This is a genomic window from Streptomyces sp. NPDC006309 (assembly GCF_040613095.1).
Taxonomy (GTDB): domain Bacteria; phylum Actinomycetota; class Actinomycetes; order Streptomycetales; family Streptomycetaceae; genus Streptomyces.
Map to the genome: position 1 here is coordinate 36734 of NZ_JBEXRO010000020.1, position 84781 is coordinate 121514.

Genomic DNA, 84781 nt, shown 5'->3' on the forward strand with positions numbered 1-84781 from the left:
GGCGGCTACCGCCAGGCGACGAGGGCTGCCGCCAGGCGACGAGGGGCTACCTCGCCGGGCGACGGGCGGCTACCGCCAGGCGACGAGGGGCTGCCTCGCCGGGCGACGGGCGGCTACCGCCAGGCGACGAGGGCTGCCGCCAGGCGACGAGGGGCTGCCTCGCCGGGCGACGGGCGGCTACCGCCAGGCGACGAGGGCTGCCGCCAGGTGACGGGGGGCTACCTCGCCGGGTGGCGGGGGGATGCCGCCAGGTGACGAGGGGCTGCCGCCGGGTGACAGGGGCCGCCTCACCGGGCGGCGGGGGCCCCCTCGGCGGGCGACGGCGGGCTGCCGCCGGGCGACGGGGGCAGGGCCCCAGAGCGCGTACGTCACCGTCGGGACCGGAAGCCCGGCTCCGGCAGGAGGCCCGCCGCGCCTGTCGGCAGCGGGCCGGCGACGGCCTTCTCGTGGCTCCGGCATCTCCCGGGGCCGCCGTACGGTCTCGCGGGCACCGTGGACACGCGGGGTCCCGCCGAGCGGCACGACGTGGCCCGCGGGGCCCTTCCTCAGCGGCGGCGGCCCCGGACCAGCAGGAACGCGGCGGCGCCTACGCCGAGCAGCGCCGCGACGGCCACGAGGAGCCCGCGGGCCAGTCCCGGCCCCGTACGCGCCAGCTCGCGCGCCCGTTCCCCGGCTTCCTGTGCCTCCTCGGCCACCTGCGCCACTTCAGCCTCTTCGGCATCCTCTGCCTCTTCGGCCCCCTCCGTCGCCTCCGCCGCCTGTGTCTCCTCCGCTTCTTCGGATTCCTGCGCCTCCTGCGCCTCCTGTGCGGAGGGCGGGGACGAAGGCGGGGTGGCGGTGCTTGTGGGGCTGGCCGGGGCGCTGCCGGACGGGGTGGCCGTCGGCTCCCCGGTGTTCCGCGTGTCCTCCTCGTCCCCGTCGATCGAGAAGCGGTACGTGTTGGACTCCCCGACCCAGTCCCCGTCCTGCCCCCGGCGCTGTACGGCGGCGGCGTTGGCGGTGACCTTCCCGGCGTGCGCGTCGGAGGTGAGCGCGAGACGGACCCGGACGCTCACGGTGCCTCCGGACGGCACGGTGAACCCGTCGAACCCGGCGCCGTCCAGCACCCCGACCAGTTCGTGCGCGTCGGTGCTCTCGAAGGTGACCGGCCGGACGCGGGAGCCCTCGTAGAAGTCCAGCTGGGGCTGCTCCGGCCGCAGGGCGCGCCGGTCGTCGGTCAGGACGACGACCGGATGGATACGGGCGCAGGCGCGGGGGGTGGTGTTGGTCAGGTCGATGTACCAGGTGCCGTATCCGCCGCCCGCCTCATAGGAGTCGGGGCCGCCGCGGATCCGGGTGGCCAGCGGGAAGGTCCGCGCGTCGGCGCCGGAGCAGGAGGGGACCTGGTCGGCGAAGGCGGCATCCGGCGACACGGGCACGACGACGATGGCGGTGGCGGCGCCTGTGGCGAGGCAGAGGGACAGGGACGTGCGCAGTCGCATGAACACATGACCATGCCGGGTGGGACGGGAGGTACGGCGCCGACGCTCCGGGGCGGGGGTCAAGTCCGCTCGATCAGCGCAGCCGGGGGTTGTGCCGAAGTTTCGGCCGCGGGCACGTCGTGGCTGGTCGCGCCGTTCCCCGCGCCCTAGGGGGTTGGGAGCGACGCAGGTCTTATGGGCGCCGGAGGCGGAGTGGGCCGGGGCGTCGGCGGGCGTGGGGCCGGTCGGCGTCGCGGGCCGCGGGCACGTCGTGGCTGCTCGCGCAGTTCCCCGCGCCCCTAGGGGTCGGGGGCGACGCACGCCTTATGGGCGCCGGAGGCGGAGTGGGCGGAGTTCGTATGGTGCCTGACGGCGGTCAGGTTTCTCCGCGGCCGAACAGGGGGGCCAGCAGCAGTTGGGCCGCTCCCTCGGCCACCGCCCGCTCGCCGTGCGGAGCGACCCGTACCGGTACGCCCCCGGTGCGCGTTCCCTCGCGGCGGGCCCGTGCCGCCAGCACCTCCCCCACACCCCGCACGTAGATCTCGGGCGCGTCCGCGACCGTACGCCCTCCGAGCAGCACCACGTCGATGTCCAGGAGTCCCACCAGGTTCCCGGCCGCCACCCCCAGCACGCGTGCCGCCTCGGCCACCTCCCCCCGCGCCGCGGCCCGCAGGCACAGCACCTCGACGCACCCCCGGTTGCCGCACTCGCACAGCGGGCCGTCCAGCTGGATCACCTGGTGGCCGAACTCCCCGGCCCCGGTCCGCGCCCCCCGGTGCACGTGCCCGCCGATCACCAGCCCGGCGCCGAGTCCGGTGCCGAGGTGCAGGTACGCGAAGGAGCCGGCCGCGGCCCCCTCCTCGTTGCCGACCGCCAGTCCGAGCGCGGCGGCGTTGGTGTCCTTGTCCACCACCACCGGCACCCCCAGCCGCTCCGCGAGCGCGTCCCGCAGGGGAAAGCCGTCCCACGCGGGAAACCCGGTGACCCGGTGCAGTACCCCGCGGGCATGGTCGAGCGGCCCGGGCAGCGCGACCCCCACTCCCAGCAATGATCCGCCCCCGGCAAGCCCTCCGTCACCGGCCGCCGGCCCGTCCGGCCTCTGCGCCACCAGTTCCCCGACCGCGCCGCACACCGCGTCCAGTACCGCCCGCCCGCCCGCCCCGAGATCCAGCGCGGTGCGGCGTTCGCCCACCACCGCCCCGTCCAGGTCGGCCAGTACCACCCGCAGCTCGTCGCGGTCGAGGTGGACGCCCACCGCGTGCCCCGCCTCCGGTACCAGCCGCAGCACGGTCCGCGGCTTGCCGCCGGTCGACGCGCGCCGTCCGGCCTCCGCGGCGAGGCCCTCCTCCCGCAGCCTCGCGGTGATCTTGCTGACGGCCTGCGGGGTGAGCCCGGTGCGCTCGGCCAGTTCCAGGCGGCTGATGCCCTCCGCCCCGGCGTCCCGCAGCAGCCCCAGCACCAGCGCGCCGTTGTGACTGCGCACCGCGCCCAGGTTCGCTCCCGCCGGTCCGCCGCTCCTCGTCGTGTTCACGGGACCCATTGTCCCCGCCGCTTGCACTTTGGCAACAGCGTTGCCAAAGTGGGTGTCATGACTACTGCCCCCCTCCGCGTCGGCCTGATCGGCTACGGCCTCGCCGGCTCCGTCTTCCACGCCCCGCTGATCGCCGCCACCGAGGGCCTCGCCCTGGACACGGTGGTCACCTCCCAGCCGGAGCGGCGGCACCAGGCCCGCGCCGAGTTCCCGGACGTCCGGTTCGCCACCACCCCCGACGAACTGTTCGACCGCGCCGGCGAGCTGGACCTGATCGTCGTCGCCTCCCCGAACAAGACGCACGTACCGCTGGCCACGGCCGCGCTCGAAGCGGGCCTGCCGGTGGTCGTGGACAAGCCGGTCGCCGGTACGGCGGCGGAGGCGCGCGCTCTCGCCGCCCTCGCCGACGAGCGCGGCCTGCTGCTGTCGGTCTTCCAGAACCGCCGCTGGGACAACGACTTCCTGACCCTGCGCGGGCTCCTGGCCGACGGCGAGCTCGGCGACGCCTGGCGCTTCGAATCCCGTTTCGAGCGCTGGCGCCCGCAGCCCAAGGGCGGCTGGCGCGAGTCCGGCGACCCGGCGGAGATCGGGGGCCTGCTCTACGACCTCGGCAGCCACGTCGTCGACCAGGCCCTGGTCCTCTTCGGCCCGGTCACCGAGGTCTACGCCGAGACGGACGTCCGCCGCCCCGGCGCCGAGACCGACGACGACACCTTCCTCGCACTCACCCACGCGAGCGGCGTCCGCTCCCACCTCTACGTCTCCGCGACGACCGCCCAGCTCGGACCCCGTTTCCGGGTGCTCGGCTCCCGCGCGGGCTACGTGAAGTACGGCCTGGACCCGCAGGAGGCGGCCCTGCGCGAGGGCAGCCGTCCCGGCACCGTGCCCGACTGGGGCGCGGAGGACGAGGCGCTGTGGGGCCGCCTCGGTTCCGGGGAGTCCCCGCTGACCGGCGGCGGCACCCCCGTGCCGACGCTCCCCGGCGACTACCCCGCCTACTACGCGGCCGTCGCCGCCGCCCTGACCGGCGCCGGCCCCAACCCGGTGACGGCCCTGGAGGCCGCCGCCGCGCTCGACGTACTGGAAGCGGCCCGCAGGTCCGCCCGCGACAAGGTGACGGTGACCCTCTGATGACCCACCCGCAGACCACCCCCGACCAGACCCCTGGCCCCGAGGAGCTGGAGGCGCAGGAACGCCGCCTGGTCTTCCGGCGGTTCACCTACGACGACGCCTGGGCTCTCGGCTCGCTCCTGGTGCGGCTGGCGCGGGAGCGCAGCGCGCCGGTCGCCATCGACATCCACCGCGCCGGCCAGCAGCTCTTCCACGCGGCGCTGCCGGGCTCCACGCCCGACAACGACGCCTGGATCGCCCGCAAGCGCCGGGTCGTGGAGCGCTACGGCGCCTCCTCCTACCTGGTCGGGACCCGCTTCCGCGCCAAGGGAACGACGTTCGAGGAATCCTCCCGCCTGGACCCCGACACATACGCGGCGCACGGCGGTTCCTTCCCGGTCCGGGTGGAGGACGTGGGTGTCGTCGGCGCGGTCACGGTCTCGGGCCTGCCCCAACTCCAGGACCACGAGCTGGTGGTGGAGGCCCTGGAGAAGTTCCTGTCCGTCTGACCGTGGGGGGCTCAGGCGTCCTTGAGTTCCTGCCGCTGCCGCCCGAGCCCCTCGATCTCCAGCTCCACCACGTCCCCGGCCCGCAGATACGGCTTGGGTTCGGGCCGGCCCATGGCCACCCCCGCCGGCGTCCCCGTGCTGACGACGTCTCCGGGATACAGCGTCATGAACCGGCTGAGGTAGCGCACGACCTCGCCCACGGGGAAGATCTGTTCGGCCGTCGTACCGTCCTGCTCGACCTGCCCGTTCACCCACAGCTTCAGGGACAGCCGCTGCGGGTCCGGCACCTCGTCGGCCGTCACCAGCCACGGGCCCAGGGGGTTGAACGTCTCGCAGTTCTTGCCCTTGTCCCAGGTCCCGCCCCGCTCGATCTGGTACTCCCGCTCGGAGACGTCGTGCGCCACCGCGTACCCGGCGACGTGGGCGAGGCCCTCCTGCGCCGACTCCAGATAGCGGGCCGTACGGCCGATGACGACCGCGAGTTCGACCTCCCAGTCGGTCTTGACCGAGCCGCGCGGCACCAGCACGGTGTCGTACGGCCCGACGACCGTGTCCGGCGCCTTGAGGAACACCACCGGCTCGGGCGGCGGTTCGGCGCCGATCTCGCGGGCGTGGTCGTGGTAGTTGAGCCCGATGCAGACGACCTTGCCGATGCGGCCGACCGGGGGTCCGATCCGCAGTCCGGCCGCGTCGAGCACGGGCAGCTCACCGGCCTCGGCCGCCGCCCGTACCCGGCCGAGCGCGGTGTCGTCGGCGAGGAGCGCGCCGTCGATGTCGTCCACGAGGCCCGACAGGTCCCGCAGGATCCCCCGGGCGTCGAGCAGCGCGGGGCGTTCGGCCCCTGCCGTACCGACTCGCAGCAGCTTCATGGTCACAATCTCCCTCGATCGCGGGCGCCCGGCCGGCGGGTGCAGCCGCCGGAAGGGCTGGACGATCCTCCAATTCCGCCGTCCAGTCCGCAAGACCCTGTTCACGGACTGGACCAGGACCGCGGCCACGGACCGGACCGGACCAGGACCGCGGCCAGGGCCTGCTCAGCGGGAGAACGGGGCTGGCTCAGCGGGACGCGGGGCCCGTTCAGCGGGACAGCAGGGCCTGTTCCGCGGCGCTCCACGCCGTACTGGTGACCACGTACAGGGCGGCGGCGAGTGGGACGACGGCCACGGTGACGAGCGTGAAGAAGGACAGGAACGGCATCACGCGGGTGGCCGCGCCGAGCCCCGGCACCGCGTCACCCCCGCCCGCCGGTGCCGGTTGCTCGGCCATCGTCCGCCGGGCGCGCCGGTAGTTGACGGCGGCGACGGCCGCGACGAGGACGAAGACAGCGGCGTAGACCAGGCCGGCCGGGCCGAACACCCCGCCGTCGGCGAGCGCGTCGGACCAGCGTCCGCCGAGCGGTGCCGCGAGGAGCCGGTGGCTGAGCAGGCCGTTGCTCTCGCCGCCGATCGTGGAGCTGGAGAAGAGGTGGTAGAGGACGAAGAAGGCGGGGAGCTGGAGCAGGCCGGGCAGCAGACCGGAGAGCGGCGAGACCTTCTCCTCGGCGTGCAGGTCCAGCACCGCCTGCTTCAGACGCTGCGGATCACCGGCGTGCTTCGCGCGCAGCGCGGCGACTCTCGGCTGGAGCGCGGCGCGGACGCGCCGGCCCCGGGCGGCGGCCCGGGACAGCGGGTGGAGGAGGAGCCGTACGAGCGCGGTGAACAGAACGATCGCGGCGGCTGCCGCGGAGGCGTGGAAGAGCGGGGTCAGCAGGTGGGCGAGCTGTTCGACCAGGTGACTGACAAGGGACATGGCTGAGCCCTCCGGGGGTCTCGTCGTGCCGGAAGTGAAGGGACATCGGCAGGACGACCCGCGCGGGGTCACGCGCTGAAGTGCGGGAGAACGTGCCCTACGCGGCGGTCGCCGGACGGGCGGGTCCCGGCGCTCTGGGCCGCCGCCGGCCGGGCGCGTCGGGGTCACGCTGGGGCAGGAATGCCGTACGGCGGGCCCTGTCGCGTATCGCCTCGCGGACGCGGGTGGGGAGGACGGCGGGTGCTCCGCGGGCGGCGAGCAGGGCGCTCGCGGCGAGGCCGGCGGCGACGGTGGCCGTCGCGGCGAGGGCGACGGCGGTGGACAGGCCACCGGTACCGAGCAACGCGGCCTGGAGCAGCAGCAACTGCACGAGGATCAGCGCGATGACGAGGGGACGTGTGACGGCAGCCCGGCCACGCATCGGCGCTCCCCCCTTCGGCCTTCTCTTTCGACCCTCGTTCAGTGTGTCTGATACACCGGTTCCGGCACCAGGGGCTCCAGCAGCCGCTCGGGCCGCAGCAGCGCCCTGCTCACCGGATCCGCCGGCGCGGGATCGAGTCCCGGCCCCGGCACCATGACAACGTCCGGGACCGGCACGAGAGTTCCGCACCCCGCGCACATTCCGTACGGCCCGACGTCCCCGCCGCGGTCCGCGTGCCGGAACGAGCGCTGCCGGGTGTCGTCGACGTACTCGCGCCCCCACCGGCCGAGGGCGCGCAGCGCGGGCCAGAGGGCGATGCCGCGCTCGGTGACGACGTACCCGTCCCGGGGCGGCGTCTCCTGGTAGCGGCGCCTTTCGAGGACGCCCTCGTCGGTGAGTGTCCTGAGCCGGGCCGAGAGGACGGCGCGCGGGATGCCGAGGTGGACGAGGAAGTCGTTGTGGCGCCGGACGCCGTGGATCGCGTCGCGGACGACGAGCAGCGTCCACCGTTCGCCGACGCCGTCCAGCGCGCGGGCGACGGCGCCGGCGGCATCGGCAGCGGCCTGCTGAACGGGGCCCTGCCCCTGCTCGGCGTCGAGTCCGTGCCCCGCGAGCGGGCCGCGAGGGGCTCCGGCGCCCAGCAGACCTTCGCTACGTCGGCTCCAGCGCCGGCGTGGCCCCGACCATCGCCCTCGCCACGTCGTCCGGCAGCCCGGCCCACGACGCGGACCTCGCCCTGCTGGTGTCGGCGGGGCTGGCGCTCGCGGGCGCGGCGAACGTACCGGGGGGCTGCGCGAACGGGGTTCGTGGCCGCGGGGGTTCGCTCCTCCGCTACCCGGGCGAGGTGGACGGCGCCACCGTACGACCGGGGCCGCGCATCGGCCGGAAGTCCACCCCCAGGGGCAGCCGCCGCCCCCCTCCGCAGCCCCACCACACCTCACTTTCGTCACCGGCCGGCAGTACGGTGTCCCCCATGCGCCCCGACACGCCTGCCGAGAACGTCGACCACACCGCCGAAGCGGCACGCCTGGAGCGGACCGCCGGCCTGTACCCCGAGGACGCCGAGGTCCTCCTCCTCCGGGCGGCGGCCCACCTGGAACTGTCCGGCGACCGCCCCGCGGCGACCACCCTCTACGACCGCCTCCTGTCCTCCGACGAAGGTGTGGACAACCCCGCCCTCGTCCGCGCCCTGAAGGCGTCGAACCTGTGGGAGTACGGCCACGAGGCGGAAGCACGGGCGATCATCGAGGGCCTGCGCACGTCGGCCCCGCGCGACCCGGCACCCTGGGTGATCATCGCGGAGGCACTGGAGGCCCATGACGAGCTGGAGGCGGCGGAGGAGACGTTCAGCGAGGCGGCCCGCCTCCTGCTGACGGACTCGGCCGAGCCCGCCCCCTCCACCCATCCCCTCCTCTACGGCCGCCACCGCGTCCGCCGCATGCGGGGCCTGCCGCACGACGACTGGGACGCCCTCGCCGACACCCTCCACACGTCCCCGGTCAGCCTGGACGAACTCCACGACCCCAAACGCGTGTGGTCCCTGGGCTCGGACAACCCGGCCGAACTGGCAGCGGAGATCTCCCGCCTCCGGGCGGAGCTGGGCGCCTACCGCGAAGCCCTCTCCCGCCCCTACCCGGTGGCCGTCCTCCACTGGCCGGCCCCCGAACTGGCCGAGCTGCTGGCGGCGTACCCGACCCTGACCTCCGAATACCCCTCCCACGAGTCCCACCTGTCGACCATAGAGACCTCCCTGCGCGAACTCGCCTCCTCCGGCACGGCGAACCTGGGCATCGTCACCGGCACGGTCCCCTCGTACGAGGCCTTCGCGGCATCGGAGGGCACCTCCCCGGAGGACACCACGCTCCTCCCCCAGTACGCGACCACCCTGGCAGCCCGCGGCCGAGCCATCGCCTGGCCGCCCCAGCGGGGGGCGGAATGCTGGTGCGGGGCGGGGTCGGGGTATGCGGAGTGTCACGGGACGGACTAGCGACTCAACCACCATTCGCGGTGGTAGCGGACGTAATCCAGGTGAATCGTGTGCCTTCGATGCCGCTTGAGTTTGGGCCGAACGTCGAAGCCGAATGCCCCTGCCCGCACGACGATGGACCAATCGTCTTCGATGACGATGGCGCCTATGTCTAGGCGAACGTGACAATTGGGGCAGAGGCAGAGGACGTTCGGCTCGACGTCAGGGCCCCTATGGGGCTTACCCAGGGGTCGAATGTGGGCACCTTCGCTGTACGGCTTGCCGTTCGGGCCGAGCAGGCGAAGGCCGCACACTTGACACTCTCCGCCATGGAGCCTTTTAACGTTCCGTATCACTGCGTCATCCCTAACCAGACGCTGCACCCGGGCCGTTCGCGTCTCGGGGAACCTTTCGGCCTGGACAGGCCCATCCTCCGCGGCTTCCCCTTCTTCCTCTGACTGTTCAGCCGCGCCTTCGTCGTCTGCGCCTTCCTCAGAGACCGTGCCCTGCCGCTCTAGCAAGTTAACGATCTGGTGTTCCAGAGAGGTCGGATCCTGCTGCTCTTCGGGAAGGCGCTTCAGATCGAACTGACAGATTTCGATCGGGGTGCCGTCGGGTGCTGGTGACTGTGCGACGGCGGTCCGAATGTCCGTCACGACGTACAGGCCGTCGTAGCGGTAGCAATCGATCGGTGAGTACCGAGCATCTCCCTTCCAGCCGCGAATGACCCGAACGGGATGACCGCGCTGGTACGTCCGCTTCAACGCAGCATTGTCCGCGTAGTCCCAAGATTGGCTACGCCGGAGCCGTGGCACCCCGTTGACCTTGTACTTGTCCACGTCGGGTGAGGCCCCTGTGTAGCGGATGCTGCCCCAGTCGTCGTGATCGTCCTCGTACCCCCCGTGCAGAACGATGGCATCCGCGACGTAGACGCCGTCGTCGTCGACAAGTCTCGAGATCCCCCTGACGGTGTTGCTGTGCAGGTTGTTGCGCTTCACCTGCACGCGTCGGTAGAACTCCGCGCCCGGAGCGATGCCCTCGATGTGACCGATCCTCTGTTCTCCCACGGCGCCATACTGAATCGAAACGATCAAACTTGTCACTCTCGATTCGCAACATGACACATCTGGCGCCCTATAGCGACCGCATCGAGTCGGCATCGCAGGCAGGTACGGACTGTCAGTGCGGCCTGTTACAACTGGTCGTGTCACAAACGGATCAAGGGGGCGGACGTGACGCAGCCAGACCAGACACCGCCAGTGGCAGGCGTGTACGAGCAACTTGTCACCCGTCGCCTACAGCACCGCTTGCACCAGTTGGACTCCGCCACCTGGAAGGCAGTGGATGCGGAGGTCAGCGAGGAGTCCACCCCACACGTGCTCGCTCGCTACATCAGCGAAGCGGTGCGCATCCGGCTGAGCCAGCTCCCGCGCGACAAGCAGGTCGACGCGGCCAACGCAGTCATCCGCTCGTTGGCATCTCACGCCCCTGATCCCGAGATGGACCAGCTGGTCGACGCCATCGCTGATGGCCCTCGGCAGCTTCTCGCACTGGCCAAGCGGGAAGCAGCAGGTGTTTACGCCATGCGTCCGCTGACCCCCCTCTCCGAGACAGCGCTGATCACTAACGCCCCCGATGACCCCAGCCTTGGGGCGGAGCTGAGGGCGGAACTGGCCACGGCAGACCGAATCGACCTGCTATGCGCCTTCGTGAAGTGGTATGGCATACGCGTCCTCGAAGACTCCCTTCGCGCGGCGAAGGAGCGCAAGGTTCCCATTCGCGTCATCACTACGACGTATATGGGCGTTACGGACCGTTATGCCCTGGATCGCCTGGTCCGCGAGTTCGGCGCCGAGGTAAAGGTCAACTACGAGATTCGGTCCACACGCCTACACGCCAAGGCATGGCTGTTCCGCCGCGAGACCGGTTTCGATACGGCGTACGTCGGTAGCTCGAACCTGTCGAAGAGTGCGCTGCTCGACGGCCTGGAATGGAACGTACGGTTGGCCTCTGCCGCTACCCCCAAGGTGCTGGAGAAGTTCGAAGCGACCTTCGACGCCTACTGGGCCGACGCCGCCTTCGAGACGTACGACCCCGAACGCGACGGTGAACGGCTCACCGAAGCCCTGGCTCACGCCGGCGGAACGGGAACAGTGGGTGAACTCAAGATCAGCCTGTCTGGTCTAGAGGTGCATCCGCTGCCCCACCAGAGGGACATGCTCGAGCGGCTGCGTGTGGAACGCGATATTCGAGGCCACCACCGGAACCTCCTCGTCGCCGCCACCGGTACCGGCAAAACGGTCATGGCCGCCTTGGACTACCGACACCTCCACAAGGACCGCGGAAGCGCCCTCCCACGGCTCCTCTTCGTCGCTCATCGCAAGGAGATCCTGAGGCAGTCCCTGCGGACCTACCGCGAGGTACTGGACGACGCCTCATTTGGCGAGCTGTTGCACAACGGCCAAGAACCCCGCGGCTGGACGCATGTGTTCGCCAGCGTGCAATCCCTCAACCTGCGCCGGCTGGAACAGCTTGATCCTGACCACTTCGACGTCATCGTCATCGACGAGTTCCATCACGCGACCGCAGACACCTACCGTCGAGTGCTCGAACATTTCCAGCCCACCGAGCTCCTGGGGTTGACAGCTACCCCAGAGCGGATGGATGGCCGCAATGTGCAGGATGAGTTCTTCGACGGGCGTATCGCGGCAGAACTACGACTGTGGGAAGCTCTCGAGAACGATCTTCTGTGCCCATTCCACTACTTCGGGCTACCCGACGGCACCAATCTGACGACGGTGAGCTGGCGGTCAGGCAGCTACGAGCGAGAGCAGCTGGGCAACCTCTACACGGGCGACCACGCACGAGCCCGCATCGTCATCAAGCAGGTCCAGGACAAGATCTCCAACCCTGCTGCAATGCGAGCCCTCGGCTTCTGCGTGACCAAGGCGCACGCCCGCTTTATGGCCGCATGCTTTCGGGAAGCAGGATTCCAAGCAGCGCACCTCGACAGTGAGTCGCCCTCCGAGGTCCGCGACCGCACCCTGGCGGATCTCAAGGCCGGCCGCATTCAGGTCATTTTCTCCGTGGACCTGTTCAATGAAGGTCTAGACATTCCCGATGTAGACACGTTGCTCCTGCTGCGACCCACCAACAGTGCAACCGTCTTCCTTCAGCAACTCGGCCGCGGCCTGCGTCGCACGCCACACAAACCCGTACTCACCGTGCTCGACTTCATTGGACAGCACAGGGCTGAATTTCGCTTCGAGGAGCAGTTCCGCGCCTTGACGAATCTCTCACGCAACCGCCTTGTCGACAACATTGAACGAGACTTCCCTCAGCTACCTTCCGGCTGTCACATCATCCTGGAAGGCAAGTCCAAAGACCTCGTGCTCGATAATGTCCGAACCCAGCTCAAGGCCACGATCACGACGCTGGCCAAGGAAGTCAGGGACTACAGCACGCCCACGTTGGGAGAATATCTACGGGAAAGCCGCCGAGAGATCCACGAACTGTACAAGAGTGACAACTCGTGGACGAAGGTGCTACGCAAGGCGGGCCTGACCACAGAGCACGCACCGCCCGGAGAGGAGGACCTCCTCAAGCGCGTGCACGCCTTCCTCCATGTGGACGACCCGGAACGAGCCCAGGCGTACCAGCGCCTACTGCGAGACGACGCCCCCGACTACGAGGCACTCTCCCCTACCGACCAGATGTACGCCCGCATGTTGTTCTTTAATCTGTGGGACAAGGCAGGCGGCTTCTCCAGCTATCGCCAAGGCTTGAACTTCCTGCGGGACCAGCGTGCGTTTCGCCATGAGTTGCGCCAGGTCTTGAGGTACGTCATCGACCGGACCGACCATTACCCCATCGCCCTAGGTGGCCCCCTCAACCATCTTCCACTCAAGGTGCACAGCGCCTATAACCGATCCGAAGTCCTGACCGCCCTCGGAGTCGCCCGTCTGGGCGGGCAAATGCCTGGCGTCTTCAGCCAAGGAGTGACGTGGGTCGAAGACCTCACAACCGATGCACTGCTCATCACTCTAGAAAAGAACGAACGCGACTTCTCCCCCACCGTGCGCTACAAGGATTATGCGATCAGTCCGACACGCTTCCACTGGGAATCGCAGAACAACACATCGGCGACCTCACCCACGGGGGTGCGCTACACACAGCACAGCAAACGCGGTAGCCATGTCTTGCTCTTCCTACGCCGCTACAAGGAGAACAGCATCGGCAAAGCCGCGCCGTGGATGTTCCTAGGACCCGCCACCTATGCGGACCACTCGGGGAGCAAACCGATGGCGGTTATCTGGGATCTTCATCATGAGCTCCCAGCAGATGTGTGGACGTACTCCTCGATCGCAGCAGGCTAGACGCTCAGCGGCATAGCGCCACAGGGCGCCGCATGAGATGGCGGCGCCCTGTTGGGGTCAGGCTGCTGCTGCCAGGTCCGCTCGGCCGAAGAGGAGGGCGTAGCCCGGGGGGAGTTGGGTCAGGACGCGGGTCGTCAGGGGTTCGCCGATGTGGTCCGAGAGGACGCTCAGGACGGTGCTGACGTCCCAGCGGGCCGTCGCTGGGGTCGAGCCCTCGATGCGGGTCGCCACCGCGTCGACGAACTCACGGGCCGTCAGGGGGGCGCTCTCGGGGACCTGGGAGGCGATCAGCCGGCCCGCCTCCAGGGGGAGGGCCTGGGCCAGGGCCACCCGCTCCTCGCCGGTGACGTGGCCGCCCAGGGCCGACAGGACGGTACGGGTGACGTGTTCCGCCTCCGTCCTCGTCGGGTACTGGCCCGCCTCACGCACCGCCTCGGTCAGTTCCCGCCAGCCGGCGTCCTCGGGCACGTCCTCGACGCGGGGGCGCAGGGACGGGGTGGGGATGGTGGTTCTCGGCTGCGGGGTTGTCACGGTCATCGTGCTGGCTCCTCCTCCGGAACGCTTCGGGGCACCGCAAGCCCGGTACCCCGTAATGCGGCGGGCATGAGCGGGAGTTCGGCCGAGATGAGGCATGTGGCGTGATGTGCGCCATGGGCGGCTCGGTGTGCGGGCCGTGGTGGCTTGCGGGCCGTGGTGGTGGGTGGGTGGTAGGGCGTACGGGGCAACTGGCGTGGGGGCTGCCCCGGCGGTGGCGTGCGGTGCGGCGCACTCGTGCCGCGTGGGCAGGGGCGCGTCCCGGGCCCTGTTCGGGCCGCGGGACGCGTGCGTGTGGCCGGTGCCGGCTGCCCGGACGGGCTTCGCCGGCCCTCGTCAGCCGCTGAGCTGCTTCCGGCCGCCGCCCCCGCCGCTGATCTGGATGCGGCGCGGCTTGGCCTGTTCGGCCACCGGGATGCGCAGGGTGAGGACCCCGGCGTCGTACGAGGCGTCGATGCGCTCGGTGTCGAGGGTCTCGCCCAGGAACAGCTGGCGGGTGAACGTGCCCGTGGGCCGTTCGGCGACCAGCATCTCGGCGCCCTCGGGTGCGACGCCACGGCGTTCGGCGCGGACGTTGAGGACGTTGCGCTCGACGTCGAGTTGGATCGACTCGGGGTCGATGCCGGGCAGGTCGAAGTGGACGAGGAAGTCGTCGCCGGAGCGGTAGGCGTCCATCGGCATGGCGGCCGGGCGGGCGTTGGCCCCGAGGACCTGCTGCGCGAGTCGGTCGAATTCGCGGAACGGGTCGGTGCGCATGAGCATCACGGGTCACTCCTCTCTTCAGGAACCGGGGTGCGATGCCCTACGCGTTCTTATATAACTCTCCGCCGGAAACTTGACAAGCCTCGACTCAGGTTCGGTTCGTGCGGCGTCCCGCGCGTTAGCCTCGGAGCCGACCTCGGGGCAGCAGCAGGGACACAGGAGGAGGCACTCATGGCCAGGGTTCCCAGCGCGGTCGTCGCCGCGACCGGGCTCGTCGGCGGCTACGGCGTCGCCCGCTGGACGAAGAAGCGGCAGCTGGGCGGGGTGGTCCTGGCCGTCGGGGGTGCCGCCGCGGCGCGGCAGTGGCAGCGGCAGGCGGGCGGGACGGCCGCGGGCGCGCTGACCGCCGCGTACGTCGCCGCGTTCGCCGGCTCTCATCCGCTCGCCAAGAAGGTCGGCGCCTGGCCGTCCGTCCTCGGCGTCGCCGGGGCCGTCGCCCTCACCTCCTGGGCCGTCGCCGACCGCAAGGCCTAGACGGCGGCCGGCGGCCCGGGCTGCGTCCGCAGCGGCCGGCTGCGAGCGCCGGCCGCCTACGGCCTCACCGTGTCCCCTCGCCCGCCCGGAACGCCCGCCGGTACCCCTGGGGGCTCGTTCCCGTCACGCGGCGGAAGCGCTCGCGGAAGGTGGTGGGGGAGCCGAAGCCCGTCCGGCCGGCGATGCGTTCCACCGGGTGGTCCGTGGTCTCCAGCAGGTACTGGGCCCGCCGTACCCGTGCCCGGTGCAGCCAGCGCAGCGGTGTCGTGCCCGTCTGTTCGCGGAAGCGGCGGTTGAGGGTGCGGGCGCTCATGCCCGCCCGCGCCGCGATCTCCCCCAGCGTGAGATCGCGGTCGCAGTGGTCCTCCAGCCAGGCCAGCAGGGGTTCCAGGGTCGCGCCGGCCGGGGCCGGGGGCAGCTCGTGGACGATGAACTGGGCCTGGCCGCCCTCCCGTTCCAGCGGCATCACCGACATGCGGGCGGTGTGCGCGGCGACCGCCGAGCCGAAGTCCCGGCGGATCATGTGCAGGCACATGTCGAGGGCCGCGGCGGCGCCCGCGGAGGTGAGGAACTGGCCGTTGTCGACGTAGAGGACGTCCGGGTCGACGGTCACCTCGGGGTACCGCTCGGCCAGGTGTCCGGCCGCCGACCAGTGGGTCGTCGCGCGCAGGCCGTCCAGCAGGCCCGTCGCCGCGAGCAGGAACGCGCCCACGCAGACCGACGCGATGCGGGTGCCGTGCGCGGCCGCCGCGCGCAGGGTCTCCGCGACGGACGGGGGCAGTGCCTCCGGGGGTTCCGCGACGCCCGGCAGGATGATCGTGTCGGCCTCCGCGAGCGCGTCCAGGCCGTACGGCGCCCGCATCGTGAAGGCGCCGGCGCTCACCTCCTCCCGCACCGAGCAGACCCGCACCCGGTACGGCGTCCGGCCGTCTGGCAGCCGTGCGCGGCCGAAGGTGTCGATGGGGGCGGACAGATCGAACGGGATGACGCCGTCCAGCGCCAGTACGGCCACGGTGTGCATGGCAGGAACCTAGCCGTACGACGGGTCGCCGCCGGCCGTGCGGCAGCGGTGCTGCCGTGTGCCGGCCCCGGTGGCACCCGCCTGGCGGGAATCCGTCGGCAGTCGGCATTTCCGCCACTCCTGCGAGATCCCCGCCGCGCCTACGGTCACCCCGTGACCAAGTTCCTCCTTGCCGTCCACGTCCTCGCCGCGATCCTCGCCGTCGGGCCCGTCGCCGTCGCCGCCAGCATGTTCCCGCCGGCCGCGCGCCGCGTCCTGGCCGTCCCCGGCCCCACCCGCGACCCCGGCGCCCCGAGCCCAACCGGCGGCCCGGGCACCCCCACCGGGACCGACGCCGGCACCACCGCTCTGCGGCTGCTGCACCGGATCTGCCGCGTGTACGCCCTCGTCGGCGTCGTCGTCCCGGTCTTCGGATTCGCCACCGCCCGTGAGCTGGGCGTGCTCGGCAGTGCCTGGCTGGTCGTGTCGATCGGGCTGACGGTCCTGGCCGCGGTCGTGCTGGCCGTGTTCGTGCTGCCGGCCCAGTCCGCGCTCCTGGAGGGGAACGCGGACCGGGCCGGGCTGATCGTGCGGCTCGCCATGTTCACGGGATTGTTCAACCTGCTGTGGGCGGCCGTGACGGTCCTGATGATCGTCCGGCCCGGCTCCACGACGGGCGCCTAGCAGGTCACGGCGTCCGACGCGGCCCCGTACCCACCGGGAGCCCTACGCCGCCGTCTTCGCCCGGCCGGCGACCGCGCTCAGCGGGCGGGCGACGTCCTCCAGGGAGCGGCGTTCGGCCCGTACCGCCAGGGCCGCCGCGACCAGGCCGGCAGCGCACATCAGCCCCGCGCCGATCGAGAAGGCGAGGACCGTGTCGCCGACCCGGCCGGTGCTGGTGAGGTCGGCGAAGATCAGCGGGCCGCTGATGCCGCCGGCCGCGGTGCCAAGGGCGTAGAAGAAGGCGATCGACATCGCCCGTGTCTCCATCGGGAAGATCTCCGACACCGTCAGGTAGGCGCTGGAGGCGCCCGCGGAGGCGAAGAACAGCACCGCGCACCAGCAGGCGGTCAGGGTGGCCGCGCTCAGCGAGCCCCGGTCGAACAGCCATGCCGTGCCGAACAGCAGCAGACCGGACAGGATGTACGTCGAGGAGATCATCACCCGGCGGCCGACCGTGTCGAAGAACCTGCCGAGCAGCAGCGGGCCGCAGAAGTTGCCGATGGCGATGACCGCGAAGTAGTAGCCGGTGCGGTCGGCGGGCACGTCGAAGAACTTCGTCAGGATCGCGCCGAAGCCGAAGGTGATCGCGTTGTACAGGAACGCCTGGCCGACGAAGAGGGAGAACCCGAGGACGGCCCGCTTGCGGTACTGGCCGAAGACGGTGCGCGCGATCTCCAGGAAGGTCACGTTCTCGCGCTGGTGGATCTCCAGCTCGCCCTCGGGCCTGGGGAGCCGCTCGCCCCTCTCCGCCTCCACCCGGCGTTCGATGTCGGTGACGATCTCCTCCGCCTCCCGGTCCCGGCCGTGGATCAGCAGCCAGCGCGGACTCTCCGGGACGTGCCGTCGTACGAGCAGGATGACCAGGGCGAGGACGGTGCCCAGCGCGAAGGTCAGCCGCCAGCCGACGTCGGCGGCCAGCACGTCGGTGTCGAGCGCGACGATCGACAGCAGGGAGCCGCCGACGGCGCCCAGCCAGAAGCTGCCGTTGATGATCAGGTCGACCCGGCCGCGGTAGTTCGCCGGGATCAGCTCGTCGATCGCGGAGTTGATCGCCGCGTACTCACCGCCGATGCCGAAGCCGGTGAGGAAGCGGAACAGGAAGAACCACCAGGCCTCCCACGAGACGGCCGTCAGGGCCGTCGCGGCGAGGTACACCGCCAGGGTGATCATGAAGAGGTTCTTCCGGCCGAACCGGTCGGTCAGCCGGCCCCAGAACAGCGCCCCCACGCAGGCGCCCGCCACGTACAGCGCGGCCGCGGTGCCGGTGACCTGTCCGGAGCTGATCGACAGGCCGCTGCCGGGCTCGGACAGGCGGCTGGCGATGTTGCCGACGACCGTGACCTCCAGACCGTCCAGGATCCATACGGTTCCCAGGCCGATCACGATGGTCCAGTGCCAGCGGGACCAGGGCAGACGGTCCAGCCGGGCGGGTATGTCGGTGGTGATGGTCCGGCCTCTCGCGGCCTGCGCTGTGCTCATGGGCTCCCTCCTCGCCGAGGACGGGATACCGGGTGCCCTGAGCCTGCCGGAACAGTCCGGCCCGGCATCCGCCCAGGCCGGAAGAGCCCGGGCCCGCCCCGCCGCAAGCATCCCGGCCCGCCGGACGGAGAAGTCCCGGCCGCCCGGCCGGAAGAACCCCGGCCCGCCCGGACAGAAGCGCCCCGGACCGCCCGGCCGCAGAGTCCCGGCCCGCCCGGACGGACAAGTCCCGGCCGCCCGGACAGAGGAACCCCGGCCCGCCCGGACAGAAGCGCCCCGGACCGCCCGGCCGCAGAGTCCCGGTCCGCCCGGACGGACAAGTCCCGGCCGCCCGGCCGGAAGAACCCCGGCCCGCCCGGCCGGAAGAGCCTGCCCCGGCGCGCCGGGGCCCCGTCAGACCCCCAGCCCCCGTGACACCGTGTAGATCAGCAGCCCGGCCAGGGAGCCCACCACCGTGCCGTTGATCCGGATGAACTGGAGGTCGCGGCCGATGTGCGCCTCGATCTTGCGGGTGGTGTGCTCGGCGTCCCAGCCCGCCACGGTGTCCGTGATCAGTGAGGTGATCTCCTTGCGGTACGTCGTCACGACGTGCACCGCCGCGCCCTCCACCCAGCTGTCGACCTTCCCCTGCACCTTCGCCTCGGTCGCCATCCGGGTGCCCAGCGACAGCAGGGCGGCCCGGACCCGCAGCCGCAGCTCACTGCGCTCGTCGTCCGCCGCCGCCACGATCATCGACCGTACGGCCGTCCACGCGGACGCGATCAGCTCCTGCACCTCGCCCCGGCCCAGCACCTCGGTCTTGAGCCGTTCCACCCGGGTACGCGTGTCCGTGTCCGATTGCAGGTCGGCGGCGAAGTCGGTGAGGAAACGGTCGAGGGCGCCGCGCGCCGGATGGGAGGGCATGTCCCGCGTCTCGGTGACGAAGCGCAGCAGCTCCTTGTAGACCCGCTCGCCGACCTTGCGGTCCACGAAGCGCGGGGTCCAGCCGGGGGCGCCGCCCTCCACGGCCACCATCACGTCGTCGCGGTGCAGCACCAGCCAGTCGTGGGCGCGGGTCACCACCAGGTCGACCACGCGCCGGTGTCCGCCGTCGGCGACGACCTTCTCCAGCATCTTGCCGAGTCCGGGCGCGATCTCCCGGGCGTCCGCCCGCCGGGTGATCGCCTCGCCGACCACCGCCTGCACGTCCGAGTCCCGCAGCACCGTCAGCGCGCCGCGCAGCGCGGTGGCCAGCTCCGCCGTCACCCGGTCGGCGTGCTCCGGCTCCGCCAGCCAGGTGCCGAGCCGGCTGCCGATCCCGACCGCGTGCAGCCGCTGCCGTACGACGTCCTCGGAGAGGAAGTTCTCCCCGACGAACTCGCCCAGCGACACGCCCAGCTGGTCCTTCTTGTTCGGGATGATCGCGGTGTGCGGGATGGGCAGGCCCAGCGGATGCCGGAAGATGGCCGTGACCGCGAACCAGTCGGCGAGCGCGCCCACCATGCCCGCCTCGGCCGCCGCCGCCACATATCCCGTCCACGTCCCGGCTCCCGCCTGGCCGGCCACCTTCGCCAGCACGTACACCACGGCCACGAGCACCAGCAGCCCCGCCGCCGTGAGCTTCATGCGCCGCACCCCGCGCCGGCGCTCCTCGTCGGCCGGGGTGAACGCGGTCATGGTCCGGTACGACGTGCCCCGTCCCGTCGTTCCCGTATCGGTAGGTTCCATTTGCTCCACCCGTTCGGTGATCCCGCACACAATTGTCCCTGTCCGGCCGATGCCTGGAACGAAACCGGAGTTCCCGGCGTCTGTCTGGACGGGAGTAGTGGCAGGGTCCTGTCAGATCTCCCCCGCCCATGACGGATCATGGGCTCAGCAAGATCGGAGCCTCGGGCTCCCATCTCCCGAGGAGAACAACACAAGCATGACCAAGCGTCATGGTTATGCCGTCCTGTGCGCACTCGTGGCCCTGGTCGCGGCCCTGTCCGCCGCCATCTACGTCACCGTGGCGGCCGATGACGGCACCACCGGCGCCGTCCGCGGCACCCTCGCCGACAGCCGCCCGCACCGCGACAGCGCCGCCGCCCCCGCCTCCACCGGCACCTGGGTGGGCGCCTGGGCCACCGCCCCGGTCGGCGGCGAACCCGGCACCGAAACGGCCGGCATGGCGGGCCGCTCGGTCCGCAACGTCGTCCACACGGCCACCGGTGGTACGAGTGCCCGCATCACGCTCTCCAATCTGTACGGCCAGTCACCGCTGACCCTCACCCACGCCACGATCGCGCTCTCGGCGGGGGACGGCACCGCGGCGGCCGACGCGTCGACGATGCGGCGCCTCACGTTCGACGGCGGCACCGGCGTCGTCATCCCCGCGGGCGGACAGATCGTCAGCGACGCCGTACGTCTCGCCATCCCGCGCGGCAGCGACGTCCTGGTCACCACCTACTCCCCCACTCCCTCCGGGCCGGTCACCTACCACCCCCACGCCCGCCAGACGTCCTTCGTCGCCGACGGCGAGCGCGCCGAGGACGTGACCGGCGCCCCGTACACCGAACAGACGCCGTACTGGCGGTATCTGACGGCGCTCGACGTCCTCAGCAACGAGGCCGACGGCACCGTCGTCGTCTTCGGTGACTCCATCACCGACGGCATCACCTCCACCCCCGGCGCCAACCACCGCTGGCCCGACATCCTCGCCGGCCGGCTGCGCGGCGCCCTGGAGAGCGGGCGTCAACTGCCGCGCTACAGCGTCGTCAACGAGGGCATCAGCGGCAACCAGGTCCTCGCCGACGGTCTCGGGCGGCCCGCCGAGAACCAGAGCGGCCTCGGCCGGTTCGGCCGTGACGCGCTCTCCCGGACCAACGCCAGAGCCGTCGTCATCGATCTCGGTGTCAACGACATCCTCCGCAACCGCGAGCTGGCCGACCCCGACCGCATCGTCACCGGCCTGCGCACCCTCGTCCGCCAGGCCCACGCCCGCGGTCTGAAGGCCGTGGGCTCGACCCTGATGCCCTTCCGGGGCCACCGCGGCTGCACCCCGGCCCGTGAGGCCGTACGGCAGCAGGTCAACGCCCGGATCCGGGCCGGCGGGGTGTACGACGCCGTCGTCGACTTCGACCGGGCCCTGCGGGATCCCTACGATCCGCGCCGGCTGCGCGCCGAGTACGACTCCGGCGACCATCTGCACCCCAGCGACCTGGGCTTCGCCAGGATGGCCGAGGTCTTCGACCTGCGCACGCTGCGCGGGGCGGGGCAGACGGAGCTGTGACCGGGGGGCGGGGAATACTGGCGGGCATGACCCGCTTGATCCTCGCCACCCGCAACGCCGGAAAGATCACCGAGCTGAGGGCGATCCTCGCCGAGGCAGGGCTGCCGCACGAACTGACCGGCGCGGACGCCTGTCCCGACCTCCCCGACGTCAGGGAGACCGGCGTCACCTTCGCCGAGAACGCCCTGCTGAAGGCGCACGCCCTCGCCCGGGCCACCGGCCTGCCGGCCGTCGCCGACGACTCCGGCCTGTGCGTCGACGTCCTGGGCGGCGCGCCCGGCATCTTCTCCGCCCGCTGGGCCGGCCGGCACGGCGACGACCGCGCCAACCTCGACCTGCTCCTGGCCCAGCTGTCCGACATCGCCGACGAACACCGCGGCGCCCACTTCGCGTGCGCCGCCGCCCTCGCGCTGCCGGACGGCACGGAACGGGTGGTGGAGGGCCGGCTGCGGGGCGTCCTGCGGCACGCCCCCGCCGGTACGAACGGCTTCGGCTACGACCCGATCCTCCAGCCGGAGAACGAGACCCGTACGTGCGCCGAGCTGAGCCCGCGGGAGAAGAACGCGATCAGCCACCGGGGCAAGGCGTTCCGGGCGCTGGTGCCGGTGGTCCGGGAGCTGGTGGGCTGACCACGAGAGCGCGAAGGCCCGCCCGGGGGTGCCGGGCGGGCCTTCGCTTCACACGTGTGCGGCCGGAGGGACTCGAACCCTCAAGGGATTTCTCCCACAACATCCTAAGTGTTGCGCGTAGGCCAATTCCGCCACGGCCGCGTGCACGCACATGCTACCGGTCACGGGTACCGCGCCACGGGGATTCCCGGCGGACGGGGAGCGGCCCGCACCGCGTCGCCGCGGTACGGGCCGTGGGGCCGCGGAGCGGGGCGTCAGATGCCCAGGTCCTTGATGATCTTCGCTACGTGTCCTGTCGCGCGGACGTTGTACAGGGCCCGCTCGACCTTGCCCCGCTCGTCGACGACCACCGTGGAGCGGATGACCCCCAGATACGTCTTGCCGTAGTTCTTCTTCTCGCCGTAGGCGCCGTAGGCCTCGGTGACCCGCTTGTCGGGGTCGGCCAGCAGGGTGATCCTCAGGGATTCCTTCTCGCGGAACTTCGCGAGTTTCGCCGGCTCGTCGGGGGAGATGCCGATGACGTCGTAGCCGGCGGCGGCCAGGACCTCCAGGTTGTCGGTGAAGTCGCAGGCCTGCTTGGTGCAGCCGGGGGTCAGGGCGGCCGGGTAGAAGTAGACGATGACCTTGCGGCCCTCGTGGTCCGACAGGGAGACATCGTTGCCGTCGGCGTCGGGGAGGGTGAAGGCGGGGGCAACGTCCCCGGGCTGGAGTCGCTCGCTCATCGGACCAGCGTAACCGGGGGGCCTTGCGGTGCGGTGCGGGCAGGAGCTGACAGACTGTCCGGAACAGCATCAGCAGACTTCGGAGGCCGTACGGTGGCGGACACGTCGGACACCAGAACCCCGGCGCAGATCGAGGCGGACATCAGGCGCCGCCGTGAAGTGCTGGCCGAGACGCTCGACGAGATCGGGGTGCGGGTACACCCGAAGACGATCGTCGGGGACGCGAAGGCCAAGGTCGTCGCGAACGTCGATCACACGGTCGGACGCGCATACGTGCAGGTGAACCGGTTGGTGAGCGAGGTACGGGCGCAGTTCGTGGACGAGGAGGGCGCCCCCCGGCTGGAGCGGGTCGTGCCGGTCGCGCTCGTCGCCGTGGGGGTGGTGGGCCTGCTGGCTCTCACGTCCCGGCGGCGCAAGGGCTGAGGGGAGCGGTGACCCGGGCACGTACGGGCGGGGCGAGGACAGGTAGGTTCACAGCGTGAGCGCCAACAGAAACCAGCACAGCACCCCCCATCACGACAAGCTGCCCATCCGGATGCTGCACGACCGGGTTCTCGTGCGGCAGGAGACCGGTGAGGGTGAGCGGCGGTCGGGGGGCGGCATTCTGATCCCCGCCACCGCGGCGGTCGGGCGGCGGCTGGCCTGGGCCGAGGTCGTCGCGGTCGGCCAGAACGTGCGGACGGTGGAGACCGGGGACCGGGTCCTGTTCGACCCGGAGGACCGGGCGGAGGTCGAGGTGCGGGGCGTGGCGTACGTGCTCATGCGCGAGCGTGATCTGCACGCCGTCGCCGCGGACCGGTTCGAGGGGTCGGAGGACTCCACGGGCCTGTATCTCTGATTCCCCGGAGCGACGCGAAGAGGGCCGGTGACCATGTCACCGGCCCTCTTCGCCGTGTTTCGCCATTCGCCGGTCTGGAGGTCGGCTGGTCGGTCGGGATGAGGAACAGCGAGGGATTCACCCGGCTGTTCTTCGTGTGCCTGCTGCTGGCCGCCGTGGTGGGACCGAAGGCGACCGGCGGCCACTGACGTCAGGTGCCGGGGAAGCCGCCGCCGCCCGTGTCGGTCCCGGTGGCGTTGCCGCCCTGGGTGCCGCCACCGCCACCGCCCGTCGTGCCACCGCCACCGCCACCGGTGGTCGTACCACCGCCGCCGGTCGTGCCGCCGCCGGTGGGAACGCCCCCGCCCGTGGCCGTACCACCGCCGCCGGTCGGGTCACCGCCGGTGGTGGTGGTCCCCCCGCCCGTGGTCGTGCCGCCGCCGGTGGGGGTGCCCCCGCCGGTGGCCGTACCGCCGTCGGTGGGGGTGCTGCCGGTGGTGCCGCCGTCGGTCGGGGTGGCGGTCGCGCCGCCGCCGTTCGTGCCGCCGTCCGTGGTGGTGCCGCCGGTGCCCTGGCCGGCGTCCGTGCCGGGCTGGGTCGGGGCGGTGGTGCCGGGCGGCTGCGGCTGGTCGGCGCCGGACTGGAGCCGGAGGTCGAAGTCGCCGGCCGGCTTGCCCTTGAGCGCGTCGCGCGTGTACTGCGCCCAGATCTGGGTGGGCGGGCCGCCGCCGTTCATACGGGCCACGCCGAGGGCGCCGTACAGCGGCATGTGCTTGGCCGTCACCGGGTCCTGGCCCATGACGGACACCACGGTGGCCAGGTCGGGGGTGTATCCGGCGAACCAGGCGGCGGTGTCGCTCTCCGCGGTACCGGTCTTGCCGGCCGCCGCCCGGCCCGCGCCTTGCGCGGCGGTGGCGGTACCGCTCTGGACCACGCTGCGCAGCACGGAGGTGGTGGTGTCGGCTGCCTCCCGGCTGACGGCCTGCCTGACCCGGCGTCCGGGCAGCTCGATCGCCGCGGTGCCGTCCTTGGTGATCTTCTGGACCAGCGTGTACGTGCCGTGCTTGCCGTGGTTGGCGAGCGTGGCGTAGGCCTCCGCCATGTCCAGGACGCTGGCGTTGGCGGTGCCGAGGGCCATCGACGGGGACGGGTAGAGGTCCGGGGTGCCGGCCGGGATGCCGAGGTCGACCGCGGTCTGCTTGACCTTGGCGGGACCCACGTCGGCGGCCATCTGCGCGTACACCGAGTTCACCGACAGGTCGGTGGCCTTGCCGACGGTGATCGGACCGTACGACTTCTGGTCCTCGTTCTCCGGGTTGTACGGCGCGCCGCTCCAGCCCTGGACGGTGCGCTTGTTGGTGCCGTCGTAGATCGTGTTCGGGGTGATCGTGCGGCCGTCCTGGGTGGTCGAGCCGTTCTCCACCGCCGCGGTGAACACGAACGGCTTGAACGTGGAGCCGACCTGGAAGTCACCGCGGGTCGCGCCGTTGGTGTACTGCTTCACGTAGTCGACGCCGCCGTACATGGCGACGACCTCACCGGTCCTGGGGTCGACGGAGGCGCCACCGGCCCGGACGTAGGTGTCGGCCTTGCGGTTCTTCTTGTCCAGCTTCGCCATCAGCTGGTCGTCGACGGCCTTGACGAAGGCGTCCTGCTTGCTCTTCTGGATGGTGGTGGTGATGCGGTAGCCGCCGGCCTGCAGCTGGTCGGCGGTCACGACCTTGTTGGTGATCAGGTAGTGCCGGACCGCCTCGACGAGATAACCGCGCTGACCGGACAGGCCCGTGGAGAGTATCTGCTCCTTGGGCATGGGGAACTTCACGCCGGCGCGCTCGGAGGCGCTGAGCCAGCCCTTCTTCACCATGCCGTCCAGGACGTAGTTCCAGCGGGCGACGGCCGCCTTCCTGTTCTCCGGGTGCGCCACGACGTCGTACTCGCTGGGCGCGTTGACGAGCGCGGCGAGATAGGCGGCGCGGGCCGGGTCGAGGTCGGCGGCGTCACGGCTGTAGTAGGCCTGGGCGGCGGCCTGGATGCCGTAGGCGCCGCGGCCGAAGTAGCTGGTGTTGAGGTAACCCTCGAGGATCTCGTTCTTGGTCTTCTCGCGGTCCAGCTTGATCGAGATGAAGAACTCCTTGGCCTTGCGGGTGAGCGTCTGCTCCTGGCCCAGGTAGTAGTTCTTGACGTACTGCTGGGTGATCGTGGAGCCGGACTGCTTGCCCTTGCCGGTCGCGGTGTTCCAGCCCGCGCGGAGCATCGCCTTGGGGTCGACGGCGGACTCGGTGTAGAAGTCGCGGTCCTCGGCGGCCAGTACGGCGTGCTGGGCGTCCTTGGAGATCCCGGCGAGACCGACGTTCTCGCGGTTGACCTGGCTGTCGCGTGTGTCGCGGGCGATCTGGGAGCCGTCGGCGTAGAGGTAGACGTTGGCCTGCTTGGTGGCGAAGGCGTTGGCCGACGGGATCGCGACCAGGGAGTAGCCGATGAAGAAGAGGCCGACGACGAGGAGCAGGCCGACGACGACGGTGCCGAGCACCATGCGCCACGTCGGCAGGAGCCGCCGCCATCCGGTCCGCCGGGGCCGCTTGCCCTTCTTGCCCTTGCCACCGCCGTTGCCGTCACCGCCACCGCCGTTGCCGTCACCGCCGCCGCCGTTGCCGCCGGCGGCCGGGCCGTCGGTGGCGGCGAGCGCGGTGGTCTCGGCCTCGGAACCCCCGGAGCGGGGGGCGGCGGCGGCGGCAGCGGCCGGGGACGCCTGAGCGGCGGCCGAGGCGGCCGCACCGGCCGCCCCCACGGCGCCGGCCGCTCGTGCGGCGCGGGCGGCCCGTGCGGCGGCCGGGGAGGACGCCGCGGCGGAACCGGCGGCCGCGCCGGTGCTCTTGGCGGCGTCGGTGCCGGGGTTCTGGCCGGCCGGGCGGGGCACGGAGGTACGGGAAGTGCGTCCGGCCGGATCCTGCTTCGCCGGCGAGGAGGCGCCGGCCTCGCCGGGCTCCCCCGAGCGAGGCGCACCGACCCGCCGCAGCACCTGCGTCGTCTCGGCCACCGGCGCCCCACCGGCACCGGGCGCCTTGCCGGAACCCGGGTCAGCACCGGGCGCCTTGCCGGAAGCGGCAGCGGTACCGGCACCCGCGGCGGCACCGGCCGCCTTGCCGGACGCCTCCGCGGCACCGGGCGCCTGACCGGGCTGCGGCTGCCTGCGGCCCTTCCCGGACTGGGCCGAGGACGCGGACCCGGCCGCGGACGCCTCGGGTCGCCTGGGCGGGGTGATGCGCCGGAGCACCTGGGTGCTCTCGGCCGACTGAGCCTGCTCCGACACGGGCGCGCCCTGGGAGGCACCCGCATCACCGGCGCCGGACCCCTTGCCGGCAGCCCCGCCGGAACCCTTGGCACCGTCGGAGCCCGCGCCACCCGAACCGGCAACCCCACCAGCCCCCTTGCCGCCACCGGAGCCCGCAGGGGCGCCCGTGCTTCCCGGCCTGCCGGTGTCCGCGGCTTCGGACCGTTCCGTCCGGGCCCGGGCCGCCTGGCGGGCACGGGCGATGGAGGCCGTACGGTCCTGGCCGGCCGAGCCGGAACCGGACCGGGACATCGAGCCCGCCGCATCAGACCCGGACCGGGACATCGAGTCCGTCGAACCCGAACCGGACGACGCGCCCGCCGAACCCGAACCGGACCGGGACGACGAGCCCGCCGCATCGGAACCGGAACCGGACGACGGGTCCGTCGGAGCCGAGCCGGACCGGGACGTCGAACCCGCCGGACCGGGCCCCGAACGGGACCACGCGCCCGCGGCATCGGAACCGGACCGGGATGTCCGGTTCGTGTCTCGGCCGGGTGCTCCTGAGGTGTCGCGGTCGGTGTCGGGTCCGGGCGTGCCCGCCCGGGTGCCCTCGGCTCCGCGGGCCCCGGGACCGGCACCGCTGCCGGAGTTCGTGGGGCCGGCCGGGCCGGTCGTGGTGTGCGGGCGGCGGGCGGCCGGCTCGCGGGGCGGCCGCCTCGCGGTGTCGTCGGACCCGCTCGTCCCCCCGCGCGGCTCGCGGCGCCCCGGGTTACCGGACCCTTCAGCCGGCAGCGGCCTTTTCGGTGCCGCGCCCTCGTTCGGCTGCTGCGGCTGCGGCTCGTCGCTCATGTCGTGCACGGACTCCTGTTTCGCGTCGTACGTTCCCGTACGCCTCGTACGCCTTCTGCGCCCCCTGTTTGAAGACTCTCGCACCTGGCGTTCCGTTCCCGGATTCCGGCACGCTTCCGGCCGGATAATGCGTGGCCGACCACCGGGGCTCCGGACTAGGCTCCTGCGCTTCGGTGTCGAGCAGTCCGGGGAGGTCGACTGACGTGGGTGCGGGACGGTTGTACGCGGCCGTCGCGGCAGGGGGCTTCAGACGGTACGCGACCTATCGGGCCGCCACTGCGGCAGGGGTGTTCACGAACACGGCCTTCGGGCTGATCCTCGTCTACACCTACCGCGCGCTGTGGGACCAGAAGCCGCACCTCGGCGGATACGACCAGGCGCAGGTCGTCACCTATGTCTGGCTCGGCCAGGCGTTCCTGTCGACGCTCGCGATCGGGGGCGGCGGCGTCGAGGAGGAGTTGATCGAACGCATCCGTACGGGGGATGTGGTGATCGACCTGTACCGGCCGGCCGACCTCCAGCTGTGGTGGCTGGCGGCGGACCTGGGCCGGGCGTTGTTCCAGCTGCTCGGCCGGGGACTCGTCCCCTTCCTGTTCGGCGCGCTGTGCTTCCCGGTGTACCTGCCGTCCGACGCCGGCACCTGGGTGGCCTTCCTGGTCGCCGTGCTGCTCGCGATGCTGGTGGGTTTCGGCATCCGGTACCTGGTGGCGCTGAGCGCGTTCTGGCTGCTGGACGGCACCGGCGTGGGGCAGATGGCGTGGCTGCTGGGGTACTTCTGCTCGGGGATGCTGCTGCCGCTGAACGTGTTCCCGGGCGCGTTCGGCGAGGTCGTACGGGCGCTGCCGTGGTCTGCGCTGCTCCAGGCGCCGGCGGACATCCTGCTGGGGCACGGGGATCCGCTGCCCACCTATCTGTTCCAGGCGGCGTGGGCGGCGGCGCTGCTGGGCGCGGGGCGGCTGGTGCAGTCGGCGGCGACGCGCCGGGTGGTGGTGCAGGGTGGCTGAGGGGGGTCCGGCGGTGCCGGGGGCGGCGGATCGCCTGGTCGGGTGGGTGCGGGCGTACGGGCTGGTGGCGGGGATGTGGGTGCGGTCGACGATGGCCTACCGCGCGTCGTTCGCCATGACGACGTTCGGGAACTTCGCGGCGACCTTCTTCGACTTCGTCACGATCATGCTGATGTTCTCCCGGGTGGACACGCTGGGCGGCTACTCGCTGCCCGAGGTGGCGTTCCTGTACGGGCTGTCCGCGACCTCGTTCGGGCTGGCGGACCTGGTGATCGGCTCGATGGACCGGCTGGGGCGGCGGGTGCGGGACGGCACGCTGGACACGCTGCTGGTCCGCCCGGCGCCGGTGCTGGCGCAGGTGGCGGCCGACCGGTTCGCGCTGCGCCGGCTGGGCCGGGTGACGCAGGGGGCGCTGGTGCTGGGCTGGTCGCTGACCCGGCTGGACATCGCGTGGACGGTGCCGAAGGTGCTGCTGATCCCGGTGACCGTGGTGAGCGGCTTCGGGATCTTCGCCGCGGTGTTCGTGGCGGGGGCGGCGTTCCAGTTCCTGGCCCAGGACGCCTCGGAGGTGCAGAACGCCTTCACCTACGGCGGTACGACGCTGTTGCAGTATCCACCGTCGGTGTTCGCCAAGGAACTGGTGCGCGGGGTGACGTTCGTGCTGCCGCTGGCCTTCGTCAACTGGCTGCCCGCGTGCTACGTGCTGGGGCGGCCGTATCCGCTGGACCTGCCGACGTGGGCCGCGTTCATCTCGCCGCTGGTGGCGGTGGGGTGCTGTGCGCTCGCGGGGCTGGCCTGGCGGGCGGGACTGAGTTCGTATCGCGGCACAGGGAGTTAGCGTGAGTGAGTTCATCGCACTGGAGAAGGTCGAGAAGGTCTTCGAGGTGCGCCGGAAGGCCGGGTTCCTCAAGCGGGAGCGGCACGAGGTGCGGGCGGTGGACTCGATCTCGTTCACCGTGGCGCGCGGGGAGATGGTCGGGTACATCGGGCCGAACGGCGCGGGCAAGTCGACCACGATCAAGATGCTGACCGGCATCCTGACGCCGAGCGCGGGGCGGCTGCGGGTGGCCGGCATCGATCCGGCGCGGGAGCGGGCGCGGCTGGCGCACCGGATCGGGGTGGTGTTCGGGCAGCGGACCACGCTGTGGTGGGACCTGCCGCTGGCCGACTCCTACCGGCTGGCGCACCGCATGTACCGCATCCCGGACGCCCGTTACCGCCAGAACCTGGACCGGCTGGTGGACCTGCTGGATCTGGGCGCCCTGTTGGACGTGCCGGTGCGGCAGCTGTCGCTGGGGCAGCGGATGCGCGGGGACATCGCGGCGGCGCTCCTGCACGATCCGGAGGTGCTGTACCTGGACGAGCCGACGATCGGTCTGGACGTCGTGTCGAAGGCCAGGGTGCGGGAGTTCCTGCGGGAGGTGAACGCCGAGCGCGGTACGACGGTGCTGCTGACCACGCACGACCTCCAGGACATCGAGCAGTTGTGTTCGCGGGTGATGGTGATCGACCACGGGCGGCTGGTGTACGACGGCTCGCTCGACGGGCTGCACGAGGCCGGGGAGAGCGAACGGACGCTGGTGGTGGACCTGGAGCGGGAGCTGCCGCCGGTCGAGGTGGCGTCGGCGCGGGTGGTGCGGGTGGAGGGGCCGCGGCAGTGGCTGGCGTTCCCGGCGGGGCAGTCGGCGGCGCCCCTGGTGGCGGATCTGGCGGCCCGGTACCCGCTGGTGGATCTGTCGGTGCGGGAACCGGACATCGAGGCCGTCATCGCCAGGATGTACGCGGAGAGGGCCGTCTCGTAGGGTGTCGCCACGAGCGACGACGCAGCCCCGGACCTCCGCGCGTCCGACGCCGGCCGTGAGCGACTCGCCGAGATCCTGCGGGACGCCCTGGCCGGGGGACGGCTCGTCATGGAGGAGTTCGAGGAGCGGCTGGAGGCGGCCTGCACCGCGCGGACGTACGGCGAGCCGGCGCCGCTGACCCGCGATCCGCCCGGGGCCGGCACCGTGGCGCCGGCGCCGGTCTCCTTCGCCGAGGAGCCGGTGGGCGACGACCGTCGGGCGCAGCGGATCACCGGGGGTGCGGCGTCCTCGACGGCGGTCGCGACCCTGCCGGGGTTCGAGCGCAAGGGCCGCTGGACGATGCCCGGACGGTTCAGCTTGCTTCGCGTTCATGGGCGGCGGCGTCATCGATCTCAGGGGACGCGGACTTCGCGGACCGTGAGGTGGAGATCGTCTGCGTGGCGGTCACGGGCGGCCTCCAGATCGTCGTGCCGCCGGGGGTCGAGGTCGTCGTGCGCGGGATCGGGGCGATGGGCGCCTTCGAGCATCCGGCGGACGACGGTCCGCCCGCGCCGGGTGCCCCGCGCGTGGTCGTCGGCGGTTTCGCGTTCTGGGGCGGGGTCGGCGTGGAGCGCAAGCTTCCGCGTGCGGAGCGGCAGCGGCTGAGGAAGTGGCGCCGCCGGGAGAAGCTGGAGCGCAGGGAGTCCCGGCACGAGCTGCGGCACGCGCGCCGCGCCGAGCGGCACGAGCTGGACCCGGCGCGCCGGGCCGGGCGCCGGGACGCGCGGCGGGAGCGGGAGCGGTGTCGCGGCGGGGAGCACTGAGGCGCCCCGCACCGACGCGAGCCCCCACGGCCCGCCCCCCTTACGCCCCTACGACGTGCAGACCTTGGTGAGTTCGCCGGCCGCGTCGGTGACGGGACCGACGTCGGGGGTCCGGTCGCCGTCGCGGATGGCGGCGCGGACGTTGCCGATGGCCTGGTTCAGGTCGTCCACGGCCTTGTTCACGTCGGTGTCGTCCGTCTTGTCGCCGATCTTGCGCAGGCTCTTCTCGATGGAGTCGAGCGAGGCGTCGGTCCGGGAGGGGTCGTCGGCGGCGTTCTCCACGGCCTGCTGGAGGTCGGTGACGCTGTCGGCGATGGCGTCGGCGGACTGCACGCAGTCCAGGGCCTTGTTCACGGCGTCGCAGCCCGTGGTGAGGCCGGCGGTGAGCGCGGCGGCGGCCACGGCGGCGGCGATGGCGGTCACGCGGCGCCGGCGTGCGCGTCGGCTGGCGGCCATGATGGGGTCCCCTCCCTGGTACGGCTGGCCGGGCGCACACCGACAGGTCGCGCGCCCGTACTCACAGGGACGCCGGGGAGCCCCGCCGGGTTGCCGCCGGCGTCCGGGGGTTCGGCATCGCGCCGGGCACGGGCACGGCTCCCCGCGCCCGAGCGGCCACGGCAGGGGACGCATCCGTCACCTTCCGCGTGCCGGCCACCACGGAGGGCGAGGCGCTCCTGGTCTCCGGCAGGGTCTCCGGGCAGCGCCCCGCAGCCGGGCGGCCGGGACCCGGCCGAGGCCGCCCCCCTGGGCACCACCGCGAGCGCCTGCCCGCACCGGCGGGCAGCGTCCAGTTGCCCGCCGGCGCCACGGTGCGGTACACGTACCTCGAGCGCTCCCCCACCGGCGCCTTGACCTGGGAGACACCCCCGACCGCACCCTGGCCGTCTCCCCGGACGTTCCGGGCACCGACGGCCGCTGGAACGTCACCCCGTAACCGCGGCCCCCCACGCCGCCGTCACCACCGCCCGGTGCCGGAGGTCAGCTGCCGCCGGGCACCGCCGACCCTCGCCGACACCCGGCGCCGGCACCCCGGCACCCCGGCACCCGCCGGTGTCCCCGCCCGGCCGCCGGCGTCTCCGCCCACCGCCGGACGGACGCGCTCAGCTCTCCTGGGTCCGCGCCAGGGCGGCCTGCTGGAGTGCGGTCAGGTCGGCGCAGCCGGCGACGGCGAGGTCGAGCAGGGCGTCGAGTTCCGCGCGGGCGAAGGGCTGGGCCTCGGCGGTGCCCTGGACCTCGACGAAGCGGCCGTCGCCGGTGCAGACGACGTTCATGTCGGTCTCGGCGCGCACGTCCTCCTCGTAGCAGAGGTCGAGCAGCGGGACGCCGCCGACGATGCCGACCGAGACGGCGCTCACGGTGCCGGTGAGCGGCTGCCGGCCGGCCTTGACGAGCTTCCTGCCCTGGGCCCAGGCGACGGCGTCGGCCAGGGCGACGTAGGCGCCGGTGATGGCCGCCGTGCGCGTGCCGCCGTCGGCCTGGAGGACGTCGCAGTCGAGGACGACGGTGTTCTCGCCGAGCGCCTTGTAGTCGATGACGGCGCGCAGGGAGCGGCCGATGAGCCGGGAGATCTCGTGGGTGCGGCCGCCGATCCGGCCCTTGACGGACTCACGGTCGCCGCGGGTGTTGGTGGCGCGGGGCAGCATGGCGTACTCCGCGGTGACCCAGCCCTCGCCGCTGCCCTTGCGCCAGCGCGGGACGCCTTCGGTGACGGAGGCGGTGCAGAGGACCCGGGTGTCACCGAAGGAGACGAGGACGGAGCCCTCGGCGTGCTTGCTCCATCCTCGCTGGATGGTGACCGGGCGGAGCTGTTCGGGGGTACGGCCGTCGATGCGAGACATGCCGACGAGCCTATCGGCACAGGCGGAAGGGGCTCCTCCCGTATCGGGAAGAGCCCCTCGGGGTGAACCGGGTTCACCGGTGAGCCGGGGTGCTCACATCATGTCTTCGATCTCCGCGGCGAGCGGGTCGGCGTCGGTGCCGATGACGACCTGGATGGCGGTGCCCATCCTGACGACGCCGTGGGCACCGGCGGCCTTCAGGGCGGCCTCGTTGACGAGCTCGGGGTCGGACACCTCGGTGCGCAGCCGGGTGATGCAGCCCTCGATCTCCTCGATGTTGTCGATGCCGCCGAGCCCGGCGACGATCTTCTCAGCCTTGCTGGCCATGTTCCTTCTCCCTGATCCGAACCGCTTTGTCGCAGTAACCCACAGTTGGCCCATCTTGGCGAGCGGTCATGCCGTCCGTGCCGAATGATGGCGTTCACGACAGCGGAACCGTCCGCCGACTGGTCTACACCACCCTGGGGAAGGTCGCCAAACCGCCTCCCGGTCGGGCGCCCCGGAGAGGACGCCATGAGTGCCGAGAGCGTGGTGAGCCCCGCCCGGGCCCACTTCAACCGGCTGTTCCAGGGCCTCCAGAAGATGGGCCGCAGCCTCCAGCTGCCCATCGCGGTGCTGCCGGCAGCCGGCATCCTGAACCGGCTGGGCCAGCCCGACGTGTTCGGCGACCAGGGCCTGGGCTGGACCGACGTCTCGAAGGTGATGAAGGGCGCGGGCGGCGCGCTGCTCGACGGCTCCCTCGGTCTGCCGCTGCTGTTCTGCGTGGGCGTCGCGATCGGCATGGCGAAGAAGTCGGACGGCTCCACGGCGCTGGCGGCGGTGGCCGGGTTCCTCGTCTACTACAACGTCCTGCACCAGTTCCCCCAGCGCTGCCCGGGCGGCTCCACGACGGTCCCGGACGTCGGCTGCCAGGTGAGCGTCGGGGCGGGCGTCGGCGCGGTGGCGCCGTTCACCTTCCAGAACCCCGGGGTGTTCGGCGGCATCGTGATGGGTCTGCTGACGGCCTTCTTCTGGGCCCGCTACCACCGCACGCGGCTGGTGGACTGGCTCGGCTTCTTCAACGGCCGCCGCCTCGTCCCCATCATCATGGCGTTCGCCGCGATCGCCTTCGCGGCCCTGTGCCTGTGGGTCTGGCCGCCGATCGGCGGCGCCCTGGAGAGCTTCGCGCACTGGCTTCGGGACCTGGGCGCGTGGGGCGCCGGCCTGTTCGGCCTGGCCAACCGGGCGCTGCTCGTCATCGGCCTGCACCAGTTCCTGAACGTGCCCGTCTGGTTCCAGTTCGGCACCTACACGCCACCGGGCGGCAAGCCCGTGCACGGGGACATCAACATGTTCCTGGCGGGCGATCCGCACGCCGGCCAGTTCACCACGGGCTTCTTCCCGATCATGATGTTCGCGCTGCCGGCCGCCGCGCTGGCGATCACGCACTGCGCCCGGCCGGAGCGCCGCAAGGAGGTCGGCGGCCTGATGCTCTCCGTCGCGCTGACGTCCTTCGTGACGGGCATCACCGAACCCCTGGAGTACTCCTTCCTGTTCGTCGCGCCCGCGCTGTACGCCGTCCACGCGGTGCTCACCGGCGTCTCCCTGGGGGCGAGCTGGGCGCTCGGGGTGCACGACGGCTTCAGTTTCTCCGCGGGCCTGATCGACTACGTCATCAACTGGAACCTCGCGACGAGACCGTGGGCGGTCATCCCGATCGGCCTGGCCTTCGCGGCCGTGTACTACGCCCTCTTCCGGTTCGCGATCACGCGGTTCGACCTGCGGACGCCGGGACGGGAACCGGCCGAGGTGGCGGAGGAGATGGACCGCGACAACGTGCGGTGAGCGGGGGTCCGGGCGGCCGGCCGGACGAGTACGCGCTGTAGCGCCCTGACCGCGGATTCGTGGGTTCCTTATCCAGCGTTCATCGTGCTACAACAGGTCTACACCAGTGAGTGGTGTAGACCAGAGACGCTGCCGTCCCCCTCCTCGGTTCCCGGGCGGCGCCCTGCTTACCGGAGGAAGTTGTGACCACGGCCAGCGCCGCTCCCGCGGCCGACCAGAAGAAAAAGGGCGCCGGCGTGATGGCCGTCCTCCAGCGTATCGGGCGCAGCCTGATGCTGCCGGTGGCCGTGCTGCCGGCCGCCGCCCTGCTGGTGCGCCTCGGCAACACCGACATGCTGGGACGCCCGTCCTTCCCGGCCTTCCTGACGAAGATCGCGTCCTTCATGGCCGCCGGCGGCAACGCCATCCTCGACAACATGGCGCTGCTGTTCGCGGTGGGCATCGCCATCGGCTTCGCGAAGAAGTCGGACGGCTCCACCGCCCTCGCCGCGGTCACCGGTTACCTGGTCTTCAAGAACGTGCTCGGCACGTTCACCGACAAGAACCTGCCGAAGGTGGCCACCGTCGTCGACGGCAAGGTCCACATGGTGAGCGCCCCGGTGGACGCCAAGGTCCTCGGCGGCGTGGTGATGGGCATAGTCGTGGCCCTGCTGTACCAGCGCTTCTACCGCACCAAGCTGCCCGACTGGGCGGGCTTCTTCGGCGGCCGTCGTCTCGTCCCGATCCTGTCGGCCTTCGCCGGTCTCCTCCTCGGCATCGTCTTCGGCTACATCTGGCCGGTCCTCGGCACGGGTCTGCACAACTTCGGCGAGTGGCTGGTCGGTTCGGGCGCCGTGGGCGCGGGCATCTTCGGTGTCGCCAACCGTGCGCTGATCCCGATCGGCATGCACCACCTGCTGAACTCGTTCCCGTGGTTCCAGGCGGGCGAGTACCACGGCAAGAGCGGTGACATCGCGCGCTTCCTGGCCGGCGACCCGCACGCGGGCCAGTTCATGACCGGCTTCTTCCCGATCATGATGTTCGCCCTGCCGGCCGCCTGCCTGGCCATCGTCCACTGCGCCCGGCCCGAGCGCCGCAAGGTCGTCGGCGGCATGATGTTCTCGCTGGCACTGACGTCCTTCGTCACCGGCGTCACCGAGCCCATCGAGTTCACCTTCATGTTCATCGCGCCGGTGCTGTACGCCATCCACGCGGTCCTCACCGGCCTCTCGCTGGGGCTGACCTGGGCGCTGGGCATGAAGGACGGCTTCGGCTTCTCGGCGGGCGTCGTCGACTTCGGCCTGAACCTGGGCATCGCCAGCAACCCGTGGGGCCTGGTCGCGGTCGGTCTGTGCTTCGCGGTCGTCTACTACGTGGTCTTCCGCTTCGCGATCACCCGGTTCGACCTGCCCACGCCGGGCCGCGAGTCCGACGAGGAACTGGCCGAACTCCAGAAGGCCGAGGGCAAGTAGCCCGGCCGGCCCGGACGACGCGCGGGGCCCCGGAACCAGGACGGTTCCGGGGCCCCGCGCATGCCGGCTTCAGATGTCGTACGTCTGTCCCGGCGCCGCCAGCGCCACCGGCCCGGCGAACACCTGGCGGGCGTCCCGCAGGTTCACCAGGGGGTCGGTCCACGGCGGGATGTGGGTGAGCACCAGGCGGCGGGCGCCCGCGCGGGCCGCCGTCTCACCCGCCTCACGGCCGTTGAGGTGCAGGTCGGGAATGCTCTCCTTGCCGTACGTGAACGCGGCCTCGCACAGGAACAGGTCGGTGTCCCGGGCCAGCTCGTCCAGCGTCGCGGTGACGCCCGTGTCGCCGGAGTACGTCAGGGACGCACCGCCGTGCTCGATCCGGATGCCGTACGCCTCCACGGGGTGGCGGACCCGCTCCGTGTGCACGGTGAACGGGCCGATCTCGAACGTGGACGGCTTGACCGTGTGGAAGTCGAAGACCTCGCTCATGGAGGAGGCGGAGGGGGTGTCCGCGTAGGCCGTGGTCAGCCGGTGCTCGGTGCCCTCGGGGCCGTAGACCGGGACGGGCCCGCACCGGCCGCCGTCATGGCGGTAGTAGCGCGCCACGAAGTAGGCGCACATGTCGATGCAGTGGTCGGCGTGCAGATGACTGAGGAAGATCGCGTCGAGGTCGTAGAGACCGCAGTGGCGCTGGAGCTCGCCGAGGGCGCCGTTGCCCATGTCGAGAAGCAGCCGGAAGCCGTCGGCCTCGAGGAGGTAGCTCGAACAGGCCGATTCCGCGGACGGGAACGACCCCGAGCTGCCGACGACGGTGAGCTTCATGAAGCAGAAACCTCCGCTGGCGGGAAACCGGTGGGCGGGACGGGAAGGCCGGTCGGGATGGGGGCTGAGGGGGGTCGTGCGGTGCGTCGAGCGTAAGGCGCGCGAGCGCGGGTCGCTCCTTCGCCAGGGGCCGTTGTGGGCGAACTCACCTGTGCTGTCACCGGTTCGGCTGGACCCGGGTCGGAGGATTCACCGGAGGGCGCGCGATGTGCGGCGCGCGCCGGTAACGTCGTCGTATGGACACGTCCTGGTGGCTGGCGCTCGCGGCGGTGGTACTGCTGGCGCTGGTCGCCACGCTCGTCGACGGCTGGGGCCGCGGCCGTCGGCCGGGCGGGCGGCGGCTGCGGCCCCCGGGCCGGGCGGGCACGCGGACGGCCCACGCGGCACGGCCCTCCCCCGGCGACATCTGGTGGGCGGACGTGCCCTACGAGGACCGGGCCGCGGTGAAGGACCGGCCCTGCCTGGTGCTGGCCGTGCGCGGCGACCGGGCGACGGTCGCGAAGATCACCAGCAAGTACCGCGACGAGCGCAGCGGGGTGATCCCGCTGCCGCCGGGCGCGGTCGGCGACGCCCGGGGCCGGCCCAGCTTCCTGGAGACCGACGAACTGCGTGAGGTCCCGGTGGGCCACTTCCGGCGCCGGGTGGGCGTGGTCGACCCGGTCCTGTGGGACCAGGTACGCCACCTCGCGGGCTGAACCGGCGGGTCAGCCCACCCGCACGGTCACCGTCCACTCCTCGATGCCCTTGCAGGAGACCCCGCCCGGTGCGGTGGGCTCGGCGCACAGCGGGCGGGACGAGCTGAGCCTCACCGTGCCGGCGGCCACCGCCCGGTACGCGGCCGTGGCGTCACCCGGCCGCAGGACGAAGCCCGCGTTGATGCCCCGCAGAGCGGTACCGCTCGCGCTGACCGGCTTCCACGGGCGGGCCCGCGTGCCGTCCAGGGTGAGGCGGAGTTCACCGCCCTGGGCCACGCAGACGGTACGGCCGTGGTCGGCGGCCGTCAGCTCCGCGTGGCCGGTGCAGCCGCCCGCGGACCGGCTGGGGGACGGCGGCGCCGACGCCTTGCCGCCGCTCCCGGTGTCCGCCTGCCGGGAGCCGCAGCCCGCGAGGAGCAGTGCTGCCGCCGTGAGGGCGAGGGGCGTCGTACGGCGCATGGGGTCCGCCTTTCTGCCGGTGTCCGCTTTCCCGGTGTTTCCTGGTACAGCTGTGACGTACCACCGGCGCGGTCGGATCCCCTATGCCCAGAGCTGGCCCTGGAGCGTCTCGATGGCCTCCTCCGTGGTGGCCGCCGTGTAGACGCCGGTGGAGAGGTACTTCCAGCCGCCGTCGGCCACGACGAAGACGATGTCGGCGCTCTCGCCCGCCTGGACGGCCTTCCTGCCGACGCCGATCGCCGCGTGCAGGGCCGCGCCGGTGGAGACGCCCGCGAAGATGCCCTCCTGCTGGAGGAGTTCGCGGGTGCGGGTGACGGCGTCGGCGGACCCGACGGAGAAGCGGGTGGTGAGCACGGAGGCGTCGTACAGCTCCGGGACGAAGCCCTCGTCGAGGTTGCGCAGCCCGTACACCAGGTCGTCGTAGCGGGGTTCGGCGGCGACGACCTTGACGTCCGGCTTGTGCTCGCGCAGGTAGCGGCCGACGCCCATGAGGGTGCCGGTGGTGCCGAGCCCGGCCACGAAGTGGGTGATCGAGGGGAGGTCGGCGAGGATCTCCGGGCCGGTCGTGGCGTAGTGGGCGCCCGCGTTGTCCGGGTTGCCGTACTGGTAGAGCATCACCCAGTCGGGGTGCTCGGCGGCCAGCTCCTTGGCCACGCGTACCGCGGTGTTGGAGCCGCCGGCGGCCGGCGAGGGGATGATCTCGGCGCCCCACATGCCGAGCAGCTCCCGGCGCTCCCGCGAGGTGTTCTCCGGCATCACGCACACCATGCGGTAGCCCTTGAGCTTGGCCGCCATGGCGAGGGAGATGCCGGTGTTGCCGGAGGTGGGCTCCAGGACGGTGCAGCCCGGGGTCAGCCGGCCGTCCTTCTCCGCCTGCTCGATCATGTGCAGGGCGGGACGGTCCTTGACCGAGCCGGTGGGGTTGCGGTCCTCCAGCTTGGCCCAGATGCGGACCTCGGAGGACGGCGACAGCCGCGGCAGGCGCACCAGGGGGGTGTTGCCCACCGCGGCCAGCGGGGAGTCGTAACGCATCGCTGGTCAGCGGCCGATCAGCGCATGCCGCCGGCCACGGCCGGCAGGATCGTGACGTTGTCGCCGTCGGACAGCTTGGTGTTGATGCCGTCCAGGAAGCGGACGTCCTCGTCGTTCAGGTACACGTTGACGAAGCGGCGCAGCTGGTCGCCGTCCACGATGCGGGCCTGGATGCCCGCGTGCCGGGCCTCGAGGTCGGCGAACAGCTCGGCGAGAGTGTTCCCGCTGCCCTCCACCGCCTTCTGGCCGTCGGTGTACGTGCGGAGGATGGTGGGGATGCGGACCTCGATGGCCATGGCTCAGGGCTCCTGTCGGAAGGTGTCGGGTCGGTGGGCGCGCGGCGGCGCGGGGCGCACGGGTGGCGTACGCGGGTCTGGACGCCGCGGCTCACGGCCGTACGGCGGCGGGGCCGGCGTCAACAGATGGCGCTGGCGAGCCTGCACAGGTCGACGTGCAGCCGCGCCACGAGCAGTGCGCCCGGCGTCTTCTCGCTCACGTCGTGGAAAACCATGCGCTCATCGTATCGATTCCCGCGGCGTTTCCCGGAGGGTCTTCCCACATCCCGGACGGGATTCGTTCGTGGAGTGAGACGAGGTGCCTGCGGGGTCACGGCGAGGGGTACGCCTCGACCACCTCGACCTCCTCCTCGGTGACCTCACCGGCGAGGATGCGGAACGAGCGGAACTGGAACTCGCCGGCGCCGTCGGTGTCGGCCGTGGAGACCAGGACGTAGTGGGCGCCGGGCTCGTTGGCGTAGGAGATGTCCGTGCGGGAGGGGTAGGCCTCGGTCGCGGTGTGGGAGTGGTAGATGATCACCGGCTCCTCGTCGCGGTCGTCCAGTTCGCGGTAGAGCTTGAGCAGGTCCTGGGAGTCGAACTCGTAGAAGGTGGGCGAGCGGGCCGCGTTGAGCATCGGGACGAACCGCTCGGGGCGGCCGGAGCCCGCCGGGCCGGCGACCACGCCGCACGCCTCGTCGGGGTGGTCCTCGCGCGCGTGGGCGACGATTCGGTCGTACAGGGCCTGGGTGATGGTCAGCATGGGGGTCAGGATAAGCAGAGGGGCCGTCCCGTACCGGGGGTCGGTACGGGACGGCCCACATGCCGGACGTCCTGAGCGGCGGCCGCCGGGGGCGCCACGAGTGCTCCCGGCGGCAGGACGTCCTGGGAAGGGTGTTCTCCGGGGTGCCCCGGCCCCTCAGCGCTTGCGGAAGGCCGCGGCCTCCGGGTTGCGCCGCTTGAGCACCAGGTAGGCGACGCCGAGGATCAGGGCCCACAGCGGCGCGCAGTACAGCGAGACCCGGGCGTCCTTGTCGATGCCCATCATGACGATCACCATGCCGATGAAGGCGAGCGCGAACCAGCTGGTGAACGGGGCGCCCGGCGCACGGAACTCCGAGCGGGGCAGTTCACCGCGGTCGGACTTGGCGCGGTAGCGGATCTGGCAGAACAGGATGACGATCCACGCCCACATGCCGGAGATGGTCGCGAAGGACACCACGTAGTCGAACGCCTTGCCCGGCCACTGGTAGTTGATCCACACGCCGACCAGCATCAGCGCGGCGGAGACCGACGTGCCGACGAGCGGGGTACCGCTGGGCGTCAGCCGGGTGAAGACCTTCGGGCCCTGGCTGTTGAGCGCGAGGTCGCGCAGCATGCGGCCGGTGGAGTACATGCCGGAGTTGCAGGAGGACAGCGCCGCGGTGAGCACGACGAAGTTCACGATGCCGGCGCCGGCGGCCAGGCCCATCTTCTGGAACGCGGCCACGAACGGGCTGACACCCGGGTGGAAGGCGGTCCACGGCACGACCGACAGGATCATGATCAGCGCGCCGACGTAGAAGACGGCGATGCGCCACGGCACGGTGTTGATCGCCTTGGGCAGCACGGTCTTGGGGTCCTTGGACTCGCCCGCGGTCACACCGACCAGCTCGACGGCGAGGAAGGCGAACATGACCATCTGGAGGGTCATCAGGGTGCTGCCGACGCCGTGCGGGAAGAAGCCGCCCTCGTTCCACAGGTGGCTGACGGAGGCGGTGTCACCGGCGTCGGAGAAGCCGATCGTGAGGATGCCGGCGCAGATCAGGATCATGCCGATGATGGCGGTGACCTTGACCATGGAGAACCAGAACTCCAGCTCACCGAAGAGCTTCACGGAGATCAGGTTGGCGCCGTACAGGACGACGGTGAAGATCAGCGCCGAGATCCACTGCGGGATGTTCCACCAGTACGTCATGTAGGCGGCGGCCGCGGTGACCTCGGTGATGCCCGTGACCACCCAGAACAGCCAGTACGTCCAGCCGGTGACGAAACCGGCGAACGGGCCGATGAACTCGCGCGCGTACTCCGAGAACGAACCCGACACCGGGCGGTACATCAGCAGCTCGCCGAGTGCCCGCATGATGAAGAAGATGACGAGGCCCGCGATGGCGTACGCCAGGATCAGGCTGGGGCCCGCCTTGGAGATGCCCTTGCCCGCGCCGAGGAAGAGGCCGGTGCCGATGGCACCGCCGATGGCGATCATCTGGATCTGCCGGGAACCGAGCCCGCGCTGGTACCCCTCGCCGCCCTCGTGATCCTCGGCCCGCGCGGCCTCATTGCCGTCGCGATGCTGGTCGACCTGCGCTGAGGTCATGTGTGGTGCGCCTTTCTCCATGCCGATCCGGGCCTTTCGTCGGCCTCGGACCGGGTCTCGATCCCCCTGGATTTCTGGAGCTGTTGCCTGGCCGACGGTCGTCGGCTCGGTGGCGCACCCGGCCGAGACATGGGTGGTCTTCGCCGGGCGGTCGTGAAGATTTATCACGGCCGCAACACTGATCACAGGGGCACGGTGTGGTGCATCACACAAGAAGAAGTGGACAAAAGGTGTCCGGACGCGTCAAAACCGGCCGCAACGGTGACGGGATCGTTATCCGGATCTGAGCGTCCTCTGAGCGAACGGTGACGCAGAGAAATGACCGGATTACGGCATAAGGGTCGTGACCAGGGTTTCCTGGAGACCGCCCAGCCACAGGTAGGCCAGCACCATCGGCTTGCGCGGGTCCTCCTCCGGGAGCCGGTAGAGCAGGTCGGTGTCGTCCTCGTCGGTGATCTCCAGGCGGGCGCCGATCGCCAGCCGGAGGTCGTTGAGGGCGCCGAGCCACTGCCGGGACTCCTGGGGGGAGAGTTCGAGCACCGCCCCGTCGTCGTCCACCGGGGCGAGCGCGTCCAGGGTGCGGATCACCGTCAGCGCGCTCTCCCGCTTGCCGGCGCGCAGGTCGTTCTCGGTGAAGCGGCGGAACTCGGCGGAGTGCGCCCGTCGCTCCTCGGCGTCGGCCGGTGAGGCGGGGGCCTGTTCGGGATCGGTGTAGGCGTCCGGGAAGAGCCGGCGCAGCACCGGGTCCGCGGGCGGCTCGCTCGGCCCCTCGGCGAACAGCTCGGCGAGGGGGTCGTCGGGGGTGTCGGCACCGGGGCCGGGGCCGATCAGCTCCAGGAGCTGGACGGCCAGCGACCGGATGATGGAGATCTCGACGTCGTCGAGCGCGACGGCCGCGCCGCCGCCGGGGAGCGGTTCGAAGTGTCCGGGCATATGTGGTCGGTCGCTACTTCCGGTCCTGCTGAAGGGTGGCCCACAGACCGTAACCGTGCATCGCCTGCACGTCGCGTTCCATCTCCTCGCGGCTCCCGCTGGAGACGACCGCCCGGCCCTTGTGGTGGACGTCGAGCATGAGCTTGGTGGCCTTGTCCTTGGAGTAGCCGAAGTACGTCTGGAAGACGTACGTCACGTAGCTCATGAGGTTGACCGGGTCGTTGTGGACGATCGTGACCCAGGGGACGTCGGGCTCGGGTACGGCGAAGACCTCCTCCGCCGACTCGGTGCGTTCGATCTCTACGGGCGCGGGTGACGTCACAGGCCCATGCTGCCACGCGCAGGATAAATCGTCACACTGACGAGATGGGGGTACTATCTTGCCATGAACACAGCGGACCTTGGGCTGCCGGTGGATGTTCCCTCGACGGCACTCTTCACGGACCAGTACGAGCTGACCATGCTGCGGGCCGCGCTGAAGGCCGGCACGGCCGAACGACGCAGCGTGTTCGAGGTCTTCACCCGGCGGCTGCCGGACGGACGGCGCTACGGCGTGGTGGCCGGCACCGGGCGCGTCCTGGACGCGGTCGAGAACTTCCGCTTCGACGCCGGCGTCCTCGGCTTCCTGCGCGAGCAGGGGATCGTCGACGAGGAGACCCTCGAATGGCTCGCCGGTTACCGCTTCAGCGGCGACGTCTGGGGCTACCCCGAGGGCGAGGTCTACTTCCCGGGCTCGCCGATCATGCGCGTCGAGGGCAGCTTCGCCGAGTGCGTCCTGCTGGAGACCGTGATCCTCTCCATCCTCAACCACGACTCGGCGATCGCCGCGGCGGCCTCCCGCATGGCCTCCGCCGCCGGTGACCGCCCGCTGATCGAGATGGGCGCCCGGCGCACCCACGAGCTGGCCGCCGTGGCCGCCGCGCGGGCCGCGTACGTCGGCGGCTTCACGACCACCTCCGACCTGGCCGCGGGCTTCCGCTACGGCATCCCGACCGTGGGCACCTCGGCCCACGCCTTCACCCTCCTGCACGACCGTGAACGCGACGCCTTCCGGGCCCAGGTCGACACCCTCGGCCGCGGCACGACCCTGCTGGTGGACACCTACGACGTCACCGAGGCCGTCCGTACGGCGGTGGAGGTGGCCGGACCAGAGCTGGGCGCCGTCCGCATCGACTCCGGCGACCTGCTGCTGGTGGCCCACCGGGTGCGCCAGCAGCTGGACGAGCTGGGCGCGACCGGCACCAAGATCATCGTGACCTCCGACCTGGACGAGTACGCCATCGCCTCGCTGGCCGCCGCGCCCGTGGACGCGTACGGCGTCGGCACCCAGCTGGTCACCGGCTCCGGGCACCCGACCGCGTCCATGGTCTACAAGCTGGTCGCCCGCGCCGAGAGCGCCGACCCCAAGGCGCCGCTGGTGCCGGTCGCGAAGAAGTCCAGCGGCGGCAAGACCTCCGTCGGCGGACGCAAGTGGGCCGCGCGCCGCACCGACGCGGAGGGCGTCGCCGAGGCCGAGGTCGTGGGCACCGGGCCGGTCCCGTCCGGGCTGGCCGGCCGCGAGCTCCAGGTCCAGCTGGTCAAGGGCGGCGAGGTGATCGCCCGCGAGCCGCTGGACGTACCGCGCGACCGCCACATCGCGGCCCGCGCGAAGCTGCCGCTGTCCGCCACCCAGCTGTCCCGGGGCGAACCCGTCCTCCCGACGGAGTACGTCCACGGGGGCTCGGGTAGCTAGGACGACACGGCCGGGAGCGGGAGCGCCGTCCGTCCCCTCCCGCACCGGCCGGTAAGTCCCTAGTCTCAGTCACCTGCCTCCTCACCCTAAGGACACCCGCCATGCGCCGCGCCCTGATCGTCGTAGACGTCCAGAACGACTTCTGCGAGGGAGGCAGCCTCGCGGTGTCCGGCGGTGCGGACGTGGCCGCCGCCGTCACCGAGCTGATCGGCCAGGCGGCGGGCACCGGATACCGCCATGTGATCGCCACCCGTGACCACCACATCGCGCCCGGCGGCCACTTCGCGGACGACCCCGACTACGTCCGCTCCTGGCCCGCGCACTGCGTCGCGGGCACGGAGGGCGTCGGCTTCCACCCGAACTTCGCCCCCGCCGTCGCCTCCGGCGCGGTGGACGCCGTGTTCGACAAGGGGGCGTACGCGGCGGCCTACAGCGGGTTCGAGGGCACCGACGAGAACGGGGTCGCGCTCGCCGACTGGCTGCGCTCCCGGGAGATCGACGAGGTGGACGTCGTCGGCATCGCCACGGACCACTGCGTGCGCGCCACCGCGCTGGACGCCGTGCGGGAGGGCTTCCGTACCCACGTGCTGCTGGACCTGACCGCGGGCGTCGCCGAGGAGACCACCACGCGCGCGCTGCGGGAGCTGCGCGAGGCGGGCGTGGAGCTGACCGGCAAGCCCGCCGTCTGACCGGGCGACGGGGCTCAGGCGCGCGCGGCCGGCCGGCGCAGCAGGGCCCTGATCGGCTGCCACAGCTCCGTCACGGTGACACCGTTGTCCGCGGCCGTGCGCCATATCAGGCCGTCGGGATGGTGCAGCACCGCCGTGACCTCGTCCGGTGTGGGAGGCAGCGCGTTGCCCCGCAGGTAGACCGCCCGCAGCCCCAGGTTGCGCAGCCGGGTCAGGGCCCGCGCCCGGTTCCGGGCGTGCACCAGGACCCGCACCCCGGCCGGCACTCCGGCGGGGCTGGGCAGGTTCAGTGCCACCACCACCGTGTCGTCCGGCAGCTTGCAGAAGCCTCCAGCGGCCATGCGGTCACATCCCCGTCCGGGTCGGTGTCAATAAGCGGTCCACAGGACGCACCTAAACACGACCGGCGGCAACCCGCCAAGGGGTTGCCGCCGATACGCTTGTGACCTGCGGTGATGTGGACTACTTCACCGCGGGGCCGACCTTGAGCCGGATCGTGGAGCCGTCCTTGGCCTCCTTGACGATCGTGATCTTGGTGTTGGTGTCAGTGACCTTGACGCCGCCGGTGGGGTTCGAGGCGTCGTAGTAGGTGCCGGTGTGGTCGTTGAAGACCGGGACACCCTTCGACGCCTTGATCTTCAGGGCGACGTCGGCCTTGTGCAGGGTGATGCCGTCCGTGCCGTAGAGGCTGAACGGGGAGTCGTACGCCTGGATGCGGTTGCGCAGCAGCGTGCCGTCGGCCCACTTCAGCGCCTTCGGGTGCGAGTCGACCGGCAGGATCAGACCGGTGCCCGGGTGACCGTTGGTCTCGTTCGTGTTGTTGTCCGCCTGGGAGGTGTCCCACTTCCAGACCAGCAGGCCGTTCTGGTAGGGGTAGTGCTCCACCCAGTCGGGGCGCGACGCGAAGCCGAAGTTGTACGGGCCGCTCTTGAGCGTCTTGTCGTACGACACGTACTGGCGGTTCTCGGCGATGTAGTACTGCGCGTAGTTCTTGGTGAACGACGCGCCGACCCGGGAGAAGCCGGCCGCGGTCCAGCCGGCGTCCGCGGTCTCGGCGTTGTCCGAGAAGACCGGGGCGCCGTCGGCGGTGACGGTGATCTCGTCGGCCGTGAAGCCGTTCTCCGCGACACCGCCGTCGGTGGCGTAGCGGAAGCGCACGTCGATCTTCTTGCCCGCGTAGGCGTCGAGCGGGAACGACAGCTTCTTGTGCGTCTGGGAGAAGCCGGTCAGCGCCGGCTTGCCGCTGGCGTCACGCGGCAGGGCCTGGCCGTCCGCCGTGCCGTCCAGGGCCGTCCAGTTGGCGCCGCCGTCCGTCGACACCTCGGTGTAGACGTAGTCGTAGCCCTCCTCGGTGGCCCACCAGCCGTCCAGGCTGAGGTTCGCCGACGACTTTCCGGTGAGGTCCACGGTCCGGGTCAGCGTGTTCTTCAGGTCGTTGCCGCTGCCGCTCCACCACTGGGTCGAACCCTCGGCGGGCTGGGTGATCGTGGTGGTGACGGCCTTGTCCGGCAGGGACACCACGAGGGCCTGCTTGTCCCACGTGTTGTACTCGGCCGGGCCGAGCTTGTGCGTGGACTGCTTGCCCGCCTTGGCGCTGTCGTAGTTCAGCCACCCCAGCTGGAGCTTGTCCCAGGCGTTCATGTCGCCGGGCAGGTCGCCGATGGACTCCTTGCCGGTGCCCAGCCAGGAACCGGACGACATCAGGGTCCAGAAACCGGTGGAGTTGTCGCCGCCGGCGGTGTCGTACTCGTCCGGCAGGCCGAGGTCGTGGCCGTACTCGTGGGCGTAGACGCCGAGGCCGCCGTTCTCCGGCTGGATGGTGTAGTCGCCGACCCAGACGCCGGTGTCGCCGACCTGCGTGCCGCCGAGCTTGTTGCTGGTGGGGCCGGTGGCGCCGGCGTCGGTGCCGAAGGCGTACCAGCGGTGCGCCCAGATGGCGTCCTTGCCCTGCGCGCCGCCGCCCGCGGACTCGTCCTCACCGGCGTGCACGATCTGGAAGTGGTCGACGTAGCCGTCGGGCTCGTTGAAGTTGCCGTCGCCGTCGTAGTCGTAGCGGTCCCACTGGTCGTACTTGGCCAGGTCCGCCTTGATGTCGGCGTCGGACTTGCCCGCCTTCTTCTGCTGGGCGACCCAGGCGTTCAGACCGTCGCTGACGACGTTCCACACGCTCGGGCAGTTGGTCTGGCCGCACGCGTTGTTGCCGTAACGGGCCTCGTTGTAGGGGACCTTGACCCAGTCGGTGACCTCACCGGAGACCGAGTAGCGGCCCGAGGACTGCTTCTCGTAGTACTTCTTCAGCGACTCGGTCTTCTTGCCGGTGCCGAAGTACAGGTCCTGGTAGTGCTTCTGGTCGTAGTCCTTCTGCCAGGCCGTGGAGTTGTCCTTCTTGCGGTCCGGCGCGGCTATCGTGTTGTGCAGCGGGCCCGCGGTGCCCCCGTACTTGGGGTCCGTCCGGTTCCCGAACTCCACGAGGATCGTGAAGATCTTGTCGGTCTTCTCGCGGCTCAGCTCGACGTACTTGCTCCGGCCCTTGCCGCTCTTGAGCTTGACGACCTTGGAGCCGTTGCGCTCCTGCGCGGTGGCCTTGCCCGATATGAGCTGCTTCAGGGCCTCTTCGCGCTGGGCGTCCTGGGTCTTGCTCAGGGGGCCGTCCAGGTCGTGCTTCTGCTGCTTCACCGGAGCCGGGTCGTGCCGGTTGGCGGCCGCGGCCGGGCGCTGCGTGCCCGCCTCCGCGACGGCGAAGGTGGCGAACGTGGCGGAGGCCGCCGCGAGCGTCACGCCGATGGCGGCCGCTCTGAACGTCCAGGATCTGCTGGTCACTTGAGTTCCTCCCCCGCGCCGCGCGCACGGACAGGGGGTTCCAGGGCATGGAGGAATCCGTGCGCGCTCGATCAACGCGTGTATCAAGTGACGACATTTGACTAGAGGTTTGACAGAAAAGACAGACCTTGACTTGAGCAGGACAAGTGCACTATGCGGAGATGGCGTCCGCTTTACGGACACGTGTCGCCCCGGCGACCGGCGCAGGAAGCCGCCCGTCCGGCGGGACCGGTGTCTCCGTGCGCCCCCCGTGCACCGGTACCGTGGGTTAGGCCACGCTTACCGGGCGTCCCGCTCGGGCATGCACGCCAAGAGAGCCCCACGGCACCCCATCCCCGAAACCGCCGAGGACCGATTGCCATGCCTCGTCCGACCGCCGCACAGCTCGCCTACGGTGTCTGCACCGTGATCCTCTCGACGTTCGCCATGCTGCTGCTGTCGCAGGCGAGTTCGGCCGTCGGGATCAGCGTCATCGCCCTCGCCGCCCTCGCCCTGGGCCTGCTGGTCGCCCTGACGGCCCCCGCCCCGCGGTCCCGCCCGGCGCAGGCGCCCGCCGAGACCGCACCGGCCGAGGAGCGCGTCCCCACGTCCTTCTGACCGGGCGCCGGGCCCGGCTGCTCACCCCCGCGGCGTCCGCGCGGCCCGCGCGGCGACCGGCCGGCCGGCCGGTCTCAACCGGTGCTGACCACCACCGTCTTGGCCGCCTTGTCGTGCAGACCCTGCTTGTACGGCTTGTCGAAGAAGCTCCATCCGCCCGCGATCGCCGTCCACAGGCAGCAACAGCAGAAGGCGAACGGCAGCCACAGCACCAGGGAGCGGATCAGCGCGGTCTGCACGGAGGGGGTGGTCCCGTTGTCCAGGTCGGCCACCCGCATGGCGAGCCACTTCTTGCCGAGGGTCTGCCCCGATCTGCTGATCATGACGGTGTCGTAGAGGACGTAGAGCACGGCCATGATGACGGCCGGGGCGACGGACCGGCCGACCTGCATGCGGTCGTTGTCGACGGAGTACACCCGCAGCCCGAAGGCCCAGGTGAGCAGCGAGACGACGACACCGACGAGGACCATGTCGATGATCCTCGCGAGCGTCCGCCGGGCGCTGTCCGCGAGCGGGGGCATACCGGCCAGGGGGTCACCGGGGTAACCGGGGCCGCCACCGCCGTCGTACGGGCCGCCGCCGTACGGGGGTGTCGGGCCGCCGCCGGGCGGCGGGGGCGTGGGTCCGGAGCCGGAGGGCGGTTCGCTGATCATGGCCCGAGTGCACCGCGGCCCTTCCGGCTCCGCATCCGGAGGGCGTCCGTACGGACTACGGCCGTCCGTGCCGCGTCAGCCGGCGACGAACGTGTGGGCCGCCTTGTCGTGCCAGCACTGGTGCCACGGCCGGTCGAACAGGCACCACAGCATGCCCACGACACCGACGACGAGCAGCCCCGGCACGCTGAACACCAGCCAGCGCCGCAGCGCCGGACCGAACGCCGGGGGCTCGTGCCCCTCGATGTCCCGCACCTGGAGGCCGCACACCTTCTTGCCGAGTGTGCGGCCCCAGCGGGCGGTGGGCAGCACCTCGTACAGGACTCCGGCGAGCAGCAGGACGGCGAGGACGATGCCGAGGCTGGTGCCCGTCGTGCCGTCGAGCAGCCAGACGGTGACGGTACGGCCGGACAGCCGGGCCGCGTCGATCTTCTCCTGCACATGGTCCGCGGCCCGCAGGCCGAGCGGCACCGCGGCTGCGGCCGTCACGGCTCCCAGCACCAGCAGATCGATCAGCCGGGCCGCGAACCGCTTGCCGAGCCCGGCGGGCCGCGCGGCTGCCTGACGGCGGGCGGCGGCCTGGAACACGTCCTCCACCGGCGGCTTCCACGGCGCCGGCGGCTGCTCGTCCCCGCCCCCGGCCAGCTGGTGCACCTGCTGCGCCCAGGACGACTGACCGCCGCCGGCGCCGCTGGTCAGCGGGGTGGCGGGGGCGCCGGGCTGCTGGGGCACGGGCGGGGTCACGGCGGGCGCGGCCGGGCCCGGCCGCGCGCCCCGCGCGTTCTGCGGGACCTCGGGCGCCGGTGCGGCGGTGGCGCGGGCGGCGGCGGCCTTTCCGGCGCCGAAGCCGTGGTTGCCGGCCGGGGGCGAGGAGGCGGGGGCCGTCGGCGTGGGCGCGGCGACCGGGCCCTGGGTACCGAAACCGGCCGGACCGGAGTCCGGGCCGCCGGACGCGCCGCCCTCCGCGCCGGTCGCCCCGGCCGGGCCGGGCGGTACCGGGCGGAAGGTCGTCGTGCCGTCGTCCGTGCGGGCCGCCGGACCGGGGATCGGGCGCCGGAAGAGGAAGGTGCCGGGGTCCGGGGCCTCGTCCTCCACCGGGGGCGTCGTCGCGGCGCCGTCGGTACGGGAGCCGACCCGGCCGTCGGCCGGCCCGGCCGGAACCCGGGGATCCACCCCCCAGCCGTCGACCCGCCCGGCGTCCCCCTGGATGCCGGGGTGCCCGGACTGACTGGGGAGGCTGGGGTGGGCAGTGTGACCAGCGTGGCTCGACTGACTGGGGAGGCCGGAGAGGCCAGGACGGTCAGGGTGGCCGGACTGAGCCGGGAAGCCGGGGTGGCTGGACTGACCGGGCAGGCCGGGGAGGCTTGGGTGGCCCCTGTGGTCAGGGTGACCCGGCTGACTGGAGAGGCCGGAGTGACCGCGGTGGTCAGGGTGGCCGGACTGACTGGGGAGGTCCAGGTGACCGAGGTGGTGGTCGGGGTGGCCGGGCTGAGCGGGGAGGCCCGAGTGACCGAGGTGGCCGGACTGACCCGGGTGGCCCAGGTGGCCGGGCTGGGCCGATCCGTCCGGCTGTCCGCCCCCGCCCCACCGCTCCCCCGGCCCGGGAACGCCGGTCGCGCCCGGCGCGCCACCTGAGGCACCCGCCGCTTCGGGCGCACCGGACCCGCCGGTGCCACCGAACCCACCGGGCTCACCGGACCCACCTGTGCCGCCGAACGCGCCGACCCCGTCGGACCGGCCCGGGTCGGCCGGCCGGCCCCACGGCGCGCCCCGCGCGTCCTGTTCGTCGTCCGTGTGGGGCCACGGGTCGGCGGGACCGGTCGGGCCGGGGTGCGGCTGCCGTACGGGGTCGGCCGGGTCCTCGTCGAAGAAGTGGGGGCCCGTCTCCTCGACGGACGGGGCCGCGGGGCGGATACCGGCCGGCGGGATGAGCGGTTCGCCGTCCTGCGGCGCCGGGCGGCTGGTGCCGGGCACCCAGGAGGCGCCGTTCCAGTACCGGACGTAACCGGGGATGGACGGGTCCGGGTAGTAGCCCTCGCGGGGCCTGTCATCACCTGCGGCCGGGGTTGGGGCGCTCATGTCCGTCGTCCCGTATCTGCTCGGGGGTGGGATGGGAGCCTCCACATCTATCAGACCCGGGCATCCCCCACCGCCACTCCCGCAGGACCCACTCCTTTCCGGGCAACGCCGTGCCCGTCCCCCGGACACCGCGCCGAGAACTCCCCCGGACCCGCGTAATGACCCGGCCCCCGCCGCCTCTCCCCCGGTACGGGCCCGGTCCGAGCGGCCCCGACCGGAGAGGAACCCAGGTCATGCGTCACACCGTGGTGGAACGGGAGCTGGAGCTGAGACTCATTGTGTCGCCGGAACGGAGCATCCCGGTCCCGGCCCGGCTGGACCACCGCTCCGACGACCCCTACGCCGTCCACGTCACCTTCCACATCGACGCCGAGCACCCGGTCGGCTGGACGTTCGCCCGCGAGCTGCTCGTGGAGGGGGTGTTCCGGCCGTGCGGGGACGGGGACGTACGGGTGTGGCCGGCGACGGCGGACGGGCACCGGGTCGTCCTGCTGGCGCTGAGTTCCCCGGACGGCGACGCGCTGCTGCGGGCGCCGGCCCCGCAGGTGTCGGCGTGGCTGGAGCGGACGCTGCGGGTGGTGCCGCCGGGGACGGAGGGCGGCCGGCTGGGCATCGACGGCGCACTCGACGAGCTGCTCGCCCGGTGACCCCGGCCCGACGGTCAGAACAGCTTGCCGGGGTTGAGGATGCCGAGCGGGTCGAAGACCTGTTTCACCGCCCGCTGCATCTCCACCCCGACGGGGCCGATCTCGCGGGCCAGCCACTCCTTCTTCAGCACGCCGACGCCGTGTTCGCCGGTGATGGTGCCGCCCAGCCGCAGCCCCAGGGCCATGATCTCGTCGAAGGACTCGCGGGCCCGCCGGGACTCGTCGGGGTCGCCGGCGTCGAAGCAGACGGTGGGGTGGGTGTTGCCGTCACCGGCGTGCGCGCAGACGCCGATGGTGAGGCCGTACGCGGCGGCGATCCGCTCGACGCCCTCCAGCATGGCGCCGAGCCGGGAGCGGGGCACGCACACGTCGTCGATCATCGTCGTGCCCTTGACCGCCTCCAGCGCGGTCAGCGCGAGCCGCCGGGCCTGGAGCAGCAGTTCGGACTCGGCGGCGTCCTCGGCGGGGACGACCTGGGTGGCGCCGGCCGCCTCGCACAGGGCGCCGACGGCGGCCAGGTCGGCGGCGGGGTCCGGGGTGTCGAAGGCGGCCAGCAGCAGCGCCTCGGTGGTCTCCGGCAGGCCCATGCGGGCGAGGGAGTTGACGGCCTTGACGGTCGTACGGTCCATCAGTTCGAGGAGGGAGGGGACGTGACCGCCCGCCATGACGCGGCAGACGGCGTCGCAGGCGGCGGCCGCGGAGGGGAACTCGGCGGCCAGGACGAGCTGCCGGGGTGGCCGGGGTTTCAGGGCGAGGACGGCGCGGACCACGATGCCGAGGGAGCCCTCGGAGCCGACGAAGAGGCGGGTCAGGTCGTAGCCGGCGACGCCCTTGGCGGTGCGGCGGCCGGTGGTCAGCAGGCGGCCGTCGGCGAGGACGACGTCCAGGCCGAGGACGTACTCGGCGGTCACGCCGTACTTGACGCAGCACAGCCCGCCGGAGGCCGTGCCGATGTTGCCGCCGATGGTGCACGTCTCCCAGCTGGAGGGGTCCGGCGGGTAGTACAGGCCGTGCTCCTCCACCGCGCGGGACAGGACCGCGTTGACCACGCCGGCCTCGACCACGGCGATCCGGTCGACGGGGCTGATCTCCAGGACGCGGTCCATCTTCGTGAGGGAGAGCACGATGCAGCCGTCGGTGGCGTTGGCGCCGCCGGACAGGCCGGTGCGGGCGCCCTGGGGGACGACCGGGACGCGCAGCTCGGTGGCGGTGCGCATGACGTGCCGCACCTCTTCGACCGTGCGTGGCAGTACGACGACGGCGGGGGCGCCGGCCGGGCAGAAGCTCGCCATGTCGTGGGAGTAGGAGGCGGTGACGTCGGGGTCGGTCAGGACGGCCTCGGGCGGCAGGCCGGCCAGGAGCCGGTCGGTGAGAGTGCTCGTCTCCGCGTCGTGCGTCGCTTCGATACGGCTCATGATCACAGGTTCGCACTCGCGGCCATCGGTGTGAACCCCGTCCGCGCCGCCCTTGGGCCACCCGGATGTGTTCGTCATATTGACGCACAGTAGGACCTGTGAACGACCGACTGTGCGAGCCGGGTACATCCCTGCCGGCCGGGCCGCCGCGCCGTTTCCGGCGGACGCTGGGGCGGGTGCTGGTCGCCACGCTCGCGGGCGGTGCCGCCGCGGGCGTGGTGCTGATGCCGCTGCCGCAGGAGGGGCAGCCCGCTGTGCCGCCCGCCGCGGGCCCGCCCCCGCGGGCGCCGGCGCTGACGGCGGTGACCTACGGGGTGCCGGCCGCGCTGCCCGGCCTGACGGCGCTCGTGGCCCGCCAGGAGCAGCGGGTGCGGGCGCGGCCGCGGGACGCGCGGGCGTGGGCGGTGCTCGGGGCGGCGTACGCGGAGCGGGGCCGCCGGACGGGTGACACGGCGGACTACCCGCGGGCCGACCGGGCGCTGCGGACCTCGCTGGAGGTGCGCGGCACGCGGAACACCGAGGCGCTGGACGGGCTGGCCGCGCTGGCACTGGCCCGCCGGGACTTTCCGGCGGCGAAACGGTACGGCGAGGAGGCGCTGAAGGCTGCGCCCGGTAGGTGGTCGGCGTATCCGCCGCTGATCGACGCGTACACCGGGCTCGGCGACCACAAGGCGGCCCAGCGGGCCCTGGACAAGCTGCTGGGCCTGCGCACCGGCGCTCAGGCGCGGCCGGCCGTGATGGCGCGGGCCGCGGCCGTGTACCGGGACCGGGGCTGGCGCGAGGACGCGGTGGCCCAGCTGACCGACGCGGCGGCCGCCGCCCGCACCCCGGCCGAGCGGGCGGCGTGGCTGACCGGGGTCGGTCAGCTGGCCTGGGAGCGCGGGGACCTGCCGGACGCGCTGCGGCACTTCGAGGCCGCGCTGCGCCTCGACCCGGAGCAGCCGGCGGCGCCGGCCGGGCGGGCCCGGACGCTGGCCGCGCTGGGGCGTACGACGGAGGCGCTGAGCGAGTACCGCGCCACCCTCGCCCGGCAGCCGGACCCGGCGGTCCTGCTGGAGCTGGGTGAGCTGTACGAGTCGCGGGGGCAGGAGCGGCTCGCCGCGGAGCAGTACGCGCGGTTGCGGGCGGCGGTGGGGCAGGCGGTGGCGGGCGGGGTCGACGAGGAGCTGCTGATCGGGCGGTTCGAGGCGGACCACGGGGACGCGCCGGACGCCGTGGAGCGGTTGCGGGACGAGTGGCGGCGGCAGCCGGGGACCGAGGTGGCCGACGCGCTGGGCTGGGCGCTGCACCGGGCCGGGGAGGACACGGAGGCGCTGGTCTACGCGACCGCGGCGACGGACAAGACCAAGGGCGGCGGGGTGCGCAGCGCGCTGTACGCGTTCCACCGGGCCATGATCGAGGGCGAGCTGGACCTGTACGGGCCCGCGCGGCGGCATCTGGAGGAGGCGCTGCGGATCAATCCGTACTTCTCGCCCCTGGGCGTACCGGCGGCCCGGACGGCACTGCGGACACTGGGCGAACCCCCGCCCGGCGAACCACCCGGCGAGGAGGGCGTGGAAGGGGAGGACGGCGGGGAGCCGCGCCGGTGAGGGATCACTTGCAGAGGGATCACTTGTAGTAGAGCGAGAACCTGCGTGCGCCCTCCCGGCCCGACGCGAACCCCAGGTACAGGCGCGGGGTGCCGGTGCGGCGGACGGCGAGGCCCTCCGGCTCGCGGTGGTCGAGGGAGTACGCCGCCTCGGTGCGGTGGCGGGCGAGGAGTTCGCCGGTGCGGATGTCCAGGCAGGACAGGTGGGTGTCGCCGTGGCCGGCGGGCGGGTTGGTGCGCGGGTCGTAGGCGGAGCCCGCGAGCTGGTAGAGGTGGTCGCCGTGCAGGGCGTACCCCTGGAAGGGGGCGGCCGGGTCGGGGTGGGCGCCGGTCTGGGGGAGGTCGGCGAGCGGGGAGCCGTAGTCGCGGGCCGTGAAGGCGGCCAGGTCCCAGACGCGGTAGCGGGGGGTGCCGCGCAGGCGGTAGCGGACGGCCAGGCGGCCGGTGGCCGGGCAGACCGTGGGCTGGTTGGCGTGCGAGCCCTCGACCGGGTGGCGGATCCGGACGTCCCCGGCCGTGCGGGTGGCCCCGTTCGCGAACCGGAAGCGGGTGACGCCCCGGCCGTAGCCGCCGGCGGCGTCGGCCTCCGTCCAGAGCCACACCGTGCCGTCGGTGTCGTGCTGGACGCCCATGCTCACACCGTGCCCGAAGCCCCTGAGGTACATGTGGCCGAGGCGCCGGCCCTGGAGGTCGAGGCGGTTGAGGCACAGGTCGCCGGCGTCCCGGCCGCCCCGGGTGAGCTGGAGGACGTAGAGGTGGTGGTGGACCTCGTCGAAGGCGAACGACTGGAGGACCGTGGGTTCGCGCAGCGTGTCCTTCTCCCGCAGCCAGCGGACGGCCGGTGCGGCGAGGTCGATGCGTTCCTCCACGGTCCCCCCTGGACGGCCCGGCGGGGACCCGGCGGCTACAGGTTGCCCCGCTTGTCCTGCTCGCGTTCGATCGCCTCGAACAGTGCCTTGAAGTTGCCCTTGCCGAAGCCCATCGAACCGTGCCGCTCGATGAGTTCGAAGAAGACGGTCGGCCGGTCCTGGACGGGCTTGGTGAAGATCTGGAGCAGGTAGCCGTCCTCGTCGCGGTCGGCCAGGATCTTCAGCTCGCGCAGCGTGTCGACGGGCACGCGGGTGTCGCCGACCCACTCGCCGAGGGTGTCGTAGTAGGAGTCGGGGGTGTCGAGGAACTCGACGCCGGCCGCGCGCATGGTGCGGACCGTCTGCACGATGTCGTTGGTGTTGAGCGCGATGTGCTGGACGCCGGCGCCGCCGTAGAACTCCAGGTACTCGTCGATCTGCGACTTCTTCTTCGCGATCGCGGGCTCGTTGATCGGGAACTTCACCTTCAGGGTGCCGTCCGCGACGACCTTGGACATCAGCGCGCTGTACTCGGTGGCGATGTCGTCGCCCACGAACTCCTTCATGTTCGTGAAGCCCATGACCGTGTTGTAGAACCGCACCCAGTCGTTCATCCGGCCGAGCTCGACGTTGCCGACGCAGTGGTCGACGGCCTGGAAGGTGCGCTGGGCGGGCGGCTCGACGAGCGGCGCGGCGGCGGTGTAGCCGGGCAGGTAGGGGCCGTCGTAGCCGGTGCGCTCGACCAGGGTGTGGCGGGTCTCGCCGTAGGTGGCGATCGCGGCGAGGACGACCGTGCCGTGCTCGTCCTTCACCTCGTACGGCTCGGCGACCGAGCGGGCGCCGTGCTCGACGGCGTAGGCGTGGGCGCGGCGGGCGTCGGGGACCTCGATGGCCAGGTCGACGACGCCGTCGCCGTGCTCGGCCACGTGCTGGGCGAGGAAGCGGCCCCAGTCGGTGACCGGCCTGATCACCGAGGTGAGGACGAAGCGGGCGGAGCCGTTCTCCAGCACGTAGCTCGCGGTCTCGCGGCTGCCGTTCTCCGGTCCGGAGTAGGCGACCAGCCGCATGCCGAAGGCGGTGGAGTAGTAGTGCGCCGCCTGCTTGGCGTTGCCCACGGCGAAGACGACCGCGTCCATTCCCTTGACCGGGAAGGGGTCGGCCTGCCGGGCGGTCGTCTCGGGAGTGTGGTCTGTGGTCTGCGTCATAGCGGAAGAGTCGCGCTGCTCTGCAAGCTGCGCAATAGTTCGCGTCTTCACTGGGCAATCAGACCAGTGGTACGCCCGTTCCGGCGGACTTTCTGTACAGGCTGACCATCTCGGGGGGTCCCGTGGCGATCGATCATCTGGACGGCCGCATCATCGTGCTGCTCGCCGAGGAGCCGCGCATCGGGGTGCTGGAGATGTCCCGGCGGCTCGGCGTCGCCCGGGGCACGGTGCAGGCGCGCCTGGACCGGCTTCAGTCGAACGGAGTCATCCGCGGATTCGGCCCCCAGGTGGACCCGGCGGCCCTCGGCTACCCGGTCACCGCGTTCGCCACGCTGGAGATCCGCCAGGGCCAGGGGGCTGACGTACGGGCCCACTTGGCGAGCGTGCCGGAGGTGCTGGAGCTGCTGACCACCACCGGCAACGGGGACATGCTGTGCCGGCTGGTGGCCCGCTCGAACGCCGATCTCCAGCGGGTGATCGACCGCGTCGTCGGCTTCGACGGCATCGTCCGGGCGTCCACGACGATCGTCATGGAGAACCCCGTTCCGCTGCGGATCATCCCGCTGGTGGAGCAGGCGGCCCTCGGGGGCTAGCAGCTCGGGACCTGCCCCTTGCCCTTCTCCAGGGCCACCAGGGAGTCGACCGCGCTCTTCAGCGTGGTCACCGGGACCAGCCGCAGGCCCTTCGGCAGCTCCGCCCCGGCGTCGGCGCACTCCGCCTTCGGCACCAGGAAGACGGTGGCCCCGTCCCGGCGCGCGGCCCGCGTCTTCAGGGCCACCCCGCCGACCGCGCCGACCTTGCCGTCGGCGTCGATCGTGCCCGTACCGGCGATCGTGCGGCCCCCCGTGAGGTCACCGCCGCCGCCGTCACCGTCCAGCTTGTCGACGATGCCGAGGGTGAACAACAGCCCCGCACTGGGCCCGCCCACGTCGGCGAGCTCGAGCGAGACCCTGACCTTGTCGGCGCTCAGGTGCAGGTACTTCAGCGCCGCCTGGGCCGCCGCGTCCTGGGACTGCCGCATCTGTGCCGCGTTGTGCTTCTCGATCTCCTTGACGGTGTCACCGCTCGGGTAGACCGAGCCGCGCGGCATGACCGCCCGGTCGGTGCGGAACCAGTTGCCGAGCACGTCGGCGAGGGACACGCTGGCGTCCGGGCCGGTCGCCTCGATCGTGGTCATGCGCAGCTGCCCGCTGGTCCTGCGGGTCGCCGCGCCGGAGACGGTGATCACCGGGGTGCCCTTGTTCTCGCCGAGCACGTTCGCCGTCATACCGGGCTGCGCCACCGAGAACGGCAGCGGCGCGAACACGGCCGTGGCGATCAGGGCCACGACGGGCAGCGCGCAGACGGTGAGGGCCTGGGGGCGTGTGAGACGTGAGAGCACGGAGTCAATCTAACGTGCGCCCCCACCCCACCCGCGCGACGCGAACCGCACGCACATCGGCCGGCCCCCACCGCCAGGACCGGCCCGAGCCGGACAGGCGCACGGGCGGAGGAGCGGCGCGCGGGCGCCCGACCGGCACGCGGGCGGGGTGGCACCGGCGCGCGGCCCGGCAGGGCCCGGCGCCCGGCCCGGGCGGGACCGGCGCGCGGCCCGGGAGTGGAGCCGATGCGCCGTCCCGGGGCGCGGCCGGCGCGCGGCCCGGGGCGCGGCCAGCGCTCGGCCCGGCAGAGGCCGGCGCTCGGTCCGGCGGGGAGGCCGGCGCTCGGCCCGGCGGGGCCCGGTGCCCGGCCCGGGCGGGATCGGCGCGCGGCCCGGGAGTGGAGCCGATGCACAGTCCCGGGGCACGGCCTGCGCGTCGGCACGGCAGGCACCGACACGCGGCCCAGCAGGGGGCCGGCGCTCGGCCCAGCAGGGGCCGATGCCCAGCCCGGGTAGGACCGGCGCTCGGCCCGGCAGGGGGTCGGCGCTCGGCGCCGGGTTCAGCGTAGGGCCTCCGCGACCTCGCGGGCCGCCTCCACCACCCGTGGTCCCACCCGCTCCGGCACGGAGTCCGTCAGCATCACCACGCCCACGCTGCCCTCGACCCCGGTGACCCCGACCAGCGGCGCCGCGGCCCCGCTCGCCCCCGCCTCCAGCTCACCGTGCGTGAGCGTGTACCCGGGATCGGCGGACGGCGACTGCCGCGCGGCGAGGATCGCCCGGCCGGCCGCGCCCCGGTCCAGGGGGTGACGGAACCCGGCCCGGTAGGCCACGTGGTAGTCCGTCCACGTCGGCTCCACCACCGCCACGGCCAGCGCCTCCGAGCCGTCGACCAGGGTCAGGTGCGCGGTCGCCCCTATGTCCTCGGCGAGCGAGCGCAGCGCGGGCAGCGCGGCCTCCCGTACCAGCGGATGCACCTGCCGGCCCAGCCGCAGCACCCCGAGCCCGACCCGGGCCCGGCCGCCCAGGTCACGCCGTACCAGCGCGTGCTGTTCCAGGGTGGCGAGCAGCCGGTAGACCACGGTCCGGTTCACGCCCAGTTTGGTGGACAACTCGGTGACGGTCAGTCCGTGGTCGGTGTCGGCGAGCAATTTGAGGACACGCAGTCCCCGGTCGAGCGTCTGAGAGGTCTCCGCGGTCACGACGCCCACTCCTTTGGTGGTGAGGCCGGCGGCCCCTGAGCGGCGGATGCGTCGTCGAGTCCCGTCGGCGACGCGCTTCAGAGGCCGCCGATCGGCAGGACGGCCCGGCGGCTGGCGGGCCGAGTCGCTTCACGGCTGCGCTCCGCGGCGGCGCTGCCACGGGGCGTGTGCGTAGCGGGACAGTAGCGAAACCGGTTCGCTGAGCGGAAGGCTTCGTCCAGAATCCGGGCAGGCCCGGAGCCGGCCTGCCTGCATTCGTCCGGATACGCACAGACGCCGACGTGGGGGGACGTCACCGCATCCGGGTGGCCCACTCCTGCACCTTCGCAATGCGCTGCCGCAACTGCCCCGCGGTCGCCTCCGCGCTCGGCGGCCCCCCGCACACCCGCCGCAGCTCGGTGTGGATCACCCCGTGCGGCTTGCCGCTCTGGTGCACGTACGCGCCGACCATCGTGTTGAGCTGCTTGCGCAGCTCCATCAGCTCCTTGTGCGTGACCACCGGCCGCCGCTCGGCCGGCACCTCCAGCAGGTCGGCCTCGGTGTCCGGCTTCTTCCGGCTGTGCGCGATCTGCCGGGCCTGCCGCTTCTGGAGCAGCATCTGCACCTGGTCCGGCTCCAGCAGGCCGGGAATGCCGAGGTAGTCCCGCTCCTCCTCGCTCCCGGGGTGGGCCTGCATACCGAACTCGGCGCCGTCGTAGAGCACCCGGTCGAAGACGGCGTCGGACTCCAGCGCCTCGAAGGGCAGCATGTCCTGTTCGCCGGTGTCCTCGTCCTGCTGCTTGTTCGCCTCCTCCATCTCCTGCTCGGAAGCGGCGTACGGGTCCTCCTCGCCCTCCTTCTTCGGCTTGTCGAGGGCGTGGTCCCGTTCCTTCTCCATCTCGTTGGCGAAGGTCAGCAGGTCGGGCACGGTCGGCAGGAACACGGACGCGGTCTCGCCGCGCCGCCGGGACCGCACGAAACGCCCGACGGCCTGCGCGAAGAACAGCGGGGTGGAGATGGTGGTGGCGTACACCCCGACCGCGAGCCGCGGCACGTCGACGCCCTCGGACACCATGCGTACGGCGACCATCCACCGGTCGTCGCCGTCGCTGAACTCGTCGATCCGCTTCGAGGCGCCGACGTCGTCGGAGAGGACGAGCGTCGCCTTCGTACCGGTGATCTCCCGGATCAGCTTGGCGTACGCGCGCGCGGAGTCCTGGTCGGAGGCGATGACGAGCGCGCCCGCGTCGGGGATCGCCTTGCGGACCTCGGTCAGCCGCTGGTCGGCGGCGCGCAGCACGCTCGGCATCCAGTCGCCGCGCGGGTCGAGGGCCGTACGCCAGGCCTGGCTGACCGCGTCCTTGGTCATCGGCTCGCCGAGCCGGGCGGCGACCTCGTCACCGGCCTTCGTACGCCAGCGCATGTTGCCGCTGTAGGAGAGGAAGATGACCGGCCGGACGACCCCGTCGGACAGGGCGGAACCGTATCCGTACGTGTAGTCCGCGGCGGATCGCCGGATGCCGTCCAGGCCCTCCTCGTACGTCACGAAGGGGATGGGGTTGGTGTCGGACCGGAACGGCGTACCGGTCAGCGCCAGCCGGCGGGTGGCGGGCTCGAACGCCTCCAGACAGGCCTCGCCCCACGACTTGCTGTCACCGGCGTGGTGGATCTCGTCGAGGATGACGAGGGTCTTGCGCTGCTCGGCGCGGTTGCGGTGCAGCATCGGGCGGACACCGACACCGGCGTAGGTGACGGCGACCCCGTCGTACTCCCGGCCGAGGGGGCCCGCGCTGTACTCGGGATCCAGCTTGATCCCTATCCGCGCCGCGGCCTCCGCCCACTGCTTCTTCAGATGCTCGGTGGGCGCGACCACGGTCACCTGCTGTACGACGTGGTGGTGCAGCAGCCAGGAGGCGAGGGTCAGCGCGAAGGTGGTCTTGCCGGCGCCGGGCGTGGCGACGGCGAGGAAGTCACGCGGCTGCTCCTGGAGGTACTTCTCCATCGCCCCCTGCTGCCAGGCGCGCAGCTTGCCGGCGGTACCCCAGGGGGCCCGGCCCGGGAACGCGGGCGACAGGTGGTGGGAGTGGGCGGAGGAAGCGGCGGTGGTAGTCACGGTCTCCGGCAATGAGGTCGAATCGAGGGGCCGCGCGCGGTGGGTGACGGGCGGGCGGCTCGGCTACGTAGGACAACCGGGCCACCCTACCGGCGCCGCCGGGCCGGCCACGCCCGGACGAGGCCGGGCCGGCCCCGGGTGGGACCCACGTCACAGCCGCACGGTCGCCGCGGTTCTCGTCCTCCTGCCGGTCGGTACGTCGCTGACCAGGGCGTGCGTCACACCCGGCCCGCCCACCGGCTCCCGCCCCGCACCCTCACCGCCGGCGCACGCGGCGCGTCACCCAGGCCCCGGCCAGCGCGACCACCGCCGTCGGCAGGAAGACGGCCGCGAAGGCGGCGGGACGACCGGCGCCGGCGACCGTCGCCGCGGCGGTGGCGGTGGCGGGGGTGGCCGCCGTGCTGCCGCCGCCCAGGGCCGCGAAGGCCGCGCCGGTCGCGGCCAGCAGGACGACGTTCGACAGCGCGTCGGAGATCTGGAGGGCCGCCGAGTTCGCGCCGGCCTCCTCCGGGGCGGACAGCTGGAGCAGCAGCACGCTCGTGGAGGAGATCACCAGCCCCATCCCGAAGCAGCCCACCCCCCAGGCGGCGGCGACCGTCCACACGGGCACCGAGTGCACCAGCACACTCGGGGCGGTCACGATCGCGGCGGCGACCATCACCATCCCCGCGGTCATCAGCCGCTCCCGGTACGGCGCCACGCGCGGCCGCGACTGCACGAACGAGCCCAGCGCCCACGTCACGCCGCCCGCCGCCAGCGAAAAACCCGCCAGCGTCGGAGACAGCCCGCGCTGGGTGACGAGCATCAGCGGCACGAAGGACTCGGCGGCGATGAACGATCCGGCGGACAGCCCGCGCAGCAGCACCACGGAGGGCAGGCCGCGGGCCGCCCGGTAGGTGCCGCGGGGAAGCAGCCCGCGGACGGCGGGCACCAGCAGCGCGGCACCGGCCAGCCCCGGGAGCACCGACACAGGGCGCAGGTCCTGGGCGGCGTACTGGAGCAGCCCGGCGCCCAGGGAGATGCCCAGGGCGAGCCGGATGCGCCGCCGGTCGAAACCGGCCGCCCCGGTCTCCTCGTCCACGGGGCCGGACGCCCGCCGCCGTATCTGCGGCAGGGCGAGCGCGAGGGGGAACACGACGAGCGCCGGGATGCCGAGGAACACCCAGCGCCAGCCGAGGTGCTCGGTGACGGCGCCGGAGGCGAGGGGGCCGACGATGGACGGCACGACCCAGCCGGCCGCGAAGGCCGCCATGATCGCGGGCCGCAGCCGGTCGGGATAGGCGCGGCCGACGACGACGTACAGGGCCACGATGACCAGTCCGCCGCCCAGCCCCTGCACGGCCCGCCCCAGGATGAACACCCACATCACCTGGGCCGTCCCGGCGACGACCAGACCCGCCGCGAACGCGCCGATACCGGCGGTGAGCGGGCCCAGGGGGCCACGCCGGTCGGACCACTGTCCCGCGAGGACCATCCCGAACAGGCTGGTCGTGAAGTACCCGGAGAAGGCGAACGCGTACAACGCCACACCGTCGAGTTCCCGCGCCGCGACGGGCATCGCGGTGCCCACGGCTGTCGCCTCGAACGCGATGAGCACGACGACGGACACGATCCCGACGCTGAGCGCCCGGTAGGCCCGGCCCAGCACGCCGTCGTCGTGCCCGACGGATGGTTCGAGGACAGCGGGGTCACGGGATTCGAGGGCACTCATGAAGGCCAGAGTAAGGCCCACAACAGACCTTCGCCCCTGTCAGGAGCCCGACCGTCCCTCCGCCCTTGGTCCTACGCCCCGAACCCGCTCATGAACGCCGCATGGCAGTCCCGTTGCAGCCCGCCCACCCCTCTTGAGCCCCGCCCGGCCACCCCCGTACGTTCGTCCCACGAACACGGCCGTACACCCGGCCGAGATCGACAACTCAACACGGCCGTGTGCCCGAGTGGTTCAGGGACTCGCCTGCAAAGCGAGTTACGCGGGTTCGATTCCCGCCACGGCCTCAAGTGCCTTGAGCAGGCAAGACGGTAGGGCGGCACCCGCGGGGGATGCCGCCCTTCCTGCCGTCCGTCGTCAGCTCCGGGACGTGTGCGACACGAAGTCCGACCAGGCGGTCGGGGTGAGGATGAGCTGGGGGCCGGTGGTGTGCTTGGAGTCGCGGACGTGCACCGCGGCGTGAGTGGTGGCTATCTCGACGCAGGATTCCCCGTCGGTGCCCCCGCTGTAGCTGCTCTTGAACCATGCCAGCTCGGAGGCGTGCCCGGCTGAGGGCTTGCGGATCATGTCTCTCCCAGCAGTGTCTCGATGAAGGCCAGCGACTCCCGCGGCGGGAGGGCCTGCGCTCGGATGCTGCCATATCGCAGCTCGAGGATGCGCAACTGCTTCGGATCGGTGATCGGGCGCCCGTTGAACGCGCCGTCGGATCGCCCTGCCGCCGTTCCGTCCTGGAACTTCAGCAGCTCGATCCGCCCGTCGAGCCCCGGATGCGGATCGGTGTTCGTCGGCATGACCTGAAGGGTGACGCCGTGCCACCGCCCCACCTCCAGCAGATGTTCGAGCTGCTGTCGCCACACCATTGTGCCTCCGACCCGCCGGCGCAGCGGTGCCTCTTCCAGCACGAAGTGGATCGAGGGGGCGGGCGTCCGGTCGAAGACGGACCGGCGGGCCAGACGGGCGGCCACCATGCGCTCCACATCCCCTGGTGAGTAGGGTGGTTGAGCGGCCTGGATCATGGCCCTGGCGTGCTCCGGAATCTGCAAGAGCCCAGCGATGATGCTGGATTCGTAGAGGCCGATCTCGACCGCCTTGGCCTCCATCTCCGCCAGGGCGCGCACCTTCTTCGGGTAACGGACCTTCTCCACGTCCTCCTTCATCGCCGAGAGCAGTCCGCCCGCGTCCAACAGTGCGTCCGCCCGGTCGAGATACTCGGGGCGGGGGATCCGCTTGCCGCTCTCGATCTTGTAGACCATGTCCTCGCCGTAGCCGACGGCCCTGCCGAAGTCGCCGGCCCTCATGCCCGCCGCCTCACGCCTGAGCTTCAGCTGGCGGCCGACCGTGGCGATGACCGCGACTCCCCACTCGTCGTCCGGGTCCACCTCCCAGCCCTGCTCGCTCACCTCGTCCTTGAGCGGCTCCACGTCCGCGTCGACCGTCATCCGTACCCCCTCCATCACCGTGTGTGCCGACCTCGTCACGCGCAACGGTAGGGAGGGTGGGGCGGGTCAAGTGGCCGGATGCGGGGAAATTCACCGGGGTCCGGGACCTCAGAAGACGCCGCTCGTCTCGTCTTGGAAGAGGTCCGTCCAGTAGTGCCAGGTGGTGGACGGCAGGGTGGCGGTGGGGTCCAGGGCGTTGAGGGTCTCGATCATGGCGGCGGCCAGGTGGTCGTAGGCGCGGGTCGCCAGTTCGTGGCCGAGGTGGGCGTCGATGGTGCGCTCGTGGTGGACGAGCCACAGGGTGAACGCCAGGGTGGAGACGTCGGTGTTGAGGGGCTGGAGCGTCGCCTCGGGTCCGTCGAAGGTCAGGACCGCGCCCGTGCGCCCGTCGACCAGCAGGCTGGTCTCCTCCGGCAGGCAGCCGAGGCGGATCAGGTGGTCGCAGTGGGCCGGGAGTCGGTCCGCGGGGTAGCCGGCGCGCTCCTGTACGACGTACTCCCGCAGCGTCGGCAGCGGCACGTCCGTGTCGGTGTGGAAGAAGACCGCCTCCTCCGGCAGCCCCGTCCCGCGCAGGAAGCGGCGCGTCGGTTCGTGCGTGAGCGTCGCCGGGAAGTCGACCTCTTCGAAGCGGGCCACCCTGCCGTGCCCGAACTGCTGGTCCAGCAGGCGCGCGGGGAGGTCGAGGGTGAGGCCCGAGGCCGTGCCGGGACCGGCGACGAGGGAGAGGGGGCGGATCAGTGCCGCCGCCTTCCAGTACGGCGGGACCTCGCCGCCCGTGCCCTCCTCGAAGAGGGCGAGGAGGCTGCGGGATGCCTCGGTCGCCGTCTCTGGGCCGTACCGTCCCGCCAGGGCGGCGAACCGGCCGCGCAGGCCCGCGAGTTCCTCGGTGACGGCAGCGAAGCGCAGCAGCGTGTGCAGGGAGGGCGCGAAGGGCCGGGGGGCGGACGGGGCGACGAGGTGGGCCGTCGTCAGCTCGCCCGTGACGCCGTCGAGCAGGATCGACTCGCGCGCCATGCCGGCCGGGGTGAGCAGTTCGCCTATGACCAGGCGGCTGCGCAGCTCCTCCGCCAGGCCGAGGGGACCGTCCGTGGCGTCGGCGAGCGTGCGCAGGCCGTGTGTACGCAGCGGCGAGAAGGTCAGCAGGCCGGTGTCCGCGGGCAGGCCGGGGCCGGTGAGCAGGCCGCGCGTCGGTGCGTGGGTGACGTAGCGGTCCAGTTCCGCCTCGGTCAGTGTGATCGCCGGCATCCCGGCCTCGGTCGTGCTCATCGCTCCCCCGCGATCTCCCCTGTGCGTGACAGGCGTGCGTACCCCGTCGTACGCGGCCCCCGGTCAGGTGCCCCGACTGCTGCGCACACTACGCCGCCCCACTGACAACGGCCCTCACCAGGAAGGACGCCTCAGGTCAGGTAGATCCCGCCCAGCACGACGGCCAAGGCCGCCGCGGCGAACAGCAGGATCCAGAGGATCAGTTTGCCCGCGCTGGGCGGGGGTTCGTAGCGGGGCTCCTGCCCGGGAGTGCTCACCGGTCGGCCACCACGGCCGCCTGGGGGCGGATGGGGAGGCGGTTGACGGGGCGGCCGGTGGCCGCGCGGACGGCGGAGGCGATCGCCGCCGGGGCCGTCACCACCGGGACCGCGCTGACCGACTTGGCGCCGAAGGGGGCGACGACGTCCCGTTCCTCGACCAGTCTGACGATACGGATGTCCGGGGCGTCGAGGGCGGTCGGCAGGGCGTAGCCGGTCAGGTCGGGGTGGCGGACCAGGCCGCGCGGGGTGCGGAGGTTCTCGGTGAGCGCGATGCCGACGCCCTGGGTCACGCCGGCCTCGATCCGGGCCGTCAGCTGGGCCGGGTTGAGGATCCTGCCGACGTCCTGGGCCACCGCCAGCTCCACCACCCGCACCGAGCCCAGCTCGATGTCCACGTCGACCACCGCGCGGATCGCGCAGAAGGCGAGCCCGACGAAGGCGTCGCCCTGGCCGGCGGCGTTCAGCGGCTCGGTGGGGTGCGGGCGGCACTGGGCCGTCGCCCACAGCTCCTTGCCGTCCAGCGCCTCGGTGACCGTCGTGGACAGCACACCGTCGTACGACGTGATCTTGCCGTCGGTGATCTGGAGCAGCTCGGTGGACATGCCGAACTTGTGGGCGAGGGGCTGGAGCAGCTGGGTGCGGACCATCTTCGCCGCCCGCTCCACCGCGCCGCCCGACACCCAGGTGTGCCGGCTCCGGCAACCCGCGCCGGCCGGCGGCTGGTCGGTGTCGACCGGGGCGACGTGGACCTCCTCGATGCCGAGGGTCTCCTGCACGATCTGCCGGGCGAGGGTGGTGAAGCCCTGGCCGGTCTCCACGGCCGCGCACAGCACGGTCGCGATGCCGTCGTGGACCTTGACCGTCGCCGTGGACACCTCGTCGGCGCCCTCCGCGCCCAGCATGTGCACCATGCCCAGGCCGTAGCCGACGCCCCGGCGCACCGCGCCGGGCTCGCCCGCGCCCTCGGGGCCGCCGGGCAGCAGCCAGTCCTCCTCGGGCATGTCCTTGGGCAGCGCGGGCAGCGGGGCGTCCCGGACGGCCTGGAGGAGTTCGGCGACCGGCGCGGGGCAGGTCACGGTCTGACCGATCGGCAGGACGTCACCGGTGGCGAGGACGTTGCGCAGGCGCAGCTCGGCCGGGTCCAGGCCGAGTTTCTTCGCGAGCTTGTCCATCTGCGCCTCGTAGGCGGCGCACACCTGGAGGGCGCCCTCGCCGCGTACGTGGCCGGAGGGCGGGTTGTTGGTGCGGACGGCCCAGCCCTCGATGAAGGCGTTCGGCACGACGTACGGGCCGCACGCGAAGGAGACGGCGGCGGCCAGGGCCTCCGCGGAGGTGTCGGCGTAGGCGCCCGCGTCGAGCAGGATCTGCGCCTCGACCTTGACCAGCCGGCCCTCGGCGTCGGCGTGGTGGCGGTAGCGCAGCAGGGTGGGGTGGCGGTGGGCGTGGCCGAGGAAGGACTCCTCGCGCGTGGCGGTGAGTTTCACCGGGCAGCCGGTCCGGAGCGCGAGCAGGCCGAGCGGGAGCTGGAAGCCCTGGTCCTCGCGGTCCGCCGTGGCGCCGGGCACCCCCGTGACGACGATCTTCACCCGGTCGGGGGGCAGGCCGTAGCAGGCGGCGGCCGTGTTGCGGTCGGTGTGCGGGTCGGTGGAGGCCAGGTACAGCTCCACACCGCCGTCGGGGCGGGGCACGGCGAGGCCGGCCTCGGCGCCGATGGGGGCCGGGTCCTGGCGGCCGATGCGGTACAGGCCCTCGACCACGGTCTCGCCGGCCGCCTCCGGGTCCCCGTGGTGCAGCGGGATGTGCCGGATCAGGTTGCCGTCGGGATGCAGCGGCTCGGCCTCGAAGGCCTGTTCCGGGTCGGTGACCGGGTCCAGGACCTCGTACTCGACGATGACGGCGGCGGCTGCCATCCGCGCGGTGTCCGGGTGGTCGGCGGCGACCGCGGCGATGGGCTCGCCGTGGTGGCGTACGACCTCGGAGGCGAACACCGGCCGGTCGGGCGTGCCCCGGCCGTGGCGGGACGTGCCGGGCACGTCCTCGTGGGTGATGACGGCGCGGACGCCGGGCATCTCACGCGCGTGGGTGGTGTCGATGGACACGATGCGCGCGTGCGCGTGCGGCGAGCGCAGCACGGCCGCCCACAACAGGCCCTCGGCCCACAGGTCGGCCGCGTAGGGGAAGGTGCCCTCGGTCTTCGCGCGGGCGTCGGCGTGCGGCAGGGAGGCGCCGAGGCCGTGCGGCGACGGCTCGGCGTCGGGTACGGGTTCCGCCGCGGTGGTCGCGATGCCGGTCTCGTTGCTCACGCCTGGCCTCCGTCCTGCCCGTAGTGCTGGTCCTGCGGTCCGGGCGCGCCGTACACGTCCGGGGTGTCGCTGTACACGTCCGAAGTGTCGCCGTACACGTCCGGGGTGTCGCCGTACGCGTCCTGCGCGTCGCCGTAGCCGTCGGGGGTGGTGTCGAACCCGGGCGGCGCGTGGGGCGCGCGCGGTGTGCCGAACGCTCCCGGTGCCTCGAACGCCGACGGGTGGACGCCGCCGGAGCCGGGGCCCGCCTGGTGCGGGATGCGCGCCTCGTCCCCGTCCGTGCCGGGGCCGGCCTGGGGCGCCTCGCGCTCGGCGACGACCTCCTGGACGGCCTCCAGCACGCCGCGGTAGCCGGAGCAGCGGCACAGGTTGCCGCACAGGGCCTGCCGGGTCTCCAGCTCGGTGGGTGCCGGGTTGCCCTCCAACAGGTCGTGCAGGGTCATCGCGATGCCGGGCACGCAGAAGCCGCACTGCACGGCACCGCAGCGGGCGAGGGCGCGCTGGACGTCGGAGGACTGCCCGTCGGCGGCCAGCCCCTCGACCGTACGGACCTCGCTGCCGGCCGCGGTGACCGCCGGGACCAGGCACGAGGCCACGAGCCGGCCGTCGACCTGCACGTTGCACGCCCCGCACTCGCCCTGCGAGCAGCCGTCCTTGGCACCGGCGAGGCCGAGCCGTTCGCGCAGCACGTACAGCAGCGACTCGCCGATCCAGGCGTCGGTGACCGGGCGGTCGGCGCCGTTGACGCGCAGCACGAAGGAGGCCAGGGGGTGGTCGTCGTGCGGCGGGAGGGGTACGGCGGCCGGTTCCCCGGTGTCGTCGGTGGCGGCGTCCCCGGTGTCAGGTACCTCCTGTACGCCCTGGTCGTCCGTGGCCTCCTGGGCGTCCTGGCCGGAGTCCTCGGGGCCGGCCGGGGCGGGCGCGTCGGCGGCGGGCCGGGGGGCCGCGGGGTCGTCGGCGTCCGCGGGGGCGTCCGGGTCCTGGGGGGCGGCCGTGACCGCCGCTGTCGCGGGCCGCGGGGCGGTCACCGGGTCCGCCGGCTCCTCGTGGCCCGCCGGAGCGTCACCGGGGCGTTCAGGGGCCTCGGCGAGGCCGTGGGCCTCCGTCTCGGGTACGGCAGTGGCCTGTGCGTGCGGGTCCGCGTCCGCACCGGCGTCCGCGCGGCCGGGCTCGGCCGGAGCGCCGTCCGGCTGGCCGCCGTCGCGGTGACCGCCGTCTCCACGGGCACCGTCCATGTGACCGTTCCCGGCGTGACCGGCCTCCTCGGGACCGGGGTCGCCGTGACCGGTGTCGCCATGCCCGGGGTCGCCGTGACCGGTGGCGAGGTGACCGGTGTCGCCGTGGTCGAAGTCCTCGAACGCGCCCCCGGCGGCACCGAAGTCGTCGTGACCGGACCCGTCCCGGCCGTCCTCCGCGTGACCGGCCGGGCCCCGCCCGTACCCGTCCTGCCGGACGTGGCCCTCCTGCCGGACGTACCCGTTCTCCGGGACGTACCCGTCCTCGGGGACGTACCCGTCGCCCGGGACGTACCCGTCCTCCCGCGCGTACTCGTCCTCCCGCGCGAACCCGCCATCCGGGACGTACGCCTCCGGCGCGGGCGCCGTGGCGGCGCCCGCCGGGTGGGTGCCGGTGTGGTCGATCGGGCCGGGGTGGCCGGGGGCCGCCGGCTGGGCCGGGGAGCCGTCCCAGGAGTGGCCCGCGCCGTCCGTCGCCCAGGGCGCGGGCGCGCCGCCGGGCAGGGTGGCCGGCGGGGTGCCGCCCCACTGCTCGACCAGCGAGGACGTCGTGAACTCGCCCGACTCGTCCGGCAGGTCACCGCCCGCGACGGGGATGGACCACTGCCCGGTGACGTCGTGCCCCGGGGCGGCCGGTGCCACGGGCTCCTCGAAGGTCCAGTGCTGGGTGGCACCGGGCCGGTAGGTGAAACGGTCGTCCGTCGCCTGCGGCGGGGCCGGCGCGGCGTTCGGGTCGGGCCAGTGGGCGCCGCCCTCGGGCGCGGGCCAGTCGTCCGGGGTGCCGTCGGCGTGCCTGGCCGCGATCCTCGGCGGCACATAGCCGTGTCCGGGCGCGGCCAGCGGGCTGTCGCCGGACAGCAGGGCGTCGATGCCGCCCTCGGGGAGCCTGACGAAGGCGGTGGCGCCGTCGTCGTAGTCGCCCTGGGGCAGCGGGTCCCAGCGGCCGCCGCTGCGGGGCGCGCCCTCTCCGTGCTGGTCGTCGGTCACGACAGCGCCCTCCCCAGTGCTCGTCGGGCCAGCGCGGCGACGGTGCGCCGCAGGTGCAGTACGGCGGGCGGCAGCGGGATCACCGAGCCGTCGGGCTCGGGCACCGGGTCGGGGATGCAGGCCGCGGCGACGTACTCGCCGAAGGCGCGCAGGGCCTCCGGGACGAGGGCGCGGTCGTTGTCCCAGTCGATGAGCTGCGCGACCCACTGCTCGGCCTCCAGGGGCCGCAGCGGCATCGGCGCTATGGCCCCGACGGCGCAGCGCACGCCGCGTCGGGCAGGGTCGAGGACGAGGGCGACGGAGGCCAGCGCGCGGCCCGGGCCGGTACGTCCGGTGGCCTTCACGAAGACCTGCGGGGCGTGCAGCAGCGGCACGCGCACGTAGCCGATGAGTTCGCCGCCGCGCAGCAGCTCCATGCCGGCGAGCAGGTGCGACACCGGGATCTCCCGGCGGGCTCCGCCCGGGCCCGCGATGATCAGAGTCGCTTCCAGGGCGGCGAGCACCGGCAGGGCGTCCCCGGTGGGGGCGGCCGTGGCGATGTTGCCGCCCAGGGTGCCCGCGTTGCGGATGTGCGGCGGGCCGGCGGCGCGCGCCGCTGCGGCGAGCGCCGGGATCAGGGCCGCGAAGTCGGGACGGCCCATGCGGGCGTGGGTGAGGCCCGCGCCGAGCAGGGCGTGGCCGTCCTGGTACTGCCAGCCGCGGATCTCGCTGATCCGGCCGAGGCCCACCAGGGCGGCGGGCCTGAGCTGGCCGGAGTTGACGGCGGCCATCAGGTCGGTGCCGCCCGCGACGGGGACGGCGGCGGGCAGGGCGGCGAGGGCCGCCACGGCCTCGTCCAGTGTCGTGGGCAGCGTGACGGCCTGCGCCGCCTGCGGTGCGTGCGTGGTCAAACCGGCTGCCCCTTCCCGCTGCCCCACCTGGTCCCGCCTGTGCTGCCGTACGGTACGTGCTGACAGGGCGGACGACGCAACTCTGGCACATCTTCGCAAGGCTCGAACGCGGGGGTCCGCTAGGAGGCATTCGCCCATCTCACCGGGGAGATGGTCCGTTTTCGCACGGCATCACCGGTGCGCACGGATTGCCACTCTTCGGTGATGCTGCCGGGGTTTTCCCGTTACCTGTTCGGGGGCGGTCCCTCGATCGGGCGGCCGAGCACGCCGGGGCGCCGCTGCCACGGCCGGGGCCCGGCGGGTGGCCGGTAGCCGACGCCGAGCGCGTCAAGCCGCCGGTAGTGGGCGGTCATCCGGCGTTCGAAGTCCGCGTAGTCCCGGTCCGCCGGGGCGGGCAGCCGGCTCCAGGCGACCTCGGCGAACGCCGCGAGCCGGGGGAACGCCTGGTAGTCCACGCGGGCGGAGTCCTCCAACGCCTCGGTCCACACGTTGGCCTGAGTGCCCAGCACATGCCGGGCCTCCTGGCCGGTCAGCCCGGCCGGCACGGGTTCGAAGCGGTAGACGTCCTCCAGGGTGCGCACGAAGCCGAGCGGAACCGGCTCGTCCGCGCCGGGGGCCTGCCGGTGGTCCAGGTACACGTACTGCTCCGGGCACATGACCACGTCATGGCCGGCCCGGGCGGCGGCGGCCCCGCCCGCGTAGCCCCGCCAGGAGGAGACCGCCGCGCCCGGGGCGAGCCCGCCCTCCAGGATCTCGTCCCAGCCGATGAGGCGGCGTCCGCGCGCGGCGAGCCAGGCGTCGAAGTGCCCGATGAACCAGGACTGCAACCCGGCCTCGCCGTCGAGGCCGAGGTCGGCGATGCGGGTCTTGGCGGTCACGGACTCGGCCCACTGCTCCTTGGGGCACTCGTCGCCGCCGATGTGGACGAACTCCGAGAAGCCGGCGGCGTCCGCGGGGAACAGCTCCAGGACCTCCTCGAGGACGCCCTCGTAGAAGCGCAGGGTGGTGTCGGTGGGGGCCAGTACGTTGGCGGAGACGCCCCAGGTGTCCCAGACGGCGAGGGCGGTGGTGTCGACGACGTCGGTGTTGCCGAGTTCGGGATAGGCGGCGATGGCGGCCTGCGAGTGGCCCGGTACGTCGATCTCGGGGACGACGGCGATGTGCCGCTCGGCGGCGTAGGCGACGATCTCCCGGATGTCGTCCTGGGTGTAGTAACCCCCGTGCGGTTTCTCCTCCCAGAGCGGTGAGGCGCGGTGGCCGAACTTCGTCCGTGGCCGCCAGGAGGCTTTTTCGGTCAGTTTCGGGTAGCGCTTGATCTCGATGCGCCAGCCCTGGTCGTCCGTCAGGTGAAGGTGCAGGACGTTGAGTTTGTGCGCGGCCATCAGGTCCAGGTAGCGCAGCACGCCGTCCTTGGGCATGAAGTGCCGGGCGACGTCGAGGAGAAGGCCGCGCCAGCGGAACCGGGGTGCGTCCTCGACGGTCCGGCAGGGGACGCGGAGGGCGGCGTCCGGCCGTACGGGGGCGCGGCGGAAGGCGTCGGGGCCGAGCAGCTGACGCAGCGTCTGCGCGCCCCAGAACACCCCGGCGGGCCCGCCGCCGCGGATCTCGACGCCCCGGCCGGTGACGGCGTCGAGCCGGTACGCCTCCGGTTCCAGGGCGTCGTCCACGAGCAGCCGTACGCCGTCGGGGGCGTCCCGGGGACCGGGGCGCAGCGGCAGGCCCAGGGCGGCGCCGAGCGTCGCGCGCAGCCAGCGTTCGGTGCGTTCCGTGCCCGGACCGGCCCACAGTGTGGTGGCGGCGCCGAGCGGCACGCCGCCGCCCGCCGGTTCCTCGACGGCGCGCGGCGCCGGAATCAGTTCCATGACCTCAACCCCTCACCCGGTTGCGCGTTGCGTATTACGCAACGGCGGTTTCTCTCTGCACAACGCATCGAGGCTATGGAGTGCGGCGGACCCCCACAAGAGGTCTGGACCAATCATGTGCGCGGAAACGCGGAGATCCCCGGGACGCGCCTCACGCGTGCCCCGGGGATCTCACCGCTCAACTGCCGGCCGGACCTACTTGTCGCCGCCCTTGCCGCCCTTGCCCTTGTCGTCGCCGCCGCTGCCCATGGATTCGTAGATCTCCTTGCACATGGGACACACGGGGTACTTCTTCGGGTCGCGGCCCGGCACCCAGACCTTGCCGCACAGCGCCACGACGGGGGTGCCGTCGAGGGCGCTCGCCATGATCTTGTCCTTCTGGACGTAATGGGCGAAGCGCTCGTGGTCACCGTCACCGTGGGACACCTGTGGCGTCGGCTCTACGAGGGTCCCCGTACCAGTCCCGCGCTCGGGCTCGAGAGTGCTCATACCGCCCAGGGTACTGAAGCTCACACGCATCAGTTGAGCGAAGGGTCGTCCGGATACGTGGCCACCATCGCCAGCTCGTTGCGCTGCCGGCGCAGCACCTCGCGCCACAGCCGCTGCGGGGCCGGCGAGGACACATCACCCGGCTCGGACTCCACGACGTACCAGGCGCCCTCCACCAGCTCGTCCTCCAGCTGGCCCGGGCCCCAGCCCGCGTAGCCGGCGAAGATGCGCAGCGAGCCGACCGCGGAGGCGAGCAGTTCCGGCGGGGCCTCCAGGTCGACCAGCCCGATCGCGCCGTGCACCCGCCGCCAGCCCAGCGGGGCGCCGTCGCCGTCCGCGTCGCCGGGGATCACCGCGATGCCGAGCGCCGAGTCCAGCGAGACGGGGCCGCCCTGGAAGACGACACCGGGCTCGCCGGCGAGACCGGCCCAGCCCTCCAGGATGTCGCCCACGTCCACCGGTGTGGGGCGGTTGAGGACGACACCGAGGGAGCCCTCCTCGTCGTGGTCGAGAAGGAGCACCACCGCACGGTCGAAGTTCGGGTCCGCCAGGGCGGGCGTGGCCACGAGCAGCCGCCCTGTGAGCGAGGACACCTCGGTCATGCCAGACATGATCCCGCATCTTCCCCTCGCGTGGGGAGCCAATCGGGTGGACGCAGCTCAGGGCGCGGGGAGCCGTCGCGGCGCGTACGGCGGCCCGGTGACCGCTCGTGCCCGGAGGGGAACCGTTCGTGTTGTGACACGGCCATGACCCGACTGGGCGGTCCTCGGGCTTACGGGCGAGGGGTGATCGGCGATTACCCTGTCTTCCCGGCCCCTGCGCACAGTGATCGGCCGGCCCCTGACCAACTCATCGGAACGCGAGATTCATGACCGTCAACGACGATGTCCTGCTTGTCCACGGCGGAACCCCGCTGGAGGGCGAGATCCGTGTCCGCGGTGCGAAGAACCTCGTGCCGAAGGCCATGGTCGCCGCCCTGCTGGGCAGTGAGCCGAGCCGACTGCGCAATGTTCCGGACATCCGTGACGTGCGGGTCGTCCGCGGCCTGCTCCAGCTGCACGGGGTGACGGTCCGCCCGGGTGAGGAGCCCGGCGAGCTGGTGCTCGACCCGACGCGCGTCGAGAGCGCCAACGTGGCCGACATCGATGCCCACGCGGGTTCCAGCCGTATCCCGATCCTCTTCTGCGGCCCGCTGCTGCACCGTCTCGGCCACGCGTTCATCCCGGGCCTGGGCGGCTGCGACATCGGCGGCCGGCCCATCGACTTCCACTTCGACGTGCTGCGGCAGTTCGGCGCGACCATCGAGAAGCGGGCGGACGGGCAGTACCTGGAGGCGCCGCAGCGGCTGCGCGGCACCAAGATCCGGCTGCCCTACCCGTCGGTCGGCGCGACCGAGCAGGTGCTGCTGACGGCCGTGCTCGCCGAGGGCGTCACGGAGCTGTCCAACGCGGCCGTCGAGCCGGAGATCGAGGACCTCATCTGCGTGTTGCAGAAGATGGGCGCGATCATCGCGATGGACACCGACCGGACGATCCGCATCACCGGTGTGGACAAGCTCGGCGGTTACGACCACCGTGCCCTCGCCGACCGGCTGGAGGCCGCGTCCTGGGCGTCGGCGGCGCTCGCGACCAACGGCAACATCTACGTCCGCGGCGCCCAGCAGCGCTCGATGATGACGTTCCTGAACACCTACCGCAAGGTGGGCGGTGCCTTCCGGATCGACGACGAGGGCATCCGGTTCTGGCACCCCGGCGGCCAGCTGAAGTCCATCGCCCTGGAGACGGACGTGCACCCCGGTTTCCAGACGGACTGGCAGCAGCCGCTGGTGGTGGCGCTCACCCAGGCCACGGGCCTGTCGATCATCCACGAGACGGTCTACGAGTCCCGCCTCGGCTTCACCTCCGCCCTGAACCAGATGGGCGCGCACATCCAGCTCTACCGCGAGTGCCTGGGCGGCTCGAACTGCCGTTTCGGCCAGCGCAACTTCCTGCACTCCGCGGTCGTGTCCGGCCCCACCCGCCTCCAGGGCGCCGACCTGGTCATCCCCGACCTGCGCGGCGGTTTCTCGTACCTGATCGCGGCCCTGGCCGCCGAGGGCACCTCCCGCGTCCACGGCATCGACCTCATCAACCGCGGCTACGAGAACTTCATGGAGAAGCTCGTCGAACTCGGCGCGAAGGTGGAGCTGCCGGGCAAGGCCCTCGGCTAGCCCCACCGACGGCGAAAGGGCGGCACCCTCGGGAGGGGGCCGCCCTTTTCGGCGTCTTCGGCTGAGGCGCCCCGGAGGGGCGCGGGGAACTGCGCGACCAGCCACATCGGACCCGCAGTCGCCCACGACACTCACGTGGGACGGCGCTCAGAGCGGAGCGCTTACGCTTACTTGCCCTTGGCGGCTTCCTTGAGCTTGCTGCCCGCGGTCACCTTCACGCTGTAGCCGGCCGGGATGTTGATGGGCTCGCCGGTCTGCGGGTTCCGCGCGGTGCGAGCGGCACGGTGGGTGCGCTCGAAGGTCAGGAAGCCGGGGATGGTGACCTTCTCGTCGCCCTTGGCGACGATCTCGCCGACAGTCTCGGCGAACGCGGCCAGCACGGCGTCGGCGTCCTTGCGGGTCACCTCGGCGCGGTCGGCCAGCGCGGCCACCAGCTCACTGCGGTTCATGTTGTTACTCCCGTGTATTTCTTGCCGTTGGGGTGTGCCACGCGGCGCCGTCGCCCGAGGCACTGCGATGCCGATGCGCTCGCGCCCAGGGACGCATCCTGCCCCTACCTGCGGCGGGAAAGCCAATCCGGCACCCGTAGGAGTCGTGAGAACACCCTGGGGAGTCACACGAAAAGCGCCTGCTCGGCCGTCACCCTAGAGTGCGCCCGGCATCGGTCGGTTCCACGACGCGCCGGTACGGGGGGCTGCCGTGGTGATGCTCACAGCCCCGCGCACCGAGCCGCACGCCGGGTCTAGGCCGTCGCGCCGGCCGCCTTGGCGGCCTCGCGGACCGCGCCGGCGACGGCGCCCGCGACCTTGTCGTTGAAGACGCTCGGGACGATGTAGTTCGGGTTCAGCTCGTCCTCGCTGACGACGTCGGCCAGCGCCTTCGCGGCGGCCAGCATCATCTCGGTGTTCACCGTGCGGGACTGCGCGTCCAGCAGGCCGCGGAAGACGCCCGGGAAGACCAGCACGTTGTTGATCTGGTTGGGGAAGTCGGAGCGGCCGGTGGCCACGACGGCGGCCGTCTGGCGGGCGATCGCGGGATCCACCTCGGGGTCCGGGTTCGCGAGCGCGAACACGATGGCGCCGTCGGCCATGGCGGCCACGTCGTCGCCGTCCAGGACGTTCGGCGCGGAGACGCCGATGAAGACGTCGGCGCCGCGCACGGCCTCCTTCAGGGTGCCGGTGAGGCCCTCGGGGTTGGTGTTGTCGGCGATCCAGCGCAGCGGCGAGTCCGCGGGGGCGTCCACCAGGTCCTCGCGGCCCGCGTGGACGACACCGTGGATGTCGGCGACGACGGCGTTCTTCAGGCCGGCGGCGATCAGCAGCTTGAGGATCGCCGTACCGGCGGCGCCGGCGCCGGACATGACCACCCGGATGTTCTCGATGGCCTTGTCCGTGACGCGCAGGGCGTTGGTCAGGGCGGCGAGGACGACGATGGCGGTGCCGTGCTGGTCGTCGTGGAAGACGGGGATGTCCAGGGCCTCGCGCAGCCGGGCCTCGATCTCGAAGCAGCGGGGGGCGGAGATGTCCTCGAGGTTGATGCCGGCGAAGCCGGGGGCGATCGCCTTGACGATCTCCACGATCGCGTCCGAGTCCTGGGTGTCCAGGCAGATCGGCCAGGCGTCGATGCCGGCGAAGCGCTTGAAGAGGGCCGCCTTGCCCTCCATGACGGGCAGCGCGGCCATGGGGCCGATGTTGCCGAGGCCGAGCACGGCGGAGCCGTCCGTCACGACCGCAACGGAGTTGCGCTTGATGGTGAGGCGGCGGGCGTCCTCGGGGTTCTCGGCGATGGCCATGCAGACGCGGGCTACACCCGGCGTGTAGATCATGGACAGGTCGTCACGGTTGCGGATGGGGTGCTTCGACGCCATCTCGATCTTGCCGCCGAGGTGCATGAGGAACGTACGGTCCGAGACCTTGCCCAGCGTGACGCCCTCGATGCCGCGCAGCTTCCCGACGATCTCCTCCGCGTGGGCCGTGGAGGTGGCCGCGATGGTGACGTCGATACGGAGCTTCTCGTGCCCGGACGCGGTGACGTCGAGGCCGGTCACCGAGCCTCCGGAGGACTCCACGACGTTGGTGAGCTGCGAGACGGCGGTTCCGCTCGCGGGCACCTCCAGCCGGATCGTCATCGAGTAGGAGACGCTGGGCGCCGTTGCCATGGCCGACTTCCTCTGCTTTCACCGTGTCGCTGGTCGTGCCGTCCGATCGTCGCACCTACCGGCCAGTACGTGGTAGTCGCCCTGGATTGCGGACGTTGTGTTCACGGGACCGATCGACGGCTGCTCGTTTTCGGAAAACAGATTCCACCATACGAGAGTTGATCGGACAAAGAAAGAGGCCCACGTCACTCCCGTGACGTGGGCCTCCCACGTTCATGACACCGACCCGCCATGCTCGCCTCGCGGCAAGTGGTCGCTCGCAGCGACTAAGGTTGGGCCCGGGGGCTTGGATCGGGCCGGTGCCACGTCAAGGCTAACAAACAGTTGCCCGGGACCATTCCTGCTGCGCCGAGTTCACCGGAAAACCTCTCTCCCTCAGTCCCTGAGGAGGTCAGGGACCCCCGCCCCGTCCGGCTCGTCCCGCTCCCCCGACACCACCGTCAGCTGCTGGGTGGCCCGGGTCAGCGCCACGTACAGCACGCGCAGTCCCGCCGGCGACTCGTCGGCGATCTCCGCGGGCGAGACGACCACCGTCGCGTCGTACTCCAGGCCCTTGGCCTCCAGGCTGCCCAGCGCCACCACCCGGTCGCCGAGCCCGGCCAGCCAGCGCCGGGCCTCCTCGCGCCGGTTCATCGCGACGACCACGCCGACCGTGCCGTCCACCAGTGCGAGCAGCCGCTCGGCCTCGGCCCGCACGGTCCGCTCCAGAGTGTCGCGTACGACGGCGAAGCGGGGCTCGACGCCGGTGGACCGCACGGCGGTCGGCGCCTCGGAACCCGGCATGGCCAGGGCCAGCACCCTGGCCGCCAGCTCGGCGATCTCCGCCGGGTTGCGGTAGTTCACGGTGAGCTGGAAACGGCGCCGGGGCCGGGTGCCCAGGGCCTCGTCACGGGCCTCGGCCGCCTCGTCCGGGTCGGACCAGGACGACTGCGCCGGATCCCCGACCACCGTCCAGGTCGCGTGCCGGCCGCGGCGGCCGACCATGCGCCACTGCATCGGCGTGAGGTCCTGCGCCTCGTCCACGATGACGTGCGCGTACTCGGTGCGCTCCTGCGCCAGGCGCTCGGCCCGCTCCCACTGCGACTCCGCACGCGCCGGCATCAGCTCCTCCAGGCCGGTGAGCTGGTCCAGCGGGTCCAGCTCGCGCTTCCTGCGCGGCCGGGCCGGCGCGCCGAGGATCGCCTGGAGCTCGTCGAGCAGGGCGACGTCGTGCACCGAGTGGCCGTCGCGCCGCAGAGCGCGGGCGACCTTGCGGACCTCGCCGGGGTTGAGGATCCGCCGGGCCCAGCGGCCGAGCCGCTTCTCGTCGGCCATGGCGGCGAGCACGGCCTTCGGGGTCAGCTCGGGCCACCAGGCGTCGAGGAAGCCCAGGAAGCTGTCCTCCGTGCTGACGTCCTCGTCGAAGGAGGAGCGAAGTTCGGCGGCCAGTTCCGGGTCGGCGTGGCGGCCGGCGGCGCCGGATCTCGCCCACAGCGCGTCCAGGAGCAGTCTGCGGGCGCGCGGGCGGAGCAGGTTGACGGGCGCGGTGCCGCCGAGGACGGTACGGCGGATGCGGTCCAGCTCGCCGGCCTCCAGCTCGATCCGGCGCCCGAAGGCGACCACCCGCAGACGGGTGGGCGGACCGCCGGCCGGCCGCGCCCCGGCACTCCGGGTGTCGTCGGCGTCGTCGTCCAGGGCGAGCTGCCCCGCCGGGGCGCCGGCCCCCAGCTCCAGGGCGCCCCGGGCCGCCTTCCGCAGCACCTTCAGCATCCGGTACGAGCCCTTGGCGCGGGCCACGGCCGGGGAGTCGTACAGCGTGGCCTCCGCGCCGTCGACCAGCGAACCGATCGCGCGGACGGCGACCTGGCCCTCCTCGCCGAGCGAGGGCAGCACGCCCTCGGTGTAGGCGACGAGCAGCGGGGTCGGCGAGACGATCAGGATGCCGCCCGCGTACCGGCGCCGGTCCTGGTAGAGCAGGTAGGCGGCGCGGTGCAGGGCGACGGCGGTCTTCCCGGTGCCCGGCCCGCCCTCGACGTAGGTGACGGAGGCGGCGGGGGCGCGGATGACGAGGTCCTGCTCGGCCTGGATGGAGGAGACGATGTCCCGCATGGTGTGGCCGCGGGCCTGGCCGAGGGCGGCCATGAGGGCGCCGTCCCCGATGACGGGCAGCTCGTCACCGCCCAGGTAGGCCGTCAGCTCCGGGCGCATGAGGTCGTCCTCGACCCCCAGCACCCGGCGCCCCCTGGACCGGATGACCCGGCGCCGCACGACCCGTCCCGGCTCCACGGGGGTGGCCCGGTAGAAGGGCGCGGCGGCGGGCGCGCGCCAGTCGATGACCAGCGGGGAGTAGTCCGCGTCCAGCACGCCGATGCGCCCGATGTGCAGGGTCTCGGCGATGTCGGCGGTGTTGTCCTCGCGCACCGCGCCCTCGGCGGGCTCCACCGCGGTGTACGCGCCGTCGGGCCCCTTCTTCCCGTCCCTGCCGGGCAGCAGGTCGACGCGGCCAAAGAGGAAGTCCTCGAACTCGTTGTTGAGCCGGTTCAGATGGACACCGGCCCGGAAGACCTGCGCGTCGCGCTCGGCGAGCGCGCCGGGCGTGCCGACCTGGCCGCGCTGGGCCGCGTCGTGCATCAGGAACTCGGCCTCGTGGATCTTCTCCTCGAGCCGCCGGTACACCCGGTCCAGGTGTTCCTGTTCGACGCTGATCTCCCGGTCGCGGACGGAATCGCGTGCGTCCTGTACCGAGCCGACCGCGGACTGCTGAACCTGAGCGGCCACCGGGCCCCCTTCTGACGTGCTGGGCAGCCGTCAACCGTACGCGAAGGGAGCGGGCGCAGGCTACGGCACGTCGGTCCGGCGCCCCCGGATCACCCGGGAACGCCGGAAAGAAAGGGCTCACCGAGCCCGCCGCACACGCCTACGCGTCGACCTGCACGAGCTTCTTGCCCTCGAAGGTCACGATCTCGAAGTGGTCGATCTCGTTCGGATGGAAGGCCGCGGCCCCGCCGATGTAGAGCGGCTTCTTGGACTCCTCGGTCTTCGCGCCCGGGATGCCGTACCCCCAGTTCGGGACGGACCACGACGACATGGTCACGCGCTGCCCGTTCTTGGCGACGAGCACCAGGGAGCACTTCAGCGGGCCCTTGACGTTCTTCAGCTCCAGGACCGCCTGGGTGCCCCAGTCCTTGCGGGCCATGCCGACGGTCGCGCTGACCGAGGTCGACGGGTCCGTGGCCGACTTCTTGTCGGACATGGTCTCGAAGGTCGCCTGGGCGGGCGTCGCGGTGACCTGCCGGCCACTGTCCGAGCCGCCGTTCACCGCCACGGCGGCCAGCGGTCCGGCGATGATCAGCGCGGCGGCCGCCGCGACCATGTAGAAGCTGCGCCGGCGCTTCTGGGCGCGCCGCTCGGCGACCTCGTCCACCAGCTTCTCCGCCAGCCGCGGGCTGGGCCGGGCGGACAGCGACTCACCGATCGCGGGCGTGCTGCCGGAGCCGGGCAGGTCCGCGAGCGCGGCCAGCATCGGTTCCATCCCGGCCAGCTCGTCGAGCTGTTGGGCGCACCACTCGCAGCCGGCGAGATGCGCCTCGAAAGCGGTTGCCTCGGCGTCGTCGAGAATCCCGAGGGCGTAGGCGCCGACGGTCTCGTGCTCGCTCGGCACCGAAGATCCCTGCCTGGGGTTCATGGGGCCAGACATACCCGGACCACCCGGTCCGAATCCTGGCATTCCCCCGTAGCCGTTGCTCATCACGCCGTCACCCCCCGCTCCTCCAGTGCCAGCTTCATCGACCGCAGGGCGTAGAACACCCGGGAGCGGACCGTGCCGCTCGGAATGCCCAGTGTCTCGGCCGCCTCGTTGACCGTACGCCCCTTGAAGTACGTCTCGACGAGGACCTCCCGGTGGGCCGGGGTCAGGTCGTCGAGCGCGTCCGACAACGTCATCAGCCACAGCGCCTTGTCGATCTCGTCCTCCGCGGGGATGACCTCCAGCGGCGACGGATCGACCTCCTGCGGCCGGGCCTGCCGGCTGCGATGGCCGTCGATGACGATGCGGCGCGCGACCGTCACCAGCCAGGGGCGTACCGAACCGGTCGCCCGATTGAGCTGACCGGCGTTCTTCCAGGCACGGATGAGCGTCTCCTGCACGACGTCCTCGGCACGCTGCCGATCGCCGGCGACCAGTCGCAGGACATACGCGAGGAGAGGTCCGGCGTGCTCCCGGTACAGGGCACGCATCAGCTCCTCGTCAGGTTCCGAGGGCTGTGAGGACATGCGATGTCGGGCCCTCGATCCACGTTCATTGGCCACGGCCGCATCCTTGCGCACGCCCACCTCCGGTGTCCGGGGGTTCCCCCAGTCGGTCGCTCGCCCACCCGTACGGACAGGGGCGGCCCGGTGTTCAAACCGGAGTGACAGATTTCTCCGTAGTGACGTGACGAGCGGGACATGGGTGCACATTCCCACCGGCCGATCTTTACATTTACGGCACATCGCCGAAGCGGCCCGGCGCTGCCCGTGTATGCGGCAACTAAAACCTGGTGTTGCGCAAATCACTTCAGATCCGGGGCGGGTCCGAGCCCTCAGGTCCGCGCCGGCGCCGTCCGCCGCCGGTGCCGGGCCACCCGCTCCCGGTTCCCGCACACCTCGCTGGAGCACCAGCGGCGGCGGCGCCCGCGGGAGGTGTCGAGGTACACGAGGGGGCAGTCGTCCCCCTCGCACTCGCGTACGGCGGCTCTCGCCGCGGGGTCGGTGAGCAGCTCGACGGCGTCCCGGGCCACGACGGCGAGCAGCGCGGCACAGCCGGGCGGCGCCGCCAGCTCCCGTACGAGGCCGCCGTCCGTCCCCTGTACGGCGACGACGACCGGGACCGCGGCCCCGGCGGCCTCGTTCACCCGCCGCAGCGCACGCCCGTACGACGCCGTGCCCCCGGCCTGCGGCTCCCGCACCAACGTCCCTATGCTCCCGCGCAGTTCCCGGAACCCGGCCGGCCAGGAGGCGTCGGCGTGGTCCAGCGCCGTACCGGCGGGCACGATCCCCACGCCGGTGATCCACGCGCACAACGGGCCCGTCCCGTCCAGCCGTTCGACCGGATGCGTGGTGGCGAGGAGGTCCAGACACACCCGCCCGGCGTCGAACCGCAGCCCGTACGGGGGCGTGGCGCCACCGAGTGCCATGTGCCAGTCACCGCCTAGGCAGGAACCACGCGGAGCCATGCGCGAGCATGCTGGGGGACCGTTCCGTCCCCTCCTCACACAGTGCCCTCCCGCGGGGGGCACCGGAACCCCCCGCGCCCGGTCCGCGTCGCCGCCGGCGCCCCGGGATCCCGCCCTGGCGCCGGCCGGGCGGCTCGCGGCAGGATCGGGCCATGCCCACGGAACCGAACGGACCGGCCACGATCGAGCTGAGCGCACACGAGCTGCGGGAGATCGCGGGCTACGCCGCGGAATGCGCGCTCGGCGTCCTGGCGCTCTTCGAGGAGAGCGTCCCCGGCGACCCGCGTCCCCGCGAGGCCATCGACGCGGCCCGCGCCTTCGCGGCGGGCGGCCGGCGCACGGCGGCGCTGCGGCAGAGCGCGTGGGCGGCGTACCGGGCGGCGCGGGAGGCCGCGTCGCCCGCGGCGGCCGAGGCGGCACGGGCGGCGAGCCACGCGGCCGGCGCCGCCTTCCTGCACCCCAGGGCAAGCGCTCACCAGGTCCGGCACGTACTGGGCGCGGCGGCGCACGCCGTCCTAGCGGAAGAACTGGCAGCCACGCAGGCGGCGAACGCCGGCGCCGGCGCCGTCGCCGGGGAGCCGACAGCCACCACCGACCGGAACGCCCGCGCCGGCGCCGGCGCCACAGAAGTGGCACCCGCGAACGCCCCTGACGCGTGCGCCGTTGCCGGGGAAGCGGGGGCCACGGGCAGCCCGGACGCACGTGCCCACGCCGCAGAGGTAGCAGCCGCGGACGTCCCGGACGCACGCGGCATTGCCGGGGAACCGGTGGCCACGGACAGTCCGTACGCACTTCCCCACGCCGCAGAGGTAGCAGCCGCGGACGTCCCGGACGCACGCGGCATTGCCGGGGAACCGGTGGCCACGGACAGTCCGTACGCACTTCCCCACG

The 84781-nt window shown here is 72.4% G+C and carries 78 protein-coding genes, 2 tRNA genes and 2 pseudogenes; 27 read left to right on the forward strand and 55 right to left on the reverse strand.

Annotated elements, in window-relative coordinates:
* Positions 1–545: 545 nt before the first annotated feature.
* Together ABZ117_RS24030 and ABZ117_RS24035 are read right to left on the reverse strand one after the other, a co-directional pair.
* Complete coding sequence (locus ABZ117_RS24030; RefSeq protein ID WP_356823833.1) at positions 546–1481, reverse strand: hypothetical protein; 936 nt, start codon at positions 1479–1481, stop codon at positions 546–548.
* Positions 1482–1836: 355 nt separating this feature from the next.
* A complete protein-coding gene (locus tag ABZ117_RS24035) occupies positions 1837–3000 on the reverse strand; it encodes an ROK family transcriptional regulator (protein WP_356823834.1) in 1164 nt (387 codons plus the stop codon).
* A 48-nt stretch (positions 3001–3048) separates the two neighbouring features.
* Here ABZ117_RS24035 and ABZ117_RS24040 point away from each other — a divergent pair, with 48 nt between their 5' ends.
* Together ABZ117_RS24040 and ABZ117_RS24045 are read left to right on the forward strand one after the other, a co-directional pair.
* Positions 3049–4122 carry a Gfo/Idh/MocA family oxidoreductase gene (locus ABZ117_RS24040; RefSeq protein WP_356823835.1) on the forward strand — a complete coding sequence of 358 codons (1074 nt, stop codon included), beginning with the start codon at positions 3049–3051 and terminating at the stop codon, positions 4120–4122.
* Positions 4122–4610, forward strand: coding sequence for a heme-degrading domain-containing protein (locus ABZ117_RS24045; RefSeq protein ID WP_356823836.1), 489 nt, complete (start codon positions 4122–4124; stop codon positions 4608–4610). The genes ABZ117_RS24040 and ABZ117_RS24045 overlap by 1 nt, the downstream gene beginning before the upstream one ends.
* Positions 4611–4621: 11 nt before the next feature.
* Here ABZ117_RS24045 and ABZ117_RS24050 read toward each other — a convergent pair whose 3' ends face one another.
* The 4 genes from ABZ117_RS24050 to ABZ117_RS24065 all read right to left on the reverse strand — a co-directional run bounded on the left by ABZ117_RS24050 (position 4622) and on the right by ABZ117_RS24065 (position 7346).
* Positions 4622–5479 carry a fumarylacetoacetate hydrolase family protein gene (locus ABZ117_RS24050; RefSeq protein ID WP_356823837.1) on the reverse strand — a complete coding sequence of 286 codons (858 nt, stop codon included), beginning with the start codon at positions 5477–5479 and terminating at the stop codon, positions 4622–4624.
* A 208-nt stretch (positions 5480–5687) separates the two neighbouring features.
* Positions 5688–6398: a membrane protein insertase YidC gene (yidC, locus tag ABZ117_RS24055; RefSeq protein WP_356823838.1), complete on the reverse strand. Its 711-nt coding sequence runs from the start codon at positions 6396–6398 to the stop codon at positions 5688–5690.
* Between the two features lie 97 nt (positions 6399–6495).
* Entirely contained in the window at positions 6496–6819 is a 324-nt protein-coding gene (locus ABZ117_RS24060; RefSeq protein WP_356823839.1) for a DUF6412 domain-containing protein, read from the reverse strand.
* Positions 6820–6857: 38 nt separating this feature from the next.
* Positions 6858–7346: a helix-turn-helix domain-containing protein gene (locus tag ABZ117_RS24065; RefSeq protein ID WP_356823926.1), complete on the reverse strand. Its 489-nt coding sequence runs from the start codon at positions 7344–7346 to the stop codon at positions 6858–6860.
* 446 nt (positions 7347–7792) lie between these two features.
* Here ABZ117_RS24065 and ABZ117_RS24070 point away from each other — a divergent pair, with 446 nt between their 5' ends.
* Positions 7793–8806, forward strand: a complete 1014-nt coding sequence (locus ABZ117_RS24070) for a tetratricopeptide repeat protein (protein WP_356823840.1) — start codon at positions 7793–7795, stop codon at positions 8804–8806.
* Here ABZ117_RS24070 and ABZ117_RS24075 read toward each other — a convergent pair.
* The gene (locus tag ABZ117_RS24075; protein ID WP_356823841.1) at positions 8803–9852 is read right to left on the reverse strand and encodes a YDG/SRA domain-containing protein; all 1050 of its coding nucleotides are present in this window, start codon (positions 9850–9852) and stop codon (positions 8803–8805) included. The two genes, ABZ117_RS24070 and ABZ117_RS24075, sit on opposite strands and share 4 nt — an antisense overlap.
* A gap of 165 nt (positions 9853–10017) precedes the next feature.
* Here ABZ117_RS24075 and ABZ117_RS24080 point away from each other — a divergent pair, with 165 nt between their 5' ends.
* The gene (locus ABZ117_RS24080; RefSeq protein ID WP_356823842.1) at positions 10018–13161 is read left to right on the forward strand and encodes a DUF3427 domain-containing protein; all 3144 of its coding nucleotides are present in this window, start codon (positions 10018–10020) and stop codon (positions 13159–13161) included.
* Between the two features lie 57 nt (positions 13162–13218).
* On the opposite strand, the gene ABZ117_RS24085 is transcribed toward ABZ117_RS24080, so the two are convergent.
* Positions 13219–13698, reverse strand: coding sequence for a DUF2267 domain-containing protein (locus tag ABZ117_RS24085; protein ID WP_356823843.1), 480 nt, complete (start codon positions 13696–13698; stop codon positions 13219–13221).
* A gap of 333 nt (positions 13699–14031) precedes the next feature.
* Positions 14032–14457 carry an Hsp20/alpha crystallin family protein gene (locus tag ABZ117_RS24090; RefSeq protein ID WP_356823844.1) on the reverse strand — a complete coding sequence of 142 codons (426 nt, stop codon included), beginning with the start codon at positions 14455–14457 and terminating at the stop codon, positions 14032–14034.
* A 171-nt stretch (positions 14458–14628) separates the two neighbouring features.
* On the opposite strand from ABZ117_RS24090, the gene ABZ117_RS24095 reads away from it, so the two are divergent.
* Positions 14629–14931, forward strand: coding sequence for a hypothetical protein (locus tag ABZ117_RS24095; RefSeq protein WP_356823845.1), 303 nt, complete (start codon positions 14629–14631; stop codon positions 14929–14931).
* 64 nt (positions 14932–14995) lie between these two features.
* Here ABZ117_RS24095 and ABZ117_RS24100 read toward each other — a convergent pair whose 3' ends face one another.
* Complete coding sequence (locus ABZ117_RS24100) at positions 14996–15952, reverse strand: helix-turn-helix domain-containing protein (protein WP_356823846.1); 957 nt, start codon at positions 15950–15952, stop codon at positions 14996–14998.
* A 153-nt stretch (positions 15953–16105) separates the two neighbouring features.
* Between ABZ117_RS24100 and ABZ117_RS24105 the strand changes: the two genes are divergently transcribed.
* A complete protein-coding gene (locus ABZ117_RS24105) occupies positions 16106–16615 on the forward strand; it encodes a hypothetical protein (RefSeq protein ID WP_356823847.1) in 510 nt (169 codons plus the stop codon).
* A 42-nt stretch (positions 16616–16657) separates the two neighbouring features.
* Here ABZ117_RS24105 and ABZ117_RS24110 read toward each other — a convergent pair whose 3' ends face one another.
* On the reverse strand, positions 16658–18133 hold the full coding sequence (locus tag ABZ117_RS24110; RefSeq protein ID WP_356823848.1) for an MFS transporter: 1476 nt from the start codon (positions 18131–18133) through the stop codon (positions 16658–16660).
* Between the two features lie 393 nt (positions 18134–18526).
* Positions 18527–19840, reverse strand: coding sequence for a DUF445 domain-containing protein (locus tag ABZ117_RS24115; protein ID WP_356823849.1), 1314 nt, complete (start codon positions 19838–19840; stop codon positions 18527–18529).
* A gap of 196 nt (positions 19841–20036) precedes the next feature.
* Here ABZ117_RS24115 and ABZ117_RS24120 point away from each other — a divergent pair, with 196 nt between their 5' ends.
* A complete protein-coding gene (locus tag ABZ117_RS24120; protein WP_356823850.1) occupies positions 20037–21380 on the forward strand; it encodes an SGNH/GDSL hydrolase family protein in 1344 nt (447 codons plus the stop codon).
* Positions 21381–21406: 26 nt separating this feature from the next.
* On the forward strand, positions 21407–22009 hold the full coding sequence (rdgB, locus tag ABZ117_RS24125; protein WP_356823851.1) for an RdgB/HAM1 family non-canonical purine NTP pyrophosphatase: 603 nt from the start codon (positions 21407–21409) through the stop codon (positions 22007–22009).
* 57 nt (positions 22010–22066) lie between these two features.
* On the opposite strand, the gene ABZ117_RS24130 is transcribed toward rdgB, so the two are convergent.
* Positions 22067–22150: transfer RNA gene (locus ABZ117_RS24130), tRNA-Leu, on the reverse strand.
* 113 nt (positions 22151–22263) lie between these two features.
* On the reverse strand, positions 22264–22731 hold the full coding sequence (gene bcp, locus ABZ117_RS24135) for a thioredoxin-dependent thiol peroxidase (protein ID WP_356823852.1): 468 nt from the start codon (positions 22729–22731) through the stop codon (positions 22264–22266).
* A gap of 93 nt (positions 22732–22824) precedes the next feature.
* Here bcp and ABZ117_RS24140 point away from each other — a divergent pair, with 93 nt between their 5' ends.
* Positions 22825–23154, forward strand: coding sequence for a DUF3618 domain-containing protein (locus tag ABZ117_RS24140; protein WP_356823853.1), 330 nt, complete (start codon positions 22825–22827; stop codon positions 23152–23154).
* A 55-nt stretch (positions 23155–23209) separates the two neighbouring features.
* A complete protein-coding gene (locus tag ABZ117_RS24145) occupies positions 23210–23569 on the forward strand; it encodes a co-chaperone GroES (RefSeq protein ID WP_356823855.1) in 360 nt (119 codons plus the stop codon).
* A gap of 190 nt (positions 23570–23759) precedes the next feature.
* Here ABZ117_RS24145 and ABZ117_RS24150 read toward each other — a convergent pair whose 3' ends face one another.
* Positions 23760–26585: a transglycosylase domain-containing protein gene (locus tag ABZ117_RS24150; protein WP_356823927.1), complete on the reverse strand. Its 2826-nt coding sequence runs from the start codon at positions 26583–26585 to the stop codon at positions 23760–23762.
* Positions 26586–27874: 1289 nt separating this feature from the next.
* Here ABZ117_RS24150 and ABZ117_RS24155 point away from each other — a divergent pair.
* From ABZ117_RS24155 to ABZ117_RS24170, 4 genes and pseudogenes are all read left to right on the forward strand, one after another.
* A complete protein-coding gene (locus ABZ117_RS24155) occupies positions 27875–28675 on the forward strand; it encodes an ABC-2 family transporter protein (protein ID WP_356823856.1) in 801 nt (266 codons plus the stop codon).
* On the forward strand, positions 28668–29513 hold the full coding sequence (locus tag ABZ117_RS24160; RefSeq protein ID WP_356823857.1) for an ABC transporter permease: 846 nt from the start codon (positions 28668–28670) through the stop codon (positions 29511–29513). The genes ABZ117_RS24155 and ABZ117_RS24160 overlap by 8 nt, the downstream gene beginning before the upstream one ends.
* Position 29514: 1 nt before the next feature.
* Positions 29515–30477, forward strand: a complete 963-nt coding sequence (locus ABZ117_RS24165; protein ID WP_356823858.1) for an ATP-binding cassette domain-containing protein — start codon at positions 29515–29517, stop codon at positions 30475–30477.
* 72 nt (positions 30478–30549) lie between these two features.
* Positions 30550–31280 (forward strand): annotated as a pseudogene (locus tag ABZ117_RS24170) (DUF1707 domain-containing protein).
* A 48-nt stretch (positions 31281–31328) separates the two neighbouring features.
* Here the strand turns inward: ABZ117_RS24170 and ABZ117_RS24175 are convergent.
* The 3 genes from ABZ117_RS24175 to ABZ117_RS24185 all read right to left on the reverse strand — a co-directional run bounded on the left by ABZ117_RS24175 (position 31329) and on the right by ABZ117_RS24185 (position 33445).
* The gene (locus ABZ117_RS24175; protein ID WP_356823859.1) at positions 31329–31736 is read right to left on the reverse strand and encodes a hypothetical protein; all 408 of its coding nucleotides are present in this window, start codon (positions 31734–31736) and stop codon (positions 31329–31331) included.
* A 644-nt stretch (positions 31737–32380) separates the two neighbouring features.
* Positions 32381–33118 carry a ribonuclease PH gene (rph, locus tag ABZ117_RS24180; protein WP_356823860.1) on the reverse strand — a complete coding sequence of 246 codons (738 nt, stop codon included), beginning with the start codon at positions 33116–33118 and terminating at the stop codon, positions 32381–32383.
* A 93-nt stretch (positions 33119–33211) separates the two neighbouring features.
* Positions 33212–33445 (reverse strand): PTS glucose/sucrose transporter subunit IIB, encoded by a 234-nt coding sequence (locus tag ABZ117_RS24185; RefSeq protein ID WP_356823861.1) that lies wholly within the window; start codon positions 33443–33445, stop codon positions 33212–33214.
* A gap of 186 nt (positions 33446–33631) precedes the next feature.
* On the opposite strand from ABZ117_RS24185, the gene ABZ117_RS24190 reads away from it, so the two are divergent.
* Together ABZ117_RS24190 and ABZ117_RS24195 are read left to right on the forward strand one after the other, a co-directional pair.
* Complete coding sequence (locus tag ABZ117_RS24190; protein WP_356823862.1) at positions 33632–34942, forward strand: PTS transporter subunit EIIC; 1311 nt, start codon at positions 33632–33634, stop codon at positions 34940–34942.
* A 182-nt stretch (positions 34943–35124) separates the two neighbouring features.
* Complete coding sequence (locus ABZ117_RS24195; RefSeq protein ID WP_356823863.1) at positions 35125–36393, forward strand: PTS transporter subunit EIIC; 1269 nt, start codon at positions 35125–35127, stop codon at positions 36391–36393.
* A gap of 69 nt (positions 36394–36462) precedes the next feature.
* Here ABZ117_RS24195 and ABZ117_RS24200 read toward each other — a convergent pair whose 3' ends face one another.
* Positions 36463–37215 carry an MBL fold metallo-hydrolase gene (locus ABZ117_RS24200; RefSeq protein ID WP_356823864.1) on the reverse strand — a complete coding sequence of 251 codons (753 nt, stop codon included), beginning with the start codon at positions 37213–37215 and terminating at the stop codon, positions 36463–36465.
* A gap of 236 nt (positions 37216–37451) precedes the next feature.
* On the opposite strand from ABZ117_RS24200, the gene ABZ117_RS24205 reads away from it, so the two are divergent.
* Positions 37452–37910, forward strand: coding sequence for a type II toxin-antitoxin system PemK/MazF family toxin (locus tag ABZ117_RS24205; RefSeq protein ID WP_356823865.1), 459 nt, complete (start codon positions 37452–37454; stop codon positions 37908–37910).
* Positions 37911–37919: 9 nt separating this feature from the next.
* Here the strand turns inward: ABZ117_RS24205 and ABZ117_RS24210 are convergent, their stop codons facing one another.
* The 8 genes from ABZ117_RS24210 to clpS form a co-directional block, all read right to left on the reverse strand.
* Positions 37920–38369 carry a hypothetical protein gene (locus ABZ117_RS24210; RefSeq protein WP_356823866.1) on the reverse strand — a complete coding sequence of 150 codons (450 nt, stop codon included), beginning with the start codon at positions 38367–38369 and terminating at the stop codon, positions 37920–37922.
* A gap of 81 nt (positions 38370–38450) precedes the next feature.
* Positions 38451–39401 (reverse strand): cysteine synthase, encoded by a 951-nt coding sequence (locus tag ABZ117_RS24215; protein ID WP_356823867.1) that lies wholly within the window; start codon positions 39399–39401, stop codon positions 38451–38453.
* A gap of 17 nt (positions 39402–39418) precedes the next feature.
* Positions 39419–39697 carry a MoaD/ThiS family protein gene (locus ABZ117_RS24220; RefSeq protein ID WP_356823868.1) on the reverse strand — a complete coding sequence of 93 codons (279 nt, stop codon included), beginning with the start codon at positions 39695–39697 and terminating at the stop codon, positions 39419–39421.
* Positions 39698–39816: 119 nt separating this feature from the next.
* Entirely contained in the window at positions 39817–39912 is a 96-nt protein-coding gene (locus ABZ117_RS24225) for a putative leader peptide (RefSeq protein ID WP_309504872.1), read from the reverse strand.
* 95 nt (positions 39913–40007) lie between these two features.
* The gene (locus ABZ117_RS24230; RefSeq protein WP_356823869.1) at positions 40008–40439 is read right to left on the reverse strand and encodes a M67 family metallopeptidase; all 432 of its coding nucleotides are present in this window, start codon (positions 40437–40439) and stop codon (positions 40008–40010) included.
* A gap of 156 nt (positions 40440–40595) precedes the next feature.
* Entirely contained in the window at positions 40596–42032 is a 1437-nt protein-coding gene (locus ABZ117_RS24235) for an amino acid permease (RefSeq protein ID WP_356823870.1), read from the reverse strand.
* A 327-nt stretch (positions 42033–42359) separates the two neighbouring features.
* Positions 42360–42965 carry a DUF2017 domain-containing protein gene (locus ABZ117_RS24240; protein ID WP_356823871.1) on the reverse strand — a complete coding sequence of 202 codons (606 nt, stop codon included), beginning with the start codon at positions 42963–42965 and terminating at the stop codon, positions 42360–42362.
* A gap of 13 nt (positions 42966–42978) precedes the next feature.
* Positions 42979–43287, reverse strand: coding sequence for an ATP-dependent Clp protease adapter ClpS (clpS, locus tag ABZ117_RS24245; protein WP_189294522.1), 309 nt, complete (start codon positions 43285–43287; stop codon positions 42979–42981).
* A 63-nt stretch (positions 43288–43350) separates the two neighbouring features.
* Between clpS and ABZ117_RS24250 the strand changes: the two genes are divergently transcribed.
* Together ABZ117_RS24250 and ABZ117_RS24255 are read left to right on the forward strand one after the other, a co-directional pair.
* Positions 43351–44697, forward strand: coding sequence for a nicotinate phosphoribosyltransferase (locus ABZ117_RS24250; protein WP_356823872.1), 1347 nt, complete (start codon positions 43351–43353; stop codon positions 44695–44697).
* A gap of 101 nt (positions 44698–44798) precedes the next feature.
* On the forward strand, positions 44799–45386 hold the full coding sequence (locus tag ABZ117_RS24255; RefSeq protein WP_356823873.1) for a nicotinamidase: 588 nt from the start codon (positions 44799–44801) through the stop codon (positions 45384–45386).
* Between the two features lie 14 nt (positions 45387–45400).
* On the opposite strand, the gene ABZ117_RS24260 is transcribed toward ABZ117_RS24255, so the two are convergent.
* Complete coding sequence (locus ABZ117_RS24260; protein ID WP_356823874.1) at positions 45401–45727, reverse strand: hypothetical protein; 327 nt, start codon at positions 45725–45727, stop codon at positions 45401–45403.
* 121 nt (positions 45728–45848) lie between these two features.
* Positions 45849–48206: an immune inhibitor A domain-containing protein gene (locus tag ABZ117_RS24265; protein ID WP_356823875.1), complete on the reverse strand. Its 2358-nt coding sequence runs from the start codon at positions 48204–48206 to the stop codon at positions 45849–45851.
* Positions 48207–48566: 360 nt separating this feature from the next.
* Between ABZ117_RS24265 and ABZ117_RS24270 the strand changes: the two genes are divergently transcribed.
* Positions 48567–48803: a hypothetical protein gene (locus ABZ117_RS24270; protein WP_356823876.1), complete on the forward strand. Its 237-nt coding sequence runs from the start codon at positions 48567–48569 to the stop codon at positions 48801–48803.
* A 74-nt stretch (positions 48804–48877) separates the two neighbouring features.
* Here ABZ117_RS24270 and ABZ117_RS24275 read toward each other — a convergent pair whose 3' ends face one another.
* The gene (locus ABZ117_RS24275) at positions 48878–49456 is read right to left on the reverse strand and encodes an RDD family protein (RefSeq protein ID WP_356823877.1); all 579 of its coding nucleotides are present in this window, start codon (positions 49454–49456) and stop codon (positions 48878–48880) included.
* Positions 49457–49531: 75 nt separating this feature from the next.
* On the reverse strand, positions 49532–50809 hold the full coding sequence (locus ABZ117_RS24280) for an RDD family protein (protein ID WP_356823928.1): 1278 nt from the start codon (positions 50807–50809) through the stop codon (positions 49532–49534).
* Positions 50810–50887: 78 nt separating this feature from the next.
* On the opposite strand from ABZ117_RS24280, the gene ABZ117_RS24285 reads away from it, so the two are divergent.
* The gene (locus ABZ117_RS24285) at positions 50888–51091 is read left to right on the forward strand and encodes a hypothetical protein (protein WP_356823931.1); all 204 of its coding nucleotides are present in this window, start codon (positions 50888–50890) and stop codon (positions 51089–51091) included.
* Between the two features lie 351 nt (positions 51092–51442).
* On the opposite strand, the pseudogene ABZ117_RS24290 reads toward ABZ117_RS24285, so the two are convergent.
* Positions 51443–51535 (reverse strand): annotated as a pseudogene (locus ABZ117_RS24290) (DUF2510 domain-containing protein); the annotation flags it as partial.
* A 233-nt stretch (positions 51536–51768) separates the two neighbouring features.
* Here ABZ117_RS24290 and ABZ117_RS24295 point away from each other — a divergent pair.
* On the forward strand, positions 51769–52182 hold the full coding sequence (locus ABZ117_RS24295) for an SsgA family sporulation/cell division regulator (protein WP_356823878.1): 414 nt from the start codon (positions 51769–51771) through the stop codon (positions 52180–52182).
* A gap of 14 nt (positions 52183–52196) precedes the next feature.
* Here ABZ117_RS24295 and ABZ117_RS24300 read toward each other — a convergent pair whose 3' ends face one another.
* Positions 52197–53603 carry an FAD-linked oxidase C-terminal domain-containing protein gene (locus tag ABZ117_RS24300; protein ID WP_356823929.1) on the reverse strand — a complete coding sequence of 469 codons (1407 nt, stop codon included), beginning with the start codon at positions 53601–53603 and terminating at the stop codon, positions 52197–52199.
* Between the two features lie 92 nt (positions 53604–53695).
* Between ABZ117_RS24300 and ABZ117_RS24305 the strand changes: the two genes are divergently transcribed.
* The gene (locus tag ABZ117_RS24305) at positions 53696–55186 is read left to right on the forward strand and encodes a tetratricopeptide repeat protein (protein WP_356823879.1); all 1491 of its coding nucleotides are present in this window, start codon (positions 53696–53698) and stop codon (positions 55184–55186) included.
* Between the two features lie 19 nt (positions 55187–55205).
* On the opposite strand, the gene ABZ117_RS24310 is transcribed toward ABZ117_RS24305, so the two are convergent.
* Both ABZ117_RS24310 and hppD read right to left on the reverse strand, forming a co-directional pair.
* Positions 55206–56054: a Teichoic acid biosynthesis protein C (Precursor) gene (locus ABZ117_RS24310; RefSeq protein ID WP_356823880.1), complete on the reverse strand. Its 849-nt coding sequence runs from the start codon at positions 56052–56054 to the stop codon at positions 55206–55208.
* A gap of 35 nt (positions 56055–56089) precedes the next feature.
* Positions 56090–57238, reverse strand: coding sequence for a 4-hydroxyphenylpyruvate dioxygenase (gene hppD, locus ABZ117_RS24315; protein WP_356823881.1), 1149 nt, complete (start codon positions 57236–57238; stop codon positions 56090–56092).
* Between the two features lie 122 nt (positions 57239–57360).
* On the opposite strand from hppD, the gene ABZ117_RS24320 reads away from it, so the two are divergent.
* A complete protein-coding gene (locus ABZ117_RS24320; protein ID WP_356823882.1) occupies positions 57361–57831 on the forward strand; it encodes an Lrp/AsnC family transcriptional regulator in 471 nt (156 codons plus the stop codon).
* On the opposite strand, the gene ABZ117_RS24325 is transcribed toward ABZ117_RS24320, so the two are convergent.
* The 4 genes from ABZ117_RS24325 to ABZ117_RS24340 form a co-directional block, all read right to left on the reverse strand.
* On the reverse strand, positions 57828–58619 hold the full coding sequence (locus ABZ117_RS24325; protein ID WP_356823883.1) for a S16 family serine protease: 792 nt from the start codon (positions 58617–58619) through the stop codon (positions 57828–57830). The two genes, ABZ117_RS24320 and ABZ117_RS24325, sit on opposite strands and share 4 nt — an antisense overlap.
* A 539-nt stretch (positions 58620–59158) precedes the next feature.
* Complete coding sequence (locus tag ABZ117_RS24330) at positions 59159–59800, reverse strand: helix-turn-helix domain-containing protein (RefSeq protein ID WP_121788513.1); 642 nt, start codon at positions 59798–59800, stop codon at positions 59159–59161.
* Positions 59801–60092: 292 nt separating this feature from the next.
* Positions 60093–61892 carry a DEAD/DEAH box helicase gene (locus ABZ117_RS24335; RefSeq protein ID WP_356823884.1) on the reverse strand — a complete coding sequence of 600 codons (1800 nt, stop codon included), beginning with the start codon at positions 61890–61892 and terminating at the stop codon, positions 60093–60095.
* A 256-nt stretch (positions 61893–62148) separates the two neighbouring features.
* Positions 62149–63603 carry an MFS transporter gene (locus tag ABZ117_RS24340; RefSeq protein WP_356823885.1) on the reverse strand — a complete coding sequence of 485 codons (1455 nt, stop codon included), beginning with the start codon at positions 63601–63603 and terminating at the stop codon, positions 62149–62151.
* A gap of 212 nt (positions 63604–63815) precedes the next feature.
* On the opposite strand from ABZ117_RS24340, the gene ABZ117_RS24345 reads away from it, so the two are divergent.
* A tRNA-Cys gene (locus ABZ117_RS24345) sits at positions 63816–63887 on the forward strand.
* Between the two features lie 70 nt (positions 63888–63957).
* Here ABZ117_RS24345 and ABZ117_RS24350 read toward each other — a convergent pair.
* From ABZ117_RS24350 to ABZ117_RS24395, 10 genes are all read right to left on the reverse strand, one after another.
* The gene (locus tag ABZ117_RS24350; protein WP_356823886.1) at positions 63958–64167 is read right to left on the reverse strand and encodes a DUF397 domain-containing protein; all 210 of its coding nucleotides are present in this window, start codon (positions 64165–64167) and stop codon (positions 63958–63960) included.
* A complete protein-coding gene (locus ABZ117_RS24355) occupies positions 64164–65039 on the reverse strand; it encodes a helix-turn-helix transcriptional regulator (RefSeq protein WP_356823887.1) in 876 nt (291 codons plus the stop codon). Before ABZ117_RS24355 ends, ABZ117_RS24350 begins: the two co-directional genes overlap by 4 nt.
* Before the next feature lie 108 nt (positions 65040–65147).
* A complete protein-coding gene (locus ABZ117_RS24360) occupies positions 65148–66305 on the reverse strand; it encodes an SUKH-4 family immunity protein (protein ID WP_356823888.1) in 1158 nt (385 codons plus the stop codon).
* A 131-nt stretch (positions 66306–66436) separates the two neighbouring features.
* Positions 66437–66562: a hypothetical protein gene (locus ABZ117_RS24365; protein WP_356823889.1), complete on the reverse strand. Its 126-nt coding sequence runs from the start codon at positions 66560–66562 to the stop codon at positions 66437–66439.
* Positions 66559–68868, reverse strand: coding sequence for a molybdopterin cofactor-binding domain-containing protein (locus ABZ117_RS24370; RefSeq protein ID WP_356823890.1), 2310 nt, complete (start codon positions 68866–68868; stop codon positions 66559–66561). The genes ABZ117_RS24365 and ABZ117_RS24370 overlap by 4 nt, the downstream gene beginning before the upstream one ends.
* Positions 68865–71090 (reverse strand): 2Fe-2S iron-sulfur cluster-binding protein, encoded by a 2226-nt coding sequence (locus ABZ117_RS24375; protein WP_356823891.1) that lies wholly within the window; start codon positions 71088–71090, stop codon positions 68865–68867. Before ABZ117_RS24375 ends, ABZ117_RS24370 begins: the two co-directional genes overlap by 4 nt.
* A complete protein-coding gene (locus ABZ117_RS24380) occupies positions 71087–71980 on the reverse strand; it encodes an FAD binding domain-containing protein (protein ID WP_356823892.1) in 894 nt (297 codons plus the stop codon). The genes ABZ117_RS24375 and ABZ117_RS24380 overlap by 4 nt, the downstream gene beginning before the upstream one ends.
* Positions 71981–72204: 224 nt before the next feature.
* Positions 72205–73842 (reverse strand): beta-N-acetylhexosaminidase, encoded by a 1638-nt coding sequence (locus ABZ117_RS24385; RefSeq protein WP_356823893.1) that lies wholly within the window; start codon positions 73840–73842, stop codon positions 72205–72207.
* 195 nt (positions 73843–74037) lie between these two features.
* Positions 74038–74331 (reverse strand): DUF3039 domain-containing protein, encoded by a 294-nt coding sequence (locus tag ABZ117_RS24390; protein ID WP_356823894.1) that lies wholly within the window; start codon positions 74329–74331, stop codon positions 74038–74040.
* 29 nt (positions 74332–74360) lie between these two features.
* The gene (locus ABZ117_RS24395; protein WP_356823895.1) at positions 74361–74933 is read right to left on the reverse strand and encodes a YqgE/AlgH family protein; all 573 of its coding nucleotides are present in this window, start codon (positions 74931–74933) and stop codon (positions 74361–74363) included.
* Positions 74934–75199: 266 nt separating this feature from the next.
* Here ABZ117_RS24395 and murA point away from each other — a divergent pair, with 266 nt between their 5' ends.
* Entirely contained in the window at positions 75200–76540 is a 1341-nt protein-coding gene (gene murA / locus ABZ117_RS24400; protein WP_356823896.1) for a UDP-N-acetylglucosamine 1-carboxyvinyltransferase, read from the forward strand.
* Between the two features lie 167 nt (positions 76541–76707).
* Here the strand turns inward: murA and ABZ117_RS24405 are convergent, their stop codons facing one another.
* The 6 genes from ABZ117_RS24405 to ABZ117_RS24430 form a co-directional block, all read right to left on the reverse strand.
* Complete coding sequence (locus ABZ117_RS24405) at positions 76708–76989, reverse strand: HU family DNA-binding protein (RefSeq protein WP_023550134.1); 282 nt, start codon at positions 76987–76989, stop codon at positions 76708–76710.
* A 293-nt stretch (positions 76990–77282) separates the two neighbouring features.
* On the reverse strand, positions 77283–78698 hold the full coding sequence (locus ABZ117_RS24410) for an NAD-dependent malic enzyme (protein ID WP_356823897.1): 1416 nt from the start codon (positions 78696–78698) through the stop codon (positions 77283–77285).
* Positions 78699–79073: 375 nt separating this feature from the next.
* Positions 79074–81455, reverse strand: coding sequence for a UvrD-helicase domain-containing protein (locus ABZ117_RS24415; protein WP_356823898.1), 2382 nt, complete (start codon positions 81453–81455; stop codon positions 79074–79076).
* A 139-nt stretch (positions 81456–81594) separates the two neighbouring features.
* Positions 81595–82362, reverse strand: a complete 768-nt coding sequence (locus tag ABZ117_RS24420) for a zf-HC2 domain-containing protein (protein WP_356823899.1) — start codon at positions 82360–82362, stop codon at positions 81595–81597.
* Positions 82363–82424: 62 nt separating this feature from the next.
* Positions 82425–83009: a sigma-70 family RNA polymerase sigma factor gene (locus ABZ117_RS24425; RefSeq protein WP_030167252.1), complete on the reverse strand. Its 585-nt coding sequence runs from the start codon at positions 83007–83009 to the stop codon at positions 82425–82427.
* A gap of 248 nt (positions 83010–83257) precedes the next feature.
* The gene (locus tag ABZ117_RS24430; RefSeq protein WP_356823900.1) at positions 83258–83851 is read right to left on the reverse strand and encodes an ABATE domain-containing protein; all 594 of its coding nucleotides are present in this window, start codon (positions 83849–83851) and stop codon (positions 83258–83260) included.
* A gap of 191 nt (positions 83852–84042) precedes the next feature.
* Between ABZ117_RS24430 and ABZ117_RS24435 the strand changes: the two genes are divergently transcribed.
* The coding region (locus tag ABZ117_RS24435; protein WP_356823901.1) for a putative immunity protein at positions 84043–84781 on the forward strand (739 nt) is incomplete at its 3' end.

Excerpts from the sequence above, each read along its gene's own strand:
- ABZ117_RS24070 (WP_356823840.1), top strand. The coding sequence starts at position 7,793 with ATGCGCCCCGACACGCCTGCCGAGAACGTCGACCACACCGCCGAAGCG.
- ABZ117_RS24040 (WP_356823835.1), top strand. The coding sequence starts at position 3,049 with ATGACTACTGCCCCCCTCCGCGTCGGCCTGATCGGCTACGGCCTCGCC.
- ABZ117_RS24185 (WP_356823861.1), bottom strand. The coding sequence starts at position 33,445 with ATGGCCAGCAAGGCTGAGAAGATCGTCGCCGGGCTCGGCGGCATCGAC.
- ABZ117_RS24090 (WP_356823844.1), bottom strand. The coding sequence starts at position 14,457 with ATGCTCATGCGCACCGACCCGTTCCGCGAATTCGACCGACTCGCGCAG.
- ABZ117_RS24050 (WP_356823837.1), bottom strand. The coding sequence starts at position 5,479 with ATGAAGCTGCTGCGAGTCGGTACGGCAGGGGCCGAACGCCCCGCGCTG.
- ABZ117_RS24115 (WP_356823849.1), bottom strand. The coding sequence starts at position 19,840 with ATGGAACCTACCGATACGGGAACGACGGGACGGGGCACGTCGTACCGG.
- ABZ117_RS24035 (WP_356823834.1), bottom strand. The coding sequence starts at position 3,000 with ATGGGTCCCGTGAACACGACGAGGAGCGGCGGACCGGCGGGAGCGAAC.
- murA (WP_356823896.1), top strand. The coding sequence starts at position 75,200 with ATGACCGTCAACGACGATGTCCTGCTTGTCCACGGCGGAACCCCGCTG.
- ABZ117_RS24235 (WP_356823870.1), bottom strand. The coding sequence starts at position 42,032 with ATGACCTCAGCGCAGGTCGACCAGCATCGCGACGGCAATGAGGCCGCG.
- hppD (WP_356823881.1), bottom strand. The coding sequence starts at position 57,238 with ATGACGCAGACCACAGACCACACTCCCGAGACGACCGCCCGGCAGGCC.
- ABZ117_RS24255 (WP_356823873.1), top strand. The coding sequence starts at position 44,799 with ATGCGCCGCGCCCTGATCGTCGTAGACGTCCAGAACGACTTCTGCGAG.
- ABZ117_RS24390 (WP_356823894.1), bottom strand. The coding sequence starts at position 74,331 with ATGAGCACTCTCGAGCCCGAGCGCGGGACTGGTACGGGGACCCTCGTA.
- ABZ117_RS24250 (WP_356823872.1), top strand. The coding sequence starts at position 43,351 with ATGAACACAGCGGACCTTGGGCTGCCGGTGGATGTTCCCTCGACGGCA.
- ABZ117_RS24205 (WP_356823865.1), top strand. The coding sequence starts at position 37,452 with ATGGACACGTCCTGGTGGCTGGCGCTCGCGGCGGTGGTACTGCTGGCG.
- ABZ117_RS24410 (WP_356823897.1), bottom strand. The coding sequence starts at position 78,698 with ATGGCAACGGCGCCCAGCGTCTCCTACTCGATGACGATCCGGCTGGAG.
- ABZ117_RS24355 (WP_356823887.1), bottom strand. The coding sequence starts at position 65,039 with ATGACGGTCGACGCGGACGTGGAGCCGCTCAAGGACGAGGTGAGCGAG.
- ABZ117_RS24270 (WP_356823876.1), top strand. The coding sequence starts at position 48,567 with ATGCCTCGTCCGACCGCCGCACAGCTCGCCTACGGTGTCTGCACCGTG.
- rph (WP_356823860.1), bottom strand. The coding sequence starts at position 33,118 with ATGTCTCGCATCGACGGCCGTACCCCCGAACAGCTCCGCCCGGTCACC.
- ABZ117_RS24200 (WP_356823864.1), bottom strand. The coding sequence starts at position 37,215 with ATGAAGCTCACCGTCGTCGGCAGCTCGGGGTCGTTCCCGTCCGCGGAA.
- ABZ117_RS24175 (WP_356823859.1), bottom strand. The coding sequence starts at position 31,736 with ATGGCCGCCAGCCGACGCGCACGCCGGCGCCGCGTGACCGCCATCGCC.
- ABZ117_RS24230 (WP_356823869.1), bottom strand. The coding sequence starts at position 40,439 with ATGCTGACCATCACCCAGGCCCTGTACGACCGAATCGTCGCCCACGCG.
- ABZ117_RS24215 (WP_356823867.1), bottom strand. The coding sequence starts at position 39,401 with ATGCGTTACGACTCCCCGCTGGCCGCGGTGGGCAACACCCCCCTGGTG.
- ABZ117_RS24350 (WP_356823886.1), bottom strand. The coding sequence starts at position 64,167 with ATGATCCGCAAGCCCTCAGCCGGGCACGCCTCCGAGCTGGCATGGTTC.
- yidC (WP_356823838.1), bottom strand. The coding sequence starts at position 6,398 with ATGTCCCTTGTCAGTCACCTGGTCGAACAGCTCGCCCACCTGCTGACC.
- ABZ117_RS24240 (WP_356823871.1), bottom strand. The coding sequence starts at position 42,965 with ATGCCCGGACACTTCGAACCGCTCCCCGGCGGCGGCGCGGCCGTCGCG.
- ABZ117_RS24110 (WP_356823848.1), bottom strand. The coding sequence starts at position 18,133 with ATGAGCACAGCGCAGGCCGCGAGAGGCCGGACCATCACCACCGACATA.
- ABZ117_RS24210 (WP_356823866.1), bottom strand. The coding sequence starts at position 38,369 with ATGCGCCGTACGACGCCCCTCGCCCTCACGGCGGCAGCACTGCTCCTC.
- ABZ117_RS24260 (WP_356823874.1), bottom strand. The coding sequence starts at position 45,727 with ATGGCCGCTGGAGGCTTCTGCAAGCTGCCGGACGACACGGTGGTGGTG.
- ABZ117_RS24100 (WP_356823846.1), bottom strand. The coding sequence starts at position 15,952 with ATGCACACCGTGGCCGTACTGGCGCTGGACGGCGTCATCCCGTTCGAT.
- ABZ117_RS24340 (WP_356823885.1), bottom strand. The coding sequence starts at position 63,603 with ATGAGTGCCCTCGAATCCCGTGACCCCGCTGTCCTCGAACCATCCGTC.
- bcp (WP_356823852.1), bottom strand. The coding sequence starts at position 22,731 with ATGAGCGAGCGACTCCAGCCCGGGGACGTTGCCCCCGCCTTCACCCTC.
- ABZ117_RS24295 (WP_356823878.1), top strand. The coding sequence starts at position 51,769 with ATGCGTCACACCGTGGTGGAACGGGAGCTGGAGCTGAGACTCATTGTG.
- ABZ117_RS24420 (WP_356823899.1), bottom strand. The coding sequence starts at position 82,362 with ATGAACCCCAGGCAGGGATCTTCGGTGCCGAGCGAGCACGAGACCGTC.
- ABZ117_RS24095 (WP_356823845.1), top strand. The coding sequence starts at position 14,629 with ATGGCCAGGGTTCCCAGCGCGGTCGTCGCCGCGACCGGGCTCGTCGGC.
- ABZ117_RS24275 (WP_356823877.1), bottom strand. The coding sequence starts at position 49,456 with ATGATCAGCGAACCGCCCTCCGGCTCCGGACCCACGCCCCCGCCGCCC.
- ABZ117_RS24220 (WP_356823868.1), bottom strand. The coding sequence starts at position 39,697 with ATGGCCATCGAGGTCCGCATCCCCACCATCCTCCGCACGTACACCGAC.
- ABZ117_RS24060 (WP_356823839.1), bottom strand. The coding sequence starts at position 6,819 with ATGCGTGGCCGGGCTGCCGTCACACGTCCCCTCGTCATCGCGCTGATC.
- ABZ117_RS24085 (WP_356823843.1), bottom strand. The coding sequence starts at position 13,698 with ATGACCGTGACAACCCCGCAGCCGAGAACCACCATCCCCACCCCGTCC.
- ABZ117_RS24405 (WP_023550134.1), bottom strand. The coding sequence starts at position 76,989 with ATGAACCGCAGTGAGCTGGTGGCCGCGCTGGCCGACCGCGCCGAGGTG.
- ABZ117_RS24360 (WP_356823888.1), bottom strand. The coding sequence starts at position 66,305 with ATGAGCACGACCGAGGCCGGGATGCCGGCGATCACACTGACCGAGGCG.
- ABZ117_RS24395 (WP_356823895.1), bottom strand. The coding sequence starts at position 74,933 with ATGACCGAGGTGTCCTCGCTCACAGGGCGGCTGCTCGTGGCCACGCCC.
- ABZ117_RS24190 (WP_356823862.1), top strand. The coding sequence starts at position 33,632 with ATGAGTGCCGAGAGCGTGGTGAGCCCCGCCCGGGCCCACTTCAACCGG.
- ABZ117_RS24030 (WP_356823833.1), bottom strand. The coding sequence starts at position 1,481 with ATGCGACTGCGCACGTCCCTGTCCCTCTGCCTCGCCACAGGCGCCGCC.
- rdgB (WP_356823851.1), top strand. The coding sequence starts at position 21,407 with ATGACCCGCTTGATCCTCGCCACCCGCAACGCCGGAAAGATCACCGAG.
- ABZ117_RS24045 (WP_356823836.1), top strand. The coding sequence starts at position 4,122 with ATGACCCACCCGCAGACCACCCCCGACCAGACCCCTGGCCCCGAGGAG.
- ABZ117_RS24225 (WP_309504872.1), bottom strand. The coding sequence starts at position 39,912 with ATGGTTTTCCACGACGTGAGCGAGAAGACGCCGGGCGCACTGCTCGTG.
- ABZ117_RS24120 (WP_356823850.1), top strand. The coding sequence starts at position 20,037 with ATGACCAAGCGTCATGGTTATGCCGTCCTGTGCGCACTCGTGGCCCTG.
- ABZ117_RS24430 (WP_356823900.1), bottom strand. The coding sequence starts at position 83,851 with ATGGCACTCGGTGGCGCCACGCCCCCGTACGGGCTGCGGTTCGACGCC.
- ABZ117_RS24385 (WP_356823893.1), bottom strand. The coding sequence starts at position 73,842 with ATGGAACTGATTCCGGCGCCGCGCGCCGTCGAGGAACCGGCGGGCGGC.